The 115,343-nt window shown below is 53.5% G+C and carries 101 protein-coding genes, 9 tRNA genes, 1 rRNA gene and 1 other RNA gene (2 of these 112 running past the window's edge); 92 read left to right on the forward strand and 20 right to left on the reverse strand.

Features of this window, described 5'->3' with window-relative positions; all coding sequences use genetic code 11:
• The 13 genes from FLT43_RS17765 to FLT43_RS17825 all read left to right on the forward strand — a co-directional run.
• A 23S ribosomal RNA gene (locus FLT43_RS17765) occupies positions 1-2,213 on the forward strand (it extends 706 nt beyond the left edge of the window).
• 112 nt (positions 2,214-2,325) lie between these two features.
• A tRNA-Ser gene (locus tag FLT43_RS17770) sits at positions 2,326-2,414 on the forward strand.
• Between the two features lie 25 nt (positions 2,415-2,439).
• Positions 2,440-2,516 (forward strand) — tRNA-Met (locus tag FLT43_RS17775).
• Between the two features lie 9 nt (positions 2,517-2,525).
• A tRNA-Val gene (locus FLT43_RS17780) sits at positions 2,526-2,601 on the forward strand.
• 6 nt (positions 2,602-2,607) lie between these two features.
• Positions 2,608-2,683, forward strand: a tRNA-Thr gene (locus FLT43_RS17785).
• Between the two features lie 9 nt (positions 2,684-2,692).
• A tRNA-Asp gene (locus FLT43_RS17790) sits at positions 2,693-2,769 on the forward strand.
• A gap of 66 nt (positions 2,770-2,835) precedes the next feature.
• A tRNA-Phe gene (locus FLT43_RS17795) sits at positions 2,836-2,911 on the forward strand.
• Positions 2,912-2,921: 10 nt separating this feature from the next.
• A tRNA-Tyr gene (locus FLT43_RS17800) sits at positions 2,922-3,007 on the forward strand.
• A 7-nt stretch (positions 3,008-3,014) separates the two neighbouring features.
• Positions 3,015-3,090, forward strand: a tRNA-Lys gene (locus FLT43_RS17805).
• 168 nt (positions 3,091-3,258) lie between these two features.
• Positions 3,259-4,935 carry an RNA polymerase sigma factor gene (locus FLT43_RS17810; RefSeq protein WP_087440298.1) on the forward strand — a complete coding sequence of 559 codons (1,677 nt, stop codon included), beginning with the start codon at positions 3,259-3,261 and terminating at the stop codon, positions 4,933-4,935.
• A gap of 105 nt (positions 4,936-5,040) precedes the next feature.
• Positions 5,041-6,459 (forward strand): VOC family protein, encoded by a 1,419-nt coding sequence (locus FLT43_RS17815; protein ID WP_087440297.1) that lies wholly within the window; start codon positions 5,041-5,043, stop codon positions 6,457-6,459.
• Positions 6,460-6,593: 134 nt separating this feature from the next.
• Positions 6,594-7,700, forward strand: coding sequence for a PucR family transcriptional regulator (locus FLT43_RS17820; RefSeq protein WP_087440296.1), 1,107 nt, complete (start codon positions 6,594-6,596; stop codon positions 7,698-7,700).
• A gap of 102 nt (positions 7,701-7,802) precedes the next feature.
• Complete coding sequence (locus FLT43_RS17825; RefSeq protein ID WP_087440295.1) at positions 7,803-8,924, forward strand: ABC transporter ATP-binding protein; 1,122 nt, start codon at positions 7,803-7,805, stop codon at positions 8,922-8,924.
• Positions 8,925-9,739: 815 nt separating this feature from the next.
• Here the strand turns inward: FLT43_RS17825 and nikR are convergent.
• From nikR to FLT43_RS17850, 5 genes are all read right to left on the reverse strand, one after another.
• Entirely contained in the window at positions 9,740-10,165 is a 426-nt protein-coding gene (nikR, locus tag FLT43_RS17830; protein ID WP_087440294.1) for a nickel-responsive transcriptional regulator NikR, read from the reverse strand.
• 94 nt (positions 10,166-10,259) lie between these two features.
• Complete coding sequence (locus FLT43_RS17835; protein ID WP_087440293.1) at positions 10,260-11,864, reverse strand: ABC transporter substrate-binding protein; 1,605 nt, start codon at positions 11,862-11,864, stop codon at positions 10,260-10,262.
• Between the two features lie 29 nt (positions 11,865-11,893).
• The gene (locus FLT43_RS17840) at positions 11,894-13,558 is read right to left on the reverse strand and encodes an ATP-binding cassette domain-containing protein (protein ID WP_244194001.1); all 1,665 of its coding nucleotides are present in this window, start codon (positions 13,556-13,558) and stop codon (positions 11,894-11,896) included.
• Complete coding sequence (locus FLT43_RS17845; protein WP_087440291.1) at positions 13,519-14,385, reverse strand: ABC transporter permease; 867 nt, start codon at positions 14,383-14,385, stop codon at positions 13,519-13,521. The genes FLT43_RS17840 and FLT43_RS17845 overlap by 40 nt, the downstream gene beginning before the upstream one ends.
• A complete protein-coding gene (locus FLT43_RS17850) occupies positions 14,382-15,359 on the reverse strand; it encodes an ABC transporter permease (RefSeq protein WP_087440290.1) in 978 nt (325 codons plus the stop codon). Before FLT43_RS17850 ends, FLT43_RS17845 begins: the two co-directional genes overlap by 4 nt.
• A gap of 298 nt (positions 15,360-15,657) precedes the next feature.
• On the opposite strand from FLT43_RS17850, the gene hprK reads away from it, so the two are divergent.
• The 21 genes from hprK (at position 15,658) to FLT43_RS17955 (ending at position 37,736) form a co-directional block, all read left to right on the forward strand.
• Positions 15,658-16,596, forward strand: coding sequence for an HPr(Ser) kinase/phosphatase (hprK, locus tag FLT43_RS17855; protein WP_087440289.1), 939 nt, complete (start codon positions 15,658-15,660; stop codon positions 16,594-16,596).
• A gap of 35 nt (positions 16,597-16,631) precedes the next feature.
• Positions 16,632-17,732, forward strand: a complete 1,101-nt coding sequence (gene lgt / locus FLT43_RS17860) for a prolipoprotein diacylglyceryl transferase (RefSeq protein WP_087440288.1) — start codon at positions 16,632-16,634, stop codon at positions 17,730-17,732.
• Between the two features lie 4 nt (positions 17,733-17,736).
• The gene (gene ppaX / locus FLT43_RS17865) at positions 17,737-18,390 is read left to right on the forward strand and encodes a pyrophosphatase PpaX (RefSeq protein WP_087440287.1); all 654 of its coding nucleotides are present in this window, start codon (positions 17,737-17,739) and stop codon (positions 18,388-18,390) included.
• The gene (locus FLT43_RS17870) at positions 18,387-18,911 is read left to right on the forward strand and encodes an acyltransferase (protein ID WP_087440286.1); all 525 of its coding nucleotides are present in this window, start codon (positions 18,387-18,389) and stop codon (positions 18,909-18,911) included. The genes ppaX and FLT43_RS17870 overlap by 4 nt, the downstream gene beginning before the upstream one ends.
• Before the next feature lie 166 nt (positions 18,912-19,077).
• A complete protein-coding gene (locus FLT43_RS17875; RefSeq protein WP_164776313.1) occupies positions 19,078-20,331 on the forward strand; it encodes a polysaccharide deacetylase family protein in 1,254 nt (417 codons plus the stop codon).
• A gap of 225 nt (positions 20,332-20,556) precedes the next feature.
• Entirely contained in the window at positions 20,557-21,738 is a 1,182-nt protein-coding gene (locus FLT43_RS17880) for an acyltransferase (protein WP_087440284.1), read from the forward strand.
• A 201-nt stretch (positions 21,739-21,939) separates the two neighbouring features.
• Complete coding sequence (locus FLT43_RS17885) at positions 21,940-23,148, forward strand: ATP phosphoribosyltransferase regulatory subunit (RefSeq protein WP_087440283.1); 1,209 nt, start codon at positions 21,940-21,942, stop codon at positions 23,146-23,148.
• Between the two features lie 81 nt (positions 23,149-23,229).
• A complete protein-coding gene (gene hisG, locus FLT43_RS17890; RefSeq protein WP_087440282.1) occupies positions 23,230-23,862 on the forward strand; it encodes an ATP phosphoribosyltransferase in 633 nt (210 codons plus the stop codon).
• 370 nt (positions 23,863-24,232) lie between these two features.
• On the forward strand, positions 24,233-25,519 hold the full coding sequence (gene hisD / locus FLT43_RS17895) for a histidinol dehydrogenase (RefSeq protein WP_087440281.1): 1,287 nt from the start codon (positions 24,233-24,235) through the stop codon (positions 25,517-25,519).
• A gap of 82 nt (positions 25,520-25,601) precedes the next feature.
• Positions 25,602-26,207: an imidazoleglycerol-phosphate dehydratase HisB gene (gene hisB / locus FLT43_RS17900; RefSeq protein WP_087440280.1), complete on the forward strand. Its 606-nt coding sequence runs from the start codon at positions 25,602-25,604 to the stop codon at positions 26,205-26,207.
• Between the two features lie 3 nt (positions 26,208-26,210).
• Positions 26,211-26,843, forward strand: a complete 633-nt coding sequence (gene hisH / locus FLT43_RS17905) for an imidazole glycerol phosphate synthase subunit HisH (protein WP_087440279.1) — start codon at positions 26,211-26,213, stop codon at positions 26,841-26,843.
• 538 nt (positions 26,844-27,381) lie between these two features.
• Complete coding sequence (gene hisA, locus FLT43_RS17910; RefSeq protein WP_087440278.1) at positions 27,382-28,134, forward strand: 1-(5-phosphoribosyl)-5-[(5-phosphoribosylamino)methylideneamino]imidazole-4-carboxamide isomerase; 753 nt, start codon at positions 27,382-27,384, stop codon at positions 28,132-28,134.
• Between the two features lie 149 nt (positions 28,135-28,283).
• Positions 28,284-29,042 carry an imidazole glycerol phosphate synthase subunit HisF gene (hisF, locus tag FLT43_RS17915; RefSeq protein WP_087440277.1) on the forward strand — a complete coding sequence of 253 codons (759 nt, stop codon included), beginning with the start codon at positions 28,284-28,286 and terminating at the stop codon, positions 29,040-29,042.
• Positions 29,039-29,821, forward strand: coding sequence for a bifunctional phosphoribosyl-AMP cyclohydrolase/phosphoribosyl-ATP diphosphatase HisIE (hisIE, locus tag FLT43_RS17920; RefSeq protein WP_087440276.1), 783 nt, complete (start codon positions 29,039-29,041; stop codon positions 29,819-29,821). The genes hisF and hisIE overlap by 4 nt, the downstream gene beginning before the upstream one ends.
• 388 nt (positions 29,822-30,209) lie before the next feature.
• Complete coding sequence (locus FLT43_RS17925) at positions 30,210-32,138, forward strand: tetratricopeptide repeat protein (RefSeq protein WP_087440275.1); 1,929 nt, start codon at positions 30,210-30,212, stop codon at positions 32,136-32,138.
• Positions 32,139-32,296: 158 nt separating this feature from the next.
• On the forward strand, positions 32,297-33,259 hold the full coding sequence (gene trxB / locus FLT43_RS17930; protein WP_087440274.1) for a thioredoxin-disulfide reductase: 963 nt from the start codon (positions 32,297-32,299) through the stop codon (positions 33,257-33,259).
• A 279-nt stretch (positions 33,260-33,538) separates the two neighbouring features.
• Positions 33,539-34,489 carry an ROK family glucokinase gene (locus FLT43_RS17935; protein WP_087440273.1) on the forward strand — a complete coding sequence of 317 codons (951 nt, stop codon included), beginning with the start codon at positions 33,539-33,541 and terminating at the stop codon, positions 34,487-34,489.
• A gap of 29 nt (positions 34,490-34,518) precedes the next feature.
• Positions 34,519-35,415: an RNase adapter RapZ gene (rapZ, locus tag FLT43_RS17940; protein ID WP_087440272.1), complete on the forward strand. Its 897-nt coding sequence runs from the start codon at positions 34,519-34,521 to the stop codon at positions 35,413-35,415.
• 57 nt (positions 35,416-35,472) lie between these two features.
• The gene (locus FLT43_RS17945; RefSeq protein WP_087440301.1) at positions 35,473-36,414 is read left to right on the forward strand and encodes a gluconeogenesis factor YvcK family protein; all 942 of its coding nucleotides are present in this window, start codon (positions 35,473-35,475) and stop codon (positions 36,412-36,414) included.
• A gap of 7 nt (positions 36,415-36,421) precedes the next feature.
• Complete coding sequence (gene whiA / locus FLT43_RS17950; RefSeq protein ID WP_087440271.1) at positions 36,422-37,354, forward strand: DNA-binding protein WhiA; 933 nt, start codon at positions 36,422-36,424, stop codon at positions 37,352-37,354.
• A 115-nt stretch (positions 37,355-37,469) separates the two neighbouring features.
• Entirely contained in the window at positions 37,470-37,736 is a 267-nt protein-coding gene (locus tag FLT43_RS17955) for an HPr family phosphocarrier protein (protein ID WP_006678144.1), read from the forward strand.
• A gap of 202 nt (positions 37,737-37,938) precedes the next feature.
• On the opposite strand, the gene FLT43_RS17960 is transcribed toward FLT43_RS17955, so the two are convergent.
• Entirely contained in the window at positions 37,939-38,439 is a 501-nt protein-coding gene (locus tag FLT43_RS17960) for a hypothetical protein (protein WP_127510905.1), read from the reverse strand.
• 239 nt (positions 38,440-38,678) lie between these two features.
• On the opposite strand from FLT43_RS17960, the gene FLT43_RS17965 reads away from it, so the two are divergent.
• The 17 genes from FLT43_RS17965 (at position 38,679) to FLT43_RS18045 (ending at position 60,496) form a co-directional block, all read left to right on the forward strand.
• Entirely contained in the window at positions 38,679-39,455 is a 777-nt protein-coding gene (locus tag FLT43_RS17965) for an SIMPL domain-containing protein (protein WP_087440269.1), read from the forward strand.
• Between the two features lie 389 nt (positions 39,456-39,844).
• Positions 39,845-40,816: an ABC transporter ATP-binding protein gene (locus FLT43_RS17970; protein WP_087440268.1), complete on the forward strand. Its 972-nt coding sequence runs from the start codon at positions 39,845-39,847 to the stop codon at positions 40,814-40,816.
• Positions 40,813-41,664, forward strand: coding sequence for an ABC transporter permease (locus tag FLT43_RS17975; protein WP_087440267.1), 852 nt, complete (start codon positions 40,813-40,815; stop codon positions 41,662-41,664). The genes FLT43_RS17970 and FLT43_RS17975 overlap by 4 nt, the downstream gene beginning before the upstream one ends.
• A complete protein-coding gene (locus FLT43_RS17980; RefSeq protein ID WP_087440266.1) occupies positions 41,661-42,479 on the forward strand; it encodes an ABC transporter permease in 819 nt (272 codons plus the stop codon). Before FLT43_RS17975 ends, FLT43_RS17980 begins: the two co-directional genes overlap by 4 nt.
• 59 nt (positions 42,480-42,538) lie before the next feature.
• On the forward strand, positions 42,539-43,582 hold the full coding sequence (locus FLT43_RS17985) for an ABC transporter substrate-binding protein (protein WP_087440265.1): 1,044 nt from the start codon (positions 42,539-42,541) through the stop codon (positions 43,580-43,582).
• 324 nt (positions 43,583-43,906) lie between these two features.
• Complete coding sequence (locus FLT43_RS17990) at positions 43,907-46,120, forward strand: helix-turn-helix domain-containing protein (RefSeq protein ID WP_244194003.1); 2,214 nt, start codon at positions 43,907-43,909, stop codon at positions 46,118-46,120.
• A 355-nt stretch (positions 46,121-46,475) separates the two neighbouring features.
• The gene (locus FLT43_RS17995; protein WP_087440262.1) at positions 46,476-47,432 is read left to right on the forward strand and encodes an ABC transporter permease; all 957 of its coding nucleotides are present in this window, start codon (positions 46,476-46,478) and stop codon (positions 47,430-47,432) included.
• Between the two features lie 17 nt (positions 47,433-47,449).
• Positions 47,450-48,361, forward strand: a complete 912-nt coding sequence (locus FLT43_RS18000) for a carbohydrate ABC transporter permease (RefSeq protein ID WP_087440261.1) — start codon at positions 47,450-47,452, stop codon at positions 48,359-48,361.
• Positions 48,362-48,482: 121 nt separating this feature from the next.
• Positions 48,483-50,087, forward strand: coding sequence for an extracellular solute-binding protein (locus FLT43_RS18005; protein WP_087440260.1), 1,605 nt, complete (start codon positions 48,483-48,485; stop codon positions 50,085-50,087).
• 975 nt (positions 50,088-51,062) lie between these two features.
• Positions 51,063-52,097 (forward strand): LacI family DNA-binding transcriptional regulator, encoded by a 1,035-nt coding sequence (locus FLT43_RS18010; protein ID WP_087440259.1) that lies wholly within the window; start codon positions 51,063-51,065, stop codon positions 52,095-52,097.
• A gap of 284 nt (positions 52,098-52,381) precedes the next feature.
• On the forward strand, positions 52,382-53,032 hold the full coding sequence (locus tag FLT43_RS18015) for a histidine phosphatase family protein (protein ID WP_087440258.1): 651 nt from the start codon (positions 52,382-52,384) through the stop codon (positions 53,030-53,032).
• 33 nt (positions 53,033-53,065) lie between these two features.
• Positions 53,066-53,689, forward strand: a complete 624-nt coding sequence (locus FLT43_RS18020; protein ID WP_087440257.1) for a histidine phosphatase family protein — start codon at positions 53,066-53,068, stop codon at positions 53,687-53,689.
• A 33-nt stretch (positions 53,690-53,722) separates the two neighbouring features.
• Positions 53,723-55,015 carry an extracellular solute-binding protein gene (locus FLT43_RS18025; RefSeq protein ID WP_087440256.1) on the forward strand — a complete coding sequence of 431 codons (1,293 nt, stop codon included), beginning with the start codon at positions 53,723-53,725 and terminating at the stop codon, positions 55,013-55,015.
• A gap of 86 nt (positions 55,016-55,101) precedes the next feature.
• Positions 55,102-56,403, forward strand: a complete 1,302-nt coding sequence (locus FLT43_RS18030) for a carbohydrate ABC transporter permease (protein WP_279627745.1) — start codon at positions 55,102-55,104, stop codon at positions 56,401-56,403.
• A complete protein-coding gene (locus tag FLT43_RS18035; protein ID WP_087440255.1) occupies positions 56,403-57,245 on the forward strand; it encodes a sugar ABC transporter permease in 843 nt (280 codons plus the stop codon). The genes FLT43_RS18030 and FLT43_RS18035 overlap by 1 nt, the downstream gene beginning before the upstream one ends.
• Before the next feature lie 88 nt (positions 57,246-57,333).
• Positions 57,334-58,041, forward strand: a complete 708-nt coding sequence (locus tag FLT43_RS18040; protein WP_087440254.1) for an MgtC/SapB family protein — start codon at positions 57,334-57,336, stop codon at positions 58,039-58,041.
• Positions 58,042-58,072: 31 nt separating this feature from the next.
• Positions 58,073-60,496 (forward strand): glycoside hydrolase family 31 protein, encoded by a 2,424-nt coding sequence (locus tag FLT43_RS18045; protein ID WP_087440299.1) that lies wholly within the window; start codon positions 58,073-58,075, stop codon positions 60,494-60,496.
• Positions 60,497-60,532: 36 nt separating this feature from the next.
• Here the strand turns inward: FLT43_RS18045 and FLT43_RS18050 are convergent, their stop codons facing one another.
• A complete protein-coding gene (locus tag FLT43_RS18050; protein ID WP_087440253.1) occupies positions 60,533-61,579 on the reverse strand; it encodes a LacI family DNA-binding transcriptional regulator in 1,047 nt (348 codons plus the stop codon).
• A gap of 177 nt (positions 61,580-61,756) precedes the next feature.
• Positions 61,757-62,335, reverse strand: coding sequence for an ATP-dependent Clp endopeptidase proteolytic subunit ClpP (gene clpP, locus FLT43_RS18055; RefSeq protein WP_087440252.1), 579 nt, complete (start codon positions 62,333-62,335; stop codon positions 61,757-61,759).
• A 298-nt stretch (positions 62,336-62,633) separates the two neighbouring features.
• Between clpP and FLT43_RS18060 the strand changes: the two genes are divergently transcribed.
• From FLT43_RS18060 to FLT43_RS18070, 3 genes are all read left to right on the forward strand, one after another.
• A complete protein-coding gene (locus FLT43_RS18060) occupies positions 62,634-63,587 on the forward strand; it encodes an ABC transporter permease (RefSeq protein WP_087440251.1) in 954 nt (317 codons plus the stop codon).
• An 84-nt stretch (positions 63,588-63,671) separates the two neighbouring features.
• The gene (locus FLT43_RS18065) at positions 63,672-65,213 is read left to right on the forward strand and encodes an extracellular solute-binding protein (RefSeq protein ID WP_087440250.1); all 1,542 of its coding nucleotides are present in this window, start codon (positions 63,672-63,674) and stop codon (positions 65,211-65,213) included.
• A 490-nt stretch (positions 65,214-65,703) separates the two neighbouring features.
• On the forward strand, positions 65,704-66,573 hold the full coding sequence (locus FLT43_RS18070; protein WP_087440249.1) for a carbohydrate ABC transporter permease: 870 nt from the start codon (positions 65,704-65,706) through the stop codon (positions 66,571-66,573).
• Positions 66,574-67,247: 674 nt separating this feature from the next.
• Here the strand turns inward: FLT43_RS18070 and FLT43_RS18075 are convergent.
• On the reverse strand, positions 67,248-69,599 hold the full coding sequence (locus tag FLT43_RS18075; RefSeq protein ID WP_087440248.1) for a helix-turn-helix domain-containing protein: 2,352 nt from the start codon (positions 69,597-69,599) through the stop codon (positions 67,248-67,250).
• Positions 69,600-69,720: 121 nt separating this feature from the next.
• On the opposite strand from FLT43_RS18075, the gene FLT43_RS18080 reads away from it, so the two are divergent.
• Positions 69,721-71,640 carry a heparinase II/III domain-containing protein gene (locus FLT43_RS18080; protein WP_087440247.1) on the forward strand — a complete coding sequence of 640 codons (1,920 nt, stop codon included), beginning with the start codon at positions 69,721-69,723 and terminating at the stop codon, positions 71,638-71,640.
• Between the two features lie 229 nt (positions 71,641-71,869).
• Here FLT43_RS18080 and FLT43_RS18085 read toward each other — a convergent pair.
• The 3 genes from FLT43_RS18085 to FLT43_RS18095 form a co-directional block, all read right to left on the reverse strand.
• A tRNA-Arg gene (locus FLT43_RS18085) sits at positions 71,870-71,944 on the reverse strand.
• Positions 71,945-72,057: 113 nt separating this feature from the next.
• Positions 72,058-72,372: a DMT family transporter gene (locus FLT43_RS18090; protein ID WP_087440246.1), complete on the reverse strand. Its 315-nt coding sequence runs from the start codon at positions 72,370-72,372 to the stop codon at positions 72,058-72,060.
• Positions 72,372-72,716: a DMT family transporter gene (locus tag FLT43_RS18095; protein ID WP_087440245.1), complete on the reverse strand. Its 345-nt coding sequence runs from the start codon at positions 72,714-72,716 to the stop codon at positions 72,372-72,374. Before FLT43_RS18095 ends, FLT43_RS18090 begins: the two co-directional genes overlap by 1 nt.
• Positions 72,717-73,215: 499 nt before the next feature.
• Between FLT43_RS18095 and FLT43_RS18100 the strand changes: the two genes are divergently transcribed.
• The 23 genes from FLT43_RS18100 (at position 73,216) to FLT43_RS18210 (ending at position 96,720) form a co-directional block, all read left to right on the forward strand.
• A complete protein-coding gene (locus FLT43_RS18100; RefSeq protein ID WP_087440244.1) occupies positions 73,216-74,271 on the forward strand; it encodes a sugar-binding transcriptional regulator in 1,056 nt (351 codons plus the stop codon).
• A gap of 31 nt (positions 74,272-74,302) precedes the next feature.
• Complete coding sequence (gap, locus tag FLT43_RS18105) at positions 74,303-75,310, forward strand: type I glyceraldehyde-3-phosphate dehydrogenase (protein ID WP_174818160.1); 1,008 nt, start codon at positions 74,303-74,305, stop codon at positions 75,308-75,310.
• Positions 75,311-75,779: 469 nt separating this feature from the next.
• Positions 75,780-76,961, forward strand: coding sequence for a phosphoglycerate kinase (locus tag FLT43_RS18110; RefSeq protein WP_087440242.1), 1,182 nt, complete (start codon positions 75,780-75,782; stop codon positions 76,959-76,961).
• A gap of 60 nt (positions 76,962-77,021) precedes the next feature.
• The gene (tpiA, locus tag FLT43_RS18115) at positions 77,022-77,774 is read left to right on the forward strand and encodes a triose-phosphate isomerase (protein WP_087440241.1); all 753 of its coding nucleotides are present in this window, start codon (positions 77,022-77,024) and stop codon (positions 77,772-77,774) included.
• 1 nt (position 77,775) lies between these two features.
• Positions 77,776-79,317 (forward strand): 2,3-bisphosphoglycerate-independent phosphoglycerate mutase, encoded by a 1,542-nt coding sequence (gpmI, locus tag FLT43_RS18120; RefSeq protein WP_087440240.1) that lies wholly within the window; start codon positions 77,776-77,778, stop codon positions 79,315-79,317.
• A gap of 59 nt (positions 79,318-79,376) precedes the next feature.
• Positions 79,377-80,663 (forward strand): phosphopyruvate hydratase, encoded by a 1,287-nt coding sequence (gene eno, locus FLT43_RS18125; RefSeq protein ID WP_087440239.1) that lies wholly within the window; start codon positions 79,377-79,379, stop codon positions 80,661-80,663.
• Positions 80,664-80,972: 309 nt separating this feature from the next.
• Positions 80,973-81,362 carry a PadR family transcriptional regulator gene (locus FLT43_RS18130; RefSeq protein WP_087440238.1) on the forward strand — a complete coding sequence of 130 codons (390 nt, stop codon included), beginning with the start codon at positions 80,973-80,975 and terminating at the stop codon, positions 81,360-81,362.
• A 51-nt stretch (positions 81,363-81,413) separates the two neighbouring features.
• On the forward strand, positions 81,414-82,157 hold the full coding sequence (locus FLT43_RS18135) for a DUF1700 domain-containing protein (protein WP_087440237.1): 744 nt from the start codon (positions 81,414-81,416) through the stop codon (positions 82,155-82,157).
• Positions 82,158-83,012: a DUF4097 family beta strand repeat-containing protein gene (locus tag FLT43_RS18140; protein WP_087440236.1), complete on the forward strand. Its 855-nt coding sequence runs from the start codon at positions 82,158-82,160 to the stop codon at positions 83,010-83,012.
• A 144-nt stretch (positions 83,013-83,156) separates the two neighbouring features.
• Positions 83,157-83,981, forward strand: a complete 825-nt coding sequence (gene pdxK / locus FLT43_RS18145; RefSeq protein ID WP_087440235.1) for a pyridoxine/pyridoxal/pyridoxamine kinase — start codon at positions 83,157-83,159, stop codon at positions 83,979-83,981.
• Positions 83,982-84,157: 176 nt separating this feature from the next.
• A complete protein-coding gene (gene secG, locus FLT43_RS18150) occupies positions 84,158-84,394 on the forward strand; it encodes a preprotein translocase subunit SecG (RefSeq protein WP_040733900.1) in 237 nt (78 codons plus the stop codon).
• Positions 84,395-84,730: 336 nt separating this feature from the next.
• Positions 84,731-87,010, forward strand: coding sequence for a ribonuclease R (gene rnr / locus FLT43_RS18155; RefSeq protein WP_143797155.1), 2,280 nt, complete (start codon positions 84,731-84,733; stop codon positions 87,008-87,010).
• Positions 87,011-87,142: 132 nt separating this feature from the next.
• A complete protein-coding gene (locus FLT43_RS18160) occupies positions 87,143-87,631 on the forward strand; it encodes a hypothetical protein (protein WP_143797156.1) in 489 nt (162 codons plus the stop codon).
• 260 nt (positions 87,632-87,891) lie between these two features.
• A complete protein-coding gene (locus tag FLT43_RS18165) occupies positions 87,892-88,092 on the forward strand; it encodes a cold-shock protein (protein ID WP_006678561.1) in 201 nt (66 codons plus the stop codon).
• A gap of 84 nt (positions 88,093-88,176) precedes the next feature.
• Positions 88,177-88,398, forward strand: coding sequence for a cold-shock protein (locus FLT43_RS18170; protein WP_087441476.1), 222 nt, complete (start codon positions 88,177-88,179; stop codon positions 88,396-88,398).
• Positions 88,399-88,764: 366 nt separating this feature from the next.
• On the forward strand, positions 88,765-89,580 hold the full coding sequence (locus FLT43_RS18175) for an MgtC/SapB family protein (RefSeq protein ID WP_087441477.1): 816 nt from the start codon (positions 88,765-88,767) through the stop codon (positions 89,578-89,580).
• 481 nt (positions 89,581-90,061) lie between these two features.
• Positions 90,062-90,715 carry a response regulator transcription factor gene (locus FLT43_RS18180; RefSeq protein WP_087441478.1) on the forward strand — a complete coding sequence of 218 codons (654 nt, stop codon included), beginning with the start codon at positions 90,062-90,064 and terminating at the stop codon, positions 90,713-90,715.
• Positions 90,705-91,811 (forward strand): sensor histidine kinase, encoded by a 1,107-nt coding sequence (locus FLT43_RS18185; RefSeq protein ID WP_087441479.1) that lies wholly within the window; start codon positions 90,705-90,707, stop codon positions 91,809-91,811. Before FLT43_RS18180 ends, FLT43_RS18185 begins: the two co-directional genes overlap by 11 nt.
• Before the next feature lie 127 nt (positions 91,812-91,938).
• Positions 91,939-93,582, forward strand: a complete 1,644-nt coding sequence (locus tag FLT43_RS18190; RefSeq protein ID WP_087441480.1) for a copper amine oxidase N-terminal domain-containing protein — start codon at positions 91,939-91,941, stop codon at positions 93,580-93,582.
• A 380-nt stretch (positions 93,583-93,962) separates the two neighbouring features.
• Complete coding sequence (smpB, locus tag FLT43_RS18195; RefSeq protein ID WP_087441481.1) at positions 93,963-94,436, forward strand: SsrA-binding protein SmpB; 474 nt, start codon at positions 93,963-93,965, stop codon at positions 94,434-94,436.
• A 217-nt stretch (positions 94,437-94,653) separates the two neighbouring features.
• Positions 94,654-95,020, forward strand: a transfer-messenger RNA (tmRNA) gene (gene ssrA, locus FLT43_RS18200).
• Positions 95,021-95,274: 254 nt separating this feature from the next.
• Positions 95,275-95,712, forward strand: a complete 438-nt coding sequence (locus FLT43_RS18205) for a MarR family winged helix-turn-helix transcriptional regulator (RefSeq protein ID WP_087441482.1) — start codon at positions 95,275-95,277, stop codon at positions 95,710-95,712.
• A 189-nt stretch (positions 95,713-95,901) separates the two neighbouring features.
• Positions 95,902-96,720 (forward strand): arsenite methyltransferase, encoded by an 819-nt coding sequence (locus FLT43_RS18210; RefSeq protein WP_087441483.1) that lies wholly within the window; start codon positions 95,902-95,904, stop codon positions 96,718-96,720.
• A 151-nt stretch (positions 96,721-96,871) separates the two neighbouring features.
• Here FLT43_RS18210 and arsA read toward each other — a convergent pair whose 3' ends face one another.
• Entirely contained in the window at positions 96,872-98,620 is a 1,749-nt protein-coding gene (arsA, locus tag FLT43_RS18215; RefSeq protein ID WP_087441484.1) for an arsenical pump-driving ATPase, read from the reverse strand.
• Positions 98,621-98,646: 26 nt separating this feature from the next.
• The gene (gene arsD, locus FLT43_RS18220; RefSeq protein WP_087441485.1) at positions 98,647-99,039 is read right to left on the reverse strand and encodes an arsenite efflux transporter metallochaperone ArsD; all 393 of its coding nucleotides are present in this window, start codon (positions 99,037-99,039) and stop codon (positions 98,647-98,649) included.
• Positions 99,040-99,184: 145 nt separating this feature from the next.
• On the opposite strand from arsD, the gene FLT43_RS18225 reads away from it, so the two are divergent.
• From FLT43_RS18225 to FLT43_RS18240, 4 genes are all read left to right on the forward strand, one after another.
• Entirely contained in the window at positions 99,185-99,505 is a 321-nt protein-coding gene (locus FLT43_RS18225; protein WP_087441534.1) for an ArsR/SmtB family transcription factor, read from the forward strand.
• A 19-nt stretch (positions 99,506-99,524) separates the two neighbouring features.
• Positions 99,525-100,577: an ACR3 family arsenite efflux transporter gene (gene arsB / locus FLT43_RS18230; protein WP_164776453.1), complete on the forward strand. Its 1,053-nt coding sequence runs from the start codon at positions 99,525-99,527 to the stop codon at positions 100,575-100,577.
• Positions 100,578-100,581: 4 nt separating this feature from the next.
• Positions 100,582-101,001 carry an arsenate reductase (thioredoxin) gene (gene arsC / locus FLT43_RS18235; RefSeq protein ID WP_087441487.1) on the forward strand — a complete coding sequence of 140 codons (420 nt, stop codon included), beginning with the start codon at positions 100,582-100,584 and terminating at the stop codon, positions 100,999-101,001.
• 255 nt (positions 101,002-101,256) lie between these two features.
• Entirely contained in the window at positions 101,257-101,538 is a 282-nt protein-coding gene (locus tag FLT43_RS18240) for a pepsin/retropepsin-like aspartic protease family protein (RefSeq protein ID WP_087441488.1), read from the forward strand.
• A 123-nt stretch (positions 101,539-101,661) separates the two neighbouring features.
• Here FLT43_RS18240 and FLT43_RS18250 read toward each other — a convergent pair whose 3' ends face one another.
• A complete protein-coding gene (locus tag FLT43_RS18250) occupies positions 101,662-102,129 on the reverse strand; it encodes a hypothetical protein (protein WP_087441489.1) in 468 nt (155 codons plus the stop codon).
• Between the two features lie 167 nt (positions 102,130-102,296).
• On the opposite strand from FLT43_RS18250, the gene FLT43_RS18255 reads away from it, so the two are divergent.
• The 5 genes from FLT43_RS18255 (at position 102,297) to FLT43_RS18275 (ending at position 107,203) form a co-directional block, all read left to right on the forward strand.
• The gene (locus FLT43_RS18255) at positions 102,297-102,833 is read left to right on the forward strand and encodes a TetR/AcrR family transcriptional regulator (RefSeq protein WP_087441490.1); all 537 of its coding nucleotides are present in this window, start codon (positions 102,297-102,299) and stop codon (positions 102,831-102,833) included.
• A gap of 230 nt (positions 102,834-103,063) precedes the next feature.
• A complete protein-coding gene (locus tag FLT43_RS18260; RefSeq protein ID WP_087441491.1) occupies positions 103,064-103,711 on the forward strand; it encodes a TetR/AcrR family transcriptional regulator in 648 nt (215 codons plus the stop codon).
• Between the two features lie 34 nt (positions 103,712-103,745).
• Positions 103,746-106,064 carry an ABC transporter permease gene (locus tag FLT43_RS18265; protein ID WP_087441492.1) on the forward strand — a complete coding sequence of 773 codons (2,319 nt, stop codon included), beginning with the start codon at positions 103,746-103,748 and terminating at the stop codon, positions 106,062-106,064.
• 3 nt (positions 106,065-106,067) lie between these two features.
• The gene (locus tag FLT43_RS18270; RefSeq protein WP_087441493.1) at positions 106,068-106,826 is read left to right on the forward strand and encodes an ABC transporter ATP-binding protein; all 759 of its coding nucleotides are present in this window, start codon (positions 106,068-106,070) and stop codon (positions 106,824-106,826) included.
• A gap of 68 nt (positions 106,827-106,894) precedes the next feature.
• On the forward strand, positions 106,895-107,203 hold the full coding sequence (locus FLT43_RS18275; protein ID WP_087441535.1) for a hypothetical protein: 309 nt from the start codon (positions 106,895-106,897) through the stop codon (positions 107,201-107,203).
• 299 nt (positions 107,204-107,502) lie between these two features.
• Here FLT43_RS18275 and FLT43_RS18280 read toward each other — a convergent pair whose 3' ends face one another.
• From FLT43_RS18280 to FLT43_RS29405, 3 genes are all read right to left on the reverse strand, one after another.
• Positions 107,503-107,907, reverse strand: a complete 405-nt coding sequence (locus tag FLT43_RS18280; protein ID WP_087441494.1) for a type II toxin-antitoxin system death-on-curing family toxin — start codon at positions 107,905-107,907, stop codon at positions 107,503-107,505.
• Positions 107,904-108,167 carry an AbrB/MazE/SpoVT family DNA-binding domain-containing protein gene (locus tag FLT43_RS18285; protein ID WP_087441495.1) on the reverse strand — a complete coding sequence of 88 codons (264 nt, stop codon included), beginning with the start codon at positions 108,165-108,167 and terminating at the stop codon, positions 107,904-107,906. The genes FLT43_RS18280 and FLT43_RS18285 overlap by 4 nt, the downstream gene beginning before the upstream one ends.
• Before the next feature lie 695 nt (positions 108,168-108,862).
• Complete coding sequence (locus FLT43_RS29405) at positions 108,863-109,078, reverse strand: hypothetical protein (protein ID WP_164776451.1); 216 nt, start codon at positions 109,076-109,078, stop codon at positions 108,863-108,865.
• Between the two features lie 85 nt (positions 109,079-109,163).
• Between FLT43_RS29405 and FLT43_RS18295 the strand changes: the two genes are divergently transcribed.
• The 5 genes from FLT43_RS18295 (at position 109,164) to FLT43_RS18315 (ending at position 113,406) form a co-directional block, all read left to right on the forward strand.
• Positions 109,164-109,847, forward strand: a complete 684-nt coding sequence (locus FLT43_RS18295) for a PspA/IM30 family protein (RefSeq protein WP_087441496.1) — start codon at positions 109,164-109,166, stop codon at positions 109,845-109,847.
• A 28-nt stretch (positions 109,848-109,875) separates the two neighbouring features.
• Positions 109,876-110,913, forward strand: coding sequence for a TFIIB-type zinc ribbon-containing protein (locus tag FLT43_RS18300; protein WP_087441497.1), 1,038 nt, complete (start codon positions 109,876-109,878; stop codon positions 110,911-110,913).
• Positions 110,910-111,707: a TPM domain-containing protein gene (locus FLT43_RS18305; RefSeq protein ID WP_087441498.1), complete on the forward strand. Its 798-nt coding sequence runs from the start codon at positions 110,910-110,912 to the stop codon at positions 111,705-111,707. The genes FLT43_RS18300 and FLT43_RS18305 overlap by 4 nt, the downstream gene beginning before the upstream one ends.
• Before the next feature lie 26 nt (positions 111,708-111,733).
• The gene (locus FLT43_RS18310; RefSeq protein ID WP_087441499.1) at positions 111,734-112,717 is read left to right on the forward strand and encodes an SPFH domain-containing protein; all 984 of its coding nucleotides are present in this window, start codon (positions 111,734-111,736) and stop codon (positions 112,715-112,717) included.
• Between the two features lie 341 nt (positions 112,718-113,058).
• The gene (locus tag FLT43_RS18315; protein ID WP_244194106.1) at positions 113,059-113,406 is read left to right on the forward strand and encodes a hypothetical protein; all 348 of its coding nucleotides are present in this window, start codon (positions 113,059-113,061) and stop codon (positions 113,404-113,406) included.
• Positions 113,407-113,453: 47 nt separating this feature from the next.
• On the opposite strand, the gene FLT43_RS18320 is transcribed toward FLT43_RS18315, so the two are convergent.
• Both FLT43_RS18320 and FLT43_RS18325 read right to left on the reverse strand, forming a co-directional pair.
• Positions 113,454-114,320: an ATP-binding cassette domain-containing protein gene (locus tag FLT43_RS18320; protein ID WP_087441500.1), complete on the reverse strand. Its 867-nt coding sequence runs from the start codon at positions 114,318-114,320 to the stop codon at positions 113,454-113,456.
• 2 nt (positions 114,321-114,322) lie between these two features.
• Positions 114,323-115,343: the 3' portion of a hypothetical protein gene (locus FLT43_RS18325; protein WP_087441501.1), read on the reverse strand. The gene runs 1,388 nt beyond the window's last position; only the last 1,021 of its 2,409 coding nucleotides appear in the window; its start codon lies off the right edge, out of view; the stop codon is at positions 114,323-114,325.

Here is a 115,343-nt window from a genome sequence, read left to right on the forward strand (position 1 = left end):
TAGGCGTAGACCCGAAACCGTGTGATCTACCCCTGTCCAGGGTGAAGGTGCGGTAACACGCACTGGAGGCCCGAACCCACGAATGTTGAAAATTCGGGGATGAGGTGGGGTAGCGGAGAAATTCCAATCGAACTCGGAGATAGCTGGTTCTCCCGAAATAGCTTTAGGGCTAGCCTCGGAGGAAGAGTCGTGGAGGTAGAGCACTGATTGGGTGCGGGGCCGCCAAGGGTTACCAAGCTCAGTCAAACTCCGAATGCCATGGACTTATTATCCGGGAGTCAGACAATGGGTGCTAAGGTCCGTTGTCAAGAGGGAAACAGCCCAGACCATCAGCTAAGGCCCCTAAGTGTACGTTAAGTGGGAAAGGATGTGGAGTTGCCCAGACAACCAGGATGTTGGCTTAGAAGCAGCCATCATTTAAAGAGTGCGTAATAGCTCACTGGTCGAGTGACTCTGCGCCGAAAATGTAACGGGGCTAAACGTACCGCCGAAGCTATGGATTGATGCTTTGCATCAGTGGTAGGGGAGCGTTGTGTACCGGGTTGAAGGCAGACCGGAAGGACTGCTGGACTGTACACAAGTGAGAATGCCGGTATGAGTAACGAAAAGACATGTGAGAATCATGTCCGCCGAAAGCCTAAGGGTTCCTGGGAAGGCTCGTCCGCCCAGGGTAAGTCGGGACCTAAGGCGAGGCCGAAAGGCGTAGTCGAAGGACAACAGGTTGAAATTCCTGTACCACCGCAGCCGTTATGAGCAATGGGGGGACGCAGAAGGATAGGGACGCGAGCTGATGGATGCTCGTCCAAGCAGTGAGGCTGGTCAGTAGGCAAATCCGCTGACCGTAAGGCTGGGCTGTGACGGGGAGGGAAAATTACAGTACCGAAGGTCTTGATTTCATGCTGCCAAGAAAAGCCTCTAGCCAGGTAAAGGTGCCCGTACCGCAAACCGACACAGGTAGGCGAGAAGAGAATTCTAAGGCGCGCGGAAGAACTCTCGTTAAGGAACTCGGCAAAATGACCCCGTAACTTTGGGAGAAGGGGTGCCCCGGTAGGGTGAATAGCCCGAGGGGGCCGCAGTGAATAGGCCCGAGCGACTGTTTAGCAAAAACACAGGTCTGTGCGAAGCCGTAAGGCGAAGTATACGGGCTGACGCCTGCCCGGTGCTGGAAGGTTAAGGGGTGGTTAGCCGCAAGGCGAAGCTATGAACCGAAGCCCCAGTAAACGGCGGCCGTAACTATAACGGTCCTAAGGTAGCGAAATTCCTTGTCAGGTAAATTCTGACCCGCACGAATGGCGTAACGACTTGGGCGCTGTCTCAACGAGAGATCCGGTGAAATTTTAATACCTGTGAAGATGCAGGTTACCCGCGACAAGACGGAAAGACCCCATGGAGCTTTACTGCAGCTTGATATTGGACTTTGGTACGGTCTGTACAGGATAGGTGGGAGCCTGAGAAGCCGGAGCGCCAGCTTCGGTGGAGGCGCCGTTGGGATACCACCCTGATCGTATCGGAGTTCTAACCTGGGACCGTGGAACCGGTTCGGGGACAGTGTCAGGCGGGCAGTTTGACTGGGGCGGTCGCCTCCTAAAGAGTAACGGAGGCGCCCCAAGGTTCCCTCAGAATGGTTGGAAATCATTCGAAGAGTGCAAAGGCAGAAGGGAGCTTGACTGCGAGACCTACAAGTCGAGCAGGGACGAAAGTCGGGCTTAGTGATCCGGTGGTACCGCATGGAAGGGCCATCGCTCAACGGATAAAAGCTACCCTGGGGATAACAGGCTTATCTCCCCCAAGAGTCCACATCGACGGGGAGGTTTGGCACCTCGATGTCGGCTCATCGCATCCTGGGGCTGAAGTAGGTCCCAAGGGTTGGGCTGTTCGCCCATTAAAGCGGTACGCGAGCTGGGTTCAGAACGTCGTGAGACAGTTCGGTCCCTATCTGTCGCGGGCGTAGGAAATTTGAGAGGAGCTGTCCTTAGTACGAGAGGACCGGGATGGACGTACCGCTGGTGTACCAGTTGTCTCGCCAGAGGCATAGCTGGGTAGCCAAGTACGGAAGGGATAAGCGCTGAAAGCATCTAAGCGTGAAGCCCCCCTCAAGATGAGATTTCCCACATTGGTAAGACCCCTTGAAGACGACGAGGTAGATAGGTTGGAGGTGGAAGTGCAGCAATGCATGGAGCTGACCAATACTAATCGGTCGAGGGCTTATCCTAAGTAAGATGATTCGCAAGACGAACTTTCGCATTCAGTTTTTAAGGTACAATGTCTTGATTTGAGCATGTGAATCGCGTATAATACGGTGGACAGGCATTTTACATGCGATGTGGAGAGGTACCCAAGAGGCCGAAGGGGGCGCTTTGCTAAAGCGTTAGGGTGTAACAGCCGCGAGGGTTCGAATCCCTCTCTCTCCGCCACAGTGATTTACACCCTTTATAATATGGCGGCGTAGCTCAGCTGGCTAGAGCGTACGGTTCATACCCGTGAGGTCGGGGGTTCGATCCCCTCCGCCGCTACCAATTTCATAAGGACGCTTAGCTCAGCTGGGAGAGCATCTGCCTTACAAGCAGAGGGTCGGCGGTTCGATCCCGTCAGCGTCCACCATATTTTGCCGGTGTAGCTCAGTTGGTAGAGCGGCTGACTTGTAATCAGTAGGTCGTGGGTTCGACTCCTATCGCCGGCACCATTTAATCAAGGAGCTGTGGTGTAGAGGCCTAACATGCCTGCCTGTCACGCAGGAGAACGCGGGTTCGAATCCCGTCAGCTCCGCCATATTAATTATCGTCAGAGTGGCGACGCTTTATGTGCACCACTTTATTTTTTTGAAAAGTTACATATGGCTCGGTAGCTCAGTCGGTAGAGCAGAGGACTGAAAATCCTCGTGTCGGCGGTTCGATTCCGTCCCGAGCCACCATCCATAACATGGAGGATTAGCGAAGTGGCCAAACGCAGCAGACTGTAAATCTGTTCCCGTACGGGTTCGGTGGTTCGAATCCATCATCCTCCACCATTTGTAAGAGCCATTAGCTCAGTTGGTAGAGCACCTGACTTTTAATCAGGGTGTCGAAGGTTCGAGTCCTTCATGGCTCACCAGTTTTTACTTCAAGACTTCAGTAAATGGACTGAAGTTTTTTTTGTTTTTTCGGCCGGGTTTGATCGAATCAAGCCCGGTCTTTTTGTGATCTGCAAGTGAAAAGATGCAAAGCAGGATTTTCCATGGCCTGTGTGCAATAGTAGAAGAACGAATACAACGGTTACCAAGTGCGTCGAGAGACAAGGGAGGGATCCGACATAGAACGCGACGGAAGTGGAACGGAATATATAACGGCGCTCGTGCACCTTGCCGCTCGGGGCGATCGTAAGGCATTCGGCGAGTTGGTGCGTCGTCACCGCTCCCGGATGTTGGGCTGGGCGCGCCATTTCGTGAAGCAATCTGCGGCTGCGGAGGATATTGTGCAGGAAGCCTTGCTTCACTCCTACAACCGTCTTCATACGCTGCGGGAGCCGGAGAAGTTCGTCGGCTGGCTGCGCGCCATCGTTCGGAATCAAGCGCTAATGGAGCTGCGCCGGGCCAGGAAAGAATATCCTGTCGGCGCAGCTCCATGGAATGCGGAAGAAAGTGCGGAGACCTTTTCTTCCCTGCTCCCTTCAGGGCAGGACCAGCATGGCATGACTGCGGAGGATCCGCTGTTGGCGGAACGGTCATGGGAAGAGATCCAGCGTCTATTGAGCAGACTCGGCGACCAGGAGCGCCGCGTGATGTATGCCCATGCGCTGGCGGGCCTATCTGTGCCCGAGACGGCAGAGGCGCTCGGAATGAAGAGCGGGGCGATCTATACCGCCTTGTCCCGCGGGAGGCGGAAGCTGGTCGAAGTCCGACTAGATGACGAAATCGAACAATACGTTGCCGCCCGGAAGCGGCGCGCGGCAGCATGCTCGGCAGAGATACCTTCCGCCCGCTACCATTGGTTCGCGGGGGCCTATCATACGATGGCCGCCATGATGCTGGAAACTATGCTGGCAAGCGGGCAGCGGGGAGTATCGTTAACGGATGTGATGGGGGCCACCGGACAGGCCTTCCGGCTATATGCCGCCCCTCGTTCCGGTCTCAGCAGCGTCTATGCGTACGATTGGGGGCGGGATGCCCAGACGGGCTGGAGACATCTTGGCTTCCATTCTTCCGTTCATGGCGGGGCAGGACAACTCCTGACCCGGCCCGAACCGCTGCTGGAAGCGATGGAGCAGATGCAAGCGTCCATTGAACGGGGCATCCCGGTCATGGCCTGGAATGTGGCCAGTGCCGAGTTCGGTTTGATCAGCGGATTCGATGACAGGCGCGCAGAATGGTATGTAACCGATACAACCGCCCATCGCAAGCCGCTTCCGTACCGGAAGCTCGGCCGTCTTCATCCCGGGGCGGAATGGTTCGTGTCCATCCCTGGGACACGCCGGCCTGTCCTTCCGCAGGAGATGCTTCATCAGGTGCTGCTGCAGACCGTACGGCATGCGAAAGGAGAGGAGCCGGCTTACTTCGATGGCAGTCCGATTGGACTGGGCGTCTATGAATCGTGGCGTGATGCGCTGCGGAACGATGAGAATATAGATATGTTGACGGTCGCCTTCCACTCGGCCTACGTGGCGGAAGCAAGAACGCATGCGGTGCATTTTCTGGAACAGCGGCTGCTTAACGGAATAGTAGGGAGCCTATGCCATTCAGCGGTGCCTGCCTTGCAGCAGGCTTTACTTTCTTATAGGGACACAGCAGAGGCGTGGAGGCAGCTGTCCCGTATTTTCCCGCTGACACAGGGCGGGAGGCGGATGGAACCGGGTCCGCGCGACCGCGCGACCCGGCTGGTGGAACGGGCATGCCGGGCGGAAGAGAAGGCGGTGGAAGCTCTGGAGGAAGCGTCGGCGTGGCTGGAACGGGTGCAATCCTAAAATAGATCAAAAAAATTTCTGAACGATGTAAGATATTGCGGATGTTCTGCAACTACTCTATGAAGGCAGCGATTGCCGGATATTACGATATAGGAGGCATTACCTATGAGTTCATTCACGCAATCATCGCAATCCCATTCATCGATCCGCCCCATCCACAACCGGATCGATGGCGTATTCGTTCATGTCAGCAATATTGAGCGCTCCGTCAACTGGTACCACCGGCTGTTCGACCGGCCCGAGCGTTCCTCCGCCACGGACAAGGTGCACTCCATCGCGATGGATGGCGGTTCCGATCTCATCCTTGATCAGCATGGTTATGACCGGGGGCTGGCGGTTGACGACCGGCCGCAGCTGATGCTCCATTCCCCCGACGTGCATGCCGCGTACCGTCGGGTCAAGCAGCTCGGGCTCCCGGTGGAATGGGAGATCGAGGAATATCCGGGCATGGCTTTCTTTACCTTGCGCGATCCGGACGGCAATCTATTGATGATATGCGGTCAGCCGGGATCGAAGGAGGAGGAAGAACGGAGCGATGGTCCGGAGCCGATCCGTTATGACGGCGGGGGAACGTGGCTGACCGTATCCGATGAAGCGCCGCACAGCCGGCTTACCGCGGAAGGATTGGAGCTGACCGGCCGTGCGATGACGAAGGAGACCTATCCATGCCCTCTGCGGCTGGAAGCTGTGCTCCGATTGGAAGGCGGAAGCCTGCGCCTGCTGCTGGGCGAGCACGGCCAAGTCACGTTTAATTACGGGCCGTCCTCGCATGGCGGAGTCGGTGATGAATGCTACATTCATCATCCGAGTCTGCCCAAAATGTTCAGCTACCCGCAGAAGGGTTCCATCCCGAACGGTCAATGGGTTCGGGTCGAATGGATCCTGCGCGAGCGCAGCATGGAGGTGTATGTGGACGGGCAGTTGTTCCATGCCCAGCAGGGTTACTTCGGGGATGCGGCAGGCCGTGCGGGAATCTGCTGCGACAACGGCAAGGTGACTATGCGCTCCTTCTTCCTTGAGCCGCTGGCGGCGGAACAGCAGGTTCCGCGCCTGGCGGTCGCCTCGCATTCGGATGAGCTGACGCCCGATGCCGCCTGCCATCCGGCCATGACGGAGCAGGGCTTGTGGCTGGCCCCCACCGCCGCATGGGGATATGCGAGTACCGCACAATCGTATCGGGTGCCTTGGGAGTGCCGAACGGTCGTACGTGCGGATACGGGATCGCTGATGCTGTATGGCGACACCTCGCTGCAGGTCAAATTCCACCCGAGCGGAGACATCAGCGTGGCCGATGCGTCCGGTCCCGGGCAAGAAGTGTGGTTCACGGGCAAAGGGAAGCTGTCGGTGGACGGGATGTCCGAGGTGCTCTGGAAAGTGGAGGAGAACCGGCTGATGTTAACCGTTGACGGCGAGCCTCGAGTCGAGCACCAGGGTCACTATGGCGGCGGTCGTTACCGGGTTGGCATTGGCCCGGATCAGGGCAGCGCGCTGACGGTCCACTCTTTCGATATTCGATTATTGTAAGCGACAGCGATATCTATATCGGCCGATGCAGCCCCGGGCTCATCGGCCGTTCATCTGCATATGAAGACGGCCTGTCAGATATGCTACAATGAGAACCATAAAGAAGAAGGATAAGACGGGTGGAGAGATTCGGTATGGATAAGCAAGCGCTGCAGCAGCAAATTGAACATATATTGGATGCCTCTCTGGAGAAGCTGTCCGTGCCTTCTGCGACATGGAGGGAATGGACTGGAGGAGAAGGGCTGGCGGACGGCCAGACGGCGGTCCTGGCGAAGCGGGGGAACGCCTGGTATATGCTATGGAAGCCGGGAACGGCGGTGACGGAAGTACTGAAGCTGGAAGGCCGAGAGCTTGCTGGTCAGGAGGAGCAATGGCTTCAGCTTATTTTGCGGATGGGGCACCGTTCGAAGTCTTCACTGGCCGCGGCGCATATCACCGATGAGCAGCAGGCCCACTTGTTCGGGCAATGGGTTGCTGACCGGGTGAAGGAAGGCGAACCGAATGCGGAAGTGCCGGACAGTTTTTCTTGGAAAAGTAAGCTGTTCATTCAGGTTGTCCCGTTCCTGCTCGTGGCGGAGCATGCTCATCGGGAGGCCCCTGCCTATCAAGAATTGTACAAATTGCTTCGTTCCTACTTCGGCGGCGAGGTCAATCTCATTCCGCTGTCAGATAAGGAATGGCTTATTCTGTGCCCGGAGCAGCTGACCCAGGCCGGATCCGGAGAAGACGAGAGCGAAGAGCGCGAGACGATGGAAGAGCTGCTCACCTCCTACTGTCTCGGTCTCTATGAGCTGCTATCGAGCGAATGGGTCGGAGAGAGCCACCTGACTATCGGATACCCGTTCACCCCGGTGAAGGGCATACCAGGCGTCGTATCCCAATTGAGAGAGACGCTCTATTTGGGACGGGCTTTTCATGTGACCGATACTATTCATCTGCCTTGGGAGCTCCATCTGGAGCGGCTGGTCAACAGCATTCCCGACGAGGTGCGCAAGCAGTTCCTGCAGCGAGTCGTCACGAAGGCCGAGAGCTTCGCGGATTCGGAGACGATGGCGACGCTGCAGCATTTTTTCCAATTCGACTGCAGCGTGAGCGAGACCGCCAAGCGGATGTATATCCATCGCAATACCCTTTTGTACCGATTGGATAAGATCAAGCAGGAAACCGGGCTCGATGTGCGCAAATTTTCCGACGCGGTTTTAGTAAAGCTGATATTGCTATTGTATAAAGTAACAAAATAAGACGCTCATTTTTTGTGCATATTGTGAATGGTTATTTGTACAGGGTTCCGATACAATAAGAGTAACCGATTTCAGGAATATACGTATAAGGGGGAAACGCACATGGCAGGCGTTCGCTTAGAGCATATTTACAAAAAGTACCCGGGATCCGATAATCCAACCGTAAAAGACATCAACCTCGATATTCAGGACAAAGAGTTCCTCGTATTGGTTGGTCCGTCCGGTTGCGGTAAATCGACAACGCTTCGCATGATTGCAGGTCTGGAGGAAATCTCCGACGGGAAATTGTTCATTGGCGACCGCCTTGTTAATGACGTGGCTCCAAAAGACCGCGACATCGCGATGGTGTTCCAATCCTACGCGTTGTATCCGCACATGAACGTATATCAAAACATGGCGTTCGGTCTGAAATTGCGTAAATTCAAAAAAGAAGACATCGACAAGCGCGTGCGCGAAGCAGCTCGCATTCTCGACATCGAGCATTTGCTGGATCGCAAGCCGAAGGCATTGTCCGGCGGTCAGCGTCAGCGTGTCGCTCTCGGCCGTGCTATCGTTCGTGAGCCGCAAGTGTTCCTGATGGACGAACCGCTCTCCAACTTGGACGCGAAGCTTCGTGGGCAGATGCGTTCCGAGATTACGAAATTGTCGAAGCGTCTGCAAACGACCGTTATCTACGTAACGCACGACCAGATCGAGGCAATGACGATGGGCGATCGGATCGTCGTTATGAAGGACGGCATCATTCAACAAGCGGCAGCACCTGACGTGCTCTACAATAACCCGCTCAACATGTTCGTCGCAGGCTTCATCGGTTCCCCTACGATGAACTTCATCAAGGGCTCCCTGGTGGATGAGAACGGCACTACCCGCTTCAGAACGGCAGGTCTGGACGTTGCCGTGCCAGCAGGCAAGGCTCAAGTGCTGAAGGAAAAAGGCTACCTCAACAAAGAAGTCATTCTGGGCGTTCGTCCAGAGGACATTCATGAAGAGCCTGTCTTCCTGGAAGCTTCGCCGAACACCGTATTTACTGCGTCGATTGAAGTTACAGAGAACATGGGTCATGAAATGTTCCTGTACCTGACCGGCATCGGTACCGAGACGGTTATCGCACGCGTAGACGGCCGCTCCAACTCGAGAGAAGGCCAGAACGTCAAGCTTGCTATCGATATGAACAAAGTACATGTTTTCGATACCGAGTCCGAATTGAACGTATTCGAAAACTAATCCGATATAAGGAAAGCGGAGGTTCCCCGGCTGGGAGCCTCCGCTTTTGGTATATTTGTGGGCGAATGCGCCTGCGCCGTACACTGCGGGGCCGCAAGAGTGCGGCGCCAGTGGATGAGCACTCGCATGGGCAATAATGAACCGGATGAACTTGGCGCTCACTCGTTGAGTTGATACGCCGGATGAATTCGTGCTGGCGCATGGGTTCGGAGCAACGCCTGCGTTCTGAGCATCGCATGATCTCGGCAAGTCCTTGAACCTCGCATGATCTCAGTAAGCCCTTGGGGCCTCGCAAGATGAAGCGAATCTAGTGAGCAAGCCCTCGAACTCCGCAATATGAAGCGGAACTAGTGAGCAAGCCCTCGAACTCCACAATATGAAGCGGAATTAGTAAAAATGATGCAAAATTACATTAATTTATCCTATTGTGAGTCAAATTGGGCAATATTCCTGCGAAATTACATCTTTTTTGGCTAATCCTCACAATTCGAGGTGATGTGACCTGAAATTGATGTATATTTGCAGGATTCACTTTGGAGGCAAGCGGCGCCGGTTGGCAAAACTGCAATATTGCAGGAATTTTGGTACAGCTTAATGGGGAATTCGCGTCACCCTGGTTCGTTCGAGATAGGGAACGTGATTCGCTGAAGAGCGCGTGGAGGGCCCCCTGGGGCCGTTCCCTGGGGCCGTACTTCCGAGTAAGGCGACCTCGTCCGTGGCTGTCAGTACAGCTGGCGCCCTTGCTGGCTGCGGAGCGGGAGCTGCTGTCTGTCGCTCTCCACCGCAATCCACCACTGTCCCGCAGCGCTACGTATCTACGTATGAATCTCTTCCAACGGGGCAACGGTAAATTTGCCGTAGGTGACTCCCTTCAAGGTCGTCATCTGGTCGCTTAGCGCTCGCAGTTCGCTGCGCTTCCCCTTGACGACAATCATCTCCAGGCAGTTGTCTTGATCGAGATGGAAATGCGTCGTGGCCAAGATGGAATCATGCATCTCATGCTGAATCCGCGCCAAGTCCTCCAGCAGGTTCCGGTGATGATGGCGGTAGAACAGCAAGATGCAGCCAGCGACGATCTTGTCTTCCGCCTCAAGCGACTGCTTCACCAGCGCGTCGCGCACCAGATCGCGGAACGCTTCTGATCGGTTCTCATATCCTTGCTCCTTGATCGATTCGTCGAACTTGTCCAGCAGCTTCCCGTCCATGGAAACGCCAAAGCGCTTTACATTCGATTCATTCATGGGACACCTCTTATTACACACTTTTTCTTATTAATGTACCACAAAATAAAGCAGGAGGGCATGCCCGGTGAACATAGGCATACCCTCTCCAGTTCTAATTCATATCCCACTCTTCGATGTTCCACAGGACGCCGGATCCATGATGACCGAGCGCACGGTCGCCGACGCCGGTGATCTTCTTGCTCACGCCGTAGAGCGCGTCAATATAGACGAGGTAGGCGAAGGCGGGATCCTGGTTCAGCGCTTGCTGGAATTGGCCGTACAGCTCCCGTCTGTGCTCGCGATCCGGCTCGATGCGAGCTTCAGTCAGCAGACGGTCGATGTCGGCATTGCGATAAGCGCCGTAATTGTACAAGCCGTCTGCGCTCTGGCTGCTGTGGAATACCGGATAGGTATGATCATCCGGATCGAACTCGCTTCCCCAGGCGATCATGAACGTATCCGCCTGATCGAAGTGAATGGCGCTCCAGTCGAGCGGCTTCGGAATAACGGAGATGCCGACCGCTTTGAGCTGCGTGCTGATCGCGTTGACCAGGGCGATCCGTACGGAGTCGGTGGCGGGCGCGACGAACTCGAATTCGAAGCGCTTCCCCCCCTTCGTCAAGATGCCGTCCTCGCCCGGTGTCCAACCGGCTTCCTGAAGCAGCTTTTTCGCTTCTTCCGGGCGGAATTCCGCCCCTTCCGGATAAGGGGAGTTGGCCCATGATTTTTGCAGCGGCCCGTAAGCCGGCTCGCCATGCCCGAACAGGACGCCCTGGACGAGCGCCTCCCGATCGATGGCGGCGCTGATGGCTTGGCGGACGCGCACGTCTTCAAATAAAGGATTGCGGAAATTGTACAGCATCCCGCGATAGTCGACCGTCTTCATCTGTATAACCCGGAACGGATCCCGTTCCTTCACGCTGTCCCGCTGGTTCAACTCGACAAAGGCGAGATCCAGCTCTCCGGTCTTGAGCTGCAGCAGCCGCGTATTCGTATCCGGGACCGGGCGGACAATGATCTCATCCAGCTTGGCCTTGTTGCCATAGTAGGTATCGCTGCGCACCAGCTCGATTGTCTTGTCCGTTCTCCACTCCCGCAGCTTGAACGGCCCGTTCCCGACCGGCTTGCGATTGAAATCGGAGGTATGAATATCTTGGCCCTCCAGCACATGCTTCGGAATAAGCCCCAGCTTCAGCTTGTGAAGAAGCGGCGGGAACGGATGGACCAGCGTAATCCGGACTTCATCGGCCGCTAAGACGTCCACCTGCCGAATCTCGGTGAAGTCTCCGCTAATCGGTGAATTGGTCTGCGGGCTCAGTAGTGTATCGAGCGTAAATTTGACATCTTCGGCGGTCACCGGCCCGCCGTCATCCCAGCGGGCATCGGTCCGCAGCTTGAAGGTATAGGTCAACTGGTCGTCGGAGATGGTCCAGCTCAAGGCAATATCCGGCGCGACTTCATTGACCGATGTCGTCCGGGTCAGCCCGCGGAACAGCATCGAATCGACATCATGCTCGTCATTCAAGATCGGATTCAGCTTCTCGACTTCCTTCTCCGCGCCATAGACGAGCCGCTTCACTCCGGAAGCCTGCCCTGATTCTCCCGCCGGCGCTTGGCCTGTGGGCGCTTGAGCCGTCGGCGCGGGCCCGGAACAGGCAGCCAGGAGCATGCTGACAAGGCAGAGAACCGCGAGCAGGGATGAATATCGTAGCTTCATTATGATCTACTCCTTACTATGGTCTATGTTCAATGTAAATTCGGTTCAGGCTCACGTCGATGCGCGGCCCATCGGCGGCTGCCCGGAATCGATGCGAGCATGCGCTTCGTATAAGGATGGTCCGAAGCGGATAAGTCTGAGGCCGGAAGCTGCTCCACCAGCTCGCCGCCATACATGACCATGACGCGATGGCAGAGGTAGGCAGCGGCTCGGAGGTCATGCGTGATGAACAGGACGGCCATGCCGGTCTTCTCATTCCAGGAGCGGATGAGCCCCAGCATCTGCCGCTGGAGCGTCATGTCGAGACTGGCGAAGGGTTCGTCCAGGATAAGCAAGCTTGGCTCCAAGAGCAGCGCCCGGGCCAGCGCGACGCGCTGGCGCATGCCGCCCGACAGCTCGTGAGGGTACCGGTCCAGCAGCTCCGGGGACAGCCCCGTCTCGCGGGCGATCGCGCGAATCCGTTCCGCAGCAGAGCCGGCTGCGCCATTCCGCTGCGGCCTATAATCGAGTCCCTCCCCGATAATCCGGCTGACCTGCCAGCGCGGATCGAACGAAGCGAACGGATCCTGATGAACCCATTGGACGGAAGGCCGGGCGCTCCCTCCTCCTTGGGCAGGAGCCCATTGTATCGTGCCGCGATCCGGCTGCTCCAGTTCAAGCAGCAAGCGGGACAACGTGCTCTTGCCGCTGCCGCTCTCCCCGATGAGGCCGACCATCTCGCCGCGGCGAATCGCGAAGGACGCCTCACGGACGGCGGTCACAGAGGTGGCCTGCTGCAGCCAGCGGCGTCCTGCGCGGTAAGTCTTGGTCAGGCCGTATGCCTCCATGATCGGCGGCCCGTCCGGCAGGGGCTTCGCGCCCGGAGCAGAGAAGGATGCATAGGCCTCGACGAGCTGCCGGGTATACGGGTGAACCGGGTGATGAAGCACCTGAGCGGCAGGCCCGGCTTCGACCATCGTCCCGCGCCGCATGACGAGGACCTCGTCCGCGATCTCGGCGACGACGCCCAGATCGTGGGTAATGAACAGGACGGTGCCCCCGGTTCGCACGCTCCATTGGCGAATGAGGCGCAGGATGTCGGCTTGCACCGGCATGTCTAGCGCCGTCGTCGGTTCGTCGGCGATAAGCAGCTCCGGCTCCGCAGCCAGCGCAAGCGCGAGCTGCACGCGCTGCCGCATGCCGCCCGAGAGCTCGTGAGGGTAGGCGCCATATACGCGTTCCGGCTCAGGCAGCTGCATATCCCGGAGCAGCTGCAGAGCCCGCTGCTTCGCTTTCGTGCGGGGAAGCGGGGTATGTATCGCGAGCAATTCCGCGAAGTGGCGCCCGATGCGGAGCAGCGGATCGAAGGTTCCGCTCGTATCCTGGAACACGTAACCGACCCGGCTTCCTCGATAGCGCTGGAGCTGACGGAAAGGGAGCTTCAAAATATCATCTCCCTTGAACCGGATCGAGCCAGAGGGGATCGATCCGCCACGCGGCAGCATGCCTAGCAATGCCTGGGCGGTGACGCTTTTCCCCGAACCGCTCTCGCCGATGAGCGCTGTAACGCCCCGCCCGGGCAAGGTGAACGAGAAGTTGGTCAATATGTCGTTGTCTGTGTACGCCGTGGACGGAAGGGTTAGCGTAAGATCGCTAACCTCCAGCAGCGGTTCGGTCATCGTTGATTCCTTCGGTAGAATTGCGGGTTCCTCCATCGTCGATCCCTCCGGTAGAATTGTGGGCTCCCCCATCGCTGCTGCCCGTCATCGCCCAGGAAGGTGACGGCCAGCACGGTAAGCGCGATGCCTAGTCCGGGGCAGACCGCAGCCCACCAGGCCCCGGACAGCAAATGATTCTGGGCTCCCGCCAGCATATTGCCCCAGGAAGGCTCATGCGGAGGAATGCCCAGGCCGAGAAAGCTGAGCGTCGATTCCGACAGAATGGCATGACCCATTCCGGTCGTCGTCATGACGAGTATCGTCGGCAAGCAATGGGGGGCGAAATGCCGGGTGAACATTTGGATGGGGGTGGCCCCCATCACGGCGGAAGCTTGAATGAACGCTTCTTCTTTGAGTGCGAGAATCTCGGTGCGAATCAGCTTCGCCAGCGGCATCCACCCGGTCAAGCCGATGACAAGCACGACGGTCAGCAGGCTTGGCTTCAGCAGCGCCTGCAGTCCGATCATGAACAGCAGGCTCGGAATGCTTAGCAGAGCGTCGGCGGCCCGCATCAGGATGCGGTCAATCCAGCCGCCGCAGTAACCGCTGATCATGCCATAGGCCACCCCGGCCAATAGCGATACGAACGCCGAAGCGCACCCGACCGCAAGCGAGACCCGGCCCCCGTATAGAAATCGGGTCAGCACATCGCGTCCCATCTCATCCGTCCCCAGCAGGTGAGAGGGTTGGGGCGGCAGCAAAATCGCGTCCAGCTGGACATCGACCGGATGGTAGCCGGTCAAGAGCGGAGCGCCTGCGGCACATAGGGTCAGTACAGCCAAGTACAGAACAGACAGGTTCGTCATCCAGCGGCGTCTCTTCATTGCGCTCTCCCCCCTGATAACAACTGCCGCCGGATCTGCGGATGGTACCAGGCGCAGAACAGGTCGATTATGAGGCTGCCGGCCACGACGACGAAGGTACTCAGCAGAATGGCGGCGAGCAGCACGGGGTAGTCATGGCTTTGCGCCGATTTGAGCGCGAGCATGCCAAGTCCGGGCCAGGAGAACAGTGTTTCAATAACGACCGATCCGGCAAAAGTTAATGATAGGGACATGCCGATATAAGATAAGAAAGGCAGTGCCGCATTCGGCAGCATGTGGCGGAAAATGATTCGATGCCGGGAGACGCCGCGCATGCGCAGAGCCCGCACAAATTCTTTGTCGTTGATGACGGTAACGTGATTCCGCAATAATCGAATGTAATATCCAAGATGTGATAGCGCGAGGGCGGCGGCAGGCAGCGCAAGATGCCGAAGCCGTCCGATCCAGCCTTCCGCACTGCTGCCCATTCCGGCGATGGGGAACCATTGCAGCGCAATGGAGAACACCAGAATCAAGCATAGAGCAAGGTAGAAGGTCGGAAACGACATGAGCACGAGACTGACTGCAGTCACCGTGCGATCCATCTTCGAGGAAGGCTTCAAGCCTGTTATCGTCCCGAAGAGGAGAGAGAGGAGAAGAGTAAGAAATGTGCCGGCCAGCATGAGCTGTACCGTCGGTCCGACAGCTTGGCCGATCAGGATGTCGACGCGTTCTCCGTTCAGGTAGGAGCGTCCCCAATCGCCCTGCATAATGCCTTGCAGCCACTTGACGTACTGCCAATAGAGCGGTTCGTCCAGACCGAGGTTGGCGCGGATGCGAAGCTGATCGGCGGAGGTCAGCTTCTGAATCTGATCCCCATACAGCGCCATGGCCGGATCGCCCGGCAGCAGACGAATAAAGATAAAGACGAGCAGGCTGATGATCAGCAAGACGATAACGGCCTCGCCCGCTCTGGAAAAGAGATATCTTCGCAAATCGTTCCTCCTGTCTGCGAATATCCCGTAACACGAATCATGCAACAAGTAACACTATAGCATGATGTCACGATTTGGTAAATACGTAACACGGAAAAATGGAGGACTTTGTACAAAATCTTTATATTTGGAAGCTATCATGAAAAAACAGTCCCGATCAATGAGCAAGCGCACGTGCGCTAATTGATCTGACCGGCGATTTCCGATACGATGGTTACAATGAGGAATAGGCACTTCGTTGCCTGCGTAGACGGGAAGCGGGAACGGTTGGAGTGCGGGAGACGAAGGAGTGGACAGAATGGCCAAGAGAGTAAAAGTGGCCGAGATGGCGGAGCAGTTCCATCTGGAGGTGCTGGCCGGGGAACCGGGGTTGAAGCGGCTGATTACAGTGGATGATTTGCATCGCCCCGGCCTGGAAATGGCGGGTTACTTCGAATACCATCCGAAGGAGCGTGTTCAACTCCTCGGCAAGACCGAACTTGCGTTTTTCGAGACGCTGACTCCAGAGGAGAAGCGGGATCGGATGTATCATTTCTGTTCGGAAGAGATGCCCTGCATCATCGTGACGCGGGGATTGGATGTGCCAGAGGAGATTATCGCCGTATGCCAGGAAGAAGACGTGCCCTTGCTGCGGACGCAGCTGGCGACGACGATTCTCTCGAGCCGCATTACGAGCTTCCTGGAGAAGAAGCTGGCGCCGACGACGACAATTCACGGCGTACTGGTCGACGTCTATGGCGTCGGCATGCTGATTACCGGGGGGAGCGGCATCGGGAAAAGCGAGACGGCGTTGGAACTGGTCAAGCGCGGCCATCGTCTGGTCGCCGACGATGCGGTCGAGATTCGGCAGACATCGGACAACCAGCTGCATGCCTCAGCACCGGAGCTGATCCGGCATTTGCTGGAGATTCGCGGCATCGGCATCATTAATGTGATGACGCTGTTCGGAGCTGGCGCGATCCGCAATAACAAGCGAATCAGCGTCGTCATTCGCCTCGAGAACTGGCAGCAGGATAAGCAGTATGACCGTCTTGGTCTGGATGAGGAGACGACGCGCATTATCGAGACGGATGTACCGCTCGTCACCGTGCCGGTGCGTCCCGGACGGAACCTGGCCGTTATCATCGAGGTGGCTGCGATGAACTTCCGCCTGAAGCGGATGGGCTACAATGCAGCGCTTCAATTCACGAACAAGCTGACCGAGACGATCGCCGAGGATATGGAAGACTTTGATTGAGACTCGTATTCTCAACCCATAAGGAGTGTGGATGGATGGCAACGATGTTGCTGGATCCGGTTGCATTTTCGATCGGCGCGATCAAGGTGCACTGGTATGGCATTATATTAGGCACAGCCGCGGTGGTCGGCTTGCTGCTGGCAATTCGGGAAGGCAAAAGATTTGGAATTTCTCAAGATTTTTTCATGGATTTGCTGCTGTTCGGCGTGCCTTCCGCCATTGTCGGGGCGCGTATCTATTACGTTGCCTTCAAATGGGATGATTACAAAGATAACTTATTGGAAATCTTTAAAATCTGGCATGGCGGAATTGCAATCTATGGCGCATTAATCGGCGCCGTGATTTGCGCGCTTATCTATGTTCGCAAAAAAGGGTACTCCTTCTGGCGCATCGCTGATATTTGCGCGCCGGGTCTGCTGATCGGACAAGCGATCGGCCGCTGGGGCAACTTCGTCAATCAGGAAGCGTACGGAGGACCTACAACAGAAGCGTTCCTGCGCGACACGCTGCATCTGCCGAACTTCATCGTGAACCAGATGAATGTGAACGGAACCTTCCATCATCCGACCTTCCTGTATGAGTCGCTGTGGAGCTTCGTCGGCGTGCTGCTGCTGTTCGGCTTCCGCCGGCTGCGCGGCGTACGCAGCGGGGAAGTGTTCATCGGTTACCTGATCTGGTATTCAATCGGCCGCTTCTTCATTGAAGGGCTGCGTACCGACAGTCTGGCCTACCAAGGTTCCGGATGGGTGGAATCGATGATCGGTTCGCTGTGGTCGCCGATGCAGATCGTATTCGAGCCAGGGTATCTCGATCCGAATTACGGTAATGTCCGGATATCGCAGCTGCTGGCCATCTTCTTGATCATCGGCGGCATCGCGCTCATTGTTATCCGCCGGGTAACCGGGGCTTCGAAGGCCCTGTATCGGGATCCGATTGTATCGACGAAGCCTTCACAGGTTATCGAAGCGACGGATCGCGGCACGAATGGCGACGGAAGCAAGTCGGAAGCAGAAGCTCCTGGGAAGGCGAAGCCCGCTGAGGAAGCGTCCCCTTCCAGGGACGTGGCCAAGGAAGTGCCTGAATCGGCGGAGCCGCCTGCGGCTGCGGAAGCGGAACGTGACATAAAGGAGAAATAGCATAATGATTCGTACAGTACTGTTCGATCTGGACGGAACGATTATCGATACTAATGAACTGATTATCGAGACCTTCCTGCATGTGCTGCTGGAGCGCACGCCGACTCCGCTGACACGGGATCAGATTATTCCGAGCATGGGAATGCCGCTCGAATATCAGCTGCGGGAGTTCAGCGGATTGGACGATGTGGAGGAGCTCAAAGCCGCATATCGCCGCTACAATATTTCCCGGCATGATGAGCTGGTGCGCGAGTTCCCGCACGTGAAGGAAGTTATCGGCGCTTTGCACGAGGGCGGCATTCAGCTCGGCATCGTCACGACGAAGATGCGCGAGACGACGGAGCGGGCATTGCGCATGTTCGGCTTGCTGGATCAGATGGGCGTGGTCGTCACGATCAACGATGTCCAGCATGCGAAGCCGCATCCGGAGCCGGTGCTGCTCGCCATCGAGAAGCTGAAGGCCGACCCGGCGACGACGCTCATGGTTGGCGACAGCCCAGCCGACATCCAGTCGGCCAATGCGGCCGGCGCCATTTCCTGCGGCGTGGCCTGGTCGTTGAAGGGCGAAGCGGTGCTTAGCCAATACGAACCGCGCCATATCATTCATGATATGCGCGATATATTGACACTCGTCGGATGGGAGCGGGAATCCAAGTGAGAGATGTGGAGCGGCACCCTGTCGAAGGGCCGAACAGCCTGTGGCAAATATACCGGTCGGTAAGCCCGTGGAAGGGCGTCTGGAACTTCATCTGGGTTCAATTCGCCCGTTACTGCCCTTCGGTGCGGCTCAAACGATGGATTTATGTGTATCTCTTGAAGATGAAAGTCGGCCGCCATACGGCCTTCGGGCTGATGGCCATGGTCGATGTCTTCTTCCCGGAATATATCGAGGTTGGGGACAATACGATTGTCGGCTACAATGCGACGCTGCTGGCACATGAATATTTGACGAAGGAATACCGTCTCGGGAAGGTCCGCATCGGCAGTCATGTGATGATTGGGGCGAACAGCACCATTCTGGCTGGTGTGACGATTGGGGATCATGCGGTAATCGCGGCCGGGACGGTCGTGCATAAGGATGTGTTGCCCGGCCAAATGGTTGCCGGCAATCCGATGCGGGTGATCCGCGAGGCGAATTCGGCTCCCGGCAGAGCAGGCGGATCGGACGCCGAATCATGAACCGGCAGTCGTATGGCAGGCTGCCGGTTTTTCCTGTTGGTTGCCGCTGCTTCGATATTTGCTATCTATTTTTCAGATGAATAAGAAAAGTGAGAAATGACAAGCATTGGGGAATATGCTAATGTTGGATAGATGCAACTAAGTGATGATGTAGAGGATGAAGGGAATGGGCATGAGACGGGCCGCAGGCGCGGTGCTCCTGATTGCCTTGCTGTGCGTCGCGCTGTTCATCGATATCGACAGGAATCATATCGATAGCCGCCCTCTCGTCTGGAAGGGACAAGCGGGCGAAGGGGAGTATGCGCTCCAGGCGGGCGGCGAATGGTATATATCGGCTAATGCGCTGCAGCAAGCATACGGAGTAGACGTACATATCGTCGATGAAGGGAAGGAGCTTCAGCTGTTCCCGACGACGAGACAGGAATCGCAGTGGGATTACAAACCGGTTTTTTATGAGGATCAGGTTATTACGTTAATGTACCATAATGTGCAGAAGAACCCGGACCATGTCACGTTTATCTCGCCGGAGCAGTTCGAGGAGCAGCTGCTGGCGATAATGAGCAGCGGGTTTCATTTTATATCCATGGATGAATATATCGATTATATGCTGAACGGCGCGCCGGTTCCGCCGAATGCCGTCCTGATTACCTTCGATGACGGGTACGAGTCGTTCTATACGGAAGTGTACCCGGTGCTGCGGAAATACCATCTGACCGCCACGAACTTCGTTATCGTCGAGACGATTGACAATCCGAAGCAGACCAAGCACAAGAAGCTGTCATGGGCGCAAATGCGGGAGATGAAGCAGCACGGGATGAGCTTCTACAGCCATACCTTCCACTCGCATGAGTACCGCCCGGTGAATGATCGGGGCTTCCTTCGTCCAATGCTGACCTGGAATACGTATCTGAAAAAGGAAGATCGCAAGGAGACCGATGAGGAATATGAGGAGCGGGTTCGCCGCGATCTGGCCACGGCGGAGAAGGTGCTGAAGAAGGAACTGGGCAATACGAACAGCTTGCTCGCGTTCCCGTTCGGCGCCTATAACAGCAAGGTGCTGGAGATTTGCCGCGAGCTGGATATCCCGATTACGTTCACGGTTCGTCCCGGGATTAACGGGCGGAACAATCGGAACGGGTTCCGAATCAATGGTGGGAATCAGCAGATTGCCACGCCGAAGCTTATTGAGCAGATGCGCAACCGGGGCGCCCATACGAAGGTGGCCCGTGTCAAGCCGAGCAGAATCGTGACCTGGAACGGAGCCGAGCTGGTGCTGGCTGTCCCTCCTCTCGTGAAGAACGGGAAATGGTATATTGCGCTCAACGATTTGCAGCATCATTTTCGGTTGAGCTATGAGATGAGAGATGCGGATCGCAGCATTGAATTGTTCCTGGGGCAATATTCGGGTAAAGGGTTATAAAATACCGTCCCACGTAAACTTTACTAGTCGAATCCTCCATGAAAAGCGATGTTTCCGGTTGAGGCTATGCCGATTTTGACATATAATGTTATATTGTAAATGGGTTTCATTTCGCAACATGAAAACATCCATAATTAAGGAGCAGGCGCTGCCGGTCGAGACGAGATTGGCCGCGCCTGCCTGATCAGATGCTTGCCGGCCGGCAGGTGTCGGAAAGGAAGGACAATGAGCCGCAAAGAGCACATTACCGCCATTCCTATTGTGCGAGCGCTGGCCATGATTGGCGTCATCAGCGTGCATTCCACATCGCAGGCAACGGTAGATATGGTTGATTCGAGTTGGTATTATCTGTATAACTTTTTCAACATCTTTTTCAAATACGGCACGCCGACCTTCATTCTGCTGAGCAGCTTCGTGCTGTTCTACAACTACGGCGGACGGGACAAGCTGGAGCCTGCCGTGCTGGGCAAGTTCTACCGGAATCGGCTGCTCTATGTCATCATTCCGTATATCGTCGCATCGATCGGGTATTTCCTGATGCAGCATATGATGTATTACCGTACCCGCGGCTTCGAGGATTCGATGTATTCGTTTTTCACCAAATTATTGACCGGCTCCGCTTATACGCACTTATACTTTGTTTTTATCAGCATTCAGTTCTATATCTTGTTCCCATTGATGCTTAAGCTGTTCCGGTCCAAGACGATATTGGCCTGGTCGATTCCGCTAGGGCTGCTGCTGCAGTGGGGCTTCGTGCTCTGGAACAAATATGACCTCCAGATTGTCAATAAAGGCAGCATCTCGCTATCGTATGTCAGCTATTATTTCCTGGGTGCCTATGTCGGCTTGAATTTCGAGAAAATTCGACCGTGGCTGACGTCGCTCGGGCAGAAGGGAAATCCGCTTCGCTTCCGGATCGGGTCGCTTGCGCTGTGGGGCGCGTGGCTGCTGTTCGCGATGCTTCATGTTCAGGTCTGGTTCTGGTCGCGTTCAACCAATGAATGGACCAACTCGCTTGTCTATGAGATGCTGTGGAACTTCCACACGCTCACATCGGCTATCGTCTTGATGCAGCTGGCCTTTTTCCTGGAACGGAAGCTGCCGGACTGGCTTCGCAAAGCCCTTATGCAGCTGGGGGATCTGTCCTTCGGCATCTACCTGCTGCATCCCGTCTTCCTTGCCTTGTACCGCAAATATGCTTGGTTCGGAGGCGGCTCACTTGCGTATATGCTGTTTATCGCGGGAGGCTATGCCGTGGCGCTCGGCTTGTCCTGGCTCGTCGTCTACGCGGCATTCCGCTTCATCCCGTTCGCCTGGATCGGATTCGGCGCCGTGCCGCGCAGCTTCAAGGCGAAGCGGGCACCGCACCAGAAGTCGGGTTCCATCACCCCAGGCACAAATGCATAATGGATTTCGGACAAGACCGTCTGCCGTCGCAGGCGGTCTTTTTGTCGTAGGCGGCAACGATGGTAAGAACCGCTGAGGGATTGACGATGAGGCTGATCCGTGATAATATTACCTTTAAATTTTTACTTCATTTTGCTAATAAATTAACTTGGTAGTACTTTACCATATTAAAGTAAGGAGTATGAAATACGGGGTGAGTCCATGTCGAAGCCGAGAATGTTCGAGAAGCCCTCCGGCGTGCGGGATTATTTGCCGGAAGCGGTTCGCAAGCTAAGAGAAATCGAGCGGAAGGTGCTCCATACGATGGAGTGCTGGGGATATGCACAAATTATTACCCCGACGATGGAATTCTATGACACGGTGGGGACGGCCAGCGCTACCTCCGATCAGAAGCTGTTCAAGCTGCTGAATCAGCGTGGAACGCCGATGGTGCTGCGTTCGGATATGACGGGGCCTATCGCGCGCGTCGTCTCTTCCTTGCTCGGGAAGGAGCAGTTCCCGATCCGCCTGTCCTATCATGCGAATGTGTTCCGGGCGATGGAAGAAGAGGCGGGGCGGGAGGCCGAGTTTTTCCAGACGGGTGCGGAGCTGGCGGGCAACGGTTCGCCGGAGGCCGATGCGGAGGTGATCGCGCTGGCGATCGCCTGCCTGAAGGCCTCGGGAATCGAGCGGTTCAAGGTGGCGCTCGGCCATCACGGATACGTGCAGAGCTTGTTCGAGGATGCGCTGCCCGGGGATGAGGAGAACCAGCTTCGCCTGAAGCAGCTGCTGATTCAGCGCGACGTGGTCGGCTACCGGGCGCAGGCAAGCCTGCTCGGGCTGGAGGCCGAGCGGCTTGAGCCGTTGGAGGCGCTGCTGCAGCTCCGGGGCGGCCGCGCGGTACTGGACCAGGCGCGCGCGCTGTCTGGCAAGCCGGAGATGGCGGCTTCTCTTGCTCATTTGGAGCAGGTATGGGAAGTTCTGGAGGCGTACGGGGTTGCGGGGCATCTGCTGCTCGATTTGACGATGCTGGGGGACTTTTCTTATTATACGGGCACGATTTTTGAAGGATATGCCGCAGACATGGGGTTCCCGGTCATGAGCGGCGGACGTTATGATCATTTGCTGCAGCAATTCGGCCGTCCTGCTCCGGCGACGGGCTTCGCGCTCAAGACGACGCGCATTATCGATGCCTTGTCCCGGCCTGGCGAGAACGAAGAGGGGCAGGCGAAGCCGGTGCTGATTCAATATGAGGCGGCCAGACGGGCGGAAGCCTTTACGGAGGCGGGCCGGCTGCGGGCGGAAGGCGTTATTGCCGTTACGCAGCTGCTGAGAGACGAAGCGGCGGGAGTGACATCCTGGGGAGGGACGGAAGCCGCAGGCCAGACGCAGGGCCGCTACCGCGAGGTGCTCACCTTTACGCAATCGTGACACAGGAGAGATGACGGGAGCGAGGCCGGGAGCGGGAATGGGGCTTCGCCTCGCGGCCCGTGAGAAGACAGGAGGGATACCATGCAGGATTGGTTGAAGGTGGCCATGCCGAAGGGGCGAATCTACAAGCAGGCTTCCACGCTGTTCCGCGATGCGGGGCTGCCAGTACCCGAGGATGAAGAGGATTCCCGCAAGCTGATCATCGATGTGCCGGAAGCGCGCATGCAGTTCATTATGGCGAAGCCGGTCGACGTTCCGACTTATGTCGAATACGGGGTTGCGGATGTCGGTATCGCCGGTAAAGATGTGCTGATGGAAGAGAATAAGGATGTCTATGAGCTGCTCGATCTTGGCATTGCCCGCTGCCGGATGTCAGTGATTGGCCTTCCGTCATGGAAGCCATCCATTCATCTGCGGGTCGCGACGAAGTATCCGAATGTCGCCTCGCAGTATTTCCGGGAGCAAGGGCAGCAGGTGGAAGTGATTAAGCTGAACGGATCGATCGAGTTGGCTCCGTTAATCGGGCTGGCCGATCGGATCGTCGATATGGTCGAGACAGGCAAGACGCTGAAGGAGAACGGGCTGGTAGAGCTGGAAGAGATGTTCGGGATTACGAGCCGGCTCATCGCGAACCGGGTCAGTTACCGGATGAAGAACGAAGCGATTCAGCAGCTGTGCGACCGCATTCAGCGCGTCGTGCCTCCGCAGCTGTAGGCGGTCCGGAGGCGGTGCGGGCCTTCGCCGTCCGCTTCGCGCTTCGTCGACCGGGATGGAGGGTGTCCGCGGTGAATGCAGCTGGATCGGCAGCCGAGTCGGTGGCCGAATCGGCACCCGGCCTTCGCAGCCGATTATGGAGGTGGCGGATGGAGCCGGGAATTGCGGTTAGGTTCGTGTACTTTGATCTGAATCTATGGCGATTTCTGTGGGTAATTGTGGATTTATACAGATAGCAGATACATTATGAGAGATATGGAAGGATAGATGGAACTGCAGGAACGCGGGCGATCGGGGATTTGCTGTTGGATAGAGCCGGGGATACGACGAACGCGCGCGCTACATTTCAGGAGAGGACGGGAGGAGCAGCATGCGGATTATCGAAGCAGCGGATTGGCGTGTTGAGCGCAAGGTAGATTACGGAACCCGGGAGCAGTTGGAGACGGTTCAGGCGATTATCCGGGATGTGCGGAAGGAGGGAGATGGAGCGGTGCTCCGCTATACCGGACAGTTCGACCGGATGGAACTGGCTCCAGCGCAGCTGCGCATCGCTCCGGCGGAGATTGAGGCGGCCTACGGGCAAGTGAAGGACGCCTTCCTCGCCGCCTTGCGCGAGGCGGCCGCGAATATCCGCGCCTTCCACGAGAAGCAGAAGCGCACGTCATGGATGGATTTCCAGCCGGACGGCACGCTGCTGGGGCAAATTATGCGGCCGCTGAAGCGGGTCGGCGTCTATGTGCCCGGCGGGAGCGCGGCTTATCCTTCCTCCGTCCTGATGAATGTCATTCCCGCCCAGGTCGCGGGCGTGCCCGAGATCGTCATGGTCACCCCGCCATCGACCGGCGGGAAGGGCGGGATCGACCCGCATATTCTGGTCGCGGCGGCGGAGGCTGGCGTGAAGGAGATCTACCAGGTTGGCGGGGCGCAGGCGATCGCTGCCCTGGCTTACGGCACGGAGACGATCGCTCCGGTCGATAAAATCTGCGGGCCAGGCAATATTTATGTCGCCCTGGCGAAGCGTGAAGTGTACGGCGCGGTCGATATCGACAGCATCGCCGGCCCTTCCGAGATTGTCGTCTTGGCGGATGCGACGGCCACGCCGGCTTATGTGGCGGCCGATCTGCTATCCCAGGCCGAGCATGACGCGATGGCTTCGGCCGTGCTCGTCACCGACTCGCGCCCGCTGGCGGAGGCGGTGGCCGCCGAGGTGGAGCGCCAGCTCGCCTCGCTGCCGCGCCGGGAAATTGCGGCGATGTCGATCGAAGGCTATGGGGCGATCGTGGTCGTGCCTGGGCTGAAGGAAGGCGTGGAACTGGTCAACCGACTGGCTCCGGAGCATTTGGAGATTATGACGTCCGACCCGATGGAATGGGTAGGCGCGATCGAGAATGCCGGTGCGATCTTCCTCGGCGAGTATAGCTCCGAGCCGGTAGGCGACTATTACGCCGGGCCGAACCATATCATCCCGACGAATGGCACGGCGCGCTTCTCTTCGCCGGTCGACGTCGATATGTTCATGAAGAAGTCGAGTCTGATCCGGTACAGCCGGGAGGCGCTGCAGCGGGACGGGGAGCGGATTATGGAGCTGGCCCGCCACGAAGGTCTGGAGGCGCACGCCCGTGCGATCGGAATCCGGCTCGGGCAGATGAAGGAATAGATAGCGGCCACCGAGGCAGAGGAAGCTGTCCGGCGAGCGATACCGCAATACAGCATACACGAGAAGAAGGGCGGAACGATCAATGGAATATGGAGCATTGCAAACGCGGGAAGCGGCCATTGCCCGCACAACGAATGAGACGGATATACAGTTGTCGTTCAATGTAGACGGAAGCGGTACAAGCCGCCTGGAGACGGGCGTGCCATTCCTGAACCATATGCTGGACCTGTTCGCGAAGCACGGCCAGTTCGATCTCGCGGTCCGGGCGGATGGCGATACGGACATCGATGACCACCATACGGTGGAGGATATCGGCATCTGTCTCGGCCAGGCGCTGCGCGAAGCGCTCGGGAACAAGGCGGGCATCCGGCGATATGCCTCGGTCTTCGTGCCGATGGACGAGGCGCTTGCTCAAGTTGTCATCGATCTGAGCAACCGGCCTCACTTCGAGCACCGCGCCGTCTATCCGGCCGCCCGGGTCGGTGCGTTCGATACCGAGCTGGTGCATGAGTTTCTATGGAAGCTGGCGCTGGAGAGCCGGATGACGCTCCATGTGATCGTTCATTACGGGCAGAACACACACCATATTATCGAAGCCGTGTTCAAGGCGCTCGGGCGGGCGCTGGATGAGGCGACCGCGATCGATCCGCGCGTGGAAGGCGTTCCGTCCACTAAGGGAGTGCTGTAAGCGATGATTGCGGTATTGGATTACGGAATGGGAAACCTGCACAGCGTCAGCACGGCGGTGGAACGCCTCGGCTATGAAGCGGCAATCTGCCGCGAGCCCGAGCAGCTGGCGGAGGCCGCGGGCATTATTCTCCCCGGCGTCGGCGCGTTCGGCGATGCGATGGAATCGCTGCAGGCGACCGGCCTGGGCCGGGCGTTCACGGAGGCGGTGCAGGCCGGCAAGCCGGCGCTCGGCATCTGCCTCGGCATGCAGCTGCTCTTCGAGGAAGGGGAAGAGCACGGCCGCCATGCCGGTCTCGGGCTCCTGCCCGGCCGGGTGATCCGCTTCGAGGGCGGCCACTACAAGGTCCCGCATATGGGCTGGAACCGGCTGCAATGGGAGCAGCCGGATCATGGGCTGACTGCCGGGCTGGAGGAAGGGCATGTCTACTTCGTCCACTCGTACCATGTGCTGGCCGATAAGCAGAAGGATGTCATCGCGACTTGCCAATACGGAGGCCGATCGGTGACGGCGATGGTCGGCCGGGGCCGTCTGTACGGCATGCAGTTCCACCCCGAGAAGAGCGGGGAAGTGGGCCGGCGTCTGCTGGAGCGGTTCCTCCAGTTGGCCGAGGGGCCGGGACGGGTTCGGGATTGAGCTGCGAACCGAGACTGGCGGGGCTCTGTGGTTAACGAGGCTCTGTTGCCGAAGCGGTCCGTCGCGAGGGCGAAGGCCAAGCCAAGGCGCTGGCAAGGAAAAGCGTGAGGCATGAGCGGAAGGCATGAGTTGGAAAAGTGTTCGGTAGGTGCGGCGATAGGCGAAAGCTGCAAAAGTGCGCGGTAGGGGCGACGATGGGCGAAAGCTGCAAAAGTGCAGTTTTTTGACTGTTTCTGCGGTGAAAAGAAGAAATTCCTGCAGCGTTGCATCAATTTCGTGGAATAAAGGTTGGATTGCGGAATACATGAACGAAATGATGTATTTTTGCAGGATTGGCGTCGAAAACGCTTGCCCCAAAAAACAAAACTGTAATTTTGCAGGATTGGTAGGGCAGCGGGAGCACGTGCGGCTGTTGCATTCGAAGAGAGGAAGAAGGAGAGCACGGAAACGTAGGAGGTCGAGTGAAGAAGTTTGGGCGGCGTTTGTATGGGGTATGTGTGGCGTTTGTGTGGCGGTTGAGTGACAAGGAGGTAAGTATATGACGGCATTTACAATATATCCGGCCATCGATATTCGGGGAGGACGCTGTGTCCGGCTCGTGCAGGGCGATTACGGACAGGAGACGGTCTATGACGAATCCCCGCTTGATGTGGCGGGTCGCTGGGAGCGGGAGGGCGCGTCCTGGATTCACCTCGTCGATCTGGATGGCGCGAAGGCCGGGCACCCGGTCAATGACCGGCTTATTGGAGAGATCGCCCGCACCGTCGGCGTGCCGGTGCAGGTCGGCGGCGGCTTGCGGACGCGAGCGGATGTGGAGCGGCTGCTGGAAGCGGGCGTGGCGCGGGTCATTCTGGGCACGGCCGCGATTGAGGATCGCGCGTTCGTCGAAGACGTGCTGTCCCGGCACGGCGGTCATGTCGCGATCGGCATCGATGCGCGCGACGGCTATGTGGCGACGCGGGGGTGGCTCGAGACGTCGGAGGTGCAGGCAGAAGCGCTGGCATGCCAGCTGGCTGAGGTTGGCGCGAAGACGTTTATTTTTACGGATATTTCCCGCGACGGCATGATGCGCGGGCCGAATGTGGAGGCGATCACGGCGTTGGCCCGGGCTTGCGGTCAGCAGGTTATCGCCTCGGGCGGCGTCAGCAGCATGGCGGATGTGGAGACGCTGGCCGCTCAGGCGAAGGACGGCGTCAGCGGCGCCATTATCGGGAAGGCGCTGTATACCGGCAGCGTTCGCCTGGAGGAGGCGGTCCGGCTGGCCGAAGCGGCCGGAAGCAACGGGCGCTAGCCTGGTCTAAGCGGGCCGATCCGCCGATCTAAGCGGGTCGATGGCCGATGCGGGCTGGTCTGGGGTTCTGAGGGTCCGAGGGTCTGAGGAATGGACAGCCGATGCGAATTCCATGAGATTGAATGCCTGCGAGGAATGGAGGAATGCAAATGTTAGCCAAACGAATCATCCCTTGCCTGGACGTCAAGGACGGACGGGTCGTCAAGGGCGTTAACTTCGTGCAGCTGCGTGATGCCGGCGATCCGGTGGAGCTGGCCGCCCTGTATGATCGGGAGGGTGCCGATGAATTGGTCTTTCTGGACATTTCCGCTTCGGTGGAGGGCCGGGCCACGATGGTCGAGGTCGTCAGGCAGACGGCGGCCGAGATCTCGATTCCCTTCACGGTGGGCGGCGGCATCGGACATGTCGATGATATGATGCGGATTCTGCGCGCGGGCGCAGACAAGATCGGAATCAATACGGCGGCGGTGCAGCAGCCGTCCCTCATTCGCGACGGGGCCCGCCGCTTCGGCTCGCAGTGCATCGTCGTCGCGGTGGACGCCCGCTATCATGAGGAGTGGGGCGAATGGGAGGTCTATATTCACGGCGGGCGCACTCCAACCGGTCTCCGCGCGGTGGAATGGGCCCGGGAGGCCGAGAAGCTGGGCGCCGGCGAGATACTGCTGACGAGCATGGATGCGGACGGAACGAAGAACGGATTCGATGTTCGGCTGACCCGCGCCGTGTCCGATGCGGTGGGCATTCCGGTTATCGCTTCCGGCGGTGCCGGGCATACTGAGCATTTCCTGGAGGCCTTCCAGCAAGGCGGGGCGGATGCGGCGTTGGCGGCTTCCATTTTCCACTATAAAGAGGTGTCGGTACAGGAAGTCAAAGAGACGCTGCGCCAGCAAGGAGTGAATGTGCGATGACAGAATCGAGAGTGACAGCCGGATTGAGCGCCTATGGAGAGGCGTTGGCGGATCGCATCCGCTGGGACGGACAGGGGCTCGTACCGGCGATCGTGCAGGATGCGGGGACCCGGGAAGTGCTGATGATGGCCTATATGAACCGCGAGTCGCTCCTGAAGTCATGCGAGACCGGGGAGACGGTCTTCTGGAGCCGCTCCCGGCAGGAGTTGTGGCATAAAGGCGCCACCAGCGGCAACACGCAGCGCATTGTCGAGATGGCAGCCGATTGTGACGGGGATACGCTGCTTATTCAGGTGATCCCGAACGGTCCTGCATGCCATACGGGGACGTACACCTGCTTCGACGCAGACCGCAGCGGGATTGCTCCGCTGTCTGAAGCGCAGGAGGCGCTGGTTGCGAGGTCCGGGGCTGTTGCAGAGGATGCGGCATTGGCTGCGGACCCGTACCGGGTGCTGGCGGAGCTGGAGCAGGTCATTGCCGAGCGGGAGGAGGAGCGGCCCAAAGGGGCGTATACGACGTATTTATTTGATTCTGGACTTGATAAAATATTGAAAAAGATCGGCGAAGAGAGCGCCGAGGTTCTGATTGCCGCCAAAAACGGGGATAAAAAAGAGCTGACGGGCGAGGCCGGGGATTTGCTCTTCCATCTGCTTGTGCTGCTGCGCGAGCGGAAGCTGCCGTTCGTACAGGTGCTGAATGAGCTGCAGCGCCGGCACCAAGGGCCGCGCCGCGATACCTATCATGCGCACGGGAAGATCAAGCCTTCAACTGAATCGTAAGCAGCTTCATGGGCGGACGCCTGTTCCTTATATCCGAGGAGCGGGAGCCGCTTTTTTGCGTCCAGGAGTCGGAAACGCCCTTAGCCGTGGCAGTCTTGTCTCCACGAAATGCGGAATGCGGCCGACGCGGAGTGATGCCATGAGTTGGTTGCCCGCAAGAGAAGGGTGCGATATAATATATTTAGAATTATTATCATTTTAAAATTATGCTTATTTGGTGATGGGTTTGTCTCTCCTTGGGTAGTAACGGGATTGTCTCTCCTTGCGGTAGAAATATCCATGCGCATCCGCCCCGGGACGGCTCGACGAAGGGGTGGGGGAAGGCGCGTCATTATGGTATACTGAAGGTTATGTATACAACGATGATGCGGCAGGAGGTGCCTTGGCGATGGCAGGAGAGAAGCCACATCGAACCGGCAGGGATAACGCGGATGCACATGGTAACGTCGTGATGTTCCCGGTAGATGCGGCCGCGTATTCCGATCGCGCGGTAAAATTATTAGATCGGCTGCAATATGACAAGGCATTGCGGTATTTCCGCAGAGCGGTCGAATGCGAGCCTGGCGATGCGATTCACCAGTGCAATCTGGCTGGGGCGTTGGCAGAGACGGGGCGCTTCGAGGAGTCGAATCTCATCCTCCGCCATATTGTGAATGAGCTCGATCCATCCATGAGTGAATGTTATTACTATATGGCGAATAATTTCGCTTATCTTGAATGCTATCAGGAGGCGGAGGCGGCGCTCGATATTTACTTGGCGCTGGATCCGCAGGGAGCTTACGGCAGCGAGGCGCTGGAAATGAAGGAGATGCTTCATGACGAGATGAATCGGCCTGGTTCGTACCCGGGATCCCGGCCGCCCGCCAATGCGGCGGCCTTCGAAGAGGCGGCGAGAGGCTTGAAGGAAGCCGCTGCCGCTTTGAGCAGCGCTGCGGAGTCCGAGGCAAGCGGCAAGCCGGCGAATGCGCCCGGACAAGCCCTCCGGGAAGCCCAGAGCGGACAGGAAGCCGAGCATCAGCAAGCCCGGCGGATGATGGAAGAAGGCAGGTTTTTGGAGGCGGGGCGTATTCTCGAGCTGCTGCTTGAGGCGGACCCCGACGATCTGCCTGCCCGGAACAATCTGGCGCTCGCCTATTATTATATGGGCTTCTTCAAGGAAGCCCGTGAGATGCTTCATCAGGTGCTTGCGCTGGATCCCGGCCATTTGCACGCCCTGTGCAATCTGGCGATATTCGAGCGTCAGGCCGGAGGAACGGAGCAGGAGCGGGAGTTGATGGAGCGGCTGGCGAAGCTGCAGCCCTTCCATCGGGAGCCCGCCTTCAAGCTGGCGAACACGCTGGGCATTCTCGGCCGGCATGAGGAGGCTTACCGCCATCTGCGGCGCCTGCTTGCGACCGGATCGCCTGCCGAGCCGGGTGTCTATCATTGCGCGGCGGTGGCGGCCTGCCATCTCGGACGGTACGATGAAGCGGCCGGCTGGTGGGCAGCCTGCCGGCGCCTGGATCCGGAGAGCGGCATCGGTTCGTATTACTTGGAGCTGCTTCAGCAAGGCGGAGGAGGCCGTCCGGATCCGATGCCTAGCTATCATTACCGCATTCCTTACGAAGCGAAGGCGCGCTCCGGACGGCGGGCCGAACGGTCCACGGCAGCGGAACGGAAAGTCCGGCAAGAAGCCGGAGAACCGGGAGCGGCCGCCGAATGGGAACGGCAGCTGAAGTCGGATCCGCTCGTCCGCTCCTCCTTGTTCTGGGCGCTGCGCTCCGGCGACTCCGCGACGAAGCTGCAGGCGCTTCAGGCGATGAGCCTGATCAATGACGAAGAGGCGAAGCAGGCGCTCCGGGGGCTGTTGCTCGATCCGGAGCAGGATGGCTACGTGAAGGAATTGACCATATATGTCCTGCGCTTGCTCGGCGTTGAGGACGCGCTTGACGTGGAATGGAACGGCAAGAAGCAGCTCGTGGACGGATATCATCTGCTAAGCGGGCTCCCGAGATGGGAACCGGGCTGGCAGCAGGTAATCGATGCGATCCGGACCGGGATGAACGGCCGCTATGACCTGATTCAGATGCATGACGCGGAGAAGATCTGGATTGAATTTCTCCGTCGGTCATATCCTAATGAAGTGCCGCGCATCGCGAAGGCGGCCAGTTGGGCGGCGGCGATTGAATATATCATCGCGAAGAAGCATGGCCACCCGATTACGAGCAGCGAGGCGGGGGAACGGTATGCCGTATCCGCCGCAACGGTCGCCAAGCATGCCAAGCGCATGGAAGAGGCATTCCGCCCAGAGACAACCGAGAAGAACATCTACCAATAGACGCGTTTTCCCAAGTGATAACCGGGCGTATTTACAAAGCAGCTTCTCCACACTGGGAAGGGGATTGCAGGATAGGAAGCTGAGGTGCTTTCCGAATCCCTTTGTGCGCAGAAGCGGACTTTTTGAATAACCTCTAATAGTGAAGGAGGCCTTTTATTATGGAGAAGAAAGTTTATAAATCGGTCGTTATCGGGACAGGACCTGCGGGTTACACGGCAGCAATCTATCTGGCGCGCGCCAATCTGAATCCGCTCGTTATTGAAGGTCCGCAGCCGGGAGGGCAGCTTACGACGACAACCGATGTAGAGAACTTCCCTGGGTTCCCGGACGGGATTATGGGCCCTGAACTGATGGAAAACATGCGCAAGCAGGCGGAGCGCTTCGGCACGACGTTCGTTACCGGCTGGGTAACGGAGATCGATACGTCGCAGCGTCCGTTCAAGCTGACGGGCGAAGGTCTGGAGGAAATCTGGGCCGAGACGCTCATTATCTCGACCGGAGCCAGCGCGAAATATTTGAACATCCCTGGAGAGCAGGATAATGTCGGCAAGGGGGTCAGCGCATGCGCTACCTGCGACGGCTTCTTCTTCCGGGGCAAAAAAATCGTCGTCATCGGCGGCGGAGACTCGGCGATGGAGGAAGCTAACTTCCTGACTCGCTTCGCATCGGAGCTGACGATCGTGCACCGCCGCGATGAGCTGCGCGCCTCCAAGATTATGCAGGATCGGGCACGCGAGAACGAGAAGATCTCCTGGGCTCTGAACCGGACGCCGCTGGAGGTGCTGGCGACGGGCATGGGCGTGACCGGCCTCAAAGTGCGCAACAACGAGACCGGCGCAGAGGAAGTCATTGAGACGGACGGCCTGTTCGTCGCGATCGGGCATAAGCCGAATACCGATTTCCTGCGCGGCAAGGTGGAGCTGAACGAGCACGGCTACGTAATCGTGAAGCCGGGTACGACGGAGACGAGCGTCCCGGGCATCTTCGCAGCCGGCGATGTGCAGGACATGAAATACCGCCAAGCGATTACTGCGGCCGGTTCCGGCTGCCAGGCAGCGCTTGACTGCGAGAAATTCCTGGAAGGCAGCATGGTGCATGACTGGAGCACGACGTTGGGGTAAGTGTTCCGCTGGCATATCCTGGATTCAGAATCAGGCTTTCCGGTACCGATAAAGTAGGTTTTTTGCAACATTTTCATCGTCGAGACGGAGCCTGCGGGCTCCGTATTTGATCTCGCTGGCGGAGCGGCTGCGCGCGTGCCGAATCGGCCCGGGAAGAGCCTTGATCGCCCCTCCGGGCAGGCGGCACACGCCTTGACCTGTTTACAGCGTTCGCGTATAGTGGGTACTGAAGTAACATACGATTAAGGATACGATTACAAGTATAAAGGTGGATGACGCATGTCTGAGCAAATCTACGTGGGTGTCGATTTGGGCGGAACGGCTATCAAGGTTGGTATTTGTGATACGGAAGGCCGGCTGCTGCAAACGTTTGAAGGTCCGACTGAAGTTGCCAAGGGCCCCGATACCGTCATAGACAACATTGAGAACTATATTCGTCGAATCGTGGAGGAGTCGCCTTACGATTGGAGCCAGGTGGCTGGAATTGGTGCAGGGGTCGCTGGGTTTACGAATGTGAAGGAAGGCGTTATCTTGTTGGCGCCCAACGTAGGCTTCAAGGATGTGCCGATTCGTGCCATATTGGAAGCGCGGCTAGGCAAGCCGGTCAAGATTGACAATGATGCCAATGTGGCCGCCTTGGGGGAAGCGTGGAGCGGTGCGGGCAAAGGCATCGATAACTGCGTCTGCTATACGCTCGGAACCGGCGTCGGCGGCGGTATTATCATCAACGGGAAGATTGTGCAAGGATTTTCCGGCATGGCCGGAGAGCTGGGCCATATCGCCGTGATTCCGGATCTGGAAGCGATTCAATGCGGCTGCGGCAAGATGGGCTGCCTGGAGACGGTATCCTCCGCAACCGGCATCATTCGCATGGCGAAGGATGCGGTAGAGCGCGGCGATCGCACGTCCCTGTCGCTGCTGGAGGACATCGCGGCGAAGGATGTGTTCGATGCGGCGAAGGCTGGGGATGAGGTTGCCGTCCGCATTATCTCGCGCGCAGCCTTCTATTTGGGCAAATCAATGGCGGCGGTCGCCGTCACCTTGAATCCGGAGCGCTTCATTATCGGCGGCGGTTTGTCGAAGGCGGGCGAGTTCTTGTTCGAGCAAATCCGCGAGACGTTCAAGAAGCTATCACCTGAACCGGTTACGCGCGGCGTATCGATCGTGCCGGCTGAGCTAGGCAATGATGCGGGTATGATTGGTGCGGCTGGATTGTTCTTGCGTTCGTAATCGGCATTGAGTAAGGGAGAGGACGAACGATGATCGAGTCAACAGAAACGGCAGCGCTTGCTAAATTAGTCATTATTACGGGGATGTCCGGGGCCGGCAAGACCATCGCGGTACAAAGCCTGGAGGATCTCGGATTTTTTTGCGTTGATAACTTGCCGCCCGTTCTGATTCCCAAATTCGCGGAGCTGATTGAGCAATCCAAAGGGAAGATCGGGAAGGTCGCACTTGTCATCGATTTGCGCGGGCGAGAGTTTTTCACGGCGTTATCGGAGTCTTTGAATTATATTAGAGAACATTATACAATTAATTGTGAAATTTTGTTCTTGGATGCGACGGATGGAGTTCTCGTCCAACGCTACAAGGAGAGCCGGCGGCGCCATCCGCTGAAGCCGAACGGCATGCCGCTGGAAGGCATCAAGATGGAGCGCAAGCTTTTGGAGGATTTGAAGGGCTGGGCCAATCAAGTGATTGACACGAGCACTCTTAAGCCGGCGCAGCTCAAAGAACGCATCGTCTCGAGATTCACGCAGGCCGATCAGAACCGCATGTCGGTCAACGTTACCTCATTCGGCTTCAAATATGGGGTTCCAATCGATGCGGATCTCATTTTTGACGTGCGGTTTCTGCCGAATCCTCATTATGTGGAGCAGCTGCGTCCGCATACCGGCCAAGATATCGAAGTCTATGACTATGTCATGAAATGGCCGGAGACGCAGACCTTTCTGAGCAAGCTGCTCGACTTGCTTCAATTTTTGCTTCCTCAATACCGCAAAGAAGGGAAGAGCCAAGTCGTCATCGGCATCGGCTGTACTGGCGGGAAGCACCGTTCCGTGGCCGTCGCGGAATATTTGGGCCGCACGATCGGTTCCAGCGAGACGGAGGTCGTTCGCGTAAGCCATCGGGATTCCGAACGCGATCGGCATTGATGGGGGGATACTGAAGTGCGGATAGGAGAAGAGAGCGAGTTGCCGCGCATCGTCGTTATGGGCGGCGGTACGGGACTGTCTGTCATGCTGCGCGGCCTGAAGGAGAAGCCGTTGGATATTACGGCTATCGTAACGGTCGCCGATGACGGGGGGAGTTCCGGTATTTTGCGCCAGGAACTGCAGATGCCGCCGCCGGGGGATATTCGCAACGTCTTGACGGCGTTGGCGGATGTGGAGCCCTCGTTGTCAGAGATGCTGAAATACCGGTTCCCGAATGGAACCGGCCTGGCTGGGCACAGCCTTGGGAATCTCATCCTAGCGGCCATGACGGATATAACGGGCGACTTCGTCGCGGGCATCCGTGAATTAAGCCGGGTACTGGCCGTTCGCGGGCGCGTGCTGCCGGCCGCCAATCAGGCAATTGTGCTGAATGCGGAGATGACCGACGGCACCATCGTGGAGGGCGAGTCTGCGATACCGCAGGCAGGCCAGCGCATCAAGCGGGTCTTCTTCGAGCCTGCGCAGGTGGAGGCGCTTCCTGAGGCCGTGCATGCGCTGCAGGAGGCGGATGCGATCCTGGTCGGTCCGGGAAGTCTATATACGAGTATTATCCCGACGCTGCTTGTCCCGAAGCTGGCACAAGCGGTCAAGGAGTCGGACGCCGTCAAAATCTTCGTCTGCAACGTCATGACGCAGCCGGGAGAGACGGATAATTACAAGGTCAGTGACCATCTCGAAGCCATCCAGCAGCATGTAGGCGAGCATCTCTTCGATTATGTCATCGTCAATGATGGAGAGATCCCGCCGCAAGTGCAGGACCGCTACGCCGAGCAGGGGGCGCGTGCAGTGCATTTGGATTTGGATGAAGTGACGAAGAGAGGTTACAAGGTGATCGCCGATTCCCTCGTATTGTTCCGCACGTATTTGCGGCATGATGCGGAAAAGCTGAGCCATCACATTTATCAGCTGGTGGAGAATTGGATGTTACGAAAGAGGTGAGCGGAGAATGTCCTTTGCAGCGCAGACGAAAAAGGAATTGACGTTAATTGAGTCCGATGCATGCTGTGAACGGGCAGAATTGGCAGCGTTAATGCGCATGAACGGCTCCGTCCAGCTCTCTTCGAACCGCAAGGTCATTCTGGATGTTTCGACGGAGAACGCGGCGATTGCCCGCCGGATATACACGTTCATCAAAAGGTTCTATCAGGTGCATACGGAATTGCTGGTGCGTAAAAAAATGCGCTTGAAGAAAAATAATGTGTATATCGTCCGCATTCCTTCCCAGGTGCAGGAGATTCTGCATGATCTGCATATCGTAGCCGAAGGGTTCCAGTTCACCGATGGAATAGATAAGCGGATTATCGTGAACAATTGCTGTAAACGGGCTTATTTGCGGGGGGCGTTTCTTGCCGGCGGATCGGTTAACAATCCGGAGGGATCCTCTTACCATCTCGAGATTTCATCGATGTACGAAGAGCATTGCAAGGCAATTGTTGAATTGGCCAATGAATTCCGGCTCAATGCCAGGTTCATCGAACGCAAAAAAGGGTTCGTGCTGTACATTAAAGAAGGCGAGAAGATCATTGAGTTCCTCAATATTATCGGCGCGCATCAGGCGTTGTTCAAGTTCGAAGACGTCCGGATCATGCGGGATATGCGGAACTCCGTGAACCGGATTGTCAACTGCGAGACGGCGAATCTGAACAAGACGATTGGCGCGGCCGTGCGCCAGATCGAGAATATCCGCCTGATCGAGAAGGAGATTGGACTGGAACAGCTTCCAGACAAGCTCCGGGAAGTGGCGGAGGTGCGTCTGGCTCATCCCGATCTGAATCTGAAGGAAGTCGGTGAGATGCTCAAGGGGAAGGTCAGCAAGTCCGGAGTCAATCACCGGCTGCGGAAAATTGATGAAATGGCTGAAAGAATAAGAAACGGATGAATTTTATTCCTAGTGCACCATCGTTTAAAATGCTATAATGTGATAAACTGAAGAAAATGGCGTAAACGTGAATTGATTAGTAAACTATACAGGAAATGTAGGGGGTATGATCCGCATGGCTCAACAACCAGTTGTGGTACGTTTGAAGACAGGATTGCATGCACGACCGGCGGCCTTGTTCGTTCAAGAAGCGAATAAATATTCTTCGGATATCTTCGTGGAAAAGGAAGATAAAAAAGTAAATGCGAAGAGCATTATGGGGATCATGAGTCTTGCAATCGGCTCAGGCACGTCCATTACCATTACGGCGGACGGCGCGGACGCAGAACAGGCTGTAAGCGCTTTAGTATCCTTGGTCAGCAAGGAAGAGTTGGAAAACTAATTGGACCTGCATGCCGGCTGAAGGCAGAAGGCAGATAATACAGGAGGGGCGGCGAAGTGACTGCCGCCTATTTCCATACCGAGTGTCAGGCGAGCCCGGCGCCTCTATGCAGGCGCTGGGCTCGCCTGCCCTTATTCCTGGGACTGGAATCAAGACAGGACCTGAGCATGACGCTCAGGTCCTGTGTCATACATGCCAGGGCTTACCATTGGCTGAATACATCGGCGGTGCCCTTCACATTGCCCCGGATGCGGATACGATACCTCTCGCCATCCTTGATTCCCTTGAAGGCGACTTCGTCCGCGGTCCAGCCGACATACCCCGTCTTGGTGTCTTCCCTAATCCAGCCGGACCATGGATAATACCGTTCCAGCTCGACATCGAATTCGGTGTTGTTCCCAGTATTTTTTTCCGTGGTGAGATAGACCAAAATATTTTTGCGGTGGCTGTCCTTGGGAATATCGATATCGTTCGGAATCTGATAGTGGGCCGTCGTCTGGAAGCTGGCGGTCCAGTGGTAGATGGCCGTGCCGTTAAAAGGAACCACGTTCTTTATGTAGATCTGGGAGCTCCCGCGTTCAGGTACATTCTGTTGATTCAACTCGTGTTGGCCGGAACCTTGCGCGAACAAGGTAGCGGGGGAAAGGAGACTGACTGCCATAGCGATGATGGCGACACGTTTCATCCATTTACGTGCAAACAACAGAAATTCCCTCCTTTTTCAACATATAGGATAATTACAAGTAGAATGTAACACAAGTTACATCAAATGACAATGAAAATCAGGTAACCGATCGATTCGAACAGCAGCGGCTCGTATGAAGGACGCACAGGCTGCCGGAAAATAATTCATGCGTTAGGTGCAACATATTTGGTGATCCCCTCGTTTAAATCGTAAGCAAGTTGATAATCTTACCAGTATGAGCGATGGAGGGGTATAGGATGATGAATGGAAACTCACATGGACGGAACTGGCGGCGGACGGCGGTGGCAGCCGTCGTCGTCGGCACATTGCTGTTCGGCGCATGGGGAGCTGCAGCTCCACAGTCGGTACAAGCGGCAGGGGAGGCTTCGATCATGGACAAAAACACGATTACGGTTATGGGACAAGGCGAATTGGAGGTTACGCCGGATATTGCTTATGTCGATATCGTCACGGAATCGAAGGCGGATACGGCGGCGCAAGCCCAAAAGCTGAATGCCGCGGCATTCGACAAGGCGAAGCAGGTGTTGACCAAATACGGAATTGCGGATACCCAAGTGAAAACGACTGATTTTTCCGTCAATCCGGTCTATAAATATGCGGAGAACAGCGAACCGAAGGTTGTCGGTTATGAAGCCCGCCACGCCGTTCGCGTCGCGTACCGCGACCTCGCGAAGCTGGGCAATCTGGTAGATGCGGTGGCCGGAGCCGATTCGACACGGGTGCAGCAGATTCAATTCGATATCGAGAAGCGCGACGCCTTCGAATCTCAAGTGCTTGAAAAGGCTGTGAAGCATGCGGCGAGCAAGGCGGGTGCGCTGGCCAAGGCAGCCAATCGCCAGGTCGGACCGGCGCTTACGATAGTGGAATCCGGCGCGGACTGGCAGCCGGTGCGGGTCATGAGCGAGAAGCTGTCGATGATGAACGCTTCCGCCGCTGACGCTGCCGGCTCGGCTCCTCAGGGCGGCCAGGTGAAGCTGCGTGCGCAAGTGCAGGTTCTGTTCGAAATGAAATAAGAGCCTAAGAGACGAAGGTCCCTTCCCGGCGCCGCGAAGATTCGCGGACGGGCGAGGGGCCTTTGCGCGTGGTTACAAAAATGTGGGTGGGAGCCCTTTAGATGGATGAAATGAGTCAATCCATTGAAGATGAATGTATGCAATTGTCGAAATTACGTAAAAATAGTTGTATCACTAAGCAAAACGATGTATATTGAATATGCAAAAACGCCAACGTGAACGAACGGGAAGCCATACCAACGGATATGGCTTTTTTTGCTTAATGGATAAGGGGACAAGGTATGCGCATATGCATTCTTATCGCATGATTATCCGGTATTCGCGGCGGCGTCGTCCCGACCGGAGCGGCTTGCCGTATCCCGTGGATAGGCTGACGATATAAGGGGTTGATGCTCTTGATACAACTGGTAAATGTGGAGAAACACTTTGCCGGGCAACCCGTAGTACATCCTTTGTCGCTCACGATTGATGAGGGAGAATTTCTAACGCTGCTCGGCCCAAGTGGTTGTGGCAAGACCACGATTTTGCGTATGATTGCCGGCTTCGAGCTGCCTACGGCAGGCGAGATTCGGTTGGACGGCGTGAACGTGACGCAATTGCCTCCGAATAAACGGGATCTGAATCTCGTATTCCAGCATTACGCTCTGTTCCCCCATATGACGGTGGAGCAAAATATTCAATTCGGTCTAAAAATGAAAAAAATTCCGCAAGCGGAACAGCGTGAGCGCATCGCTGAAGCGATCCGGCTCACACAGCTGACTCCGCTCGCTGCGCGATATCCGCATCAGCTGTCCGGCGGTCAGCAGCAGCGTGTCGCCATTGCGCGGGCGATCGCCAACAAGCCGAAGGTGCTGCTTCTGGATGAGCCGCTCGGCGCGCTTGACTTGCAGCTCCGCAAAAACCTGCAGGGCGAATTGAAGCAGCTGCAGCGGAATTTGGGAATTACGTTTGTCTATGTTACTCATGATCAGGAAGAAGCAATGATGATGTCCGACCGGATCGTCATCATGAACAACGGCCGCGTCGAACAGGTGGGCTCGCCTAAAGAAATTTACGAACGCCCGGAGACGTTGTTTGCAGCTACGTTCGTCGGTGAGAACAATGTCTTCCATGAAGACAATATGTTCACCGTCCGTCCGGAGAAGATTCGTATCTCGGAGGAGACGGAAGGCGTGCGCAAGGCGGGAATTATACAGGATATTGTCTATTTAGGGAATATTCATAAATTGATTGTTCATATGGAAAATGAACAGACTACGGTGACAGCGGTGCTTGATTTTACGGACACCCGTTCATGGCAGATCGGACAACGTGTCGGCGTTCATTGGAACGCGGGAGACGAGGTGATTATCGGCCCATGAGACGCTCCTTCGGCATCATTGCGCCGGTCGTGTTGTGGCTGACGATATTTCTCGTCGTGCCGATGCTCGCGGTATTCGCCGTATCCTTCATGCAACGCGACGAGTTGGGCAATGTCATATTTACGTTTACGCTGGAACATTATGCCCGCTTTTTTGACCCGCTCTACTTGGGCATTTACTGGGATACGCTATGGCTCTCGATTGTGACGACAGCGATCTGCCTGCTGCTCGCTTACCCGCTGGCCTATTACATTTCCCAGGCGAGCCCGGGGCGGCAGAAGATGTGGCTCATTCTCATTACGGTTCCTTTCTGGATCAACTTCTTGATCCGCGCTTATGCCTGGGTGCTGCTGCTGCGGACGCAGGGTATCGTGAACCAGGTGCTGCTGGATGTCGGATGGATTCAAGAGCCGCTCCAGATGCTGTATACCAAAGGAGCCGTGCTGCTCGGGATGGTGTATACGTTCATCCCGTTCATGGTGCTGCCCATTTATGTCGCTCTGGAGCAAATGGATAAGCGGCTGCTGGAAGCGGCCAGCGATCTTGGTGCAGGCCGCTGGAGCGCATTCTGGCATATTACGCTGCCGCAGACCAAGTCGGGAATTATGACCGGAAGCGTGCTGGTCTTCGTCACGACGACAGGCATGTTCGTGGTCACCGATATTTTGGGCGGCGCCAAGGCGCAAATGCTGAGCAATATTATTCAGAACCAGTTCCTTGGGGCGCGCAACTGGCCGTTCGGCTCTGCCTTGTCAGTGGTGTTCGTCATCAGCGCCTTGATTATTATCGGATTGTTCCAGTGGGCGATCCGATCCAAATATGAGGCATCGAAGGAGGCGAGGGCATGAAGACAGCATCCGCATCGAAGCAGCATCCGCTGTTGGCTTGCCACTCGTTCCTGCTGCTTCTGTTCATTTACATTCCGATCATATTGATTATGATCTTTTCATTTAATGATTCGCGGCTGAATGCAAGCTGGAGCGGATTTACCTTCAAATGGTACGGGTCTTTGTTCCAGAACCGGCAGGTGATGGAGGCGCTGAGCAACAGCGTTATTATCGCGCTCGTTTCGACGGTGTTATCCACGGTATTCGGCACGATGGCAGCGCTTGCGATGCGGCGCATGCTGAGCCGAATGAAAAAAGGAATCGCCGGCTTGCTCTACTTGCCGATCATCGTGCCGGACATCATTATGGGGCTGTCGCTGCTCGTGCTGTTCAGCCAGCTGAATATGCCGCTCGGCAAGACGACGGTCATCGTCGCGCATATTACGTTCAGTATCTCGTATGTATATGTCATCGTCTCCTCGCGGCTCGCGAATATGGGCGGACAGCTGGAAGAGGCGGCTTCGGATCTGGGAGCGACGCCGTGGCAGACGTTCCGCTTTGTCACCTTGCCGTCGATATGGCCGGGGATTATCGCGGGGGCGCTGATTGCCTTTACGCTGTCGATCGACGACTTCCTGATCAGCTTTTTCGTGGCGGGACCGAACTCGACGACGCTGCCGATCTATATTTACGGCTCGGTCAAGCGCGGCATTTCGCCGGAGATTAATGCGCTGTGCACACTGCTTATTTTGCTAAGCGTCGGGCTGATTGTGCTGGCGCAATGGATGCTGAACCGCGGCAACGGCGAGAAGAAAAGTTCGATGCTGCCGTTTTGAACGAAATCATATTGAAATCAAACATTGGGATCCTGCGGATCAGAGAGGGGTAGAAAGAATTGAAAAAAATGAAATGGTTCGCTGCCGTATTGGCGGGAATGCTGACAATCTCCGCGTTGGCCGGATGCTCTTCGAGCAAAGACACGTTGAATTTGTATACGTGGGCGGATAATTTCAATCCAGAGATGATTGAGAAGTTCGAAGCAGAGAACAACGTCAAGGTAAATATGGCGGTGTTCGCGAACAATGAGGAGCTTCTGGCCAAGATCAAGGCCGGCGGAGCAAACTATGATCTCATACAGCCATCGGATTATATGGTGGCCAGCATGATTAAGCAGGATTTGCTTGAGACGATCAACAAGGATAACATTCCGAACTTCCAATACGTAGTAGACCGTTTCAAAAATCCGGAATATGACCCGAATAGCGAGCATTCTATTATTTATATGTGGGGCGTAACGGGCATTGCATATAATAAGAAGCATATTGCCGAAGCGCCGACAAGCTGGGCCGATCTATGGAAGGACGAGTATAAGGGCAAAGTGCTGCTGCTGGACGACAATCGCGAGATTATCGGGATGGCGCTCAAAAAAGCGGGCAAATCGAACAGCGCGGATAACGAGGCCGACATCAATGCGGCTGCGGACGACCTGCGGAAGCTGGTGCCGAATGTGGTCGCTTTCGATACCGACAACATCAAGCAGAAGATGATCCAGGAAGAGGGCTGGATCGGGACGGTATGGTCCGGCGACGCGGCCTTCATCGCGGAGGAGAATCCGGATATTGCCTATGTCGTTCCGCAGGAAGGCAGCACGATCTTCGCGGACACCTACGCCATCCCTAAGGGAGCCAAGAACAAGGAATTGGCCGAGAAATTCATCAACTTCATGCTTGATCCGGAGAACAGCGCGAAGAACTATGAGTTCGTTGGCTACAGCAACCCGGTTATGAAGGCGAAGGAATTCCACAGCGAGGAATATTTGAATAATCCGATGATCAACCTGACGGATGAAGAGCTTGGGCGCACGGAGTGGCTGCTCGATGTCGGCAAGTCGATTCAATTGTATGACCGCCTGTGGACGGAGCTGAAGAGCGGCCGATAAGGCCATAAGCTGGTATATCTAATCGAAAATCGTTGCAAGATTTCAACTCTATTTCTATAGCACTGTCCGGAATTTTATTCCGAACGGTGCTTTTTTTATACCTGCATAAAGGGGATGTGGTCGTAAATTGTCGAAAAAGATATAAAAATGATATACCATATGATATAATATAAAAACGCTTACAGACGAAAAAAGTCTCATTCTGCAAATTGTCAATTTGATAGTAGGGGGCCATAGGGAATGCGATGGAATCATTTTAAATCCAAGCTTTTGTTTAAATATATACTGTCGTATTTATCGATTTTTTTGGTGCCCTTGATTGTGATGACATTTATTATTTATCAAAACGCTGTCAATAACTTGCGATCCGAGATCGAGCAATCCAGCATCAGTCAATTGGAGCAGGCGAAGCGGAATATTGATGGCCGGATGAAGGAGCTAGAGGAGATCGCGGCCCGGATCAGCTTCGACAGCAAGCTGACTCCTTATATGGTGCGCCACGACTATTATGGCGGGGAAGCGATTGATGCGCTGGATAAGTATAAAGCCAACAGCTCGATAGTGAATGAGATGTTTTTATATTTTCATGGTGATGACGTGCTCTACTCCTCCCGGGGAATGATGTCGGTCGACACGATGTTCGACTTTGTGTACGACTTCTCCAACTGGAACAAGAATACGTTCGTACGGGACTTGAACGCCGTGAAGGTGCCGACGATGCGCCCGACCGAGCAGGTGACCGTGAACCGCCACGGCCAGAACCGGATGCTGGCTTATCTGGTGCCGATTCCGACGAATCAGGGCTACAAGCATGGCACCGTCACCTACTTGATTGAAGAGTCGATGCTGACGGGGATGATGGAGTCCGTTCTGAGCAATTTCCAGGGCAATGCCTATATCTTCGATCAGGATGGCCGGGTGCTGGCGGCCGCCAGTCATGGCGGCGAGATGGAGGAGGAGGCGGTGAGGCGGCTTGCCGCCGTAGAGGCAGGCATTCATACGGAGCAGCTCGGTGAAGTGCAGCAATCCGTCGTCGCCGTCAAGTCGGACTCCAACGGCTGGACTTATGTCACCGCGATGCCGTCGAAGCAGTTCTTCGGCCGCGTCGTTCATATCCAGACCTTTATTTTGATGATCTTCGCGGTCACGATTCTGTTCGGCTCGATGCTGGCCATCCTACTCGCTAAGCGGCAGTACCACCCGATTCGCGATCTTCTCGAATTCGCCAATCTGAAGCGCGGGACTGATGAAGCGGCGGAGGACGGCAGCAATGGAAAGTCGGAGCTGGAATGGATTCGGGAGACGCTGCTGTCTTATCGGAACCAGGTGGATCTGCAGGAGCCGTATGCCCGGAATCAGTACTTGCTGACGCTGCTGAAGCGCGGCGCCCCGAGCCGGGAGGATGCGGAGGAAATGCTGCAGCAATTAGGGATTGTCCTCTCGGGCAGGAGCATGTTTGTTATTATTATAGCATGGGAATATATGGTAGATCGGGCATCTTCCGCGCAGGAACGGGAAGCGTTCGTGCAGCAGTTTACGGAGTTCGGACTGGCGAGAGGGAGGGCCATGGCCTATGGCGTCGAGCTGTCCCACACCGAGCAGCTGGCGCTCCTTGTCAGCATGGAGGCGGGGGCGGAAGCGGATGATGAGTCGCGCATGGAGGCCATCGTAGAAGATGTGCACCAGCTTGTCGAGGAGCATATGACCGCTATTCCGACGATGGGCATCGGCAGCTTGTACACGAGTCCCGAACAGCTTAACCAATCTTATATTGAAGCCGCATCGGCGCTGGAGTACCGGATCGTGAACGGCAAGGGCAGCGTCACGTTCTTCTCGAATCTGACCTATGAGCAGGATCAGAACTTCTGGATCGCTAAAGATTCTCTCATCAAGCTGACCCAGAGCTTGAAGCAGGGCAATGCGACGGTGGCAGTCGACACGATCGGAGCGGTGTTCCGGAAGCTGCAACAGCAAGAGCCGGCGATCCCGCTGCTGCGGTGCATGTGCTTCGATGTCCTGAATACGGTGCTGAAGACTGCCTCTGAGCTGGGCTTGACGGAGACGGCGCAGCAGGTACCCGATCTGGCGAAGTTCGAGACGCTGGAGCAGCTGGAGGCGAAGCTGTGCGAGCTGGTTGTCTATATTTGCAGCCAAGTGGAGCATCAGGAAGAGTCGGAGCAGCGCTCGTTGACCGACGAGGTCGTAACTTATATCTCGGAGCATTATTGCGAATATGATCTGAGTCTGGAGAAGCTGGCCGAGATGTACCGGGTATCCGTCTCTTATTTGAGCCGGTCCATTAAGGAGAAGACCGGGCATACGTTCTCGCAGCATGTGTGGCAGCTCCGCATGGATGAAGTGATCCGCCATCTGAAGAGCGGCAACGAACCGCTCAAAGATATTATTATCCGGGTCGGTTATATGGATGTGCCGAATTTTATCCGCAAGTTCAAGAAAGAAACTGGACATACGCCGGGACAATACCGGAAGCTGTACGGAACCGGAGGCCATTCATCCGCGATTGAGGAGCAGCGATGAGAGCGGCAGGCATTTTCTCTGCAAGGAGAGAGTGGCTGCCGTTTTTGCTTGCCAAGCAAGGGGATATGTCGATTTTGCGATGCCAACGATCACATCAAAAATGACCAATTGTCTCTCGATGGCCAATACGGGAATGACAGCGCTTTATAAGGAAAAGACTTCTTCTAGGCCAGCCGAGGATGTAGAAATTGACAGTGCGGAATCGACATATTTACGGCCTGATGGCCTGATGGCTACAATTTTACATGTAAGCGTTAGCAAGGCGCGAGGCAGCCGAGCTGACCGCGCACAACCTCGCGCACAACCTATAGACATCAAGAGTATTGCTATCAATTGAGAGGAGGGAGTGGAGACGATGCAAGGAAACGCAGACAGCGCTCTCACGATGAACATGCCGGCCGCCAAAAAGAAATCGGTATGGAAGCGCATGGCGCAAACTTGGGAATTGTATCTTTTTATCGCCCCTGCATTTCTTTATTTTCTTATCTTCCACTACGGTCCCATGTATGGGATTCAAATCGCGTTTAAAAACTTTATTCCGGCCAAGGGGATTACAGGAAGCCCTTGGGTAGGGTTTGATCATTTTGAGCGGTTTTTTAATTCCTACTATTTCTGGGATCTGCTGTGGAACACGCTCAGCATCAGCTTGTACGAGCTGGCGATTGGGTTTCCGCTTCCCATCATTCTTGCCTTGGCATTCAATGAAGTCAAAGACGGCTTCTTCAAGCGAACCGTGCAAACGGTTACCTACGCGCCGCATTTTATCTCCGTCGTCGTTATGGCCGGTATTATCATTACGTTCTTGTCGCCATCGACGGGGATTCTTGTACACATCATCGAATTTCTGGGCTTCGAGCCTGCCGCCTTCCTGACGGACCCGAGATGGTTCAAGACGGTCTACGTCCTGTCCGGCGTATGGCAGAGCACCGGGTGGGGCACTATCATCTACCTGGCGGCGCTCTCCGGCGTCGATCCGCAGCTCCATGAGGCCGCGATTATGGATGGCGCCAGCCGCTGGCAGCGCATCTGGAATATCAATATTCCGACCATCGTGCCGACGATTACCATCTTGTTGATTCTGAACATGGGCAGCATTCTCGGCGTAGGCTTCGAGAAAATCTTGCTCCTCCAGAACCCGCTCAACATGGAAGCATCGGACGTCATCTCCACCTTCGTCTATCGTTCGGGTCTAGTCGATGCCCAGTACAGCTTCTCCACCGCTGTCGGCTTGTTCAACTCGGTGGTTAACGCTATCTTGCTCATTACAGTCAACCAAATCGCGCGCCGCACAAGCGAAACGAGCTTGTGGTAGGAAGGAGGAAGCAGCAGATGGCTTCTGTCGTGAAAGAAACGAGAGCGGATAAAGTGTTTATCTTTTGCAACTATATCTATCTGATACTGGCATTCATTGTCGTCGCCTATCCGATTATTTATATCATCAGCGCATCCATCAGTGATCCGAAGCTGGTCAACTCGGGAGAGATGTGGTTGTTCCCAAAAGGGATTACGTTCGAAGGGTATGCGCGGGTATTCGATAACGCCAAAATCTGGTCCGGGTATAAAAACACGATTATTTATACGGTTGTCGGCACCTTGGTCAACCTTATCGTGACCTTGCCCGCGGCGTACGCCTTGAGCCGCAAAGATTTCGTCGGACGCAACTTCTTCATGGCCATGTTCATGGTGACGATGTTCTTCGGCGGCGGGCTGGTTCCCGGTTACTTGCTCGTCAAAAACCTGGGCCTGATCAACAGCATGTGGGCGCTGATTCTGCCGGGTGCGGCATCGGTGTGGAATATTATTGTCGCCCGGACGTTCTTCCAGTCCACGATACCGAATGAGCTTCAGGAGGCCGCTCAGATTGACGGCTGCACCAATATGAGGCTGTTCATCAAAATTGTGCTTCCGCTGTCGGCGCCGATTATTGCGGTCATGGCCCTGTTCTACGGGGTAGGCCACTGGAACAGTTACTTTGGAGCCTTGATTTATTTGAACGAAGAAGCGAAGTATCCGCTGCAGATGATTCTGCGCCAGATTCTCGTCTTGCAGGAGATGTCGGCCGAGACCACCGGCGCGGCTGTTAACAGCTCAGTCGCCGCTGCGCTGAACAATAAGGCGGAGGTCGCTTCTCTCATCAAATATGCCGTCATTATCGTCTCGACCTTGCCGGTCATCGTCGTCTATCCGTTCCTGCAGCGCTACTTCGTGCAAGGCGTCATGATTGGTTCGGTCAAAGGCTGATGTTCAACGCGTCAGCCGTCCGCTTCCTCTTCATCGGATAATAACGAAGACTACCAGTCTTTGCTTATTATATGTGCTTCACCCGGTAACGTATAATGAACACAAAAGGGAGGATCTACGCATGCAAAAGCTCAAAAAGACATGGGCAATTCTGCTGTCCATGACGATGCTCTTCACCCTGCTGGCGGCTTGCGGCTCTTCAGACAAGCCTGCGGCAGAAGGCAACAGCGGCAATACAAGCAGCGAATCCGCAAGCGATGTCAGCAAGGACGGCTTCCCGATCGTCAATGAACCGATTACGCTGACGATGATGGGGCAAGACGTCGGAATTCAGAACTGGCAGAATATGGACTTCTTCAAAGAAATGGAGAAAAAGACGAACATCAAGTTCGAATTCCGCAATGCGCCGGCTGATAGCTTCGATACAAAGAGAAACCTCGTGTTCGCGAGCGGAGACTATCCCGATGTATTCTTCTCCGGACAGCTGCAAGCTTCCGATGAAGTCAACTATGGTGGACAGGGCGTCCTCATTCCGTTGGAAGGCTTGATTGAGGAGTATGCGCCGAATCTGAAGAAAATTCTCGACGACAATCCGGATATCCGCAAGTCGATTACAACCCCGGACGGACATATTTATTCGCTGCCGAACATCGACCTCGATGCCGGCTGGTATCGTGGACCGTTGTGGTACAACGGCAAGTTTTTGAAAGCGCTTGGCATGGAGGTCCCTAAAACGATCGATGAGCTGTACACCTATCTGAAGCGTGTCAAAGAGGAAGATCCGAACGGCAACGGCAAGCAAGACGAGATTCCGCTCGCTTCCGTCAAGCTGGACGATCTCCGCATGTGGCTGCTCGGCTCATGGGGCATTTACAACGAAGTTATCTATTCCGATACCCAGGACAAAGTTCACTATACGCCAATGGAGCCAGGCTATAAGGAATACTTGACGTTCCTGAACAAGCTGTGGACCGAGGGCTTGCTTGACAAAGAAACGTTCTCGCAAACCGATGAGCAGAAAAAGGCGAAAGGGAAGAACAATCAGATCGGCCTCTTCTCTGACTATCATGCTTACTTCACGCTCGGCGGCGAGCCAAGCATGGATGATCCGATGTATCGTCCGGTCGACAGCGACGTGAAGGCCGTAGCTGCGAAGCATCCGGGTCTGGCGAAAGGCGCTTTTGCGATTACGAACAAAAACAAGCATCCGGAAGCAACGATGCGTTGGGTAGACTATCTGTACTCTACGGAAGGCGCCGAGCTGCTCAGCAACGGTCCGGAAGGCATCCTGTGGGAGTATGTCAATAAAGACGACCATACGAAGAAATGGCTGGATGTGCCAGGCGGCGGCGACCGTGAAGAGTATCGCGCGACGCTGACTCCGGACTACGGCGTTGTCGTACCGAAGATTACGAACGAAGATACGAAGCGCGGCTTCTCCGGCGAATTCGATGCATGGCTGAAAAAGGAAACAGATGAAAAGATTCTGCCTATCGCAAAGGTTCCATTCCCGAGCGTATACTTGTCGCAAGACGAGCAAGCGGAAGTATCCAGCATCCGTTCCGACCTGGATACGTACGTGAAGCAAATGGAAGCGAAATTCGTAACAGGTCAAGAGCCGTTGACGAACTGGGATAAATATCTCGAGACTTGCAAAAAAATGGGCGGCGACCGCATCGTAGAAATCTATCAAGCGGCGTACGACCGTTGGAACACAGGGAACTGAACCGTAATGCAAAGAGCCCCGGGGGTGAATTCCTCCGGGGTTCCGTTTATTTTTGGCATCATGCTCATTTTTATCTAATTTTAAGGTTCGGTTCAGTTTTCTTTAATGTAGCCATTGTATTCTGATTATGGACCGAATGACAGATGAGTTCTTGCAAAGGAGGGTTGCCCTGCATCGATTGAACCTTGGACAGCCGGATTTCATCCGTTGAACAAGGACATCCGTTTCATCTTTCTCATGGTTTACAGTTTACCCCTAGAACATAATATATGCCGCGTCGCTTGCGATGCGGCTCTTTTTTTGTTTTTACAAGTGAAATAAGTAAATAGCCATTCCCCCGTCAGTAGTTACGGTGGGGATGGCTTTTTTGTTTTTGCCGCCGAGGGGAGGCTGGGCCGTGTGATGCTCTAGGGTGCTCTCTAGTGGGAGGAGACGGGGGGATGTGGTGGGATTCCTGCAAATTTACAGTATTTTAACGCTGTCGGGGGCGGAATCGGGGGAATTGCTGCGCAGATGCAGGAATTTGCCCATTTTGTCGTAGTCTGAGCGGAAAGGGGCGAAATTGGTGGAGATTTGCAGGATTGCTGTTTTGGAGGAGCGGCGGTAGCGAAAATACTGTATTTTTGCAGCTTTGCGTCGGTGGAGGTGGGCCGTGGTTCGGCCGTCGGAGGTGGAGGCGGGCAGAAGGCGATGGGAAGCAACCGAACATAGTGGCATTGCAATATTCCTAAAACTATAAAATCAACTTGCTGTCATTTTGCACAAAAGGTAATCTTGTTTCATTATTTTATGAAACAAGATTCGCAATTGTTTCCTGAAAACACGTCAAAATCAGCGTTGTTTTCATAAAATAAAAGAATTCAAGCCAAGTTCGACATTTTCTCTTTTCATACTGACAGAAATGTGGTTTAATATGAAACAAGAAGTGTTTCAATTGTTTCAGATTTGTTTCATTGGTTGTCAGGGGGGGATTTCGTGGCCAACATCAAGGATGTCGCAAAATTGGCTGGCGTATCTCCAGCAACGGTATCAAGAGTGTTATCGAACAAAGGCAATACCTCGGAAGACGTGCGGGCCAGAGTCCAGATGGCGATTCGGAAGACGAACTATGTTCGCCCCGGAGGTGCCAAGCCTCTCGTCGCGGGCAGCAGGACCATTTGCTTGACCATCGCCCGGAACTCAACCGATATTTTCGGGAACCCGTTCTTCGACAGCGTGCTGTATGGGGTATCGAGCACCGTCGAGCAGCATGGCATGGATTTGCAGCTGGCGGTGTTCCACAGCGTCGATCGTCAGATCGAGAAATGCGTGCAGCTGTACAAGCAGCAAAAGATCGACGGGCTTATTCTGACCGGGATTTTGTCCGCTGACAAGGATCGGCTGCTGCGGACCTTCCATGAGGAGCATATTCCGTTCGTCATGATCGGCCGCACGTTCCGCCATGACGTATTCTCCGTCCATAACGACAACCTGAGGGACGGATTTATGGCCGCCCGGCATCTGATCGACGCCGGATACCGGAATCTCGTCGTATTGACACAGGATACGAAGCTCGATGTATTCGCGGCGAGAATATCCGGTTACAGGCAGGCCATACAGCAAGTCGGGCTGGACGCGGGCCCCGAGCGCATCGTGCAGGCCGGCCCGGAAGAAGAGGATATTATGAATGCGCTGCAGCGTCTGCTGGACGAAGGCATCGCCGTCGACAGCGTCATTACGATGGACAGCGTCATGTCGCTTAGCGTATTGAAGTTCTGCCAATTGACCGGGCTGCGCGTTCCGCAGGAAGTCGGGATTATCGGGTTCAATGATGCCCCTTATCTGGTCAAGGTATCCCCGACATTAAGCTGCGTTGAGATGAACGGGGCCAACCTGGGCGCGGAAGCATTTCATTTGCTGAATGAGATTATGAATGAACCGCAGGCGATGAGTCTCAAAAAAAACGTGACGCTTCCATCGAAGCTAATGATTCGTCAATCGACCGCTAGATCGGCCTTCGAGGGTATATAATGGGGCCTGACTACCCGCTATCAAGCCCCGGCAAGGTTCCGGGAAGAGGCGGGCACAGATGTACTCCATGGCAGCGCTTCAGGACAGAGCCCAAGAACAGCGCTGATGGGCAGCACTTGAGGACAACGCTCAATGACAGCGCTGATGGGCAATACTTGAGGACACAGCTCAAGGACAGCACTTAAAGGCAGCACTCAAGGAAAGCTCTGCGAGAAGGCAGACCATACGCCCGCAGAGCGGATTGCATGCGGTTCCACAGATTACAGAGTAAGCAGGGAGCGATTATGGAGTTATTTCTTGTACGGCATGGACAATCGGTAGGCAATACGCTGCCGGACCGCGATATGCCGGATTCGCCGCTAACCGAGCAGGGCCATGCGCAAGCCGCGCGCGTGGCGATATATTTGCGGGATCGGGGCATTAGCGCCATCTATTCCAGCCCGTTGATTCGGGCGATGCAGTCGGCGCAGCCGCTGGCAAGACTGCTCGGTCTGCCGATTCAGGTGATGACAGCGTTGTATGAAGTCAGGGAAGGCAGCCGGTTCGCCGGTCCTTCTCAGCACTTGTTATTGGAGATGGTCCCGGAAGCCGTATTCGAGGACACGATGGGGACGGACGGATGGGAATGCCCGGGAGGCGATTGCCCCGAGACCGTTCAGCGGCGCGCGCAGGAAGCGCTGCGGCGGCTTCGGGCGTGCAGCGAGGAGCGGATCGCGGTATTTTGTCACGGGAATTTCAATGAATATCTTCTTCGCGAAGCGCTCGGCATGGCTTCAGCGGCGCATATCCGGTTCCCCCAGGAGAATACGGGGGTGAACCATATCGTCTTCGGCGAGCATGCGACCAAGCTGATGAAGCTGAACGATACGGGGCATCTGCCGAGAGGAGCGTTCGAACGGGCGGGCCGGGCTGCCGGCAGCCCTCCGGGCGGATAAAAGATTATCACAACACAGAGGAGAACATCAGCTATGCACTTATATGTCATTCGCCATGCACAATCGACCATGAATATTGGACAAGGAGGCGGACCGAACTGCAGCTTGTCGGAAGTGGGACAATGGCAAGCGGAGCAAATCCCTTCGTTTTTCAAGGAAATCCAACTGAACGCCATCTTCTGCAGTCCGCTGCGCAGAGTCATTCAGACCGCGACGCCCCTTGCCAAAGCGCAGGGTCTAGGTATTGTGCTCATACCGGAAATGTCCGAAATATTTAATGAGGAATGGAAGGACTACCGGGATTATGATTGGGAAGCCTGTCAGCAGATTGTAGAGGAATTCCCGCACGCCCAATTCGTGGAGTATCAGGATATGGAGCGCAAGTGGTGGCCAACCTGGCCGGAGAATCATGCCATCGTCCGCAAGCGCGTGCAGAAGTTCGTCGACGCGAAGCTGACCGATTATTACGGAACCGATGCGCATATTGCGGTATTCGGGCATGGCCAGACGACCGCGGATATGAAGCAAATCGTTAATCCCGGGGACATTCATCCCGTATATAACGCGGCGATCGTGCACTATGTTCTCGATTCGCAAGGCCAATGTGAGCGTGTATCGTTGCATAAAGACCATCTCGGTCAGCACGTATACGAATAAATCTCAACCATGATCTCAAGGGGGAACTAACGTATGGCTAAGAAAATGGTATTGCTGCTGCTCTCATTAACCGTCGTCCTGTCGCTTGCGGCCTGCGGGCCGAAGCGGGAGGCGGAACAGGCCAAGCCGAATACGGATACGGCTCAGCAACAAGAAGGGGAGATGCCGCCGAAGCCGGAGCATCTGAAAATCTGGGGTCCGGAAAATGAGCCGGAATTGAAATCGATGCGGGCGATTACGCAAAAATTTACGGAGAAGACGGGCATTGATGTGGAAGTCATTCCATTCAACCCGCGCGAACAGGCGAAAGCGTTCTCACTCGACGGACCGTCCGACCGCGGTCCTGACCTGTGGAGCGCCACCCATAACTCCATGGGCCGCAACGTGCTGCAAGGGTTGGCCGAGCCGTTCCAGATCAGCGAGGAGCAGATTAGCCAGTATTCGCCAGAGGCCATCAAGGCCGTGACGATTGACGGTAAAATCTACAATCTGCCTATGGTCGTCGAGACGACCGCCTTGTTCTACAACAAGGAGCTGCTGCCAAATGCGCCGGAAACATGGGAAGAGCTGGAGAAGTTTGCGTTGGAGTTCACGGACGCGTCGAAGGATAAATACGGATTTTTGCTCGATGCGACGAATTTCTATTACGCCAACATGTTCCTGCAGGGCAACGGCGGTTATGTGTTCGGGTATGACCCGGCTACGGGCTACAACGCGGACGATATCGGGCTGAATAATGAAGGCGCTGTCCAAGGGGCAAACCTGATCAAGTCATGGTTCGAAAAAAAGCTGATTCCGGCATCGATTAATGGCGACGTCATCGACGGCTTGTTCAAAGACGGCAAGGTTGCCGCGGTCGTCTCGGTACCGTCGTCGATCAAAAACTATGAATCGGCGCTGGGAGACAAGCTGGGCGCCGTGCCGCTGCCGAAGCTGGCCAACGGTCAACGCCCGCCTTCCTTCCTGGGCGTCAAAGGTCTGGTGCTGTCCCCATTCTCTAAAAATAAGGAGTGGGCGACCGAGTTGGCTTTGTTCATTACCAATGACGAGAACGGAGCGAGCCATTTCCAGACGGCCGGGGAAATTCCAGCACGTCCGGGCATTTTAGAAAGCGATCTCATTACGAAGCATCCTTACTTCTCGGCCGTGGCCGAACAGTCCACATTCGCTACGCCAACGCCGAATAACCCGGAAATCTCCCAGACGTGGGAGCCGATGAAAAATGCGCTCGTGTTCCTGGCCCAAGGGCAGGACGCCAAAGAGGTGCTGGATGAAGCGGTCAATCAAATTAAAGAACAAATCGCGATCAACAACGCCAATAAGTAAGGAATGATTATCGGATCGGGGTGCGGGTCCGCATCCCCATCCGCTTGAATTCGCATTGCGGATGTCAACGAGGAGGCTTGATTAGATTGGGAGAACAACAGACACGAACCGACAAGCCGCAAATCAGTGCGCATAACCCGAAGTTGGCGATGCTGCTCTCCATTATCCCGGGGTTAGGACAACTGTATAACCGGAGATATATCAAGGGTTCAATATTTTTGATTTTATTTCTCTCATTTTTTATTGTGTTTGCTGATTTTTTGAATATCGGGTATTGGGGGCTCATGACGCTGGGGACGTTGGAAGGGGTTGACGATTCCCGCTCTTTGCTCATTCAAGGCATTATTGCGGTCATCTTGACCGTCTTTCTTCTCATCTTCTATTGGATCAACTTGACCGATGCGCGCAATGACGCCCAGAAAATCCGCGAAGGCTGGAAGATCACGACGATTCGCGAAGGCTTCAAGCAGGCGTGGGATAAAGGGGTTCCTTATCTATTCGTCGGTCCCGGCATTTTCATGATTACGTTTGTACTGATATTGCCGCTGTTGTTCATGGTTTCCTTGGCTTTTACGAATTACAATATTTACAATTCACCGCCCCGTTTTTTGCTCGATTGGGTAGGGTTTGAAAACTTTAAAAATATTTTTTCCGTTCCGATTTGGCGGAACACGTTTTTCTCCGTCCTGTCGTGGACGCTCGTATGGACATTCGTCGCGACGACGCTGCAAATTTCGCTGGCCTTGTTCTTGGCTGTAATCGTGAACGACAAGCGCGTCAAATTCAAAAAATTCATTCGAACGATGCTCATTCTGCCTTGGGCCGTTCCTTCCTTCGTCTCGATTCTCGTGTTCGCCGCCATGTTCAATGATCAATTCGGTGCGGTGAACCGGCAAATTTTGGGGCCATTGGGCCTGTCCATTCCTTGGATGTCCGATCCGCTCTGGACAAAGGTAGCCATCATTATTATTCAAGTATGGCTGGGCTTCAGCTTCGTGTTCGCCTTGTTCACGGGGGTGCTCCAAAGCATATCAAGCGACTGGTACGAGGCGGCGGAGGTCGACGGAGCGAGCAAGTGGCAAAGATTCCGCTACATTACGCTCCCGCATGTCCTGTTCGCGACCGCTCCGCTGCTCATTATGCAATATACGGGTAATTTCAACAACTTCAACCTGATCTACTTGTTCAACCAAGGCGGGCCGCCGGTTCGAGGGCAGTCGGCCGGATCGACGGACATCGTCATTTCATGGGTATACAAGCTTACTTTTGAAACGTTGAACTATAATATGGCGGCCGTTATCTCCATTATATTGGGCCTGATTGTGGCAACCGTCGCCTTTTTCCAATTCAGGAGAACCCGATCGTTCAAGGAGGAGGGCAGCGTCTGATGAGTACGAGATGGAAATCGAGATTAGAGCTTACCGGTATTTATGCATTCATTTTGTTCATGTTCATCGTGATCGTGTATCCGCTCGTATGGGCCTTGGGCGTCTCGCTGAATCCGGGCACCAGCTTATACAGCGCCAAGATTATCCCCGAGAACTGGTCGGCGGAGCACTATTCCTGGCTGTTCTCCAGTCCGGACAGCGAATATTTGCTGTGGTACAAAAACACGCTGATTGTCGCCAGCTGGAAGACGGTGCTGTCGCTGATTGTGACGACGTTCCTGGCGTATGCGTTCTCGCGCTATAACTTCAGAGGGCGCAAGCATGGCTTGTATGCGCTTCTGCTAATCAAGATGTTCCCGGTATTAATGGGGATGGTCGCGATTTATATTTTGCTGAACATTCTGGGTCTGCTCGACACGCTGGCCGGCTTGATTCTGGTCTATGTCGGATCGTCGATTCCGATGCACGCCTTTCTGATCAAAGGCTATTTCGACACGATTCCGCGTGATCTGGACGAGTCGGCGAAGATTGACGGCGCAGGGCACTTCCGGATTTTCTTCCAGATTATTTTGCCGCTGGCGAAGCCGATATTGGCCGTAGTCGCCCTGTTCAATTTCATGACGCCGTTCATGGACTTCCTGCTGCCGCGAATCGTCATTCGCAGCTCGGAGAACTATACGCTCGCTGTCGGCTTGTTCAACCTGGTCAATCAGGAATTCAGCAACAACTTCACCCGGTTCGCAGCGGGCTCGATGCTTATCGCCATTCCGATTGCCGCGGTGTTCCTGTTCCTGCAGAGGTACCTCATTTCCGGGTTGACGGCGGGGGCGACGAAATCATAAAGAAGCAGGCCAGATTTAGAGCAGCGTAAGATTTTTTCGTAAAAAAGATAGAGATAAGAAAACAGGAGTGGCGGGGAGGAGAGATGCGATGACAAGCCCTTGGACGTTGGATCCGGCAAGCATATGCCTGCGGCTGCTTCTCTCGCTTGTGCTCGGGGGCATTATCGGCTTCGAGCGGGAGATGAATCAGCACGCCGCCGGATTCCGCACCAATATTTTGGTATGCATCGGCTCTTCGCTCATTATGCTGCTGTCTATCTATGGGTTCAACGCCTTCGTCGATGAACCGAATGTCCGGATGGATCCGGCCCGACTGGCGGCGCAGGTCGTCAGCGGGATCGGATTCCTCGGCGCGGGAACGATAATTCGAACCGGCCTCTCCGTCAAAGGATTGACCACGGCCGCCACGCTCTGGGTGATGGCCGCGATTGGATTGGCGGTTGGCGCAGGATTTTATTTACCGGCGATTTTGACATGCGGGCTCGTGTTTGTCTCCTTGCAGGTGTTGAATAAAGTCGAGCTTCGCTATCTGGCAGCGAATAAGTCACTTTCGGTGGAAGTGACTTCTCTTGGAGGTCCGGAGACGCTCGGCACGATATCGAAGCAGCTGATGGCGGAGCGGGTGGAGATCCGGAACATGAATGTGTCCGATACGGAGACGCCGGGCCGGATCGAGGGGGCTGCGCCCCCGCTGCAGATGACGATAACGGTTGTGCTCCCCAAAAATAAGCCGATGAGCGATCTGGCGGAGCGGTTGAAGGCGATACCGGGCGTGACAGCAGTAAAAATAGAGTGACCATATGATGTGCGGAAAGCGAGAGGGTATTATGCAGACAAGCGAGACGATACATCCGGACAAATTGCACGGAGGGACAGTCGCAGCGAAGCGGAGCGGGATCGGCGCGATAAGCCGCGTGGAGGAATTGGACAGAGGATATCTCTGCATAGGGGACAGGGCGAATCTGGCACTGACCTTTCTCGATGAGCATCTTTTCCGCGTCAAGCTGACGTTCGATGCTTGTCCCGACTGGACGACAACGCCCGGCGTATTGCCGTGGGAGAAGACGATACAGGCCAGCCGGGAAGATACGGAGCACGGCTTTCTTTTCACCACGAAGAAGCTATCGGTGGAGATTGATGCCGAGGATGCTTCCATCACGGTAACCGATGCCGAAGGCAACGTGATCGGCCGGCAGACCTCGTTCAGCTGGGATGCGCGCGGCGCGGTGACGGGCTGCTTCGCGATGGACGAGCGCTCTCATTTTTACGGGCTGGGGGAAAAGACAAGCTATCTCGACAAGCGCGGAGAGAGCTATACGATGTGGAATACCGACGTGTATGCGCCGCATGTGCCGGAGATCGAGGCTTTATATCAGTCGATCCCGCTGCTGCTGCATGTCCATGATGGGGCAAGCTGCGGCATTTTTCTCGATAACCCGGGACGGACCGCCTTCGATATGCGATCCCGGAGCGATCTTTTTTCCATTGAGAGCAAGACGGGGGATTACGATTACTACTTCATCTATGGTCCCGAATTGAAGCAGGTCATCTCCTGTTATACGGCATTGACCGGGCGGATGCAGATGCCGCCCAAGTGGGCGCTTGGTTACCACCAGTCGAAATACAGCTACAAAAGCGAAGAAGAAGTGATGGCCTTGGCGCGCACCTTCCGCGACAAGCGGATACCATGCGACGTGATCCATCTCGATATTCACTATATGGACGAGTACCGCGTCTTCACCTTCGACAGCGATCGCTTCCCGCAGCCGCAGAACATGATTGCCGAATTGATGAAAATGGGATTCCATATCGTTCCGATCGTCGATCCGGGGGTCAAGCAGGATCCGAAATATCCGGTCTACCGCGAAGGGGTGCTCGAAGACCGCTTCTGCAAGAAGCTCGAAGGCGATGTCTACTTCGGCGATGTATGGCCGGGACGAAGCGCCTTCCCGGACTTCACCAAGCAAGAGACCGCGGCCTGGTGGGGAGATCTGCACCGGTATTATACCGATATGGGCATCGCCGGAATATGGAACGATATGAATGAACCGGCCGTATTCAACGAATCGAAAACGATGGATCTCGACGTCGTGCACGACAATAACGGCGAGATGAAGACGCATGAGGAATGGCATAATCTGTACGGTATGCTGATGTCCAAGGCGACCTTCGAGGGGCTGCAGCGGCATCTTGAGGGCGAGCGGCCGTTCGTGCTGACGCGCGCGGGTTACAGCGGTATTCAGCGCTACGCGGCGGTCTGGACAGGCGATAACCGCAGCTTCTGGGAGCATATGGCGATGGCGATGCCGATGGTGCTCAATATGGGATTGTCGGGCATTCCGTTCGCCGGCCCGGATATCGGCGGCTTCGCCCACCATACGAATAAGCAGCTGCTGATTCGATGGACGCAGATGGGCGCGCTGTTCCCATTCTGCCGCAATCATAATGTCGGCGATTTCCTCGACCAGGAGCCGTGGGCGTTCGATCAGGAGACAGAAGACATCTGCCGCACCTTCATCGGACTGCGGTATCAGCTGATGCCTTATCTTTATACGCTGTTCCATGAGGCGGCGCAGACGGGCATTCCGGTGATGCGGCCGCTGCTGCTGGAATATCCGGAGGATGAGCACCTGTCTAATCTGTGCGATCAGTTCCTGTTGGGCCGCGATCTGCTCGCGGCGCCGATCTACCGGCCGGATACGGAGCACCGCACGGTCTATTTGCCGGAAGGCGAATGGTTCGATTACTGGACGGGCACGCCATATACCGGCGGACAGCATCTGACGGTTCATGCTCCGCTGGATACAATGCCGCTGTTCGTTCGGGGCGGCGCGATCATTCCGCATGAGCCGCTGAAGCAGTATGCGGCCGATGAGACGGAGGCTTCGTTACAGTTCCACCTGTACGGCGGGGCACCGGCCTCCTCTTATGTGCTGTATGAAGATGACGGCTTGACGTATGCCTATGAGAAGGGCGCTTATAATCTGCTTCGCGTGGGGGCGGAATGCACCGGGCGCGGCTTGAGCCTTGGCTTCGAGTATGAGCACAGGGGATATGAGCCGGCTTCCCGCAAGCTATGCTTCTATCTTCATGGCCTCGATCCGGATGCGGTCGCTATTGAAGGGCTTGCGCGGCTGGCGGCGAAGCCGGAGGATCATGCGGAAGGCTGGTACGTGGATGAGCGGCGCCATTGCGTCGTCATCGCGGTTCGAGACGATAAGATCAAGCGCACTATCGAATTGAATTGGTAATGAGAAATAGGGCGATCGTTCCGCCCTCTTTTTTTATCATGTATGGGATGTGGAATGTTCTCTCCGTTGGGTCGATTGACGCACGATCAGCTCAGAAGGCAGCGTGACCGTCTTGTTCTTATTAATGCGCTCTGGGTCGTCCATCAGTTCGATAAGCATCTCCAGCGCCTCCAGTCCGAGATGCTCCCCGCGAATGGTCGTGCAGCTGATCGACGGCGAGATCTTGCTGAGAAAGGCCGCATCGTTGAAGCCGATGATGCCGACATCCTCCGGCACGCGCAGATCGCGATCCCGGCAATATTTCAATACACCGAGGGCTAATACGCTATCCGCAGCGATAATGGCATCGAAGGATCTGCCGCCGGAGCTGTATTCGTCGAGAGCTGCAATCATGTCCGCTTCTTCCGAGCCGCACAAGACGACGCCGTCGTCTCCCGCCTCCAGGCCATTGCTGTGAAGCGCCTGCTTGTACCCCCCAATCCGGTCACGCACGACATCGACATCCAGACTCTCGGTCAGGAACACGATCCGCCGGTACCCCTCGTCCAGCAAATGCTGGGCTGTGACATATCCGTCCCGGAAATTATCGCTATGAATGCAAAAGATATTGTGCTGCAGGCTGCGCCCAATCATGACGAACGGAATCGAATTCTGCTGCAGGCTCTGAATGAGCGAGCTTTTGTCCGCCGACATGACGCCGGATAAAATAAACCCGTCCACTCTTTTGTTCCGGTACAGCGTCAAGCATTTCTCGATTTGTTGATCGACAGAGCGAAAGGCGGATATTTGCAAGTCATACCCGTATTTTTGGGTTGCATTGGATAAACCAAGAAGCACATTGGAATAGTACGGATTCCCGAAAATTTCACTAGGTTCGCGTGCGATCGTATAGCAGATAGTGCGGGATTCGGCAGCCGGTGCGTTCGGCTTCGCCTTGGGGCTGGGCACGTACCCGAGCTCCCGGATCGCTTTCTCTACTTTTTCATTCACTTTGGAGGATGTGTTTCCTTTGCCCGTAAGAACCCGCGATACGGTCGCCGGCGATACACCCGCTGCACGTGCTATATCTCTTACTGTTGGCAAGTCCCCGCCTCCTCTTCTACGGAATCATCATAGTTGCAAATCCTATTCTGGCTCATCATTTTATAATACGATGAAAGCGATCGGCAATTCAACATGGCGGCATAGAAAAAGCTGCCGTATGCGCAGTCGCGATACGAGCAGCTTATTGATCTCATGATGTATAGCACGATAACGGAATTACTTGTGAAGCACTTTGTCGACGAGGCCGTATTCGAGCGCTTCTTCGGCCGACATGAAGTAATCGCGGTCAGTGTCTCTCTCGATCCGTTCGAGCGGCTGTCCCGTGCGCTCCGCCAAAATTTGATTCAGCTTGTCGCGCATCTTGAGAATGCGGCGGGCGCGAATCTCGATATCGGACGCTTGCCCTTCAGCTCCGCCCAGCGGCTGGTGAATCATAATCTCGCTGTTCGGCAGCGCGAGCCGCTTGCCCTTCGCTCCGGCATTCAGCAGGAAGGCGCCCATCGACGCCGCCATGCCGACGCAGATCGTCGATACATCCGGCTTGATATGCTGCATCGTATCGTAAATGGCCATCCCTGCGGAAATGGATCCGCCGGGGCTGTTGATATACAGATGAATATCCTTGTCCGGATCATCGGCCTGCAGGAACAGCATTTGAGCGATGATCGAATTGGCCACCACATCGTTCACTTGGGAACCGAGAAAAATAATGCGGTCCTTCAGCAATCTGGAATAAATGTCGTACGACCGTTCGCCTCGATTCGTCTGCTCGACAACTATAGGAACGTAACTCACGATAATCCCTCCTCAGCATCAATAACATTAAATATTAACCAATTCACGGCCTCTTAAACACGATATGCATTTGCTGCGAATGTCAAGAACCGTATCTTTATCATATCGGATTGTCAGTCAAAAGTCAAAGATGGTCAAACTGTTTTTTTTCGGCTTTTTTTGAGCAACGATTCGGATAGATGCGTGTATCATTTTTTGCAACCCCGGAAGCAAGGCTCAAAAAATGAGCATCAAAAAGTGAACGTTTCCGTGTCATTGAGGCGTGACCTACAATAGGAGCACAAAGGAGGTGACGCCAATGTCAGCAGGAGCACCCTCATCTATCCGCGATCCTCGCGCCAGAGGGAGATGGAGCCGCATCGGGAGAACGCTGTGGAACGAAAAGTATTTATGGCTCATGGCTCTGCCCGGCCTGCTGTTCTTCGTCATTTACAAATATTTGCCGATGCTCGGAGTCGTAATCGCTTTCAAGGATTACAATATGATGCTCGGCATCGGGGACAGCAAGTGGGTCGGATTGAAGCATTTCTATCGCATCTTCGAGAATCCGGATATCGGGCGTATTTTTCTGAACACCTTGATTATCAGCTTGTATCAGATTGTATTTGCCTTCACGATTCCGATATTTCTGGCGATTATGATCCATGAGGTAACGCAAAGAGTGTTCAAGCGGATGCTGCAAACGGTCTTCTACATGCCGCACTTTTTGTCCTGGGTCGTCGTGGCGGGGATCTTCTATCTGATGTTCCAGAGCGATGGCGCCGTGAACAACATGCTGGCCGATATGGGAATGTCCAAAATCGATATTTTGTCCAATCCCGACAATTTCCGGTCCATGCTGGTGATGCAGGTGATCTGGAAGGAATCCGGTTGGGGGACGATCATTTATTTGGCGGCACTGTCCAGCATCGACGTTGAGCTGTATGAGGCGGCGAAGATGGACGGAGCCGGACGGCTGCGCCAAATCTGGAACATCACGCTGCCCGGCATCCGCAGCACGATTGTCGTCCTCTTCATCCTGCGGCTTGGCACCGTGCTGGATGTCGGCTTCGAGCAGATTTTCCTCATGCTGAACCCTTCCGTCCGGGATGTCGGGGAAGTCATCGAGACGTATGTCTACCAAGCGGGGGTCGTCAACGGCAACTTCAGCTTCTCGACCGCGGTCGGGCTGATGAAAGGCTTGATTGGGCTTATCCTGATCTACGGGGCCAACAAGCTGGCGAAGCGGATGGGGGAGCGCGGCGTATTCTAGCGCGGGCTGCCTCCATTGTTGTAAGTGCTTACATCATAGAATGCCCATCATGATTCCACAATCAAATCGGGGGAGGATGTAATCATGCAATTCAAGGGGAGAAAAATCGTATCGCTCCTTCTGGCCTGTTCGATGGCTGTCGGCTTGCTGACGGCTTGCGGCGGCGGAGGGGGGACCAAGGAATCGAATGCTGACGGAGGACAGAGCGCGGGGGACGAAGGCAAGAAGTACAGCGTCTCGGCCATGAATATCTTGTACGGCGCGGCGCCTCCGACGACGAACAGCTCGGGCATTAAGGCAATCGAGGAGCGGTACGGCATCGAATTCAAATATATTCCGGTCGCTGCGGGCGATTATGCGAACAAGATCGGCGTCACGGTCGCTTCGGGGGATATGCCGGATCTGATGCTGCTGGAGGATACGAACGCCAATTACTTCAGCTGGGCGGGGAACGGCATGTTCCTGCCGATCGAGGATTACATCAAGGATTACCCGAACCTGAGCAAGATTCCGCAGGAAATCTGGGACATGCTGACGTATGAAGGGCATATTTACGGCGTTCCGCGGCTGCGCGGCATTCCGTTCCAAACGATGGTGATCCGCCAGGACTGGCTCGACAAGCTGGGCTTGAAGATGCCGGCCACCTACGACGAGCTGTATACCGTGATGAAGGCGTTCGCGGAGAACGATCCGGACGGCAACGGCAAGAAGGATACGTACGGATTCGCCTTAGACGGCAACTTCAGCGGGTTCAACGGACTATTCGGTTCGTACCGGTCGCTCCGGTTCGGATGGTTCGAGGATGGTCAGGGCGGAATTACGCACGGATACTTGATGCCGAACGCGAAGGACGCGGTGGCATTCCTGGCGCGAGGCTACAAGGAGGGGCTCTTTAGCCCCGATTATACAATTAAGAAGGGCACGCAGACCAGCGAGGACTTCCAGACCGGCAAAGCGGGCATTATCGGCAACTGGACGTATACCGCCTTCACGAAGAGCTGGTTCGACAAAGCGTACAGCATCAACAAAGATTTCCGCGTCGCCCCGATTCCACCGCTGACGGCCCCGGACGGCTATAAGGGCTACGGCAAGTATCACGGCTTCTACGGGTTCTTCGTTATGCCGGCCAGTCTGGGCAAGGATGAGGGGAAGGTGAAGAAGCTGCTCTCTATCCTGGACGACCAGATCGGCGACGAAGGCGCCGAGTTCATGAAATGGGGCGTGGAGAACGACCATTTCAAAGTAGAGAACGGCGAGAAAATGCTGACGGACAAAGGCTTGACCGAAGGCACGGGCAAATATTTGCTGACGAACCATGCGGCCGAAGGAGAATGGATCTACAACCCGGACGATACGGACGAACTGAAGAAAATGAAGGACGAGTCATTCAAGGTAGCCATGGAAGGCGAGCCGTACAGCGATCAGTCGGTCGGCTTGTTCTCGCCGACATACAGTGAAAAAGGGAAGGAGCTTGACCAGTACTTGACGGACCAAGTGAATAAGATCATTCTTGGCGAGCGTCCGGTGGACGATTACGACAAGGTGATTCAAGAGTGGAAGGACAGAGGCGGCGAGCAGGTCGTCAAGGAATTCAACGAGGCGTACCAGAAGCGGAAGAACGGCTGATCGTTCAGCCGGGGCTGCTGTAGTTGCAAAAGCCGCCATGCGCTGACTGTCGTGCACCGCCGCGGTTGGCGGTTGGGGTGCGCAGCTGACGTGGGCTTCCGCCGTCCGCGGCTGTCGTGCACGGCCGCGGTAGGCAGCCGGCGTTAGCAGGGCGGCGTGTGCTGCCGGTGTAGGCAGTCTGCGTTAATTGGCAGGTGTGTGCCGACGCAGATGGCATCAGGCGTGCGCTGACTGTCGTGTGCTGCCACGTTTGGCAGCTGATGTTCTTGGCCGGCGTGAGCTGTCGCGGATCGCCTCTGGCGTTCGTTGGCCGGCGCGCTGCCGCGGTTCGCGGCGCGAAGGCCGCAGGCGCGCAGCCTGAGCCGTATGCCCTGAGGCACGTGTCCGCAGGCGAACGTCCACAACCACAGGCGCGTCGCCACAAGTGCATGACCGCAGTTGCGCGGCTATCAAGCGTACGGCGGCATGAAAGGAGTGAATATCTGTGTTAATGCGCGCAAGAAGCGGGGATCGGTGGTTCAACTTCATTAATATAACACTGCTCATCGTTTTGGCGGTCATTACGATCCTGCCTATCATTCACGTCTTCGCGATGTCGTTCGCGACGACAGAGGAGTCCCTGTCCGGCCGGTTCATCCTCTGGCCGTCGACCTGGACGACGGAGGCTTACCGCTACATTTTCGATACGGGCGTCTTCTTCCTGTCGTTGAAAAATACGGTGTGGCTGACGGTCGTCGGCACGTTCATCAATGTGATTCTGACGGCGCTGCTGGCTTATGTATGCTCCCGGCCGCAATTCAGCGCCCGGCGGGTCATCATGTTCCTGGTGCTGTTCACGATGCTGTTCGGGGGCGGCATGATCCCGACCTATCTGATTGTGAAGGGGACCGGGCTCATCAACTCGCTGTGGGCGCTTATCCTCCCCGGAGCCATTTCCGCCTTCAATATGCTCGTGATGCGCGATTTCTTCGAATCGCTGCCGGAGAGCGTTATTGAATCGGCACGCATCGACGGATGCGGGGATTTGCGGATATTGGGACGTATCGTGTTCCCGCTGTCTCTGCCCATCCTGGCGACATTCACCTTGTTCTATGCAGTGGGCAACTGGAACCAATACTTCTCGGCGATTCTGTACTTGAACGATCCGGATAAATGGCCGCTTCAAATCTTGCTGAGGCAAGTCGTGCTGATCGGACAGGCGGATATTTTCTCCAACCTCGATCCGAACGTGCCCCTTCCGCCATCGGTCTCGATACAGATGGCCACGGTCGTGCTCGCATCGTTCCCGATTGTCGTGCTCTATCCGTTCCTGCAGCGCTATTTCGTGCAGGGACTGACGCTCGGCGCGGTGAAGGGCTAGCGCCATTGCAGCAGGCATTCCAGGCCTGCTGCTTTTTGGCGTGGGTGTGCAGGTGTGTGCTGCACATGGCGGGGCAAGAGCATGGTACGCGAGATAACTTGCATCCCCCGCCAGATGCTCGCTTCACCCCGATGATGATCGGGCTCGCATTAGGGCGGTCATTGCGTGGTTGCTTCTCATACCACCTTTCTGCCGCCTGACGCACCAATCCTGCATATATGCAGCATTTATTATCATTTTAGGGAAATTTCGCCAATATTCCTGCAAATATACAGGATTTTGCTCGCTTATTCCGACTTTGGCCCGTCTAGGGCTAAAATTAATGTAGTTTTGCAGGACTCACTTTGGCGAAAAGAGGCTCCGTTGAAAATCCTGCACTTTTACAGTATTGATGGGGCACTAGGCCGGGAATCGCATCCCAATAGTGTGGCGTCAGACTGGTCTTGCAGCAATGAGGCGCGTCAGATCGGCAACACTGCTAAGAGTAGCCATCAGACCGGCAACGCTGCTAAGAGTGGCCATCAGACCGGGATCCCGGCAGTGAAGATCAGCCCCTGCACCGGAGGTGCAGTCACCATAATCGGCTGAGTAAGCGGAGGAATCAACAAATGTTGCCCGCGTTAAGGATGGCGAGAACGGGGAGCCGTCGCTTCCTCCAGCCACGGCTTACTGCCCTATGGTTGTTCCTGTTCGGCCATCTGCTTGCGGTATTGTCCCGGCGTCGTGCCCGTCGTCTTTTTGAACGTGCGGATGAAGTTCTGCACCGATGTGTAGCGCAGCTTGGCGGCGATATCCTGAATGCGCATATCGGTATGAAGCAGCATGTCCTTCGCCTTCTCAATGCGGTATGTAATGACGTAGTCCACGAAGTTGCAGCCGGTATGCTTCTTGAACAAGCGGCTGACCTGGAAGGTGTTCAGCCCGATGGCGTCAGCGCATTGCTGCAGCGAGATGTCCTGATCATAATGCTCATGAATATAGGCGATGACACGCTCAATCCGTTCCGTATGCTTCGGGTGGGTCTGCTCGTCCAGCAATGTTTTCAGCCGCCCGAACACCTCGGTCAGGAAGAAGGCTTCCACATCGCCGAGCGTCTGCTGGGCGGACAGGGTGCTGAGCAGCATGCGCTGCAGCTCCGGCGCCAACTCCATGGCGTGATGGTGTTCCATGCAGCGCAGCATCGAGCCGAGCAGTTGGGAGAAGAAGCCGTGCACCGAATCAACGGAGAAGATGGCGCCTTCCTTCAGTCCCTCCATCAGGTGGGTGAACTCGGCCCGGGCAGGCTCGAGCTTCGCGGCCTTCAGGCTGTCCAAGATTTTGTACGTCGATTCCGTGATATCCTCCAGCTGGAAGCTGAGCGCCGGGTCCAGCTCATGGATGAAGATCGCTTGATCCTCATGCAGCACGAACCGGTAACGCGAAGCTTGCTCGGCTTGCCGGTAGGCATCGGGCAGTCCGCCGAGTCCTTGGAGCGAGTAGGAGACGGAGAGCGTCACCGTCAGCTGCAAATAGGTCTCGATCGCATGGAGCAGATCGGCGCTCGCCTGCTTCAATTGATCCGGCTCAAGCGGCTCGGAATGGGAGATGAAGAGGGCCAACTGCCCCGGCTTCATCATGAGCGAATACGCTTGGCCGTAGCGTTCCGCCAGCTCCAGCGCCATGTTCTCGACCGCGAAATAAAGCAGGTACTGATCGTCATGCGGGTACTTCGCATGCAGCTTCCAAGGATCGAAGGTCAGCAGCATGATGGCGATGTAGGACGCGCTGCTGCCGTACTGGATGTCTGCCCGCGCCTCATGCTCCTGAATGCTGCCCAGCAAATATTGATGCAACGTGTGCTGCTCCATTTTGTCGCGATAGCGGCTCAGGCTGCTCTCGAGCTGCCGGTTCTCGTAGATCATCGACTTGATCGCGTGATGCACCTGCTCGATCTCATTATCGTTGTCCTGTCCATGCCATTGCTTGGACGAACGGAGCGGCTGGATCGCCTGGGTCAGCTTCCTTACAGGACGGTACAGGCTGGTCGCTGCGCGCAGCGAGAGCAGGGCAGCGATGGCCACGAAGGTTAATGAAATGCCGAGGGTCAATCCTTGCACCCGGTCCGCGCTGCGGTTCAGCTCGTCTTCCGCGATGGCGGAAATGTAATACCAGTCCTGATTCCGGGAGGGCAGGACACTTAGCACGGAGTCCACTCCGTTCAAGCGGGTTCGAATCTCGGCGAGCGGCTCGGCGTTCTTGATCTGCTCCAGGTTGTCGGCGCTTATCATGCGCCCGATCTGGTTCCGATCGGTGTCGAGCATAATCTGGCCCTGACCGTTCACGGCGAACAGGGAGAGGGTGGAGTAGCTGTTTTTCGCTGACATCTGATTGCCGAGCGTGTCGGCGTCAAGGTAAGCGATGATGGCGCCGGAGATGGATTTCCGTTCAGTCGAATCTTCGGCGACGGGCCGGATCAACGTCAAGACGTTCCGGTCAATGCGATGGTTAGCCGGAATGCTGGTGCGAGTATCGATCCAGACGCCTTGCAGCGAGATATGTCTCGCCCGGTCCAGCGCGAGCGGATCGCGGAACTCTTCCTCAGTCAGCAAATGATTGTCCGAGGTCAGGATGCGTTCGGATTGGAAGGAATAGAAATCAAGCTCGACGACATGCTCCATGCCGCTGCGAATATTGACGAGCACATTTTGCAGTTGACGGACAACTTCGGGATGGCGCGGCGACAGCTCTTTCATGGCGAATTGGGCCAGAATGCCGGGATAGGCGCGCTTGTCGGAATACGTATATTGAAGAAGCAGTTCATCTATCTTCTTGATCTGATCGTTCATTTTGCTCTGAGCGTGCTGGAGCAGCGTCGTGTTGTATAGGGTGGCCTGCTCCCGGATGGTGGAGGTCAGGACGTTCGAGATCGTCAGCCCGAGCACGAGCACGGGGATGGTCGCCAACAGAAGCATGGAGATAAGCATCTTTTGTTTATGGCCGACCGGACGCAGCAGATGGGAGAACTTGTGAGTCTTGGCAGCAAGCAAGGGGCGGTGCCTCCTAACATTTTCAAAATGTCGGGGTAAATATGTTCTAGTATAGCATAATTGAAAGCGCTAACGTCTAGATTCGGAAGCAGCATGGCAAAAGAAAAGGAGGCTATGATTTATGCTGACAGATAAGTATCGTCCGGACGTGATCAGATCGGCGCTAGCTCCAATCCCTGTCTATGAACCGGTACCGGCCGCTGCGCGGCGGGACGCTTGGGTGGCGTTGGACGATGGAGTCCGGTCGTTCTGGATTCGCGAGGCAGAGGCTTGTCTCGGCATGGAGTGGCCAGCGCTGCCAGCCACCTTGTATATGGATTATGTCCGGACGGGGAACCGGACCCGGTACCAGGAGCCCTATTTCGCGCGCCGCAAGGCATTGGCCCGTCTCGTACTGGCCGAATGCATGGAATATGAGGGGCGCTTCCTGGATGATATCGTGAACGGTATCTGGGCGATGTGCGAGGAGAGTACCTGGTGCTGGCCGGCTCATCTCAACGGGGTCAGCCGCGTGAAGAGCAAATCGCTTCCCGATATCGATCGGCCGGTCATCGATCTCGGCGCCGGAGAGACGGCAGCCATGCTGGCTTGGTCGTACTATGTGCTCCGAGATGCGCTGGATGACCATTGTCCCCCGCTGGGCAAGCGCCTTCGCCGGGAACTGCAGACGCGCATCCTCGATTCGTACGAGCGGGAGGACGGCTACTGGTGGATGTCGTTCCAGCCGGATCTCCTCATCAACAACTGGAATCCATGGTGCAATGCCAACTGCCTGTCCGTGCTGCTGCTCGCCGAGGAGAAGGCGGAGCGCCGTGCTGCGCTCGTCCACAAGGCGCTTCGCAGCCTCGACCGGTTCATCGCTTCCTATGAAGAGGATGGCGGGTGTGATGAAGGGCCTGCTTATTGGGTGCGGGCCGCCGCTTCGCTGTATGATGCCCTGCAGCTCCTGCATGGCGCCACGGACGGTGCGATTGATGTATTCCATGAGCCGAAAATCCGGAATATGGCCGCTTATATTCTCCATATGCATATCGGCGGGGATGCGTATGTCAACTTCGCCGATTCGGCGGCGAGAATCACCGTGCCTGCCGGCCTGATCGCCCGCTTCGGCCAGGCGGTCGGAGATGCCCGGCTGGAGGCCTTCGGGCGGCATGTCTACCGCCGGCAGGGAGGGCATCGCTATTGGGAGGGCGAGGAGATTCCAAGCCTGCAGCGGATGCTCTTCGACCTGTTCGCGCTTCCGGATATGGAAGGGCCTGCGGCGGAGCCTCCGGCGCTGCCGCTCGACCGCTGGATGCCGGGCGTGGAAGTGATGGTGGCGCGGGAGCGGGGCGACGGCCGCGGCTGGTTCCTGGCCGCGAAGGGCGGCCATAACGACGAGAGCCACAACCATAATGACATCGGCAGCTTCATCGTCTATGCCGATCAATGCCCGTTGTGGATCGACGCTGGCGTCGGCACCTACACGGCGAAGACGTTCAGCCCGGAACGGTATTCGATCTGGACGATGCAGTCCGGATATCACAACGTCCCGACGGTGAACGGGGCAGAGCAAGCGCCTGGGCGCACTTTCCGGTCGGGTGAAGTCCGTCATGAAGCGGAAGACGGCCTATCGCGCCTGACGGTTGACATTGCCCCGGCCTATCCTGCCGCGTCCGGCATTTGCCAATGGACACGTACCTTCACGCTGCTGCGGGAGAAGCCAGGGGGGAGCGGGCAAGGCGAGGGTGGATCCGCTTCCCGCATCATTGTAGAAGAGACGGTGCAGCTGGAGGCGCCGAGCAGCGACGTGGCGCTGAACTGGATGTGCGTCTATGAGCCGCGCTTCGAGTCCGGCCGGATAGTTTTGGTCGACGAAGCCGGGGCCCCGAAGGCCTGCATGTCGTATGACGAGACGCTGTGGAATACCCGGGTGGAGCTGATCGAGCTGGAGGACGAGCGGCTATGTGGCGCATGGGGCGGCACGATCTATCGGGTACGCCTGACGGCAAAGCGGCCGATTCATGAGGACAGCTGGCGGTTTGTGTTCGATAGGCAGTAGGCCGGAGAAACGGGGCTGCATGCAAGAGAAGCCGGATCCAGTGAAGGAATTCGGCCCGGAGATCTAAAAAAAGACGGCCGCTTGGCCGTCTCTCTTTTTACAGCAAAAACGAAAAAACATCCGTCCCCGGCTCCCTATGCGGAAGGAGCGGTTCGAGATGTTCTGAATGTCTGTAGGCTATTCGTTAAAATATGTCGCTTCATATCAAAGGCATCATCAAGATGCTTATTGGCGCGCCCGCAAGGAATCGAACCTTGATCTCAGGCTCCGGAGGCCTACGTCATATCCATTGGACCACGGGCGCACAATCAGAAGACGCAAAATTTATTATAGTGGATAGGCCACCGGAATGCAAGAGTAAAATAAATGAAATGAATAAGACCCGATAAAGACGGGCAGCGAACACCAGAACTACGCTCAGGTTGTCAGGCGGAGTCCGATAATACCGACGACGATCAACGCCAGGAAAAAGAATTGCTTCCGGGTATAGTGCTCCTTGAACCAGAACAAGCTGACGAGCGTAATCCCGACGGCACCGACACCGGCCCAGACCGCATACGCGACCCCGGCAGGGATGACGCTCATCGCGTGGGTCAGCAAATAAATGGAGGCGACGAGCCCGAGCGTGATAATGACAAGCGGCGTCTTCTTCTTGAAGCCATAAGCATACTTCATGGCGACGACCGAAATGATCTCCTCCAGACCGGACAAGATTAAATAAAACCAGGCCATTAGGACTCACTCCCTTCACGGTTCCCGCACTCCTCGCGGTTCGGGGTCGACAGCTTCATGCCGATAATGCCGGTCAGCAGCACGAGCAGGAACGTTATTTGCAACCCGTTGAACGCTTCACCCAGATAGATGCTGGCCACATAGGTGCCGATCGTGCCGATGCCGACGAACACGGTATATGCGATAGCGACGTTCAGCCTCCGATAGGATTGGATAAGCAATAGGTAGCTGACTGTAATGAGTATGATAACGCCGATCCATTCCCATGTCGTTGATGCGTACTTCAGGCCGGAAGCCCACACAATCTCCATTAAGGCGGCGACAAGCACAAGCAGCCAAGCCATAATAAAACCTCCTCTTGTCTTACAATGCCAATGCAGCAGGACATTCATGCGTGAGAATGGTGTGCTGCACGGAACGCGTGATGATGTAACATAATTCTTCTTCCCGGCGGCGCGGTTCATCCAGCCAGCGAATCAAGGATGTGCTTTGCACGCCAGACGAAGTAATGATTGGCCGGAAAACAGGATGACTGACTGTCATTCATTTTACACCACCATTGATTTTTCGTAAAGGCCATTCCCGAATCTATGCGGTTTCCCGGCCGAAGCCGGACTCTTACCTTGTCCAAAAAGAGCTATATATGGGTAAGGATACGATAGCGGAGATATAATCAGCCGTCTGCTGGGCAATACAATGAATAAGTTATTCTTTCCTTGCCCATTATAGAGGCGGGATACTTGCAAGTTGCTCGATTATTCGCTAGAATAATGGTGGGACACAAATCGTTGCGATGGGACGTTTTTGGTCCAATGGTTGGTTACGGAGCAGGAGTGGAGAGAAATGCGTGATTGGTTACAATTACAGAAGCGACTGCTGCCCGAACTCATCGAACTGTTGAAGAAGCGTTACACCATCCTGCATCAGATCATGTTGTCCGACTGTATTGGCAGGAGGACGCTCGCGACGTCATTGCAGATGACCGAGCGCGTGCTGCGGGCGGAGACGGACCTGCTGAAGGCGCAGGGCCTGATCGAGATCGACAGCATGGGCATGCGCATCAGCGAGGAAGGCAGGCAGCTTGTCCGCCAGTTGGAGCCCTTGATGGGCGAACTGCTCGGCATGCGCCATCTGGAGGAGAGCATCCGTCAGGCCTTCGGACTGACTCAGGTCATCGTCGTGCCTGGCGATTCGGATGTGTCGCCTGCCGTGAAGGATGAATTGGGCACGGCAGTATGCAGCGCTCTCAGCAGCGTCATGGGCAAGGAAGATGTTGTCGCGGTGACCGGCGGCTCCACATTGGCTGCGGTGGCAGATCAATTGACGAGCGCCACACCATGGAAGGGCAACTGGTTCGTACCGGCCCGAGGGGGATTGGGAGAGAGTCTGGAATACCAGGCGAATACGATTGCCTCGACGATGGCTAAGCGCGTAGGAGCTCAATACCGACTGCTTCATGTACCCGATCAATTGAGCGAAGAAGCGTACCAATCGTTGAAGCAAGAGCCCAATATTCAGGAGATTCTGCGGGTTATCCGGCAAGCGCGCATCGTCGTGCACGGCATCGGAGACGCCCAAGTGATGGCTGCGCGCCGGAAGGTAGACGAAGCCACACGGGAAGAATTGAAGCGCAAGAGAGCTGTCGCCGAAGCGCTAGGGTATTACTTCGACCGGGATGGCCGCGTCGTACATACGATGTTGTCTCTGGGCTTGCGCCTGGAGGACATTACGCGTACCGAAGTGGTAATCGCCGTCGCAGGCGGGAAGAGCAAGGGCGAAGCCATTGCAGCCGTGCTGCGCCACGGGCATGAAGACATTCTGGTCATTGATGAAGCGGCAGCGGTTGAAGTATTGAAGCATAGTGGTCTCGATGTGCCTACGGGCCGTCTTGAGCAATAAAAATCAATCTACTTAGGAAATGGGAGGAATCATCATGGTGAAAGTGGGTATTAACGGCTTTGGTCGAATTGGTCGTAACGTGTTCCGTGCAGCTCTGGGCAATCCGGAAGTCGAAATTGTCGCAATCAACGATCTGACAGACGTCAAAACTCTGGCTCATCTGTTGAAATATGACACGACTCACGGCAAACTGGACGCTACGGTAGAAGCCAAAGAAGGCGCGCTCATCGTTAACGGCAAAGAAGTGAAAGTCTTCGCTGAGCGCAACCCTGAGAACCTGCCATGGGGCGCTAACGGCGTTGAAATCGTTGTTGAATCGACAGGTATCTTCACAGCGAAAGACAAAGCTGAAATGCACTTGAAAGGCGGCGCGAAGAAAGTTATCATCTCCGCACCTGCTACGAACGAAGATATCACGATCGTTATGGGCGTTAACGAAGATAAATACGATGCTGCTAACCACACCATCATTTCGAACGCTTCCTGCACAACGAACTGCTTGGCTCCATTCGCGAAAGTGTTGAACGACAAGTTCGGCATCGTGAAAGGCATGATGACGACCGTTCACTCTTACACCAATGACCAAAACGTTCTTGACCTGCCGCACAAAGACATGCGTCGTGCTCGCGCAGCTGCTGAGAACATCATTCCTTCCACTACAGGCGCTGCAAAAGCGGTTAGCTTGGTATTGCCTGAGCTGAAAGGCAAATTGAACGGTATGGCTATGCGTGTTCCTACGCCTAACGTATCCGTAACGGACCTGGTCGTTGAACTGTCCAAAAACGTAACGGTTGAAGAAGTAAACGGTGCCCTCAAAGAAGCGGCTAACGGCCCGCTGAAAGGCATCATGAACTATTCCGAAGAGCCGCTCGTATCCAGCGACTACAACAGCGACCCAGCTTCCTCCACAATCGACGCGCTGTCGACGATGGTTGTAGGCGACAATATGGTAAAAGTCGTATCTTGGTATGACAACGAGTGGGGCTACTCCAACCGCGTTGTTGACTTGGTAGCTTTTATCGCTAAAAAAGGCCTGTAATCGCATAGCATTGACAATCAAAGAGGAGTAACCGCAAAGGGCTCCTCTTTGATCCATGCATACGTGCGCGTACGGCATATCGAGAACCTGACCGAATAGATACAAGTACGAATAGAGAAGCCGGGCATGAACGTACTGATCCGGCGCCGAACGATAGATAGAGACGCTCCTGCCGGGTCCAACCGTGGACTGGGAGCAGGGCGGCAGGGCTGGAGAGAGCCCGTGAACGATTCCGTAAGGAATACGAACCGAACCGTACAAGATATAAAATAGATAGAGCCCGATTAGACTTAGAAAGAGCGGCAACAAAAGATATAGAGAACAAATACAGAACGAATAGAGAGCGAATACAGAGCGAAGCTGCCGCGGCAGCACCGCATACCGGACAGAGAACAGAACCGTATGGAGCCGATGAACGCAAGCTTCTCGAAGAGAGGCCCGTTCATGCGAGTGATAGGAGGAACGCGAGATGAACAAGAAAAGCGTGCGTGACATCGACGTAAAAGGCAAGCGCGTATTTGTGCGGGTAGACTTCAACGTGCCGTTGGAAGACGGCAAGATTACCGATGATACCCGGATTCGCGAGACATTGCCTACGATTCAGTATTTGGCCGAGCAAGGCGCCAAGATTATTTTGGCGAGCCACCTGGGACGTCCGAAAGGCGAGGTGGTCGAGTCGATGCGCCTGACGCCTGCGGCGAACCGCCTGAGCGAGCTGCTCGGCAAGCCGGTCAAGAAGCTGGACGAATCGATCGGCGAGCAAGTGCAAGCGGAGATCAACCGCATGAACGACGGCGACATTGTCGTATTGGAGAACGTCCGCTTCCACAAAGGCGAAGAGAAGAACGATCCGGAACTGGCGAAGGCGTTCGCAGCGCTTGCGGACGTGTATGTGAACGACGCTTTCGGTGCAGCGCACCGGGCGCATGCTTCGACCGAAGGCATCGCGCATCATCTGCCAGCCGTATCCGGTCTGCTGATGGAGAAGGAATTGTCGGTGTTGGGCAAAGCGTTGTCCAATCCGGAACGTCCGTTCACTTCGATTATCGGCGGCTCCAAAGTCAAAGACAAAATCGACGTCATCAACAAAATGCTGGAAATCTCGGACAACGTCATTATCGGCGGAGGTCTGGCTTACACATTCTTCAAGGCGCAAGGCTACGAGATTGGCCAATCGCTGTGCGACAACGAGAAGCTGGATGTCGCGCTTGGCTTCATCGAGAAGGCGAAGCAGCTCGGCAAGAATTTCTACCTGCCGGTCGATATCGTCGTATCGGATGATTTCAGCGCCGATGCCAACACGAAGATCGTCGCTATCGACGAGATCCCGGCGGATTGGGAAGGTATCGACATCGGACCGAAGACGCGTGAGATCTATGCGGATGTCATCAAGAACTCCAAGTTGATCGTATGGAACGGACCAATGGGCGTGTTCGAGATTGAACCGTTCTCTCACGGAACGCGCGCGGTCGCTCAGGCTTGCGCAGAGACCGAAGGATATACGGTCATCGGCGGCGGCGACTCCGCGGCAGCGGTAGAGAAGTTCCATCTGAAAGACAAGATGGATCATATCTCGACTGGCGGCGGCGCGTCCCTCGAATTCATGGAAGGCAAGCAGTTGCCTGGCGTAGTGGCATTGAACGATAAGTAAGGAAGTGAAGCGGCAGCGGCGATCCCGCCGCTTCTGCTGTGCAGAAGGAGTTGAGCTTGCGTGAGACAACCGATTATTGCAGGGAACTGGAAAATGTTCAAAACGGTCCCGGAAGCCGTCGCTTTCATTCAAGACGTGAAAGGGAAGGCGGAAGTAGAAGGCGTAGAAAGCGTCATCTGCGCACCGTTCACGAACTTGCCGGCTTTGGTAGAAGCAGCGAAGGGCACATCCATCAAGATTGGCGCGCAGAACCTTCATTTTGAGGATTCCGGCGCATTCACCGGGGAGATCAGCGGTGCGATGCTGAAAGACCTCGGCGTAGATTATGTCATTATCGGTCACTCCGAGCGCCGCGCGTACTTCGCGGAGACGGACGAGATCGTGAATAAGAAGATGCATGCCGCGTTCCGGCATGGCCTGACGCCTATCGTCTGCGTCGGCGAGTCGCTGGAAGAGCGCGAAGCCGGCAAGACGAACGACGTGTGCAAAGTGCAGACGGAAGCGGCGTTCCAAGGTCTGTCCGCGGAGCAGGCGAAGACTGTCGTCATCGCTTATGAGCCAATCTGGGCGATCGGCACGGGCAAATCTTCGACGGCTCAAGATGCAAATGACTCGATCAGCTACATCCGCAGCGTCGTCGCCGGCTTGTACAATGAGGAAGTGGCGCAAGCGGTCCGCATTCAGTACGGCGGAAGCGTGAAGCCAGAGAATGTTCGCGAATATATGGGAGCGAGCGATATTGACGGCGCATTGGTAGGCGGCGCCAGCTTGCAGCCGGGTTCGTACATTCAACTGGTGGAAGGGGCGAAGTAAGATGTCTGCACCTAGACCTGTAGCTCTGATTATTATGGACGGCTTCGGACTGCGCAACGTGACGGAAGGCAATGCAGTCGCGCAGGCGAAGAAGCCGAATTACGATCGTTATATGAATACGTACCCGCATACGACCCTAACCGCCTGCGGTGAAGCGGTCGGTCTGCCGGAAGGCCAGATGGGCAACTCCGAAGTGGGCCATCTGAACATCGGTGCAGGCCGTATCGTCTATCAAGATCTGACCCGGATTACGAAATCGATTCGCGAAGGGGAGTTCTTCGAGAACGAGACGCTGCTCGGGGCCGTCAATCATGCGAAAGCGAACGATACCGCGCTTCATCTGTACGGCCTGCTGTCGGACGGCGGCGTGCACAGTCATATCAACCATACGCTCGCTATGCTGGAAATGGCTGCGAAGGCCGGCTTGACGAAGGTCTATGTTCATGCCTTCCTCGATGGCCGCGACGTCGCGCCGGACAGTGCGATCGGTTATATCGAGCGCCTGCAGGCCAAAATCGACGAGCTTGGCGTCGGCCGCATCGCAACGGTGCAAGGCCGTTACTATGCGATGGACCGCGACAAGCGCTGGGAGCGGACGGAGAAGTCGTACCGTGCGATGGTATACGGCGACGGGCCGAGATACCGCGATCCGCTGCAAGCGGTGAAGGAATCGTACGAGCAGTCGGTATTTGACGAATTCGTCATGCCGACGGTTATCGTCGACGAGAACAATGAACCGGTCGGCCTCGTGCGCGACAACGACGCGGTCGTGTTCTCGAACTTCCGTCCGGACCGGGCGATTCAATTGTCTCAGGTGTTCACGAACGAGGATTTCCGCGGCTTCGACCGGGGAGACCAATGCCCGAAAAACCTGTACTTCGTCTGCTTGACGTTGTTCGCGGAGACCGTCGGGGGATTCGTGGCGTACAAGCCGAAGGAGCTTGATAACACGCTTGGCGAAGTGCTTGTCCAGCAGGGCAAGAAGCAGCTTCGCATCGCCGAGACGGAGAAGTATCCGCACGTGACGTTCTTCTTCAGCGGCGGCCGCGACGTCGAGCTTCCGGGCGAGAAGCGCGTTCTGATCGCTTCGCCTAAGGTCGCGACCTACGACCTGAAGCCGGAAATGAGCGCGTATGAGGTGGCGGAAGCGGCTGTGCGCGAGATTGAATCGGATGTGCATGACACGATCATTCTCAACTTCGCCAACCCGGACATGGTCGGGCACAGCGGCAAGCTGGAGCCAACGATCAAGGCGGTCGAGGCGACGGATGAATGCATGGGCCGCGTCGTCGAAGCGGTACTGGCTAAGGGCGGTGTCTGCCTCATTACGGCGGATCACGGCAATGCCGATATGGTGTTCGACGAAGAAGGCCGTCCATTCACGGCGCATACGACGAATCCGGTGCCGTTCATCGTCACCGCGAAGGACGTCGAGCTGCGCGAAGGCGGCATCCTGGCCGACATCGCGCCGACGATTCTCGATCTGATGCAGCTGCCGAAGCCGGAAGAAATGACTGGGACTTCGTTAATTGACAAGAAATAATCAATACAGCTATTGTGAAAGCTAAGAAGATGAATGAATGACAAAGGAGATGTATCCCCATGACGATGATTATGGACGTATACGCACGCGAAGTGCTTGATTCCCGCGGCAACCCTACAGTAGAAGTCGAAGTAAAGCTTGAGTCCGGCGGCTTCGGCCATGCGATCGTGCCATCCGGCGCATCGACTGGCGCGCATGAAGCGGTTGAGCTTCGCGACGGCGACAAAGGCCGTTACCTCGGCAAAGGCGTGGAAAACGCCGTGAAAAACGTAAACGAAATTATCGCTCCTGAAATTATCGGCATGGACGCGCTGGATCAAGTCTTGATCGACCGCACCATGATCGAACTGGACGGCACGCCGAACAAAGGCAAGCTGGGCGCTAACGCGATCCTGGCGGTATCGATGGCGGTAGCCCGCGCTGCGGCGCATGCGCTTGATATGCCTCTCTACACTTACCTGGGCGGATTCAACGCGAAGCAGCTGCCTGTGCCGATGATGAACATCATCAATGGCGGCGAGCATGCGGACAACAACGTAGACGTGCAAGAGTTCATGATTCTGCCTGTTGGCGCTCCTAACTTCAAAGAAGCGCTTCGCATGGGTGCGGAAATTTTCCATAACCTGAAATCGGTATTGAAATCCAAAGGCCTGAACACTGCAGTAGGTGACGAAGGCGGCTTCGCGCCGAACCTCGGTTCGAACGAAGAAGCTATCCAAATCATCATCGAAGCCATCGAAAAAGCAGGCTACAAACCAGGCGAAGAAGTATTCCTGGGTATGGACGTCGCTTCCACCGAGTTCTACAAAGACGGCAAATACACGTTGGCTGGCGAAGGCAAATCCTTCACATCCGCTGAATTCGTTGACTTGCTCGCTTCTTGGGTAGACAAATATCCTATCCTCACGATCGAAGACGGCTGCTCCGAAGACGATTGGGATGGTTGGAAATTGCTCACTGACAAGCTGGGCGGCAAAGTGCAGCTTGTCGGCGACGACCTGTTCGTAACGAACACCGAGCGTCTGGCTACCGGTATTGAAAAAGGCATCGGCAACTCCATCTTGATCAAAGTGAACCAAATCGGTACGCTTACCGAAACGTTCGATGCGATCGAAATGGCGAAGCGTGCAGGCTACACAGCGGTTATCTCTCACCGTTCCGGCGAATCCGAAGACAGCACGATTGCCGACATCGCTGTGGCAACGAACGCTGGTCAAATCAAAACGGGCGCACCTTCCCGTACGGACCGCGTAGCGAAGTACAACCAATTGCTCCGCATCGAGGACAACCTGGGCACAACTTCCCGCTACGACGGCCTGAAGTCGTTCTACAACCTGAAAAAATAAGACGAGCCGAAACAAACGGTACGTCTAAGCGAGCCGGACTCCTGAGGGGTCCGGTTTTTTATTGTGAATTAAGGGGTAAAGCCGCCCGAAATGATAGGGTGCTGCTCTTGATTCTGCTCTAAAGTTGTCCTAAAAAACGAAAGTTCAGGCATAAGCTGGACCTGGGTCTAGTTTTTCCATTTGCCTCTTGCGGTGAGGGTTGCGGTCTGGATATAATGTATATCAGCTACTATTCAATGAACAATACTGAATGTTGATTATAACATAGAGTAGTGCCAGAGTATTGCGATATAAGGCAGGTGGACGATATTGAAGGAAATTATTCAGTTCAAAAAAGGCGTGCTCGGCTTGTGCGTGATGGTGCTGATCAATCAGCGCGATCGGTACGGCTTCGAGCTCGCGCAGCAAATATCGAAGCATGTAGAGGTAGCGGAAGGGGCGCTCTACCCCGTACTTCGCCGCATGGTCGCGGATGGGCACTGCACGACCTACCTGCAGGAGTCCACGGAAGGACCGCCGCGCAAATATTATAAGCTGACCCCTGCCGGCAAGGCGTACATGATGGAGCTGGTCAGCGAATGGGAGAAGTTCGTCGACGGCGTGCAAAGGCTATTGGACACGGCTGCCGATGGAGACCAGGAGCCGGATAACGAAGACAACGGCGAGGCCGTTCGCGCAGAGGCGGAAGGGAATGTTTGATTGTTTCGGTCTAAGAAGGTAGAACATTTTTGATTGCAGGGGTGAGAAAGAGTGCATAAAGAGTATTTTTTATTAAAGCTGAAGTATGGATTGATGTCGCTCCCGGCTGAAGATAGAGATGAGATTTTAGCGGAATACAGCGCCCATTTCGCATTCGGCGAGCAGCAAGGGCGGACGGAAGAAGAGATTGCGAGGGAACTCGGCGATCCGGAAGAACTGGCGGTCGAGCTGCTGGGTGCCCGGGATGAGGAGGACTCTGGAGGGAACGAAGGCTTGGCAGACCAGCCTGCGGGCTTCTACCGGCCTGATATGCACTGGGGTCCGGACATGCAGGGGGCAGGCTACGGCCCGCATGGCGGGCAGCATGATGTGCCGCATGGAACACCGCACGGAACGTCACACGGGACACCGCACGGAACGCCGCATGGAACACCGCCTATGCCGCCGCCGATGTATGATATGCCTTACAGGGACGGGTATGGCCCTCCACCGAGAAGCGCGATCAGCATTATCGGCGCTATCTTCTCTTGTTTTTTCGCGGTTCCGCTGCTTATCGCCGGATGGGGATTATGCGTTAGCCTGGCTTGCGCTGCATTCGTTCTGTTGATTGCTCCGCTGCTGTATTTGTTGAAGCTGGCCTTCGGGGGAACCTTCTACGGAGCGGAAATGTCCATCATGTTCATCATGTTCGGCATCGGGATTTTCATGATTCAGGGCATTGGTATGTTGTTCCGCGCCTATGGCCGCCTGAATCGAATTTATTTCCAATGGGTTGCAGGAAGGGAGAGAAGATAGATGAATAAGTTCATTATGAACATGGTCGGAATAGGCTGCATTGCCGCCGGAGTATTAGGTTTATTTGCATTCGGGACCGAGACGTTAACTACTTCCCAACTCCCGCATTATGAATATACGATCGAAGCCGGAACGGATTTGAGGCGGATCGAGCTGGAAGGCGACCGCGGCGATATTCAGGTCAATTGGATGTTCGACGGGGGGAACACCATCGAGATCAACGGGCAGGCTCCGGATAAGGTGATATCCAACCTGAGCGAGGCGAAGGTGAGCAATGGAACGCTGGTGCTCGACTATCGAACCAGAGAACCGGAGCGATGGATTAATTTCGGCATCAACACGCAAAGTCAGAAGCATGAAATCACGATTCATGCGACGGAGACCCAGGTACTGGAGCGTCTGAAGGCTAATGTGGCCATGGGAACATTTACAATCTCCGGCGGCAGGGTAGATGAACTGGAGGCGAACAGCAATCTCGGGGGAGTCATTGTGAAGCAGCTGCAGGGGAAACGAGTGAAGCTCTCCTCGGACGCCGGCTCGGTGCTGGCGGAGGACGTGGATGCGGTGATCGATGCCAGTTCCTCTCTCGGCCAGGTCAAGCTGCTGCGTACGACCCAATCCGTCACGGCCAAGGCAGATGCCGGCAGTATCGTCATCGATCAGAAGGAACCGCATCCGATAACGGCCAGCAGCAATCTTGGCAGCATCAAAATATCGGTATCGCCTCAATTCGACGGCGTGTATGATCTGCGCACGAATCTGGGAGATATCGACGCGCCGGATTCGAAAATGAAAAGCGATATGGTGATTCGGGCCAGAGCGGATCTTGGGGAGATTACCATTGTCGAAAAATAGCTTGTGATCTCGGGAGATGTGATTATAATCGGTTATAAGCGAATGTTCAAGGCGTCGGCGGCCGGCTGCGGTTAAAAGACGATTTTTTGAACAACCACTATAATGAATTCATTTTAACTTTGCGGCATGAAAAGGGGCAATACGATGAAACCGATTCAGAAAGTACTCACATTGGCAGGCTCTGATTCCAGCGGGGGCGCAGGCATTCAAGCCGATTTGAAGACGTTCCAGGAACGCGGTGTATACGGCATGACCGCGCTTACGACGATTGTGACGATGGACCCGGACGACTCTTGGGCGCACCGCGTCTTCCCGATCGAGCTGTCGACAATAGAAGAACAGTTGAAGACGATCCTGAGCGTAGGCATTCAAGGCATGAAGACGGGAATGCTGGGTTCGATTGATATCATTGAATTGGCTGCGCGGACGATGGAGAAGCATCACATTCCGAATGTGGTCGTAGACCCGGTCATGGTCTGCAAAGGAGCGGATGAAGCTCTGCATCCGGAGACGAATGACGCGCTGCGTGACATTCTTGTTCCGAAGGCGACTGTCGTTACGCCGAATCTGTTCGAAGCCTCGCAATTGGCAGGCATGGCTCCGATCCGTTCGCTGGACGAGATGAAGCAGGCGGCGGCTCTGATCCATGAGAAAGGCGCCAAGTATGTGCTCGTGAAGGGCGGCTCCAAAATTGGCCTGCCGACCTCGGTCGATGTGCTCTATGATGGAGCGGACTTCGAGCTGCTGGAGGCGGAAGTCATCGACACCACCTTCACGCACGGCGCAGGCTGCACGTATTCGGCCGCGATTGCCGCCGAGCTGGCGAAGGGCCATTCGGTGCGCGACAGTGTCCATACGGCGAAGCGGTTCATTACGGAAGCGATCCGCCATTCGTTCCGCCTGAACCAGTATGTCGGACCGGTTCGGCATAATGCGCTGCGCCAGGTCCAGCACGGCGAGCAGGAGTAAGGGAAGTGGGACTGCGGACATCCGGAAACGGGCCAGCCTTCGGGAAGGCTCGTTCAACTTTTTAGCGGCAGCCGGGCGAGGTCCTTGCCTAATGGATAGTCCTGTGCTACAATAATATTGCTGTTTTCATGCAGCTGAACGTTTTCGAAGGTGTTATCGCATTGGAGGTGGAAGTTGTGGAAATTTTCTTGAAAATATTGCTCGTCATCTTTTCAATCGGATTAATTGGCATAGTCCTGCTGCAAAAAGGGAAAAGTGCCGGCCTGTCAGGCGCCATCTCCGGCGGTGCGGAACATCTCTTCGGAAAGCAAAAGGCGCGTGGTTTGGAGCTGTTCATGCAGCGTGCAACCATCGTAACGGCTGCAGGCTTTATGATTGTATCGATGATTGTGGCTTATTTGGGAACGAAATAAGGAAATGAGCAAGCGGGGACAGACGTCTCCGCTTTTTTGCTGTTTGTATGCCGGTCTGTGAGGGGACGGCTTGAACGGGGTTGCGTTAGGCAGGTGGCGAACGGACGGCTCAGGTCCGGAACGGCAAAAACTGCATGGCACAATTTCCGCCTCTCCGGGAAGACTGGGTACTAAGCCTTCTTCTGTAACCAGAGGAGCGGCGTTTGAATCTGCTGAGAACAACCGAATGGAAGGAATGCCGCGACCGCTGATGTTTTCGCATTTATTACGTGTATACGGGGGTATATATTGGTATACTGTTACAAGCAAGGTCAGGGCGAGGTGTGAGGTGAGGACATGATAACGGAACAACAGTTGTTGGATTTTATGCGCGAAACCGCTTATAAGCCGATGACCTATCAAGAGCTGGAGCAGCATTTCGATATTCAGGATGCTGCCAATTTCAAAGTATTTCTTGCAATGCTAACCCGACTGGAGGAAGAAGGCCAGATTCTTCGTACCCGGTCGGATTGTTATGGCGTTCCCGAGCGAATGAACCTGCTGCGCGGACGGTTGCAGGCGCATGCGAAGGGGTTTGGATTTCTGATACCGGATGAAACGGGACATCCCGATGTATACATTCATGCCAACGATATGAAGACGGCGATGCACGGCGATATCGTGCTCGTCCGCATCACCAGCAAGGGAACGGACGGAACTCGGATGGAAGGCGCGGTCGTCCGCGTCGTCAAGCGTGCGGTGGAACAGATTGTGGGCATTTTTGAAAATCATGAATCGTACGGCTTCGTTATTCCGGATGACAAGCGCATTAACCGGGATATTTTCGTCGCGCGCGAGCATATGCATGGCGCGGTTACGGGGCAGAAGGTGGTCGTCCGCATCATCGTCTATCCGGAAGGGCGTGCGGCGGCGCAGGGCGAAGTCATCGAGGTGCTCGGGCATAAGGATGATCCCGGCGTCGATATTTTGTCGATTATCCGCAAGCATCAGCTTCCGGAGGCTTTCCCGGCCGAGGTGATGGCCGAAGCGGAGGCGGTGCCGGATGCGATTAGCGAAGAGGAGATCGTCAGCCAGGGGCGCCGGGATCTGCGCGGCCGGACGATCGTGACGATCGATGGGGAGGATGCGAAGGATCTCGACGATGCGGTCCATGTGGTGAAGCTGCCGAACGGCCACTATGAGCTCGGGGTTCACATTGCCGATGTCGGCTATTATGTGCCGGAAGGCTCGGAGCTGGACCGGGAAGCGTATGCGCGCGGCTGCAGTGTGTACTTGGTGGATCGGGTCATCCCGATGCTGCCGCACCGGTTGTCGAACGGCATCTGCTCGCTTCATCCGCAAGTCGATCGGCTGACGCTGTCCTGCGTCATGGAGTTCGATGAGAAGATGAGGCCGGTCCGCCATGATATCTTCCCAAGCGTGATCCGGACGGTGGAGCGGATGACGTATACGAATGTGCGCAAAATCGTCGAAGGCGAGGATCCGGAGGTCATTGCGCGCTATGCGGAGTTGGAGGACTTCTTCCTGCTCATGAAGGAGCTGGCTCTGAAGCTGCGCAAACGGCGCATGCAGCGCGGAGCGATTGATTTCGACTTCGAGGAGTCGAAGGTAATCGTGGATGAGCAGGGCAAGCCTGTCGATATCGTGAAGCGGGAGCGCTCGATCGCGGAGCAGATTATCGAGGAATTCATGCTGGCGGCGAACGAGACGGTGGCGGAGCATTTCCATTGGCTGCGCGTGCCGTTCCTGTACCGGATTCACGAGGAGCCGAACGCGGAGAAGCTGTTCCACTTCATGGCGTTCGCGGCCAACTTCGGCTATGTCGTGCGCGGCAAGGGCAATTCGGTTCATCCGCGCTCGTTGCAGACGCTGCTGGAGGAGATTGAAGGCACGCGCGAGCAGACGGTGATCAGCACGATGATGCTGCGGTCCATGAAGCAGGCGAAGTATGATGCCGAGAGCACCGGCCACTTCGGACTGGCAGCCGAGTTCTATTCGCACTTCACATCGCCGATCCGTCGTTACCCGGATCTCGTCATTCACCGCGTCATCCGTGAGGTGATCCAGAACGGCGGGACGCTGTCCGAGAAGCGGCAGGAGTATTTGCAGACGCGCATGCCTGACATTGCGCTGCAATCGTCGGCGCGCGAGCGGGTGGCGGTGGATGCCGAACGGGATACGGAGGCGCTCAAGAAGGCCGAGTTCATGCTCGACAAAATTGGCGAGGAATTCGACGGCATCATTAGCAGCGTGACGAGCTTCGGCATGTTCGTCGAGTTGGACAACACGGTGGAAGGGCTTATCCGGCTGAGCGATCTGACGGATGATTATTACCATTTCCACGAGCAGCATATGCTGCTGGTCGGGGAGCGCACGTCGAACATTTTCCGTATTGGCGACGAGGTGCGGATCCGGGTAGGCCGGGTCAATCTGGAGGACTACACGATTGATTTTGAACTCGTGAGCAGCTCGCCGCGGTATAGCGACCGGGATGTTCGCGAGTTCGGGCTGGACCTGCGCAAGCGCAGCCGCGGGGGCAAAGGCGCCGAGCGCAGCGGCGACGCGGCGCGGGCCGGGGCGGCGAGCGCGGCGGGAACCGCGCTGCCCGGGCGATGAGCGCGGCGGCGGCAATGGGCGCCGCGGGCGGCAGGGCGGCCCGGCGCGCGCGGAGGCTGCGCCGCAGTCAGGGCGCGGCGGCGGGCTAACGCCGGAGCGCAGCCGGCGGGTTCGCCGGGAGCTGACGCGAGCGTGGAGGAATTGGCCGAGTCGTTCGAGGGCGACTGGTACAATCAGGCCGAGTTCCGCGAGCGGCAGGGCCGACGAGGCCGCGGCCGGCGCGGGAACGAGCCGCAGGTGAACCCGTATGAGCGCAGTTCCGGCAAGCGGGCGCGCGGCAAGGGCGGCATTCGCCTCGGCGAGGACAGAAGCGGCAAGGCGGTGAAGGCCGGTTCGCCTGCGGATGGCGAGAACTGGGTCGAAGAGCTGATCGAGCATGCCGAAGCGGAAGCGAAGGAGACACAGCGGCACTTCGACTTCGGCTCCGGACGCGGCGGATACGGCCGGCGCAGCAGCGATGCGCCGAGCGGCGGCGGGAAGAAGGGCCGCAAGAGCACGTCCGAGAGCGGCATTTTCATCGGCGAGCCTGCCGCCCGGGCGCGGAAGCAAGCGGGTCAGACCGCGCGCAAGAAGCGGAAGGCAAGCAGCCAGACGGCGAAGTTCGTGCGCAAGAAGCGGTAAGGCATGTAACGGCCGGGCGGCCCTTCGGGGCCGCTCCTTCGGCCGAGCATCCAAATTCCCCTTCTGCTGAAAGACTTTTCTAAATTCATTTGCTATTTATAATCGAATATGTTATACTGACCTTGTTGTTAAATTTGAACCGCTATTCACATATTGAAAAGGGTATCATTTTACACAATGGAACTTTTTTCAATATGTGAATTTTTTTATATCTGATGTAAAAAATGGATCATATTCATTTAATTTTTGGAGGTTTATCCATGCAAACAGGTACAGTAAAATGGTTTAACGCAGAAAAAGGCTTCGGCTTCATCGAAGTCGAAGGCGGCAGTGACGTATTCGTACACTTCAGCGCAATCAATGGTGACGGCTTCAAGTCCTTGGACGAAGGCCAACGCGTACAATTCGATGTGGTACAAGGCAACCGCGGACCACAAGCGGAAAACGTAACCAAGCTGTAAGTAAAAGCCAAGCCGGACTGCTCTGAACGTACGTGAGGGGCAGTTCTTTCTTTTGGTCCGATTATCAAAAGGAGGGGTATCAAGATGAATTATCGCAAGAAGCCAGTAGAGGAAATTCCAGTGGAGAACACGGCAATCTGGTCGTGCACGAATGAGGACTGCAACGGCTGGATGCGGGACAATTTTGCCTTCGATCTGGAGCCGACTTGTCCGATGTGCTCCTCTGCCATGGCACGTGATATGAAAATGCTGCCTTTGCTTGTCAATACGAACGGCGATTCCAAGTCGAAGAAATCAGACGAGTAGCCGCGCTATCCTCCTCTGTCATATCAAGAAGCTGACTGACGGTGGGCTTCTTGTACAGCAGGGGATGGTTCCTTGGTTGATGAATCGGAAATAGATGCAGTTGCTGGTTATATGTTGAGGGCCTTCCGCTTATGCGGTCGGCCCTTGCTGCGTTATCTTGAGGTACTCTTGATTCGCCCCAGGCCCCTCAAATGCGCCAGTGTGGCTTGAATTGTCTGTTCGCCAGAGCCATGAGATGGTTAGGTATTGGACATTCTATTCTTATGGGTACCCACCTTCCCGAGTTATGAAAACGGTTAATCGGCATACATATGGTATAATGTACATATTGTTATTGTTGGGAGAGGAAGGGCAAGGTGATAGCAGATGACTCCTGCGGATATTTCTCTGGTTCATGTTGTGCTCCGTATGGTGCTGGCCGTCGTGCTGGGCGGCTTCATCGGTCTGGAGCGGGAGAAGCGAAGTCAGGCCGCCGGCCTGCGCACGCATATGCTGGTTAGTCTCGGGTCGGCGCTTGTCATGCTGATCTCAGTGTACGGATTTCCCGTTCTCGATGGGCAGGGCAAGGCGCAGGTCGATGTGGCCCGGATTGCGGCTCAGGTGGTCAGCGGTGTAGGGTTCCTCGGGGCGGGTACGATTATTCGGAACGGCACAAGCGTCAAAGGGCTAACGACGGCCGCTTCGCTGTGGGTCTCGGCTGCGATCGGGCTGGCGTGCGGTTCGGGCTTCATTACGGCCGCGCTGCTCGGCTGCGGGTTATCGCTGGTCGCCTTGTGGGTGTTGAATCAGTATGATATCAAAAACCGGGTCGCCCACCGCCTTCATCTGTTGGAGATTATCGCTGACGAACGGGAAGGCTGGCTGACCGCGATGACGAAGGAAGTCGAGGAGCAGGGCATGTCGGTGCGCAGCTTCCGCATGCATGCCGTGTCCGCTGCACGGAGCAAGAGCTGGACCCGATGGCTGCAGCCGGAGCGGGAAGAAGCAAGTGATTCTGAAGAGCCTGATGAGGCGGAAGGACGAGATGAGGATGAGCAAGACCCTGCGGATGAGGAGGCCGGTTCCGGCCGCTTTGTGCGCATCGAGCTGAAGGTATTGGCCGAGGACATGAAATCGATTGCCGCGTGCTCGGAGCTGCTTCTCGCGAAGGAAGGCGTCCGGGATGTGCGGCTTGTGTCCTAAGGGGATTGTTTCAGTTTACATGGGGCCATTATTTGTTCTACGTGTGTGGGAATTCGGGAATGGTGACGGTATCGGCTTGAGTCGGATGGGGCTTTTCGTATTATTAGGTCAGCCAGAATCTTCTGGCTGGCCTATTTTTGGAGGCATCTTATGATGGCGGTAGCCGGAAGAAAGATGGGGCTTTTAGGGGCGTAGACCTACTTGGCAGGCCGGGAGGTGAGACGTCTGCTCGTCAATCCACTTCTTTCTAAACGCACGAAGAGCTCGCAGCTTCGAAAGGTGAAAAGAGATGGGCCGATGCTTGGCATGTAGCTGACATGTTTTCTCATTCTTTCTCGGCATATTGCAAAAACATGGCTATTCCGGATTTTCATTTATCAATGCTGGAAACTGTCTTTAACTTATTTTTAACCTCCGGATGTTATTCTAAACAGTATAGAACAATTCTTAATCCATAAAAACATGTGCAAGGAGAAAGGTCATGAAGCTTCTAATTGTGGAGGATGAGGTAAACATTTTAAAGGCTCTAAAAAAAGGATTCACGAAGCTTGGCTATGCGGTTGATACGGCGGAGGACGGAGAACAAGCGCTTGCATTGTTTTATTCGAATATGTATGATCTCGTAGTGCTTGATCTAAACTTGCCAAGGATGGATGGAATTGAAGTCCTCGCCGAAATCAGAAGAGAAGACAAAACGATTCATATCATCATTTTATCGGCGCGCGGTGAAGTGAAGGATAAAATTGTCGGGCTCGATGTAGGCGCAAACGATTATCTTTCCAAACCGTTTCATTTTGCTGAGCTTGAAGCAAGGATAAGGGCGTTGCTTCGGAGAAAATTCGAGACAACCGACACCGTTATCGTGTGCAGCGATGTAAAGATTGATACGGCCACCAAAAAAGTGTTTGTAAAAGAAAATGCGGTTAATCTGTCCAGAAAAGAATACGCCATATTGGAATATCTGATGATGAACAAAGGCCGCATCGTCAGCAATGAAGAATTAATTGAGCATATTTGGGAAAGTCAGGCTGACACTTTTACAAATGCATTTAAGGTGCATATCCACGGTCTTCGAAAAAAACTGCCTGTGACCTTGATAAGGAATCTAAGAGGAGAAGGGTATTATGTGGAATAAAATTAATTTGAGATGCAGGCTAACCCTTCTAACTGCATTAATTTTGGGGGCCGTATGCGTTTGCTTGACTTATTTCTCAATCTTTAATGCCGGACTGGCCTTTTCAACTCCCTCCAATAATTCGCCGCGACTTCACTTTCCGCAGCAAGTTGATGAAGTGAAACCGGTTCCTTCACAAGGCAGCGACAATGTCTATTTTATCTACGAGAAGAACAAACGGAAATTCACCAATATAAGCATCCTGTATATGTGTGTGTTTATCGTGATAGGTACGGGATTGACCTATCTGATCGCAGGAAAAGTGTTAAAGCCGGTAACCGATCTGAGCAGGAACATTAGAGACATTGATGAAAATAATTTAACAACCAGAATTACGGCCAACCATAATGGCGACGAAGTTGCGAAGCTTACATCATCTTTCAATCATTTGCTTACACGACTTGAAAACGCCTTTGAGAGTCAAAGGAGATTCGCTCAGCATGCGGCACATGAGTTTAAAACACCGCTTGCTTCGATTATGGCCAATATTGAGGTTTTGCAGCTTGATAAAGACCCGAGCAAGGAAGAATACAAGGAAGTTATTGAAATTACAAAGGAAAGTACCGAAAAATTGATACAGCTTGTTTCGGAATTGCTCCAGCTTCATGTCTCTGTATGTGAAGAAAGCATGGTAAAAACCGACGCCTACGAGATGTTTGAAGCGATCTTTCACGAACTAGATCCCTCAATCAAACAAAAAAACATCCGAACATCAAATGATTGCCAATGTCTGATTTTAGGCATACCGGACTTGCTGTATCATGCGTTTTATAATCTCGTGGAGAATGCAGTCAAATACAACAAAGATGGGGGACAAATTAGGATTTCTTCCGATAAAAACAAAATCGTCATATCGGATACGGGGATCGGCATACCCGCTTCCTACATTCAGCATATTTTTGAACCTTTTTATTGCGTGGAGCCTTCCCGCTCGAGAAAACTCGGTGGCAGCGGTCTGGGATTATCGGTCGTTAAGGCTATAATCGAAAAGCATGATGGAAATATTCATATTGAAAGCAACATTGGGGCCGGAACCACGATAACTGTAGAAATATAATGGTTTTCCGAAAAAACATCTTGCCGTTTTCGGGGCAAGATGTTTTTTGCTTAACCGATACTTAACCATGAGTGCGTTATGATGATCTTGAAGCACCCCATATTTCGCAAAACGAGGAGGACCGCCATTGTATATTTTGCAAAAGGAACTAGGAGGAAGGTTAATGGGCTTTCTATCGAAAAAGAATGTACGATTCAACACGAGAAGACTTTTTGTGTCTGCTGTTATTGCACTATTGCTTGCAACGCCCATAACGGCAAAATCAGCGTATGCTTACAATGCAAGCCCAAATAACGAGTATCGTTTGTCCGTAAATAACATGGGTATCGAATCTGATGTGAACTCAATGATCATCCATAATCAACAATATATACCGTTGAGAGCTTTTTTTGAGAGCTTGGGGGCAGCCGTAGAATGGGATCAACAGAGCAGCTCCATCACAATAAAAAACGATAAAGCGGTAATCAGCACGAAGATAAACAGTACGTCATTTACGATGAACGATGTTGAAAAAGAGCTTGCATCGGCGCCTTTTCTTAAAGGCAATACGGCACTAATGCCAGTAAGCCTTATATCCGAACTATATACAGCCGACACGACGATCGACGAGAAGGATAAAAGGATCTCGATCGTCATTGAGCCGGAACCTGTAGATGCGACGGAAGCGATATTACATGCTTTTGAAAACTACCAGCTTGTTGCTCTGGGAGACGTCCATGGCCTCGATCAAGAACGGGATTTCATTATATCGCTTGTAACAAATCCGAAATTCACCGAAATGGTGCAGACCATTATTATCGAAACCGGGAATGCAAGGTACCAAGACTTGGTTGATCGATATATCAATGGCGCGGATGTCGATATGGAGGAGCTTAGAAAAGTATGGCGCGATCTTTCCGTTTCTGGGATGGGCCCCACGGATACGATGTCCAATGAGAAATTGTTCGAGGCCGTAAGGGCTGTTAACCAAAAGCTGCCCGCTTCAAAAAAACTCCGTATTGTTCTTGGAGATCCGCCCATTGATTGGAACCAAGTAAACACGAAAGAGGATTTGGATAAATGGCTATCGCAGCGGGACACCCATATGGCTGGGGTCGTAGAAGAGGAAATTTATAGAAACAATGCAAAGGGACTCGTCATTATTGGCAGCGGCCACTTGAGTCGCAATAAACCGGGCGGAGCTGGACAGGTCGTCCCTGAACCTCCCCAAGAAGGCGAGCAAGCGCAATTTTTCAAAGAAGTGCCGGATGACAAGAGTACGAATGCTCCCATTGCCGACAAGAAACAACCGATCCAAATCAATTCCAAATCTAAATCCATGTTGCAGCTTATCGACGAAAAACATCCAGGCACAACGTATGTCATCGCCGTTCATACAGGATTTGGAGCTAAGAATGATGAATTGGAGTCGAAACTTGAATCATGGGCAATCCCCTCCATTGCAGCCATAAAAGGAACATGGATAGGGGCGTTGGACAGCAGCTACGACTCGTTGGGGAGTGTCGTGTTTGGACCGGGGATGGGCGGTAAATCTGCGATTCCATTATCGGGCAAGATGAAGGAAGCGGACATAGAGGGCTACTTATATCTAGGGGAGATTCATTCCTTTACAATCACCCAGCCTTCGCCTGATATTTATAAAGATGATGCGTATTTTAACGAGTTGAATCGCAGGCATCTATTGACGAAAGGAACCCCGTTAGATCGTGAAAATTTATTGAAAGAAAAATCATCGAATTTCCTTGAGAACTATCGTACGAATCAGCCTTGAAAGCTGTGCGGTTCCTTCTCAACTCATTTAAAAAGTTACCGACAAGATAATGGTTCACTCACGTAATTTGTTACCCAGTGGAGGCTGTTACACAGCGTCTACTGGGTGCGCGTCGCCCCGGCGCGTTCATCCCAAGCATAAGGGACATCGGGACTTCTGCGTGGAGTTGGGCAAGCACGATGTAAGTCAACCGATGCTTCTTGAGTAAGATTTTAACTGAGTGATTACGTCGGCTTGAGTCGGATGGGGTTTTTTTGATACAATATAAGTCTAGTCCGATTGCTGTCTTGCCGGTATCTCGCCTACCTCACGGAATGGCTGCGACCGAGCGGGAATCAGGATTGGCACTTATTACTGTCGTGCGTTGGAGGTCGTCGATCATGGGGAAAAAGACCGATGGCAAGGTATTGGCTCAAAATAAAAAGGCGTCCCATGATTATTTCATTGAGGACACCTATGAGGCCGGCATGGTGCTTACGGGAACGGAGATCAAGTCGCTGCGGATGGGCAAGGCGAACATCGGGGATGCGTTCGCTACGATTCGGAACGGCGAAGTGTTCGTGCACAACATGCACATCAGCCCGTTCGAGCAGGGCAACCGGTTCAATCCGGTGGATCCGACCCGGGCGCGCAAGCTGCTGCTTCATAAGGAGCAGATCAGCAAGCTGATCGGCTTGTCGAAGCAGGAAGGCTATACGCTGGTGCCGCTCAAGATCTACGTGCGCAACGGCTATGCGAAGCTGCTGATTGGCCTGGGACGCGGGAAGAAGAATTACGACAAGCGCGAAGCGGCCGCCAAGCGCGATGCGCAGCGCGAGATTCAGCGGGCCCTGCGGGAGAAGCAGAAGTATTAAGCGGTGTCGGCGCTGTGGACACTATCCAGTCTTCTCCCTCCTTGGCAAGAAGTGAATACACATTGTGGCCAGATTTATGGTATACTAAATACATCGGCCGTATCGGCTTCAGGTGGAGCTGGCCGGACGATGGAATGCAATGCACCGATGTCTCGACATCTTAATCCGAGACGGACTACCCCTTGGGGTGGAGCCTAATCTGCTTCGCTTCGACTATGGGGGCGTTCTTGGATTCGACGGGGATAGTTCGAGCATGGGTAGCGGGTAGTGGGGACGCGTCCGCTTCATCAACGCTAACGCCAAATTTAAACGGCAAACAACAAACTTCTTACGCTTTAGCAGCTTAATAACCTGCTAGCGTGCTTCTACCCTGCATCGCCCATGTGCCGGGATAGGGGCTCAACTTCAGTGGGATACGCCGCGTAGTCTCCGCCTGGGGCTAACGGAAGAAGACAATCAGGCTGACCTGTGAGAAAGCCGGTTACAGGGCGCTCCCGCAGGTGACATCAAAACTGTGACTACACCCGTAGAAGCCTGTGTGGCGTTATCTTCGGACAGGGGTTCGAATCCCCTCGCCTCCACCATGAAAAACCCGACCGCGTGAGGTCGGGTTTTTGTTTGAACAAAAAAGCTATCCCGCCCGTATGACTGCCACTATGATGGGAAATAAATACTTGCAAAATGCAAATTATATAATTATAATTCAAATTATTATAAGTGAATTATTCGCATGTTTTTATGTTATATAGTACTTTTATTAGTCTGTTATAAGTTAGACTAACTTATAAAATGATTGTAATTTGCAAATTTATATTGAAAATAATGGAGACTAAACAAGATGCACAACTTGCGTGATATGTTTCAACTTATGACGAGAAGATTCGGGTTACTAAATAAAGTCTGCTGTAGTGCAGGTGGATTTGATATTTCACCTATTCAGAGCCATATTTTGTATGAGATTGATAAACAGCATAATCCTTCTATGCAGATGGTTGCTGAGGCTTTGGGAACAGATATTACGACATTTAGCCGCCAAATCCAAACTTTGATTAAGATGGGGTTGGTGCGAAAAGAAGCAGACGTAAGCGATAGACGTGTATATATTTTATCTCTAACAACAGAAGGTGGCTTCGTTGCGGGATATATCGATCAACAAATGAATGCATATTTATCTGAAGTTTTCTCCCATATGAATGAATTTGAGCGTCAAACCGTGATTCGCTCCATTCAATTGTTAAATGAATGTATGGCCAAGTCTAAAACATGCTGTTCGTAATAAGATTTGTTTTCATAAGATTGTCCTATTTACTTTTGAAGATAATCAACAGGGGCAAAAGTTGTATCAGAAGTCTGGTTATCGAACTGTCGGCGTCATGGAAAAGCAAGGAATCATGGGTGGAGATTATAAGGATGTCATGATAATGGAGAAAATCCTAAGCTAAAACTCTATTGTGGAGGGGACATAATGGAATCACAACAAAAGGATCAAGTTCGCCAGGCGGTACGCAGCCACTATAAAAAAGTTGTAGTTCAGGAGCAAGAACAAACAAGTTGCTGCGCTCCTAAAACAAGCAGCTCCTGTTGCGGTGGAAATGAAGTACATGACCAAGCGTCAGCTCAGATGGGTTATTCCAGTGATGAATTATCGTCTGTTCCTGCAGGAGCAAACTTAGGGCTGGGCTGTGGCAATCCTCAAGGTATCGCCTCACTGAAATCAGGTGAAGTTGTATTGGATCTTGGTAGCGGCGCTGGATTCGACTGCTTCCTGGCATCGAAGCAGGTAGGGGATGAGGGGCAAGTTATAGGCGTAGACATGACTCCAGAGATGGTGAGCAAGGCACGGAAACTGGCATCGCAAGGAAACATAAATAATACGGAATTTAGATTAGGAGAAATTGAGCATTTGCCGATTGCTGATCAAAGTGTGGATGTAATCATTTCAAACTGTGTCATCAATCTATCCCCAGATAAACAGCAAGTATTCCATGAATCGTATCGGGTGTTGAAAGACGGCGGTCGATTGGCCATATCCGACATTGTGACGACGGCCACACTGCCAGAAGAGATCCTTCAAAATATGGATGCATACTCCTGCTGTATATCAGGTGCATCTTCGGCTGAAGAGATTCAGAAGATGCTTATTGCTAGCGGCTTTACGGATATTCGCATTGAGCCAAAGGATGAATCCCGAACTTTTATCAAAGACTGGGTACCAGGATCCAGTGTAGAGGATTATATTGTGTCTGCGACCATACAAGCTGACAAACCTCAAACTTGTAACTAAATAACGGTAGACTTCCGAAGTATCACTACAAAAAAAGATGCGCCTTATCATGAAGGAGCATCTTTTCATTTGGTCTATGAATAGTTTCGTTGCAGAGCTGTCATTTGCTCAGGCTTGATGGCAACTCTCCTTATCCATCTTCACGTGAATTTTATACAAGCCGAAGGAGAGCTTCTCCTCTAGGCGCTTCCTCTTGCCAAGACACAAGGGTCATTTCCTTAGAAACTAATTTTACTCTTTGGATCCATTCCGTTTCATTTCTTTCCCGTTGACGAAGGATGGGATCGTGTGTAGGAATGCCCTGCCAGCTCTGATTCACCACCCACCAGGAAGGAGTAATCGACGCTCTTAACAAATCTTGCTGCAGACGTTCTGCCTCCAGCACGGGAGTTGCATCTGGAAGTGTCACGATAACAACGGAGGTCTCCTCTCCATTCCGTAAACGGGGAAGCAACAGACGTACCTCCTCCGGAATATCGCCGCTTGAGCGATTGGCCTCTCGATGGTAGGCTTCAGCAGCATCCAGAAGCATCAATGTATGACCTGTAGGGGCTGTATCCAGAACGACGAATCCATCGTTTATCTGATCTATGGTACGGGCAAAAGCACGGAATACGGCGATTTCCTCTGTGCATGGGGAATTCAAGTCTTCCTGCAGCAGCTCAAGCTCATCAGGAGACAGATGCTGATTTTCAGCCATGATTCCATCCACATAAGCTTGGGTTTCAGCCTTGGGATCAATGCGGCTAACTGTTACGCGATCGATTGTAAAATCATCACCAAGGGTAAATGTCAGATGCGCTGCTGGGTCTGTAGTCGACAAATGAACTTGGTGTCCCATACGGGCTAATCCAACAGCGAGAGCTGCGGCAACCGTTGTTTTGCCCACGCCGCCTTTCCCCATAGTCAGTATGACACCCGATTTCTTATTTTCCCATTGCTTTAACAGAGGTGACAGCCCTACCGCCTCTATAGGAAAAGGGTTATTAACTGGAACTGATAGCTCAGCCGTTTCAGTGTCCATGAGTAGATGACGAAGATGATCAATTCCTGTCATGGTCATTGGTTTCAAGTAAACCTCATAATGAGGCAAGGATCGAAGCGCGTGTGACATCCCTTCCAGGGCTTCGTGTTGTAGAGATGCATAACGGGCAGCATAAGGATCTTCTCCATCTGTCTTCAATACTCCATTAATAATAAGATGCTGATTCAAGAGCCCCAGTTCCTTTAACTCTCCTGAAGCACGATCAGCTTCATCCAATGAAGCTTGATCCGGACGAGCAACTAGATACAGGGCGGTTCGCTCTGCGCTTGACAGTTCTAAGACCGCGTGGGAGTATAGCTCCTTCTTAGCTTGGAGACCAGAAAGTGGGCCAAGGCAGGAAGCTCCGTGACGGCTTGTGTCTATATGATGATCCCAGGCCTTCGGTAGTTGAAGGAGACGAAGCGTATGTCCTGTTGGAGCGGTGTCAAAAATAATATGGTCAAACTTCCGATTCTCATCCGTGTCGGCAAGCAATCTCGTAAACTCATCGAAGGCTGCAATCTCAACCGTACAGGCCCCAGATAACTGCTCCTCGATCTGTGCAACTGCAGAGTCAGGCAATATACCACGGTAAGGGGCAACGACTTGCTCACGATAAGCCTTAGCTGCTAGTTCCGGGTCAATATTGATTCCAAACAAATGAGGAACTGCCGGAATGGATGTGGGTTGTTGACCAAGTGTCGTTTCCAGAACATCATCCAAGTTGGATGCAGGGTCCGTGCTGACTAGGAGAACGTTACGACCTCCACTTGCAAGTGTAATTGCGGTAGCAGCCGCAACCGACGTTTTGCCGACGCCACCTTTCCCTGTAAAGAATAGAAATCGTTGTTGTATGGAAAGCGGAGCGTATTTCATTAGATTTGTCCTCCTTTTGATGTGAATCAACAACAGCCGCTACCGGGTTCGCAGCAATCCTTAGATCCAGTTTTGATTGTAAAGTTTAATGGCTTCTTTCCGATTGAATGGATTTTGGAAGAGCCCCACTCTTCAAGCTCTTGATTGGTAGGATAACACTGCTTCTTTCGTATTTCTCCATTAACGAGAGTAACGGGAAGAATTTCCGGACCATGCTGCTGCAGGAGTGAGGAAATCGTTGTATTGGAAACGAAATGGTCTACATCTTGAGACAGGTTATAACGATGGATATCAATATTTTGTTTTTTCAATTGTTCAATCGCATTAGCGACCTGAATAAGTGCAGGGTCAACACTCGGTCCACAGACTCCCGTTGAACAGCATAAGGCAGGGTCAAAGATTTCAATTTTGACGCTCATAATGGTTACCTCCAGTTTATATAATAAAGTGAACTATAAATTAACCATATAAGCATTTAATTATAAAGTCAATAACTACATAATCACTTGATTATATTATTGTTTGCTTATATAATGATGACGAACCAAAGGGGGAATGATGATTATGGTGACAATCGACATGATGGCAGATCAATTTAAATTATTGGGCGATAAGACACGTTTAAATATTATTTCTATTTTATTGCGCCAAGAGGCCTGTGTATGTCATCTGGTCGAGATCTTAAAGACGACGCAGCCGAATATTAGCCAGCACTTGAGGAAGCTAAAAGATGGGGGGATCGTGAGAGAGGAGCGCAGAGGGCAATGGATCTACTACTCACTTGCTATCGAGGATAAGCCTTATATTCAAGAAGCCCTAGCTCATTTGCCAGCGTTAGGAGAAGAGGCAGTAGCTATTCTTGGTGGCTTGCCGTGTAAAGATTGATAAGGAGAGGAGATTGGACGTGAGTCAGACAAATAACCGATTATCTTTTCTGGATCGATACTTAACATTATGGATCTTTGCTGCAATGGTCATTGGTATCCTGTTGGGGAGCTTATCTCCAATCATATCCAAAACATTGACCGAGATGCAGGTCGGTACGACTTCAATTCCGATTGCGATCGGGTTGATCATCATGATGTATCCGCCACTTGCGAAAGTTCGTTATGAGAAGCTTGGCCGTGTATTTAAGGATTGGAAAGTACTGCTCGTATCTTTATTTCAGAACTGGGTGATTGGCCCGATTCTCATGTTTGTCCTTGCCATCCTGTTCCTAAGCGATCTTCCGGAATACATGATAGGTCTTATTATGATTGGTCTGGCTCGTTGTATCGCGATGGTGCTTGTATGGAGCGATCTTGCGAAGGGTGATCCAGATTATACGGCAGGTCTTGTGGCATTCAACTCGATCTTCCAGATCCTGTTTTATTCTGTGTTTGCTTACATCTTCATTACGGTTTTGCCTGAATGGTTCGGCATTCAGGGTGTGGAAGTAAACATTACAATGGGACAGATTGCAGAGAGTGTGCTCATTTACTTAGGGATTCCTTTTGTTGCAGGCTTCCTGACGCGATTTATTCTTATTCGGGCCAAAGGGGAACCGTGGTATGTTCAGAAGTTTATCCCGAAGATTAGCCCGTTAACCTTAGTGGCATTGCTCTTCACGATTATTCTGATGTTTTCGTTGAAGGCCGATATGATTGTAAGTCTTCCTTGGGATGTTGTTCGTATTGCAATCCCGCTGATTATTTATTTTGTCCTTATGTTCATTGTTTCTTTCTTTTTATCGAAGAAAACAGGGGCTAGTTACCAAGTATGCACCTCACTTTCATTTACGGCAGCGAGTAATAATTTTGAGCTTGCGATCGCAGTAGCCATCGGTGTGTTCGGAATTCACTCAGGGGCAGCGTTTGCTGCTGTGATTGGCCCTCTCGTTGAGGTGCCAGTATTAATTGGGTTAGTATCCGTCGCACGATGGATAGAGAGAAAATATTTTCTGAAACAGGAGTCGTGAAAAAATGACGAAACCACTTGTTTATTTCCTATGTACAGGTAACTCTTGCCGAAGCCAGATGGCTGATGCATGGTTGAAACACCTTGGCGGAGAACGTTATGAAGTATTGAGTGCAGGACTTGAAGCTCATGGATTAAATCCAAGAGCCGTTCAAGTCATGCAGGAATCAGGGATTGATATCACGGGGCATACTTCCGATGTTATTGATCCGGAGATATTGAATCGCGCTACGTATGTGATCACGTTATGCGGACATGCGGATGAACATTGCCCCATGATCTCAAATCCGAATGTGATTAAATGGCATTGGGGATTTGATGATCCAGCCCAGGCTACAGGCACAGAAGATGAGATTATGAAGCAATTCCGATCCGTTCGTGATGAAATACAAGATCGTATAGAGCAATTCTTGAAAGAAAAATAATGATAATAAAAGGGGGGATCCCCCTTTTTTGTTTGTATATTTAATCCTCTGGAACCACTGATTGCGGGGGAACAGCAACATCTCCGATGCCAGATGGACTATTTTCATTTGAATGCACTTCGATCGAAGTTTATTTGAACAGAATCAATAGATAGCGGATATTTCCAGTTAACGTATATATTTATCCGTTAATCAGATTGATTATGGCTGTAATTGATTCCTTTGCCGATTCTGTCGAAGCATTAAAGAGGTACAGTGAGTAGCGCACCATTTAATGCTGACGTCGTAAGGGAAATAGGCATGGTTCCTGAAAAACAGGATATCGTGGATATAATGGGAGGCGTAGGTGGTGTAGAATATGTTTACACAAAATACGTTGACGCGATTAAGATTGGACAAGTTGTTGTTAACAATTATAAAATTGAAATAGAAAGCATGGATTATGGGATGGAAATACACGGTATAATAGGTTCTGACCTCTTAAAGGAAGTAGGGGCTAAGATAGATACCAAAGCTATGAAAATAACGGTGGGGTAGCCACCCGGTAATAGGTAGACGTCTCCTTCAACAGTAACTTCGGACAGGGGTTCGAATCCCCTCGCCTCCACCATGAAAAGCCCGACCTCATACGGTTCGGGCTTTTGTTATGTCTGAAATTTTCTATCTTAACACACCACGCTTGTTCATTGATCTGCAATAGATGAAAAGTCCAAATGTCGTAATTAGTATTCCTATATCAAAGAGGGATATCCAAGGGCCAAGTGTATTCCAACGATCCATAAATGCAAATGTAATAAACTCTTGGCACAAGATAGAAACGGAAGATATGAGCGATACCTGCACGGCCAAGCGGGAGCGGATTAAAAGCAAAATTGGTGCAATCAATCCGGAAAAAACATTGATTGTCCAGAATATTAAAGGTAACATAGGATAATTCGTGAAATATACGAATACAGCCTCTCCGTAATTTTTAGCACTGTAATAGGCTTCATTATGTCCCCGCATCATAAAGTAATCGTAAATCCCGTTTGTATAAAGGAAAATAAAGAATAATCCAATGAACCAAAGATGCCACGGTGTCCTAATCCGTTGTACAGAAGTCTCAATTTTTGCATTTCTCATTTCCATAGGTGCCTCCTTTTTTCAGGCTGCAGCCATTGTGAATGTTCACAATTGATTAATCAAGTATAGTATAGAGCTGCGAATACTTTAATACAATACTTTCCAGATAAGTGCTACATTCACTTCTAATTTGTGACAGAATCTACAGGCAAATTTGTGATAGGAGGACAAATATGAGAAAAGGTCAAACGCATCCTTCATCAATTCTTTCAAAAAATATGCTTGCACAAGGGCTGGTTGAACTTTTGCGAGAAAAAGATTATACAGATATTACGATTACAAAGTTATGTGACCGCGCACAAATTGCAAGAAGGACGTTTTATCGCAACTTTGAAACAATTGAGGATGTTCTAGCCTATTATATTAGCGGTATTATGGATCAGTTTGGGAAATCACTACAAGATCACGCCTGTCATGATTTCAAAGCTGTTGTCGTTGCATATTTTAACTTCTGGGAAAAACATACTTGGTTCTTGCTATTATTGAGTAAAAATAATCTAATACATATTGTTTTCACTCAGTATATTCAATGTCTACATCAGTTTCCGAATATCTTTTGGCAAAACGATCGTGTTCATCTTGATGAAAGTAACTTTGCCTTTGGACTAGCATATACGTCCGGAGGCTTATGGAGCATGCTAACTTATTGGATTTCTTCCGGATGTGAGCAGACTCCCAATGAACTTGCAGACATTATCTGTAATGGCTAAAGACAACTAATAAGGCTAACCCGAAGGGAATCCGCTAACGGGGAGTCTCTAGGGTGACACATCAAAACCGTGACTACATCTGAGGGCGACTCCCCCTCGCATCCACCATGAAATTGGCATGTTTTATATGACTTTTCTTTGACGAGAGGCAGAACTCTCTTGACATCACAACATAGCATGGTACTATTAATCGACAGGCAGTCGGTCGTTTGTAATTAGGAGGTACAAAAATGAGAGTTGTAAAAAAAGCGGATGAACGCAGGAACGAAATACTTGACGCGGCGGATGAGCTTTTCGGCCAGAAGGGCTTTGACGGCACAAGTACTAACGATATTCTCGAAAGGGTCGGAATTGCGCGGGGAACCTTGTATCATCACTTCAAGTCGAAGGAGGATATTATGGATGCGCTGATTGAGCGGTATAGTGTCCGTCTTTTAGGTGCGGCGCAGGAAAGTGCCGCAGACAAGAGCATACCCGTTGTCGAGCGCATTATCCGCGTTGTTATGGCACTGAACATAAGCAGCGGAAGCAGCAGCAAGGAAATTATGGAGCACATTCATAAGCCGCAGAACGCGCTTATGCATCAGAAAATTCAAAGGGTCATCATCAACGGCGTTACACCGATACTGACGGGAATCATCCGCGAGGGCATTGAGCAGGGGCTCTTCAGCACGCCGTTCCCGTATGAATGCATGGAAATGGTTGTGACCTATGCGAATACCGTTTTTGATGATGATATGGTTCAAATGACGAACGAAGAGCGCGCTTCACGCATGCAGGCGTTTGTGTTCAACGCAGAAAGGCTGCTCGGTGCCCAAAGCGGAAGTCTTATGAACGTGATGCACGGGAAAGGCATCGGCCATGGCACTCGTAACTGAAACCGGTTAAAAAGCTTGAAAACAGAGGTGGCTTATGTATTCCAGGATAATCCGCAATGACATTTTAAAGAGCAAAGCAATTACGCTGACAACCATGTTATTTGTCGCTGCTTCGGCTATGCTTGTTTCGCTAGCGGCGATACTCGTCGTCAATCTTTCGGGTGCACTGGATACGCTTATGACACAAGCGAAAACTCCGCATTTTATGCAGATGCATTCGGGTGAACTTGATACTGTACGGCTTAAGGCTTTTGCGGAGCAAAATCACAATGTCGAGGAATTTCAGACGCTTGAATTTCTCAACATGGACGGCTCCCGGATAATATTTGAAAACCGTTCGCTTGCGAATAGTGTTCAGGACAATGGGCTTAGCATCCAGAGCGAGAAGTTCGATTATCTCCTTGATCTTGACGGAAACGTTATAAACGTATCTGACGGGGAGGTTTATGTTCCAATCAGCTACATAAAGGACGACATCGCAAAGGTTGGCGACAAGGCTATCATAGGCGGGAAGGAATTTACGGTTGCGGGTTTGCTTCGAGATTCACAGATGAATTCTACGTTAGCCTCTTCCAAAAGAATTTTGATCAGTAAAAATGATTTTGAGGATCTAAGGAATCTTGGAAGTATCGAGTATCTGATTGAGTTTAGATTAAAGGATTTGTCCAAGCTCAGCGAACTCGAAACGGCTTATGCTTCCGCGGGACTTGAAGCGAACGGACCAACGATTACATATCCGCTTTTCAAAACGATTAACGCACTTTCCGACGGGATGATGATAGGGGTTATCCTTCTCGTAAGCGTGCTTGTCGTTGCCATCGCATTTATGTGCATACGCTTTACGCTCCTCGCGAAAATCGAGGACGATTACCGCGAAATTGGCGTTATGAAGGCAATCGGGCTGTGGATCTCCGATATAAAGAAGATTTATCTTGCGAAGTACGCGGCGATTGCCGCAGCAGGCTGTATTCTCGGTTTTGCACTTTCGTTGGTGTTCAAAGGCATGCTTCTTGAAAATATCCAGCTTTATATGGGGGAAAGCGAAAATGCTTCTTTTGCCTTGTTGTTCGGAATCATTGGCATATTGTTCGTGTTCCTTGCAATTACAGCCTATGTAAACGGAGTGCTGAGACGCTTTCGGAAAATATCCGCCGCGGAGGCAATACGCTTTGGTACTTTACAAGAAAGAACCGCGGGCGCAAAACGTTTTCTCCTAAGCGGAAACAGGCTGTTTAACACGAATATTTTTCTCGGTATCAAAGATGTTCTCGCAAGGAAAAGACTTTACGCCACAATGCTTGCCGTGCTTGTAATCTCGGCATTTATCATTATTGTTCCGCAAAACCTGTACAACACGATATCCTCGGAAGGCTTCATCAAATATATGGGGATAGGTAACAGCGATATACGGATAGATATTCAGCAGACCGACAATATTTCTGAAAAAGCCGCTGAAATTATAAAAACGATGAGCAGCGACCGTGCCATTTCAAAGTATGCCGTGCTCGCGACCAAAACATTCAAAGTAAAGACGGAGGGCGGCTCGGAGGAAAGGTTAAAAATCGAGCTCGGCGATCATTCCATCTTCCCTGTAGAATATGCCGAGGGCAGAGCACCCGCCGCAGAAGACGAAATTGCGCTGTCGGCCATGAACGCCAGTGAGCTGGGCACAAAGGTCGGCGAAATCATTACACTGGTGATTGAGGGGAAGGAAAAAAATCTCACGGTAAGCGGGATTTATTCCGACATTACCAACGGAGGCAAGACCGCAAAGGCCGTCTTCACCGACAATTCGGCGAACATTATGTGGTACGTGATCTGTGCGCAACTTTCCGATCGATCTCTTATCGACAGCAAGGTTTCGGAATATGCGGACAGGTTTGATTATGCAAAGGTATCGGATATTGATGAATATATGGTACAGACATACGGCTCGACAATAAGCTCCGTCGGACAGGCCTCCAATGCTGCCATTGCCGTCGCGCTGGTTATAACGGTATTGGTTACTTTGTTGTTTATGAAAATGCTTGTCGCAAAAGACAGATATTCTATTGCCGTCATGAAAGCGTTCGGTTTTACAAACTCGGATATTCAGGTGCAGTATGTTTCGCGTTCGGTATTCGTTCTGATTGTCGGAATTGTTCTCGGCACGATCCTGGCTAACACGCTCGGAGAGAAGCTTACGGGTGCGGTGATCTCCTCCTTTGGAGCGTCGGCGTTTCATTTTACGGTCAATCCGCTTGCTGCGTATCTGTTCAGTCCGCTGCTGATGATAGGCTCGGTACTTATCGCAACCATCATTGGGACATCGGGCGCGGGAAAAATCAAAATTTCCGAAAATATAAAGGAGTAGACAATGAAGAGGATGATTATCGGTGATCGTATCGTAAAATCTTTTGGCGAGGGCGATGAAAAGCGCAATGTTCTCGACGGAGTATCCGTTGAAATAAACGAGGGCGAGTTCGTGGCGGTGATGGGGCCTTCGGGCTCGGGAAAATCAACGCTGATGTTTGCACTGAGCGGGACGGATAGCGTTAATGGCGGAAAAGTCGTTGTTGACGGCAGGGATATATCGGAGATCGGGGAGAATGAGCTTTCCGATATACGGAGAACAAAAATGGGATTTGTGTTCCAACAGCCGACGATGCTGAAAAATTTGAATATCCTCGATAACATCATTCTTCCGTCCATGCGGGGCAACAGAAAACACGCCGCAAAAATTACGGAAAAAGCAAGAGCGCTTATGAAAAGGGTAGGCATTGCGGAGCTTGAAAAGCGTGACATTACACAGGTGTCGGGAGGTCAGCTTCAACGTGCGGGAATATGCCGCGCACTTATGAACAGCCCGAGAATTATCTTCGGCGACGAGCCTACGGGTGCGCTCAACTCCCAATCCGCGCAGGAGATTATGGACCTCTTTTCCGAAATCAACGCGGAGGGTACCGCGGTTATGCTTGTCACTCACGACGTGAAGGTTGCGGCGCGGACGGAGCGTATTATGTTTATGCGCGACGGGACAATCGTGAGCGATCTGCAGCTTCCGAAGTTTGACGGAACGAATATGGATGGCCGGATCGAGAAAGTAACGGTGAAAATGAGGGAAATCGGAATATGATTTGTTGTTTTGAAAAGACGCCGAGCAGGTGTCTTTTTGCTTAGTTTGAGCATGTTTTGCAGCGGATTATGGCATTCTCCAAACAGCAAATGAAGGAACTGTTGTCGGTGTATGAACTGACATTCGAATATGAACAAGATGAAGACGGCAGATATGCGGGGTCTATTGAGCAAATTAGGGATATTGTTGCAGACGGCGAAACCATCGATGAGCTCAAGCTGGAGTTAGCTCGTCAATTAATCGAATACGCGATTGATTACGAGAATAACTATTTCCGCTATTACAATACGTCTAACCGTCATAAACATGCTCCCTATATCTTGCGAGTACTTCTCGAAGACGACCTTGAATCGGTGGCAGGAATGTTTCATGCCTAGTTGGCTTCCACCAAACCCGACCATGTGAGGCCGGGTTTTTGCTATATTCTGAAATTGTAGACCAACTCAGTATTTTGAATAACGAAGTCGTTGATTGAAAGGGATAAGCGGAGGCGTTGTAGAATATATGTACACTAAGTACGTTGACGCGATTACGAGTGGACAAGTTGTGGTTAACCACTATCAAGTTGAAATAGGAAGCATGGATTATGGATGGAAAATACACGGTATAATAGGTTTTGACAGAATATAATTGTTACAGCACATGAAGAAAGACACCATTTGAGGTCTCTTTTCTTCTATTTATGCAAGACAACACAGTGCTCTTCCACGATAGCAACCAAGTCTTCAAATGGGTACTTGTGGTTCACCATATCTACTGTCAGATTTTCCGCTAGTTGGGGATCCATTTTGAAGTGCAAATGATTGTGGCGTAAAAAGATGACGAGAGCCGTGAAAGCCGTGCGTTTATTCGCATTGTGAAAAGGATGGTTCTGACCAAGTGACTGAAATAAAGCGACGGTTTTCTCAAAGATGGAGGGATACGCGTCAGCCCCAAAAGCAGAAGACTCTGCTCGGAAAACAGCGAATTCAAGTAAAGCGGGATCCTTGACGCCTATCTGCTCGCTTGGGCTGTATCGTTGTATCATGGCGACGTTGATGGCAATCACTTCTTTAACGGATAAATATTTAACTTGGTTCATCTATCTTTTAAATTTCGCAATGTCTGATCATACTCGTTGATTACGTCTGCGAGGGATTGCATAAATTCATCGCTTATTCCTTCAGGCAAGGTAACTTTATTGGCTTTTTTGATCGTAATCTCTCCACTGGATTGATTCACATCAATACTAACCGTATCGCCTTGCTCCAACCCAATTTGTTTTAAAGCATCTGTCATTGTGATACCTAAGCTATTGCCGAATTTCGTCACTTTTCGTTCCATTTCAACCACCCTATTCATTAAACTCCCTCCCTATCATCTTATTCAACTGTTTTAACAATTATACGATTTCGAATTCGAAATTCAATCTAAATGATGATTTGATAATTCTTTGCAAGCTAGTTAGCTATTAGCAGAGAGTCATCCGCTTCATCAATGCCAAAGCCAATTAAATGACTCCTAGTTATGGCCCAGCCAGTGACTCGTTCACCGAAGCTAAGCATGTTTGTCTTTTCTATTTCATAAGTAATCCACATGAATCTGTGGATTAATGAAGCGGGATACATTTAGAAGATGTAGATACCTTAAATTGCAACGTTGAAGATACGACATCCTCATAACTGGCGTGGTAGCTGGCCCCTTCCTCCACAAACGCAGACCCGTATCCTTAATATCATTAAAGGCCGGCTGTATTCCGACGGAAAGACGATGAATCCGACTTATGAGCCGTATCCTACCAAGCAGGAAGCTCTCGTTTTATTTCAATTCCAGGAAAAAGAACTGGTTGTGTACGATAAGGCGAAATGGCATTACGAAGGCGAGTTTCCGCAGGAACTGGATATCTCTCAAGCTTAGGTCCCGACCGGCATGTTCGTGGCTTAATATTCATAACGATATTTATACGGCTGTTGATTTCTCGGAAATATTGGCAGCGGGCTTGCCGACGATCTATCATGTAGACGATACTATCGAGAATTATCGCATCGTCGAACCGATTATTTCGGAACGGCACCGCGACTGGAAGCGTCGGAATCATTCCTGAACTCTTTAGATGGTTTTGAAAAGGGGTTGCATACCCTGCCAATCGCTTGTAAGGTACCGTCAATTGCATCCTCTGTGATGCCTTTGATGGCTCTTTTGCGTTCAAGGAATGCTGCCCTTGTACGTTTGCCGATTCCGAACAACCACAGTGTCATACCCAATTTCGCCATTCGGCAATTTGCTCCAAATGAAACCTCGTTCCCCATTTTCCTGTATTATAAGATAAGATGGAATCTTTTCGAGGGGGAGCGCAGCATGGGAATCTTGTCGAGGTTCAAGGATATTATGGCAAGCAATGTGAATGCTTTGTTGGATAGGGCGGAAGACCCGGAGAAGACGATTGATCAATATATGCGGAGCTTGCACCAGGACCTGGGCAAGGTGAAGGCGGAGGCGGCTTCGATGCTGGCCGATGAGGGAAGGGCCCGCAGGGCGTTGGATGAATGCAATGCGGAGATCCGCAAGCTGCAGCGTTACGCGGAGAAGTCCGTGGAAGCCGGCAAGGAAGAGGAAGCGCGCAAGTTCCTCGAGAGGAAGGCAGCGCTGGCAGGGAAACAAAGTGAATTGCAAACGGCTTATGAATTGGCTTCGGCCAACGCCGCAAAGATGAAGCAAATGCAGGATAAGCTGGTAGCGGATATCGGCCGGCTGGAAGCGCGGCATTCGGAGCTGAAAGGGAAGCTGGCGGCTATCAAAATGAATTCCGGCGGTTCTTCCTTGGGTGATGTCAATTCCTCGTTCGATGCCCTGGAAGTGAAGGCGAATCGCGCCCTCGATGAAGCGATGGCCTTGGCCGAGCTTCGAGCAGGATCGAAGGAAGACGATCTGGATGACCTGATTGCGCAATTGGAGGAGGATATGCGCAATAATGCGAAACCACCCACCAATGCGGAAGATGAATTGGCTGCACTCAAAGAGAAATTGAACAAGAAGGAATAGTGGCTTCTTTGTAGATAGGGGTGAGCAGATGCCGGTTATCGAATATAAATGTCCGAACTGCGGCAGCGGGATGGAGTTCAATGCAGATACAGGAATGTTATCCTGCCGCAGCTGCGGAAGGGAAGACAATATCGAGCGAATTCCCGATCCTTTGATGAAGCAAGTGTTTTCGGAAGAAGATGAGACCAGAGAATATCATTGCAATAGTTGCGGAGCTGTCATTATCACTGAGGCGGAGACGAGCGCAACGAACTGCAATTTCTGCGGATCGGCCGTCGTGCTCGGCGATCGGCTGACCGGGGAACTGGCCCCGGCGAAGATTATTCCTTTTTCCATCAGTAAGGAACAAGCAATGAAGGCTTTCCGCAAATGGTGCCGAGGCGGCCTGGTGACGCCAAGCGGGTTTATGACAGCGGATCGAATCAAAGGAATCACCGGGTTGTATGTGCCGTTTTGGCTCTATGATTTGCATAATGAAGTCGAAGCGCACGCCCGTGCTACGAGAGTGAGCACGTACAGATCGGGAGACTACGAGTATACCAAAACAGATTATTATGACGTATACCGAGAAATCCATCTCGATTACGTAAGGGTACCGATTGACGCTTCGAAGAAAATGAATGATGAACTGATGGATAAATTGGAGCCTTTTCCTTATGGTAAGCTGGAACGCTTCAAAACGCCGTATCTGGCCGGTTACATTGCCGAAAAGTACAGCTATAACGAGGAACAGCTATACCCCCGGGTGAAACATAAGGTAGAAGACTATATCCGCTCGTATATAAAGTCAACGGTGTCGGGATATACGACCGTGAACTATACCGATGTCAACATTGATACCGAACTGGAGCGTGCCGATTATGTCCTGCTCCCGGTATGGATGGTGAACTATGATTACAATAAAAAGGAGTATACGTTTGCCATGAATGGCCAGACGGGCAAGGTGGTCGGCAAGCCTCCGATCAGCAAGGGGAAAGTGGCTGCATGGTTTGCGGGGATTTCGGCCGCCTCCTTCCTTGTCATGCACGCGGTGTCCTCCTGGGTTTTGGGAGGTGGATTGTGGTGAGAAGGAAGAGAGCGATCCTCGCCTTCCTGTTCTTCTTCCTCATGATGGTGGTTATTCCGATGGACATCATTGCGGGCGAAGCGGCTGCAACGAAGGAAAAGCAGTTGATTTTCGATACAGCGGAGCTGCTCACTTCGCACGAGGTTGAAGAGCTGAACGCGTTGGCGAATCAATACGGTGCCGAGCGGGAAACGGACTTTATCATTGTTACGGTCAACGGCCCGGAAGCTTATGACGTGAAGGCAATGACGCAGGATTTCTACGATAATTATGGGCCCGGCTACGATAAGGCGCATGGAAATGCCGCTATTTTGATGGTGGACATGAGTCATCGGGAAGTGTACTTGGCCGGATTTTATAAAGCGGAGACCTATCTGGATGATGCCAGAATGGACAAAATACGAAGCAAGATATCCTCGTATATGTCAGACGGCGAGTATAAGCTCGCCTTTCAAAAATATATTCAATTGGCGCATAAATATATGGGATTCCGTCCAGGGGTGAACCCGGACAATCTCTTGTTCAATACGTGGGTGCAATTGGGCATCGCGCTGGTCCTCGGAGGGGGCATCGTTACGTTGATGGTCCTTCGTTCGGGCGGCCGGGTAACGGTCACTTCCCGGACATACGAGAATGCGAGCACTTCGGGCGTGGTTGCTCACGAGGACAGATATCTTCATACCAATACCACAAGACGGAAAATCGAACGAAGCAGCAGCAGCGGCTCAAGCGGCGGAGGCGGAGGGACCACGTCAGGCGGCCACTCGCATAGCGGCAGCAGAGGATCATTTTAGAGAATTAGCGAAGGGACGGGATGAGGATGGGATTCTTCAGAAACCAATTTGCGAATGTAGTCGAGTGGGAAGAATTTCGAGATGATATGATTTTTTGGAAATGGAGCAACCGGGAGATTAAAAAAGGCTCCAAGTTAATTATCCGCGCCGGACAAGACGCGATTTTCGTTAATAATGGCAAGATCGAGGGGATTTTCAAGGATGAAGGGGAGTATAGCATTGATTCGGATATCATCCCTTTCCTGTCCACGTTAAAAGGGTTCAAATTCGGCTTCAACAGCGGGATGAGGGTGGAAGTCCTGTTCGTCAACACGAAGGAGTTCACTGTCCGCTGGGGAACGCAGAACCCGGTTCTGATCCCGTCTCCGCAGCTTCCGGGCGGCATGCCTATTCGCGCCAACGGCACGTTTAATTTCAAAGTGAACGACTACGTGACGCTGATCGATAAGGTGGCCGGGATGAAGGACAGTTACTTGGTCGAGGATGTGAAAATCCGGATTACTTCCGTGCTGGACCAACTGTTAATGAAGTGGATCAGCCGAGAAGGGAAGGACATGTTCAACCTGCAGGCGAATGCTTCCGATATTGCCGCAGGGATACAAGAGGACCTGGACATGCAAGTGATGGACACCGGCCTGACGATCACCGGCTTTCAAGTGATGAGCTTCAATTACCCGCAAGAAATTCAAGATATGATTACGAAGACGGCTTCCCATGAGATGATCGGCAATCTGCAGAAGTACCAGCAGGTGACGATGACGGACGGCATTGCCTCCGGCAAAGTAAAAGGCGGCGGCGCCGCTTCGGACATGGCAGGCATGATGATGGGGATGAACATCGCCAATGAAATGATGAAAAATATGAATCAAAATCAGAAGCCTGCGGCCGACACCACGCCTGCCGCTTCCTCTCCAGCGGAAGGCAATCCAAAGCCAAACTTCTGTCCGAACTGCGGCACCAAAAACGAAGGAGCTAACTTCTGTCCGAATTGCGGTCACAAGCTGAACTGACCCGGATAGCCGCCATCCCAAGCCGACCGTGCAAGGTCGGCTTTTTTAGGCTTGGTGATATGAATGAGACTATAGCTCATCCGCAATGCCTAACAAGGCGATGCCGGCGATGACCAGAGTCTCCCCAAGCTAAATCGGTTAATATTGCAAACAAAAACCACATGATCCGCTCTTCTTGTTATATATTTCACATATAGTATAAGCTTTCTCATTATAAAGACTTCGCCATGAATGTCAGAGCAAGAGATTGCAATTCAGGTCAAATATAGAGTAAGCATGCTTGCTATGATGACAGGGAAAGCCGCGCGGCCCTAGAGCTTCCCGATACGGAGGAGCGAATTTTGGATATCGCGGTGAAGTATGGTTTTTCATCGCAGGAATCGTTTACGCGGGCCTTTGTGAAGGCTTTTCAAGTTATTCCCTCGGTTTATCGCAAAAGTCCGGGACCGATTCCATTAGCCATTCGCGCCGAAGTGTTCTCCCCTTATCATTATGTGATGAAGGAGCGAGGCAGAATGAGAGAGGTACAGGTGCAGGAAGCGGAGATCAAGGTGGAGCAAGCGGCATGGAGCTTCGATCCTGCGAGCATGGGCTATGAATGGGATGAAGAGACGAAGCAGGACTATCAGCGTCATTTCCCGGAGGGATACGGCTATGCCGTGCTGCGTTCGGTGAAGAAACGCAACTAAATCGCAGCGAAAACCGGCAGAACAGGACTGCCGGTTTTGGTGACTATTCACTCGAAATATCGAAGGTACACATCCTCCAAATTCGGCTTTACCGTTCGGGATTCCATATGCTCCAAGGGTTCATCGTGAACGATTCTCGCCCAGATGCCGCTTGAATCGCTCGTAATCTGGCTAACTTTGAAGCGGTACTGCACCTCGGCAAGCTCAGACTCCGTGACGCGCGCCTCATGGACTTTGCCTTCCATGCCGGCCAGGATGCGAGCAGGCTCGTCTTTGACAAGAAGCTTGCCTTCCTTCATCAGAAGAATTTGCTTCGAGATGAACTCGATATCGGACACGACATGGGTTGCGATAAGCACAATTTTATTCATGGCGATGGTCGATATGAAGTTGCGGATGCGAATGCGCTCTTTCGGATCAAGCCCTGCGGTCGGCTCATCCAGGATCAACAGCTTCGGGTCATTCAATAGCGATTGTGCGATCAGAATACGCTGCTTCATTCCGCCAGAGTATGCGCCAAGCTTCGTATCCGCATCCTTGCGCAGATTCACGATGTCCAGCAGATCATCGATTCTTTCTCTAGCCTGCGGCGCCTTGATCCCTTTGAGAGCGGCGATGTACCATAGAAATCTCCGGCCCGTGAAATGATGATATAGTCCTTGCTGCTGAGGCATATATCCCAAAATATTCCGATACTCCTTGCCGAGACGAGAGATGATCTGATCGTTATATCGAATCTCTCCTTCATCCTGCTTCAACTGATTCGTAATCAGATTCATGAGCGTAGACTTGCCAGCGCCATTCGGACCCAATATGCCGTATATTCCAGGGGAGAACTCGGCCCTGAAGCGATCTAGCGCCGTTTTGCGCCCTTTGTTATAGCGCTTCGTTACACGATCAATAGTCAGTTCCACGGTCAGTCCCCCTTCTGAATGAAGCTATTGAATGTCCGCCATGCGCCAATGCCGCATCCGATGCCAAGAAGAAGCAGCGTTCCATAATACATGCTCATGTTCAGCGCATATTGTGATGTTGGAAAGGCGTGATACAGTTGAAAAAGAAGATTGAAGGATATGCTGCCGATTGGTTTCCATCCCATATACTGCAGACCAAGCGGGATGACCACGATAGCGGTTGAAATTAGCAGCAGGATCGCTTGTCTGCGGACAAGCACCGCCAGGAATAGCACGACATGAACGAGCAGCAGCACGCCTCCGATCTGGAACACACCCATCAGGAGAACATACTGCAGGATGCTCAACGATCCCTCTACATGCCCGAGCACTTCGATGCTCTGAACCGGAGCCTGCCAATCGATGTCAGGGTAATGCCTTAGCATATTATGGAACTTCGGGATCTGAAGCAGGAGGAGCAGGAAGACGCTGTACAAATAGGCAACGGCATGCTTGGAGAGGAACAGGTTCCCCCTGCCATGATGGGTGCTCCGTAGTATAGCCATCATGCCATACCTGTAATCAAGGGCGAACAGCGGGCTGAGTCCGGCCAGCAATAAGACGGCATACAACAGGCCATCCCGCAGATCCGATTGCTGCCGGTTGAACAGCGCATCGGAAGATGTCACATTCACGAAGCTGCCCGTAATTCCACGGTCTTCCTGCAGCCTTAACAAGTAATCCCTCTGCTCCTCAATGTACTGAAATGCTTTCGCCTGCTTGGCGAACTCCTCCAGCTTCACCTTTTCTGTATTATAGACCGTAAAATCAATGCTGCCGGTCGTATATTGTTCATACCAATAAGCGAACTGCCGCGGCAGATCATCGTATTTTGCCCTTTCTTCCTGCAGGAAGTTCAGTTTATCTTCATTGATTGTACCGCTGATCTGATCCAAATAGCGGTTATAGACGATGGAATCGAAATCGAACCTTCGCTCATCCCAATCGATCTGCTGATATACGATAACTCCTGCGAGCAGCAGC

Origin of the sequence: Paenibacillus thiaminolyticus, from assembly GCF_007066085.1 — a bacterium.
GTDB lineage: Bacteria > Bacillota > Bacilli > Paenibacillales > Paenibacillaceae > Paenibacillus_B > Paenibacillus_B thiaminolyticus.

Excerpts from the sequence above, each read along its gene's own strand:
- FLT43_RS18000 (WP_087440261.1), top strand. The coding sequence starts at position 47,450 with ATGGCTTCTGTCGTGAAAGAAACGAGAGCGGATAAAGTGTTTATCTTT.
- arsC (WP_087441487.1), top strand. The coding sequence starts at position 100,582 with ATGACGAAACCACTTGTTTATTTCCTATGTACAGGTAACTCTTGCCGA.
- trxB (WP_087440274.1), top strand. The coding sequence starts at position 32,297 with ATGGAGAAGAAAGTTTATAAATCGGTCGTTATCGGGACAGGACCTGCG.
- smpB (WP_087441481.1), top strand. The coding sequence starts at position 93,963 with ATGGGGAAAAAGACCGATGGCAAGGTATTGGCTCAAAATAAAAAGGCG.
- arsA (WP_087441484.1), bottom strand. The coding sequence starts at position 98,620 with ATGAAATACGCTCCGCTTTCCATACAACAACGATTTCTATTCTTTACA.
- FLT43_RS18095 (WP_087440245.1), bottom strand. The coding sequence starts at position 72,716 with ATGGCTTGGCTGCTTGTGCTTGTCGCCGCCTTAATGGAGATTGTGTGG.
- FLT43_RS18185 (WP_087441479.1), top strand. The coding sequence starts at position 90,705 with ATGTGGAATAAAATTAATTTGAGATGCAGGCTAACCCTTCTAACTGCA.
- FLT43_RS18210 (WP_087441483.1), top strand. The coding sequence starts at position 95,902 with ATGGAATCACAACAAAAGGATCAAGTTCGCCAGGCGGTACGCAGCCAC.
- FLT43_RS18205 (WP_087441482.1), top strand. The coding sequence starts at position 95,275 with ATGCACAACTTGCGTGATATGTTTCAACTTATGACGAGAAGATTCGGG.
- hisF (WP_087440277.1), top strand. The coding sequence starts at position 28,284 with ATGTTAGCCAAACGAATCATCCCTTGCCTGGACGTCAAGGACGGACGG.
- FLT43_RS17980 (WP_087440266.1), top strand. The coding sequence starts at position 41,661 with ATGAAGACAGCATCCGCATCGAAGCAGCATCCGCTGTTGGCTTGCCAC.
- FLT43_RS18175 (WP_087441477.1), top strand. The coding sequence starts at position 88,765 with ATGACTCCTGCGGATATTTCTCTGGTTCATGTTGTGCTCCGTATGGTG.
- FLT43_RS18110 (WP_087440242.1), top strand. The coding sequence starts at position 75,780 with ATGAACAAGAAAAGCGTGCGTGACATCGACGTAAAAGGCAAGCGCGTA.
- FLT43_RS18040 (WP_087440254.1), top strand. The coding sequence starts at position 57,334 with ATGACAAGCCCTTGGACGTTGGATCCGGCAAGCATATGCCTGCGGCTG.
- FLT43_RS17875 (WP_164776313.1), top strand. The coding sequence starts at position 19,078 with ATGGGCATGAGACGGGCCGCAGGCGCGGTGCTCCTGATTGCCTTGCTG.
- FLT43_RS17825 (WP_087440295.1), top strand. The coding sequence starts at position 7,803 with ATGGCAGGCGTTCGCTTAGAGCATATTTACAAAAAGTACCCGGGATCC.
- FLT43_RS18015 (WP_087440258.1), top strand. The coding sequence starts at position 52,382 with ATGGAGTTATTTCTTGTACGGCATGGACAATCGGTAGGCAATACGCTG.
- hprK (WP_087440289.1), top strand. The coding sequence starts at position 15,658 with ATGGCCAAGAGAGTAAAAGTGGCCGAGATGGCGGAGCAGTTCCATCTG.
- hisH (WP_087440279.1), top strand. The coding sequence starts at position 26,211 with ATGATTGCGGTATTGGATTACGGAATGGGAAACCTGCACAGCGTCAGC.
- FLT43_RS18270 (WP_087441493.1), top strand. The coding sequence starts at position 106,068 with ATGAAGAGGATGATTATCGGTGATCGTATCGTAAAATCTTTTGGCGAG.
- FLT43_RS18225 (WP_087441534.1), top strand. The coding sequence starts at position 99,185 with ATGGTGACAATCGACATGATGGCAGATCAATTTAAATTATTGGGCGAT.
- FLT43_RS18285 (WP_087441495.1), bottom strand. The coding sequence starts at position 108,167 with ATGAATAGGGTGGTTGAAATGGAACGAAAAGTGACGAAATTCGGCAAT.
- FLT43_RS18035 (WP_087440255.1), top strand. The coding sequence starts at position 56,403 with ATGAGTACGAGATGGAAATCGAGATTAGAGCTTACCGGTATTTATGCA.
- rapZ (WP_087440272.1), top strand. The coding sequence starts at position 34,519 with ATGATCGAGTCAACAGAAACGGCAGCGCTTGCTAAATTAGTCATTATT.
- lgt (WP_087440288.1), top strand. The coding sequence starts at position 16,632 with ATGGCAACGATGTTGCTGGATCCGGTTGCATTTTCGATCGGCGCGATC.
- FLT43_RS18060 (WP_087440251.1), top strand. The coding sequence starts at position 62,634 with ATGTCAGCAGGAGCACCCTCATCTATCCGCGATCCTCGCGCCAGAGGG.
- FLT43_RS18280 (WP_087441494.1), bottom strand. The coding sequence starts at position 107,907 with ATGAACCAAGTTAAATATTTATCCGTTAAAGAAGTGATTGCCATCAAC.
- FLT43_RS17880 (WP_087440284.1), top strand. The coding sequence starts at position 20,557 with ATGAGCCGCAAAGAGCACATTACCGCCATTCCTATTGTGCGAGCGCTG.
- FLT43_RS17965 (WP_087440269.1), top strand. The coding sequence starts at position 38,679 with ATGATGAATGGAAACTCACATGGACGGAACTGGCGGCGGACGGCGGTG.
- nikR (WP_087440294.1), bottom strand. The coding sequence starts at position 10,165 with ATGAATGAATCGAATGTAAAGCGCTTTGGCGTTTCCATGGACGGGAAG.
- FLT43_RS18100 (WP_087440244.1), top strand. The coding sequence starts at position 73,216 with ATGCGTGATTGGTTACAATTACAGAAGCGACTGCTGCCCGAACTCATC.
- FLT43_RS17945 (WP_087440301.1), top strand. The coding sequence starts at position 35,473 with ATGGGCGGCGGTACGGGACTGTCTGTCATGCTGCGCGGCCTGAAGGAG.
- hisA (WP_087440278.1), top strand. The coding sequence starts at position 27,382 with ATGACGGCATTTACAATATATCCGGCCATCGATATTCGGGGAGGACGC.
- FLT43_RS18005 (WP_087440260.1), top strand. The coding sequence starts at position 48,483 with ATGCAAAAGCTCAAAAAGACATGGGCAATTCTGCTGTCCATGACGATG.
- FLT43_RS18080 (WP_087440247.1), top strand. The coding sequence starts at position 69,721 with ATGCTGACAGATAAGTATCGTCCGGACGTGATCAGATCGGCGCTAGCT.
- FLT43_RS17820 (WP_087440296.1), top strand. The coding sequence starts at position 6,594 with ATGGATAAGCAAGCGCTGCAGCAGCAAATTGAACATATATTGGATGCC.
- FLT43_RS18140 (WP_087440236.1), top strand. The coding sequence starts at position 82,158 with ATGAATAAGTTCATTATGAACATGGTCGGAATAGGCTGCATTGCCGCC.
- hisD (WP_087440281.1), top strand. The coding sequence starts at position 24,233 with ATGCGGATTATCGAAGCAGCGGATTGGCGTGTTGAGCGCAAGGTAGAT.
- FLT43_RS18065 (WP_087440250.1), top strand. The coding sequence starts at position 63,672 with ATGCAATTCAAGGGGAGAAAAATCGTATCGCTCCTTCTGGCCTGTTCG.
- hisIE (WP_087440276.1), top strand. The coding sequence starts at position 29,039 with ATGACAGAATCGAGAGTGACAGCCGGATTGAGCGCCTATGGAGAGGCG.
- FLT43_RS17845 (WP_087440291.1), bottom strand. The coding sequence starts at position 14,385 with ATGAAGAGACGCCGCTGGATGACGAACCTGTCTGTTCTGTACTTGGCT.
- FLT43_RS18025 (WP_087440256.1), top strand. The coding sequence starts at position 53,723 with ATGGCTAAGAAAATGGTATTGCTGCTGCTCTCATTAACCGTCGTCCTG.
- arsD (WP_087441485.1), bottom strand. The coding sequence starts at position 99,039 with ATGAGCGTCAAAATTGAAATCTTTGACCCTGCCTTATGCTGTTCAACG.
- FLT43_RS18070 (WP_087440249.1), top strand. The coding sequence starts at position 65,704 with ATGCGCGCAAGAAGCGGGGATCGGTGGTTCAACTTCATTAATATAACA.
- FLT43_RS17990 (WP_244194003.1), top strand. The coding sequence starts at position 43,907 with ATGACATTTATTATTTATCAAAACGCTGTCAATAACTTGCGATCCGAG.
- eno (WP_087440239.1), top strand. The coding sequence starts at position 79,377 with ATGACGATGATTATGGACGTATACGCACGCGAAGTGCTTGATTCCCGC.
- FLT43_RS17815 (WP_087440297.1), top strand. The coding sequence starts at position 5,041 with ATGAGTTCATTCACGCAATCATCGCAATCCCATTCATCGATCCGCCCC.
- rnr (WP_143797155.1), top strand. The coding sequence starts at position 84,731 with ATGATAACGGAACAACAGTTGTTGGATTTTATGCGCGAAACCGCTTAT.
- FLT43_RS17935 (WP_087440273.1), top strand. The coding sequence starts at position 33,539 with ATGTCTGAGCAAATCTACGTGGGTGTCGATTTGGGCGGAACGGCTATC.
- FLT43_RS17835 (WP_087440293.1), bottom strand. The coding sequence starts at position 11,864 with ATGAAGCTACGATATTCATCCCTGCTCGCGGTTCTCTGCCTTGTCAGC.
- gpmI (WP_087440240.1), top strand. The coding sequence starts at position 77,776 with ATGTCTGCACCTAGACCTGTAGCTCTGATTATTATGGACGGCTTCGGA.
- FLT43_RS18020 (WP_087440257.1), top strand. The coding sequence starts at position 53,066 with ATGCACTTATATGTCATTCGCCATGCACAATCGACCATGAATATTGGA.
- FLT43_RS17970 (WP_087440268.1), top strand. The coding sequence starts at position 39,845 with ATGCTCTTGATACAACTGGTAAATGTGGAGAAACACTTTGCCGGGCAA.
- FLT43_RS18265 (WP_087441492.1), top strand. The coding sequence starts at position 103,746 with ATGTATTCCAGGATAATCCGCAATGACATTTTAAAGAGCAAAGCAATT.
- FLT43_RS17885 (WP_087440283.1), top strand. The coding sequence starts at position 21,940 with ATGTCGAAGCCGAGAATGTTCGAGAAGCCCTCCGGCGTGCGGGATTAT.
- FLT43_RS18260 (WP_087441491.1), top strand. The coding sequence starts at position 103,064 with ATGAGAGTTGTAAAAAAAGCGGATGAACGCAGGAACGAAATACTTGAC.
- FLT43_RS18180 (WP_087441478.1), top strand. The coding sequence starts at position 90,062 with ATGAAGCTTCTAATTGTGGAGGATGAGGTAAACATTTTAAAGGCTCTA.
- FLT43_RS18255 (WP_087441490.1), top strand. The coding sequence starts at position 102,297 with ATGAGAAAAGGTCAAACGCATCCTTCATCAATTCTTTCAAAAAATATG.
- whiA (WP_087440271.1), top strand. The coding sequence starts at position 36,422 with ATGTCCTTTGCAGCGCAGACGAAAAAGGAATTGACGTTAATTGAGTCC.
- FLT43_RS29405 (WP_164776451.1), bottom strand. The coding sequence starts at position 109,078 with ATGGCGAAATTGGGTATGACACTGTGGTTGTTCGGAATCGGCAAACGT.
- FLT43_RS17995 (WP_087440262.1), top strand. The coding sequence starts at position 46,476 with ATGCAAGGAAACGCAGACAGCGCTCTCACGATGAACATGCCGGCCGCC.
- FLT43_RS18250 (WP_087441489.1), bottom strand. The coding sequence starts at position 102,129 with ATGGAAATGAGAAATGCAAAAATTGAGACTTCTGTACAACGGATTAGG.
- FLT43_RS18045 (WP_087440299.1), top strand. The coding sequence starts at position 58,073 with ATGCAGACAAGCGAGACGATACATCCGGACAAATTGCACGGAGGGACA.
- FLT43_RS18275 (WP_087441535.1), top strand. The coding sequence starts at position 106,895 with ATGGCATTCTCCAAACAGCAAATGAAGGAACTGTTGTCGGTGTATGAA.
- FLT43_RS17840 (WP_244194001.1), bottom strand. The coding sequence starts at position 13,558 with ATGGAGGAACCCGCAATTCTACCGAAGGAATCAACGATGACCGAACCG.
- FLT43_RS18090 (WP_087440246.1), bottom strand. The coding sequence starts at position 72,372 with ATGGCCTGGTTTTATTTAATCTTGTCCGGTCTGGAGGAGATCATTTCG.
- FLT43_RS17925 (WP_087440275.1), top strand. The coding sequence starts at position 30,210 with ATGGCAGGAGAGAAGCCACATCGAACCGGCAGGGATAACGCGGATGCA.
- hisG (WP_087440282.1), top strand. The coding sequence starts at position 23,230 with ATGCAGGATTGGTTGAAGGTGGCCATGCCGAAGGGGCGAATCTACAAG.
- FLT43_RS17955 (WP_006678144.1), top strand. The coding sequence starts at position 37,470 with ATGGCTCAACAACCAGTTGTGGTACGTTTGAAGACAGGATTGCATGCA.
- ppaX (WP_087440287.1), top strand. The coding sequence starts at position 17,737 with ATGATTCGTACAGTACTGTTCGATCTGGACGGAACGATTATCGATACT.
- FLT43_RS18170 (WP_087441476.1), top strand. The coding sequence starts at position 88,177 with ATGAATTATCGCAAGAAGCCAGTAGAGGAAATTCCAGTGGAGAACACG.
- hisB (WP_087440280.1), top strand. The coding sequence starts at position 25,602 with ATGGAATATGGAGCATTGCAAACGCGGGAAGCGGCCATTGCCCGCACA.
- FLT43_RS18300 (WP_087441497.1), top strand. The coding sequence starts at position 109,876 with ATGCCGGTTATCGAATATAAATGTCCGAACTGCGGCAGCGGGATGGAG.
- FLT43_RS17975 (WP_087440267.1), top strand. The coding sequence starts at position 40,813 with ATGAGACGCTCCTTCGGCATCATTGCGCCGGTCGTGTTGTGGCTGACG.
- FLT43_RS18310 (WP_087441499.1), top strand. The coding sequence starts at position 111,734 with ATGGGATTCTTCAGAAACCAATTTGCGAATGTAGTCGAGTGGGAAGAA.
- pdxK (WP_087440235.1), top strand. The coding sequence starts at position 83,157 with ATGAAACCGATTCAGAAAGTACTCACATTGGCAGGCTCTGATTCCAGC.
- FLT43_RS18165 (WP_006678561.1), top strand. The coding sequence starts at position 87,892 with ATGCAAACAGGTACAGTAAAATGGTTTAACGCAGAAAAAGGCTTCGGC.
- FLT43_RS18295 (WP_087441496.1), top strand. The coding sequence starts at position 109,164 with ATGGGAATCTTGTCGAGGTTCAAGGATATTATGGCAAGCAATGTGAAT.